A 96725-nucleotide genomic window follows, 5' to 3' on the forward strand; every position below is an offset into this window, starting at 1 on the left:
AGTCCCACCCCCGCAAGGGTGATTAGGTGCTCTTTCGAGCTTGAAAAGCGAATAAAGATTCCAATCACCTACTGCGTCATTCGCTTATCACTAAATTAGATAGAGGCTGAGATACTTTTTGTCCGACCTCATGTAAAAATAGTATAACAAAAAGATGATATAAATGCAACGTTAGCAATAATCTAGTTGGTAACGGTCACTTCTCCTGTCTGATAATTTAATCGAATTCCTGTCTGTACGTTGGGGACAAAGACATTTATTTCCAGATTGTCGTCATTAGATTTGCCTTCAATATGCGAACCAACCGGCACCAAATCCTGTTCATTGGCATAAATCAAAGTCACCCGATACCGAACTCGTTTATTTTTGTCTAGTGCCTTACGTATCTTTGTTTCATAAAAATTTTGACCCGTAGAATAACTAGTATTGGCTTGATTAGCCCAAGCTGTTTGCACAGCGATGTTTTTCGGGTTGCTGGTCGAAGCATCAAAGCCTTTCAAGTTACCAATCAAGGCATAACCTAGCAGATGTCCACGGTCAACTGCATGATGATATTCACCCGATAAATGCTTCACCTGATGCCAGCCAGCAGGTGTCCAAGTTGTTGAACCATTACCTGTTTCTTCACGATTCCTATACTGACGAGTAGCTTTGGATAAAAGAGCATTAGCTACAGTCGGAACAGTCTGACCTCGAACAAGCTTGGTCTTATTATCCGCGTAAGGAACGCTTGCAATTTTGGCATCCAATGTTGTTTTATTTTCGTTGATTATAAAGGCTCCCGATCCATTCCATTCGATCTTTCCTTCGAGCTGTCGTTTAACGGATTCTGTCACAACACTCTGTGCTAATTCTTGACTGGGTGCTGCATGATTCATCCGAATACTTCGATTAATAGCAGAGCTATCAGAATGACTCGTACTAGTGCGATGATTGCTAAAAGAATAACCTCCCAGCGCAAGAACGAGTGCAAGAAATACGCCTACTACACTTTGCGCTACTTTCTGGTTGGACTTCTTTCTCGCCATTTCTCCCCCCTTTTAAATAAATAGGAAGCGGGACTCAAAGCCAACTTCTACGAAATCACGACCTCTGTCTCACTCCCTTTTTCCTATCAATATTATTGTCTATTGTCCTGTGAATTTGCTAATAATCTCCTGCCACTTATCTGGCGATAAAATAGCCCATGGATTTTTTCCACCGTAGCCAACAACTAAGCCAAGTGCAAACAAAATCAAACCAAGCAACAAGACTGCTAGAACAATTCCAACTTGTTTTCCAACGTATTTCAAATCATTATTCATCGTCTTCTTCCTTCACTCGCTTAATAGAAGCACCTAAGTTAGACAACTTTTTATGGAACTGGTAATAGCCTCTGTCCAAGTGAGTTAGCTGTCCTACTTTTGTTTCACCTTCTGCAACCAAGCCCGTCAAAATCAGCGCTGCACTCGCACGCAAGTCTGTTGACATCACCTCTGCTCCCTGCAAGGCTTGACCACCAACGATACGAGCTGTGTCCCGCATAATTTCTGAGTGCAAGCCCATCCGACGCATTTCTTCCAGATGTTGGAAACGATTCTCAAAAACAGTCTCAATCATAGTAGACTCACCCTTGGCAACCGTCATCAAGGCTGTAAATTGCGCCTGCATATCTGTTGGGAAACCTGGATGAGGAAGAGTTTTTACATTGACAGCTTTTAGTTTAGACAAATCGGAACGAATCCGAATCCCTTTGTCCTCTTCGGTAACAGACACACCCATTTCCATCAATTTCGCGATGAGCGGACGATTATGCTCCCAGATAGCATCTTGCACAAGAACATTGCCACCTGTCATAGCAGCTGCTACCATAAAAGTTCCAGCTTCAATACGATCTTGCACCACGCTGTGGCTTGTCCCAGACAATTCCTTAACCCCAGTAATGGTTAATGTTTCCGTACCTGCTCCACGGACTTTAGCACCCATTTTGTTTAGCAAAACAGCTAGATCCACAATTTCAGGCTCCCGAGCTGCATTTTCAATAACAGTCACACCATCCGCTAACGTTGCTGCCATCATAATGTTTTGTGTTGCCCCTACACTTGGAAAGTCCATATAGATATGAGCTCCATGCAATCGATCAGCTTTTGCTTCGATAAATCCAGCCGTCTGCTTAATTTCTGCTCCCATTGCCTCTAAACCTTTCAAATGAAGGTCAATAGGACGGCTTCCAATCGTACAGCCACCCGGCATGGAAACTTTTGCGTGACCATTACGCACCAAAATAGGTCCTAATACAACAATTGAAGCACGCATTTTACTGACATATTTATAAGGCGCTTCTTCACTCAATGGCTGTGTAGCATCCACCGTAATTCTGTTTTCTTCTTGCTCAAAGGTCACTTTTGTATTCAACCCACGGACTACATTGTTCATTGTAAACACATCGGATAGCACAGGAACATTTGTAAGAGTTGTTTTTCCTGTTTTTGCTAAAATAGTGGCTGCAAGCAATGGCAAAACAGCATTTTTAGCACCTTCAATTTTAACCGAACCAACTAATGGATTTGAACCACCTTGTATAATAATTTTATCCATATTTTCTCCAAAACACTTATTTTATTACTTTTCTCATCTTATAAATTGCTATTAAATACATCACGTCCCAATGTATAGAGACTGAGGAAGAAAGAGCTGAGCAAAAAGCCTAATGCAATACTAAGCAGTAAAATTAAAAATCGAATTTTAAAAGCATTATCAGCATTCACTTTCAATAGTTTTTCCCAATTCACAACAATAGAAAGTAAGTGAAATGAAAGAAAAATAAAAATCATGTGGCTACTAAGCGTAAAAATTAACTGAATCATATCCCCATTATACCAAAAAAATAGATGAGAGCAAACTATCAGACACAAATCAGGTACTGATAACAAAAAAGCCATTATAAAAAGGCCAATTGGCCTTTTTTATAATCTTGTTCCAACGTTAATTCGGTTAATGGCGCGCTGAAGAGCGATTCTGGCACGACGTTCTTGGTCAATCAAATGCTTTTCCTGTGCTTCTTCAATAGCACGTTCAGCACGTAATTTTGCTCTTTCAGCACGACTGATGTCAATATCGCGAGCACGTTCAGCAGAGTCTGCAACAATGGTGATTACATTATCAGCCACTTCGACAATTCCACCATTCACAGCAATCCAATTGACATGATCTTCATCATCAATCCGCTTCACTTTGACCTCATCGACAGCCAAAACAGCAATCATATTTTCATGATGCGGTAAAATCCCCATTTCTCCATCAAGAGTTTTAACGGAAACAAACGTTGCATGGTGGTCAAAAACTAGACCATCAGGTGTCACGATTTGTACTGTCATTTGAGCCATAGGTCACCTCTTAAAATCCCATTTTTTCAGCTTTAGCAACGACATCTTCGATAGAACCAACACCACGGAAGGCATCTTCAGGAAGATGATCATATTTTCCTTCAAGGATTTCCTTAAAGCCACGAACTGTATCAGCAACTGGTACATAAGAACCTGGTTGCCCAGTAAATTGTTCAGCAACATTAAAGTTTTGTGACAAGAAGAATTGAATCCGACGCGCACGCGCAACCAAAGTCTTTTCTTCGTCTGACAATTCATCCATACCAAGGATTGCAATAATATCTTGCAATTCATGGTAACGTTGAAGGACACGTTTCACTTCTGCTGCTACAGCATAGTGCTCTTCTCCGACAATTTCAGGAGCAAGGGCACGGGAGCTAGAAGCAAGTGGGTCAACTGCTGGGTAAATCCCTAATTGCACCAATTTCCGCTCCAAGTTGGTTGTAGAATCCAAGTGAGCAAACGCTGTAGCTGGCGCAGGGTCAGTGTAGTCGTCGGCTGGCACATAGATAGCTTGGATAGAGGTTACAGAACCTTTCTTGGTTGACGTAATCCGTTCTTGCAATTGTCCCATTTCTGTCGCAAGTGTTGGTTGGTAACCAACGGCTGAAGGCATGCGTCCAAGAAGGGCAGATACTTCAGAACCTGTTTGCGTGAAACGGAAGATATTGTCAATGAATAACAACACATCTTGACCTTCGACATCACGGAAATATTCGGCAATGGTCAAACCAGTCAAAGCCACACGCATACGTGCTCCAGGTGGTTCATTCATTTGACCGAAGACCATGGCCGTTTTTTCAATAACGCCAGATTCTTTCATTTCCCAGTAAAGGTCGTTCCCTTCACGTGTTCGTTCTCCAACACCAGTAAAGACAGAAATTCCACCGTGTTCTTGGGCAATGTTGTGAATCAATTCTTGAATCAAGACTGTCTTTCCAACTCCGGCACCACCGAAAAGCCCGACTTTCCCACCTTTTAGATAAGGTGCAAGGAGGTCAATAACCTTGATTCCTGTTTCTAAGATTTCTGATGAAGTAGACAACTCATCAAAAGTTGGAGCTTTTTTGTGGATTGGTTGACGTTCTGCATCTTCACCAAAAGGAGCTTCCAAGTCAATGGTATCTCCTAAAACGTTAAAGACGCGACCGAGTGTTTCTTTCCCAACGGGGACAGAAATTGGACGACCAGTATCTAGGACTTCCATTCCACGAGTCAACCCGTCAGTTGATTCCATAGCAATGGTCCGAACCACTCCGTCACCAAGCTCAAGAGCTACTTCAAGGACGATTTTCGATTTATTTTCGTCATTTTTATAGACTACAAGTGCATTATTTATCTCAGGTAATTTATCACCAGCTGCAAACGCAACGTCAACGACTGGTCCGATAACCTGAGCAATTTTGCCTGAGCTCATTCTTTTCTCCTCTTTATATTTATTTTCTGTGACACTATTCTAGTGCACTTGCACCCGCCACAATTTCAGTAATTTCTTGCGTGATAGCTGCTTGTCTAGCACGATTATACTGAATGGTCAAATCATTGATAACTTTTTTCGCGTTATCTGTTGCTGTCTGCATCGCGGTCATTCCAGCTGCATTTTCTGCTGTTTTCGCATCAATAATCGCCCCGTAGATCATACTTTCAGCAAACTGAGGCAACAATTGATCCAAAATAACATCTCGGCTAGATTCCAATTCCAAATTCAAAACGTAGTCTTCGTCTGCTTCATTTGGATCCAAATCCACGATTGGAAGCATTTGTTCAACACGCATTTGGCTGGTCAAACTATTGACGTGGTGATTATAACAAACATATAATTCATCAAACAATTCGTTTTGGTACATTTCAACCGTTTTGCCAATGATTTTACGAACCTCATCAAAGCTCGGTTGATCTGCTAAACCACGTAGTTCATAAATAGGCTGAAGCCCGCGTGCCCGAAAGAAGTCCGAGCCCATACCACCGATTGAAATGATGACGAAATCATCTTTATCATGGTATTCTGCAAAAAGTTCCATCATGGATTTGAGAATGGTCGCATTGTAACCGCCAACTAAGCCGCGATCCGATGTAATAACGATATAAGCTGTTTTTTTCACCGGACGACTAATCAACATAGGGTGGTATTTGGAATTTTGCACTTCATGCCCATGAAGCAAATCTGTCAATAACTTTCTGACTTTAGAAGCATAGATTTGGAAATTCTTGGCCGCTTCTTCGGACTTTCCTAGCTTAGCAGCAGATACCATTTGCATGGCATTTGTGATTTGACTGGTGTTTTTTGTGGATGCAATTTTATTTTTTATATCATTTAATGAAACTGCCATCTGACACCTCTATTCTTACTTGAAGCTAGACTGATTGATAAATTCAGTAATTGCAGCATCTAAGACTGCTTCCTCTGGAAGGTCTTTTGTTGTACGAATGATTTCATAGAGGTCTTCATGATGAGCATCAAAGTAATCAAACAATTCTGCTTGAAAATGAAGAATATCATCAACCGGTACACTATCCAAGAAACCATGTGTCAAGGCGTACAAAATAACAACTTGTTTTTCAACTGGTAGTGGTTCATGAACAGGTTGTTTCAAGACTTCTACTGTCCGACGACCACGATTCAATTTTGCTTGTGTCGCAGCATCCAAATCACTACCAAACTTGGTAAATGCTTCCAGTTCACGATAAGAAGCAAGGTCAATACGCAAGGTTCCAGCAACCTTCTTCATCGCTTTTATCTGTGCAGAACCACCTACACGTGATACAGATGAACCGGCATCAATAGCAGGTCGAACACCTGCATTAAAGAGACTGTCGCTTAAGAAGATTTGACCGTCTGTAATTGAAATTACATTGGTTGCGATATAAGCGGAGATGTCTCCTGCTTGCGTTTCGATAAACGGCAGTGCTGTAATAGAACCACCACCTAATTCATCCGAAACTTTAGCAGAACGTTCCAAAAGGCGGCTATGAAGATAGAATACGTCTCCTGGGAAAGCTTCACGACCTGGTGGACGACGAAGCAAGAGTGACAGTTCACGATAAGCAACCGCTTGTTTTGATAAATCATCATAGACAATCAAAACGTGTTTGCCACTATACATAAATTCCTCTGCCATTGCTACACCTGCATAAGGTGCTAAAAACAGCAATGGTGAAGGTTGAGAAGCTGACGCTGTGACAACGATTGTGTAATCCAACGCTCCATACTGACGAAGCGTTTCTACTTGCGTACGAACCGTGGATTCTTTCTGACCAATGGCAACATAGATACAAATCATATCTTGTCCCTTTTGGTTCAAAATCGCATCAATCGCAATGCTTGTTTTACCAGTTTGACGGTCTCCGATAATCAATTCCCGTTGCCCACGACCGATTGGCACCAAAGCATCAATCGCTTTCAGACCTGTTTGAAGCGGTTCTGATACAGATTTCCGCTGCATAACCCCTGGAGCAGGTGTTTCAACTGGACGCGTCTTATCTGTCTTGATCTCGCCAAGCCCATCAACCGGACGACCGAGCGGATCCACAACCCGACCAATCAAAGCATCTCCGACAGGCACTTCCATGATTTTACCAGTTCGACGAATGGTATCCCCTTCGCGAATATCTGTGAAATCACCTAAAATGATAATCCCTACATCTGTTGATTCTAAGTTTTGTGCCATACCGTATGAGCCATTTTCGAAAATCAACAGCTCACCACTCATTGCATTGTCAAGACCATGAGCACGGGCGATTCCATCACCAATATATGTGACGACCCCTGTTTCTGTGACGTCAAAATTTGGCTGGAAATTTTCAATTTGTTGCTTAATTAAAGCGCTGATTTCTTGTGCGTTAATCGCCAAAATTCACACCACTTTCTATTTCAAATTTTCTTTTACTGTTTGTAATTGACGTTTAATACTTGCATCAATTGTCTTATTATTAGCTGTGATGATAAAGCCACCAATGAGGCTTGCATCCAGTTCTTCTTTTAAAGAACGAACCTGCAATCCAAATTTTCGCTCAATAATCGGAATAATTTTAGATTTTTGCTCCTCCGATAAACCTTGAACTGATTTGATTGTCACTTCAAATTCATTACTAATTTTTTCAAGCTGGTGAAGACTTTCTACTAAAATATCATAAAAAAGATCTTCACGATGATTATGAATAATAACTTCAATGAAATTGTCAATCAAGGATGAATCAGATCCTTGAAAATAACGAAGGCTTCTTTCTTTTTCTGTATCATCAACACCAATATTTGATAAAAAGGCAGCTAAATTTGTATTGTCAAAAATGTCTTTGATTTGCTGAAGCTTTTCAAAAACATCTTTTTGCTGACCTTTTTCAATCACGAGTTGGACAAAAGGTGTGGTATATTTTTCAATTACCGCATATCTTTTTTTGTCCATTAAGCATCTCCTAGCTTGTCAATATAGCGGTCAATGAGCTCTTTGTGAGCTTCTTGATCCAATTTTTGACCTAAAATTTTGCTAGCAAGATTTACAGTCAAATCGGCTACATCACCTTTGATACTGTTCATGGCTTCTGCTTTGGTTTGAGCGATTTCTTGATTAGCCTTTTCTTTTAAACGTCCAGCTTCATCAGCTGCATCTGCCAAGATTCCTGCTTTGTTTTTCTCAGCAGTTTCTTTGGCATTTTCAATAATTGTTGTCGCTTCTTGACGACTACCCGCTAATTCTGTTTCTCTCTTTTGAGCTAAATCTTCTGCTTTTTGACGAGCAGACTCTGCGCCATCAATATCATCTGAAATCTTTTTGGCACGTTGCTCAAAAGTACTTGTAATATTATCCCAGGCAAATTTCTTAATTAAAACGATTAACAGAAGAAATGAGCCTGCAACAAGGATAAAATCCCCAATAAGACTACCTAAAGTAATATTCATCTCTTTTCTCCCTTCTATTCCTCACCGTTAATTTTCTTACCCAGATACATAGATGTCAACATGGTAAACACGTATGCTTGAATACATGAAATAAAGACTGAAAAAGCAGTCCAAATGAGATTCAATACAAAAGCTACCGGATACCAGAAGACAGCCTGATGAGATAAGGTCGCAAGTAAGCCAGATAATACTTCACCCGCATAAATATTTCCGTAAATCCGCAAAGCCAAAGAAGCAAAATTGGTGAATTCTTCCAAAATATTCATTGGAGTCATTCCAACAGGTGTCGCAAAAGCTTTGAGATACGCTTTCACCCCACGTCGGCGAATCCCTTCAATGTGACAAATCAAGGTAATCAAGAATGAAAATCCTAGGTCAAATGCAAGATTAGCTGTTGGAGATGTCCACAAGTTATATCCCTTGGTTGTCTGCACTTTTGCCGTCAAGCCAAGGTTATTAGCTACTGCAACGAAAAGGAATAAGGAAAAGATAAATAGAGAGTAATTCTTCATATACTTATCGCCAATATTGCCCTTTGTAAAGCCAATGACAAAATCATAGAGGTATTCTAAGACGTTTTGCTTACCAGAAGGCTTTAGAGTCATTTTCCGACTAGCCCAATAGACGAAAGCAAATACGATAAGTACGGTTAGAAGAGACATAGCAAGTAGAGTCAAATCAAAGGTCACAGGACCTAAAGTGATAGTTGGATTTACACTTTCTTCCAACGAACTCCACCCCCTTTTCTAAAGAATAACTTCCTTTTCTTATTTAATGATGAATGACATCGCAAGTGTTACGAAGAAAGTACCTTCGATAAAGGCAATCCCCATGATCATAAGCGTTCTCAACTGACCAATGATTTCTGGTTGACGTGATGCTGATTTAAATAGATTTGCCATTAAAAAACCTTCAGCGAGCGAAACACCCATACAGGCAAGACATAATCCAAAAAATGTTAAATTCATGATGAATTCTCCTTTATGTTTAAAATTTACTTACTTAGTTTAGTCCTAAAAATTCTTTTTGTCAAATGTTTTTGTCTTTTGGAAACGTTTTATACGGATTTCTTTCAATTTCCAAAAAAGTAGGCTATCCTGCAACAATTGTGGTTTTAAAATAGTAGTAAAACGAACTTGATCCCACTATCAGTTTGTTGATGTGGAAATAGCTATTTCCAATTATCGAATTTTGTTTCCCTATATATGTATATTATAGGCAATCTTTATCGATTAAATATAGACAAAAACTACAATTCACTTTTTCAACAAAGAGGCTGGATAGGTCCCAGCCCCTAACTTAATCCTTTTTCAGGTTCCAAATTTCTTTGGCGTATTGTTCAATCGTATCATCTGATGTGAATTTATCAGACGTTGCGATATTAACAAGACTCATGCGCGCCCATTTTTCTTTGTCGCGATAGAGTTGATCAATCTTTTCTTGTGCGGCTACGTATGAAGCAAAGTCTTCTAGAAGGAAGTATTCGTCATTGTGTGTAATCAAAGCTTCATAAATCTCAGAACCTTCATTTCGGACATTTGGAATAGTTCTGTCCACAAAGCTATCCACCACACGGCGAACCACAAGATTGCTTTCATAAACACCGCGTGAGTAGTAATCATGACGGGCATAATGGTCATAGACTTCATCTTTGTCCATACCGAAAATTACAATATTGTCATCTCCGACTTCATCTTTGATTTCAATATTGGCTCCGTCAAGGGTTGCCAGAGTAATGGCGCCTGTCATCATGAATTTCATATTAGATGTGCCGGAAGCCTCCTTGGAAGCGAGCGAGATTTGCTCTGACACATCTGCAGCAGGAATGATGAGTTCAGCCAAGCTGACCCGATAATTTTCAAGGAAAACAACCTTTAGCTTGCCTTGTAGACTCTCATCATTATTGACAAGATTAGCCACTTCGTTGATCAATTTGATAACAGATTTGGCAAAATGATAACCTGGCGCTGCTTTCGCACCAAAAATGAAGACACGTGGCACCATATCTTTATCAGGATTGTCTTTTAAATCCCAATATAATTTAAGGATATGGAGTAAATTGAGCAATTGACGCTTATAAGCGTGAAGCCGCTTCACTTGTACATCAAAGATAGCTCCCGTTGATACTTCTACTCCCGTAGATTCTTTGATGAAAGCCGCTAAACGCGCTTTAGCTTCTTGCTTGACATTATAAAATTCACTCAAAACTTGTCGGTCATCTTTGTAAGCTAAAAGCCTGCGAAGTTCATGAATGTCTGTCCGCCAGCCGTTACCAATCAAGCGATCAATCTCATTTGACAATGGTTCATCTGCAATTTGCAACCAGCGACGTTGAATGATACCATTTGTTTTATTATTGAATTTTTCAGGATAAATGGCATAAAAATCACGGAGCGTATCTTCTTTGAGAAGTTCTGTGTGAAGTTTTGCCACCCCATTGACCGAATGACCTCCAATAATCGCAAGATGCGCCATATGGACTTGATTATCTTTGACAATCCGAGTATTTTCAATCACTTGCGGATCAATACCGCGTGCAGCCATATCAGAAACATAGCGATTGTCAATTTCAAGAATGATTTGGTAAACACGAGGAAGAACATTTTTAAAGAGTTCCGCATCCCATTTTTCTAAGGCTTCTGAAAGAATGGTGTGATTGGTATAACTCATCGTCTTTACTGTTGCATTCCAAGCGTCTGCCCATTCAAGACCGCAGTCATCAAGTAAAAGCCGCATAAACTCTGCTGGTGCAACCGCTGGGTGGGTATCGTTGATATGAACCGATACCTTTTCATGAATTTGCTCTAAAGGCAGCCCTTGCTTCCGATAAGATTTGATAATCGTCTGCAAGCCGGCACTGGTCATGAAATATTCTTGAATCAAGCGCAGTTCTTTTCCTTCATAGCTTGAATCATCTGGATACAAAATAGCTGTGATATCTTGTACTTTGCGGCGTGCTTCAATTGTTGGATATTCTAGCTCATATTCTTCAGGAATTTCGACATCCCAAAGGCGAAGATTGTTGACAACGTCATTTCCAAAACCAATTTGTGGCACGTCGTAAGGTACTGCACGAAGAGTTTGTGAATTTTCATAAACAGGAACGATCCGACCTTCCTTGTTGGCTTGAAGATAAACATTTCCAAAGATTTTAACATCTACAACATCATGATCTTTCCGCGTTTCCCAGACGTTTCCTAGACTACCAAACCAATCATCCGGTAATTCGACTTGATAGCCATTTACAATTTTTTGTTTGAAAAGTCCGTAGCGATAGCGGATTCCATTACCAAATCCAGGATAACCTGTGGTTGCCAATGAATCCATAAAAGCTGCTGCAAGACGACCAAGACCGCCATTCCCTAGCGCCATATCGTACTCAGCCTGTTTGACAGCTGTAAAATCAATACCTAATTCATCAAATCCTTCTTTGACAACATCGAGGATTCCAAGATTTAGTAAATTGGTTTCCAGCATTCGCCCAGGCAAAAATTCAATAGAAAAGTAATAAGCAATTTTTTGCTTGTCTTCTACTAATTTGTTTCGTCGCTCCAACCACATAGGAGTGATGTATTTACGAATTGTACGTGCTAAGGTTTGAAACAGTTCTGCCGAAGTGGCATCTTCTACTTTAATCAATTGTTCTTCATGCAAAATGTCCTTAAAATCATGAAGAAATTGCTCTTTTGTTAGTTCCATTTCTTAACGGCAAACTCCTTTCTATCAATAAAGAGATTGGTACAAATGACTGTAAGCTTGGCTAGCTGTATCCCATGAAAAATCACGTTCCATAGCTTGTATTTGAAGGTTATACCATGCTTCTTTATCGTTATGATAGAGGCTGACAGCCATATCAAATGTCCATTTCAGCCAGTAGCCTGAGAAATTATTAAAGCTAAATCCAGTTCCTGTTCCTTCATAAGCATTGTAGGGTTGAACGGTGTCACGAAGACCACCAACTTCATGTACAAGTGGCAATGTTCCATAACGCATGGCCATCATTTGGGACAATCCACATGGCTCAAAGCGACTTGGCATTAAGAACATATCACAAGCTGCATAAATTTCTTGCGCTAATTTCACATCAAAAGTGATATTGGCAGATAATTTTTCTGGATAAGCTTGACCAAACCAAGCAAATGATTGCTCAAAAGATGGGTCTCCTGTTCCTAAAAGGATAATTTGTACATCATCTTGCAATAAATTGTGTAATTGATCCACAACTAAATCAAAGCCTTTTTGCCGAGTCAAACGTGATACAATCCCTACTAGAGGTACATCATCACGCACAAGCAGACCAACTTTTTCTTGCAACGCACGCTTATTTGCCAACTTGCCAGATAAATCGTCTTTATTAAAATGATGATCCAATAACGCATCTGTTTCTGGATTATAAATATCTGTATCAATTCCATTGACAATACCTGATACTTTACCAGATTCCATTCGTAAAATTTGATCCAAACCACATCCAAATTCTGGGGTCATGATTTCATGCGCATAGCTTGGTGATACGGTTGTCACCCGATCTGCATACAAAATCCCTGCTTTCATCCAATTCAAGCAGTTATTCCAACGCAAGGTACCATCTGCATAACGCTCATAACCCACTCCAAACAAATCCCAGAGCATGCCATCAGAAAATTGCCCTTGAAATTCTAAATTGTGAATGGTTAAAACAGTCCGAATACCATGATAAGCCTGAATCCAATGGTATTTTTCTTTCACCAAAAATGGAATCATCGCTGTATGATAATCATGCACATGGAGAACATCTGGAATAAAATCTACTCTTTCCATCAACTCAACAGCTGCCATTTGGAAATAGGCAAAGCGTTCGCCGTCATCAAAATCGCCATAAACATGTCCGCGGAAGAAATAGTATTGATTGTCTATAAAGTAGAAGGTAACACCGTTTAAAACTGTACGTTTCACGCCTACATATTGACCACGCCAACCGACCTTCACTTCAAAATGGAACAAGTCTTCCATTTGGTCGCCAAACTTTTTATCCACCATATCATAGTATGGAAGAATGACACCCACTTCATGACCAGCTTTCACAAGAGATTTAGGGAGAGCGCCAATGACGTCTCCCAATCCTCCTGTTTTAGAAAAAGGTGCACCTTCTGCTGCTACAAATAAAATTTTCATTGAATTCTATCCTCTGTCACTTTTTCGCCTTTTTTAAGAACAACTGGGTTATCAACTGTTCCTCGAACGGTCACATTCTCAGCAATCTCAACACCCTTATCTAAGATTGCATAGTCTACAACAGCATTTTCGCCAATAAGGACACGTGGGAAAAGAATACTGTTTTTTACACGACTTCCTTTTTTAATACGAGTATTACGAGAAATGACAGAACCACTCACTTCTCCTTCAATAATACTGCCGGAAGCAAATTGAGCATTTGAAACCTTAGAACCGACTGCATAATAAGTTGGCTCTTCGTTTTTTACTTTAGTATAAATCTTTTGATTTGGAGAGAAAAGGGAATAGAATTTTTGTGAATCAAGCATATCAATATTGGCATTGAAGTACGAAGTGACAGAATGAATATTTGCTAAATAACCCGTATATTCATAAGCAAACGCTTTTTCCTGAGCAGCTAAATCACGTAAAACATAACGTAATTTTTGAGGAAATTCTTTTTGCGCTTCTATTTCTAATTTTTCAATCAGCCAAGGTGTATCCACAACAAAGATATCCGTTGACATGTTGTACAAATCCTGATCTTTTTTATCATCAAAAAGATGGTGATTTTTCACATGATCTGTTTCATCAATTTCCAAAACAGCATTGACTTCGGAAATTTCTTCTTTTGGTAATTTTTTATAGACAACTGTAATCGGTTGATTAGTTGTACCATGTAAGTGGAAGACTTGGTTCAAGTCGATGTTCACCAAAACATCACAGTTCAATGCTACCGTTTGATCGCTGCCCGAACGTTTTAAGTAGGTCAATAATTGCTCGTAGTATTCTTTACCAACAGTAGAACTTTCTACGCGCGTATTATAAATACCAAGATAGTAGTGACTCAAAAGAGTAGCCAGCCCCCATTCACGTCCAGAACGGATATGGTCAAAGACAGAACTAATATTATCTCGTTGGAAAATGCCAAAGACGCTCCGAATCCCTGCATTGGCCAGGCTAGACAACGGAAAGTCAATTAAACGATATTTCCCACCAAATGGCAAACTGGCAACTGGACGATGACTTGTCAAAGTAGACATATCATGAAATCCAACTGTATTTCCTAAAATTGCTGAATATTTATCAATCTTCATCTGATGGTACCCCCACTTTCTCATTGTATCCAATAACTTGTACTTCGTCTGTTCCATCAATTTCTACACCATCAGAAATGATAGCTCCTTCACCGATAATAGCACGTTTGATTTTTGCTCCTTGACCAATGATAGCTCCACTCATAACAACAGAATCTTCTACAACTGCATCTTTACGCACCTGAGCTTCCGTAGAAAGAATCGAATGTTTAACTGTTCCATCCACAAGACAGCCATCCACAACCAAAGAATCTTCAACATGAGCATTTTCTCCAAGGAAGTTTGGTGGGGAAATCAAGTTACGTGAATAAATTTTCCATTGACGATCCCGGCTATCTAAAGCATTGTTTGGATCAATATATTCCATATTGGCTTCCCAAAGTGATTCAATCGTTCCAACATCTTTCCAATATCCCTTAAATTCATAAGCATAAACACTTTCGCCGGATTCAAGATAATTTGGAATAACATTCTTACCGAAGTCAGACATATCTACATTGCTCTTTTCAGCAGCTACCAGCATAGTACGCAGGCGTTTCCAGTCAAAGATATAAATCCCCATAGAAGCTTTTGTAGACTTAGGTTCAGCCGGTTTTTCTTCAAATTCGACAATGCGATTATTGGCATCTGTATTCATGATACCAAAACGACTTGCTTCTTTCAGAGGAACATCCAGAACAGCTACTGTCAGGCTGGCGTTGTTATCTTTATGGGACTGAAGCATATCATCATAATCCATTTTGTAAATGTGATCACCAGACAAAATCAAGACATATTCAGGATTGATAGTATCAATATAGTCAATGTTTTGATAAATCGCATGACTCGTTCCTTCAAACCAACGATTTCCTTCACTTGCTGAGTAAGGCTGGAGAATGGATACTCCTGTATTAATGCCGTCAAGTCCCCAACTAGAGCCATTCCCAATATGACTATTCAAAGCTAATGGTTGATATTGAGTAATGACACCAACATTATGAATCCCTGAATTCGCACAATTGGACAAAGCAAAGTCAATGATACGGTAACGTCCACCAAATTGTACTGCTGGTTTGGCAATACTTTGAGTGAGTTTTCCAAGACGCGTTCCTTGCCCACCGGCAAGAATCAAAGCTAGCATTTCATTCTTCATTTGTTACTCCTTTTTGGACTTTTTACTTACATTTGCTGATTTCACACGACGTTTAATCTTCCAAATACTTGCCCCTAATGCTGGCAAAGTAAAGGTCGACGTCTGAGGATAATCCTTCCACAAGCCTTCTTGAGACTGAACCGTTTGATTGTGCTCTTTCCACACACCTCCCCATTCTTCTAATTCCGTATTCCAAATTTCTTCATATATGGCTGCTACCGGAACACCAATGGTAAAGTCTTTGCGCTCTACCGGAGCCATATTAAAGACGCAAACTAACATATCTCCCTTGTCATTTTTCCGAATAAAGGAAAGCACACTTTGATCTGTATTATCCGCATCAATAATCTCTAAACCGTCCCAACTCAAGTCATTTTCCCATAAAACACGATTTTCTTTATAAAGCTGATTGAGCTGAGAAGTGAAATGCTGCATCTTGGCATTCATATCATCAGCCAAATCACGCCATTCCAAAGATTCTTCGCATTTCCACTCTAAGAATTGTCCCCATTCACTACCCATGAAAAGAAGCTTCTTCCCTGGGTGACACAATTGATATGTATAGAGATTTCGCAGACCAGCAAATTGATTGTAGCGGTCTCCCCACATCTTATGCATGAGGCTCTTCTTACCATGTACCACTTCATCATGAGAGAACGGCAGTAAGAAATTTTCAGAGAAGGCGTACATGAAACTAAAGGTTACTAGATTAAAATCATACTTGCGGTAAATTGGGTCTTCTTCGTAAAAGCGCAGAATATCATTCATCCAGCCCATGTTCCACTTGTAGTCAAATCCAAGACCACCCATTTCTGCCATACCTGTAATCTTTGTATCACTCGTGCTTTCCTCTGCAATCATCATGACATCTGGATGAGCCAGTTTGATAACCGTGTTCAAGCGTTGAAGGAAGTAATAGCCCTCGTAGTTGCGATTGCCACCATCAATATTTGGTTGCCATGGACCACTATCATAATCTAGGTAGAGCATGTTGCTGACGGCATCCACACGGATTCCGTCTAAGTGATAAAAATCAATCCAAAACTTGATACTAGAAATCAAGAAAGACTGCACTTCATTCTTTCCTAAGTCAAAATTGAGAGCGCCCCAGCCGTAATTATGGGCACGGTCATGATCTTGATACTCAAATGTAGGCGTACCGTCATAATAAGCCAAAGCATCATCATTGATAGTGAAATGTCCTGGCACCCAGTCTACGATTACTCCGATATTATTGATATGACATTCTTCAACAAAATCACGGAATTCTTCTGGCGTACCGTAAGTATGTTCAAGAGCAAAGTATCCCATCAACTGATAGCCCCAACTCAATCCAAGCGGATGCGCCATAAGAGGCATGAATTCCACATGTGTGTAATTCATTTTGACAAGATACGGAATGAGTTCATCTTTTAATTGGGCAAATGAATACGGAGTCCCATCCTCGTTTTTCTTCCAAGATCCTGCATGAGCTTCGTAAATATTCACCGGTCTAGAGAAAAATCCCCAACGTTTTCTGCGAGCCAACCACAGACCGTCTTTCCATTTCTTTTCAGGAATTGTTCGAACAACAGCTCCTGTTCCAGGGCGTTTTTCAAAATAAACTGCCAGCGGATCAATTTTCAAAATTTCTTGCCCGCTACTTCGTTTGATGTTGTATTTGTAAATGTCTCCTTCCTTAGGTAAATCCGTAAACACTTCCCATACGCCACCTTCATTACGTGCCATAGGGATTTGATTTTCATACCAGTCGGTAAAGTCTCCAATCAGATGCACACTCTGAGCATTCGGTGCCCATACACGAAATGTATAGCCACTTTGCCCATCTACTTCATCTTGATGAGCCCCCAAATAGTGCTGCAAATGGAAATTTTCACCTGTGGTAAAAGTTCTCAATGCTTCTTGTCTATCCATTTTTCCACCTCGATTTGTAAGCGTTTTCTATGATTCTATTTTACTATTTTTCCTATTTCTTTTCAAGTAAATTTCCATTATTATTACAAAAAATTCTCAAAACCGAACATTTCTTCAAACAATGCCCACTATTAGCAAAAATAACTAGATTTTGTTAAAGTTTTGAACTTTTCATTCCATTCCTACTAAATAGTCGATAAAAGAGTAAACTTTTTTAAATGAAAATTTTCATAAAGGTCTAGACAGCTTTACAAAAAAGGCCGCACAAAGCCGCCTTTTGATTTAGTTTATAAGATTGAATTGCAACAACAGGATATAATTTCAAATATCATTCCTCCATCGTCTGGTTACATACTAGTTTACCGTATTTTTCTGAAATTTTCAATAACTTTTTCTAAAAAATCAGCTGATTTGTGAACTTTTTTATTTTTTTACAACTCAAATATTCGGAAATAGAGGATTCTATTTTTGTAAAAAAGAATTGGGAGCATTCATCAGCCCAATTCTCTAAAAATCTTATCTAGTCTACTTTTACTACTTGAAGTTGAACTCCGCCCAACAACACTAGATATTTTTCTATTTTTTCAATACCATACGAACGACGAAGGGCTTCAGCGTAAAATGCTAATTGTGCCTGGTAGCGCCCCACTAATTCACTTGGATTTGTATATTGATCTGTCTTATAATCAAAGAGAACGATACGATCAGCCAGTAGGAGATAACCGTCCAAAATTCCACGGACCACAAAATCCTGTCCGCTCGCTTGATCTTGCTTTAACATAGCAAAAGGAGCTTCACGATAAACTTTATCTGCCTGCTTTAAGAGTAGTTGACCAAGCTCTGTCTCAAAGAAACTAGCTATCTTTTGCAAATCAATCTTCTTTTTGACAGTTTCTTCTGCCTGAACCTGAGCTAATGTTTCCTTTAAAATAGCTATTGTAGGCAGTTGATTTAAAGGAATACGCTGCATCAGTTCATGGACAGCACTACCGATTTGCGCTCCTGTAACAGGGGCTTTTTTAGCAAAGTCAGGTAGTTCAAAAGAAGTTTTTCCAATAAAATCTGGAGTTTTTTTCTCCATAATCTCAACACCGTCTGTATCCATGATCGGTTCATAAAATTTCTTGATTTGGCTCGGTGTCCGAACACTTGGCAAATGGATGGCTGCTCGATACTGAGTATTTAGCCTGTCCACATTTTCCAAAATATCCAAAGCCCTGCGAATATCCTCAGACTGGCGATTGTGCGCTAAGTTCTCCTCGACAATCCGTTCCTTCAGCTTTAACTGACCTATTTTCTCACTTGTTAAATCGCTATCCGTCACAAATTGTGTTGAAAAAGCTAAATCGTCTTTCTCAAAGACTGTCTGTAAAGCCCAAATCCAGTCTTGAAAACTTGTCATAGTTTGCCTAATGGAGGCTGCTAAACGACCATTTTCAGGAGCAGGGAAGGTCTTTTTCTCTAGGCTTTCTTGACGACCTTTGCCAACCAGATACAGCTTTCTTTCTGCCCGCGTCATAGCAACATAGAGCAGACGCATTTGCTCAGAAATACTTGCCAAATGAATCTCACGCTCATTTTGCACATAAGGAAGAGTATCAATAGACAAGCGAACATGATTAGGCGCTAACTCATCAGCAGCGTCTACCACTACGTCCGCGACATACTTGATGCCGACGCCATTTTGACGACTGAGAATCAAAGCAGAACTACTATCCTTACGATTGAAGACTTTATCCATATTAAGCAAAAAGACATATTTAAATTCCAAACCTTTGCTCTTATGAACTGTCACCAAGCGGACTGCATGCTTCGGAGCCGCAACGACGACACTCGCCAAGTCGTTCTGTGTTTCCAAGATTTTGTCAATCATCCCGATAAAACGCGACACCCCCTTAAAACTCATCTTTTCGTAGTCATTTGCTCGCAAAGTAAGAGCGTAGAGATTCGCTTGACGCCCTGCGCCATTTGGTAGGGCTCCTACATAGTCATAATAAAAGCGGTCTTGATAAATTTTCCAAAGCAAATCATAGAGCGAATTTATTTTTGCAAACTCTCGCCAATCCAGTAGTATTTCTTGAAACTGCTGGATTTTCTTTAAAAGAGGAGGTGTGATGAGTTCGGGATGTTGACCGTGTCCACTCAAAGCATTTTTCAACTTCTCATAAAGATTTTCTTGATGAATAATATAATTAGCTTCAGTCACCTTTTTTGCAAGGCCAAACGAGCCAATTCATCCTCAGTAAAGGTGAACATTGGTGACTTTAGAAGTGCCACCAAAGCATAATCATTGAGCGGATTGTTAATCGTACGCAGAGTATCCAACATCACCATGACTTCTACAGACTGAAGGTAATTGTCCTCGCCACCGTCGGAAACGACTGGGATACCGTATTTGGCAAACTCAGATAAAATCACATCGTTGCGCGTCCGCGAAGCCGTTAGCAATGTCATATCTTCAAATGGGACATTTTCCTCATTGTTCAGACGGATAATCTCTTTGATAACCAGCGCCACTTCTCCCGCAGAAATAGAAGAAACATCCTTGTCATTCTCCTCATTATTCGTCTCAAGCATTCCGTCATAAATGAGAAACTCCGTCTGATATTGTGGATTTGGCTCTTTCTTATCAGGATTTCCAGCTACTAGATAATGCGTTTCATTGTAATCAATTTCTCCCACTTCCTCATCCATGAGACGTTTGAAAACGTCATTCGTGGCTTCCAAGACTTCTACATGACTGCGGAAATTCTCTTTCAAAACAATCAATTTCCCTTGCTGGCTATCGTCTTGATAGGTTTTAAATTTCTCATTAAAAATCTGTGGATCAGCCTGACGAAAACGGTAAATAGATTGCTTAATATCCCCCACCATAAAGCGATTATGCCCATTTGATAACAGCTCCAGCATACGCTCCTGCGTATGGTTGGTATCCTGATACTCGTCCACCATGACTTCATGATATTTTGTCCGATAAAAGTGGCGCACATCAGGAAATTCTTCTAAAATCTGAATGGCAAAATGACTGATGTCTGCAAATTCAAACGCATTTTCTTCTTTTTCCGATTCAAATAACTTTCAACAAATGCTTTCATAAACCGTTGCAAGACAAGCAGGATTTCTCTTGCTTCCTCATGATAAGTTACTTGAAATTCAAAGCGATAAAATCGATCCGCTAAATTACGTAAAACTTGAATTTTTTCCTTACGTTTTTCATTATAAGTGCTGATAATTTCTTTTAATTCTTCTTTGCGTCCGCTGTTTGTCAAAGCTTTCCCATTGCTTGCACGTGAAATCTCTACAATTCTATCAAGTGCTGTGAGATAAGCTTCCTCAGAGGACTGCTCTTGTAAGCTTACCAGACAATCAAGCACGCTCTGCACATTCTCAAGGTATTTTGCTTTGGGAAATTCCTTGGCTTCATTCGCCAAATGATAATGGAAAAATTCTTCTAGGTCAAAAAGGGCTTCTTTTGTTTGTGCCAAAAGTTGCGCTTTTTCTTCTTGGAAATCTGCACGTTCATAGCCTTTCAAAAAATCTTTTTCCAACCATGCTATTGGACTACTAGTGGATTGCAAAAAAGCATAAATCTTATAAATCTGCTCTCGAAAACCAAGCAAATCTTTTCTTTGACCGGTAAAGTTTTTGACTAATTTTTTAAATAAAGCAGCCTGATCAGATTGATAGAATTCTTCAAAAACTTGCTCGAAAACTTCATTTTGCAGCAATAACTGCTCACTTGCGCTTTGTAAAATGCGAAAATTCGGCGCCAATTCTAGGAGATAACCATATTTATTTAGGACTTTTTGAGTGAAAGAGTCCATGGTACCAATGTCAGCATTTGGAATATCAGCTAATTGCTGTGCCAAATGCTGTTTGAGCTCCTCATCGCCTGTTGCCTTCAAAGCCTTGGATAACTCTTTCTCCAAGCGCTCTTTTAATTCACTGGCTGCTTTAACGGTAAAAGTCGAAATGAAGAGCTGGTCAATGCGAACTCCCCGCAGAATTTGGTCAATAATCCGCTGCACCATAACAAAGGTTTTTCCTGAGCCTGCAGAAGCAGATACAAGGATATTTTGACCGGAGGAGTAAATGGCTTCGATTTGCTCTGGTGTACGTTTTTGAGCTTTGTCAGACTGAGCTTCTCGTTCCTGCAAAGTATAGATTTCTTCCTGACTCAAAAATGGAATCTGTCTCATTTCTCTAACTCCTCCTTCATCTTTTCTATCCATGCTTGACGCTTCTTTTCACCTATCGGGTGACTATCTAACTTAACCAAATGGCGGGCGCTAGAGAGGTGAAGATTCGCTTCAAAACCCGTAATGGATTTGTATTGTTCCACAAAAGGCGCAATACTTCTACCATTTTCCGTATAAGGATTGATGTAAAAATGCCCTGCCAAAATCTGCTCAGCAGCACGGCGATACAAGAGTGCATTATAAGCCAACAATGTCTCCAATTCCTCTTGACTCAACAGATTCACTTTCTTTTTATCATACAAACCATTCAGCTGACGAGCCTGCTCAAACAAGAACAGACCTTTGTATTCTAGGTTCTTCATTGCTTCTTTGACAGCGTCGCCTTGCGACTTCGTCTTGGCTAAAGGCACAAGTGGATTGGTCATCTGCAGATACATAGCACCAAAAGCATGCGCTTCTTCATTCATCCACGACTCTTGTTTCAAAGCTGCTAGATAGGTAGGTAATTGAGAATTTAAGCCATTGAAAAATTTCTGAAAATCAAAATTCGTATCGCTTGATTTATAGTCAACAACGCCTAGACTGCCATCTATCTTCAAACGGTCAATCCGGTCAACTTTCCCTCGAATTTGAAGGTTGCGTCCGTCTGACAAGATTAGAACATTTGTTTCTTCTTGACCGAAAACAGCTTCTTCTTGAATGGTTTCTACCAATTCATTTCTCTCTAAAACCTGTCCTGTCGCACGCGCTGTGTCCAGCAAGACTTCGTGAGCAAACAAGGCTTCTGCATTTTCTGTATAAAGAGTTTTAAATTCTGCCTCCTGACTGGTTTCTTGAATGGCTTTTTCTAGGCGATTATCAAATGGCTCACTAGACTGCTCTTGCATGACTTTTTCAAACACACGATGCAGAAAATTTCCATGGCTACGCGCATCTGGGTGAATCGTCATTTCTTCCTGCAAAGCCAAGACATACTTCAAAAAATAAGCATATTGATTGCGGTAGAATTCTGTCAAAGCTGAAGTCGACAGTAGAAATGCCTGATGAGGCGGATAAAGAGCTTGCAATGTCTGTGTTGACAAGGTTTCTGTTTCAAGGCTTGACGTTACATTAGGAATCGAAATACCTTCGCTTTCCAATTTTTTGCGCAGAACCCGCACAGCTACTGACCAAAAAGTCTGTTCTTTCTCCGTCAAAGAGCGCTCTTTATCAATATCACCTTGATTCAACTCAATAACCCTCGCCAGCAGAGCTCGATAAGTTCCAATATCATCACTCGTTGCCTGCGAACGCTTCACTTCAATCGGCAGCCCAATTGGTTGTTCATGCAATTCTAACAAATATGGAGAAATGTTGTTCTCTATTTCATTGACAATCTGAGGAGTGGAGAGCACCAACCTCTCCGTTGCAGCATTCAGAAGTGACAAAGCGACAAAACGATTTTTCTGGAGATTTTCCTGAGCAGCAATTCGCAACTCCGAATGCTCATCAGTCGCTTCATTTAATCGTAATCGGTCTTCATCTGACAAGAGGCTCTTGTTTTGCGCAATTTTTGGAAAATAGTCTTGGGTCAAACCAACAGCATAGACAAAAGGACTTGACAAAGGCTCGATTAAGTCATAAGACTGAATGGTCACGACATCTACTGTTGCTGGAATAGTCCGATAGTTGGATAACAGCATTCCTGACTGCACCAGAGTCAGAAAATCATCTAGCTTGACTTTGCTGGCTGAAAAGACACTGGCAAATTGTTCCAAAACATGACAAAAAGCTTTCCAAACTTCTTCTTGCCGTTCTTGATCTTGCGGATTCGTAAAATCTACTAAACCAGCAAAATTCTGAGAAAAAGAAATTGTTGTTAAAAATTGATGAAATTTTTGAAGCAGGCCTGTCGCTGTTTGACTGCGAGATTTAAAAAATTCCAAGAGAGGAGTGACTATATTTTTTCTTAATTGATTGATATGAACTAGATTAAATTTTCGTTGTTGATTATGAGTAAATTCTTTAGAAAACTTACTCATTCCTCTCACGTCTGCAAAACGGATATATTGCTCAAACAAGTCTAGTTCTTCTTGCTTTAAATGACCATAAAGACCTGTTTTTAAGAGATTGAGCAAATCTTCCGTTCGAAAATTGTAGTGTTTTAGGCGCACTAAAGCTTCAATAAATTGCACCAAAGGGTGATGGGCCATAGCCTCACTTCGTCCCAGATAAAAAGGGATTTGATACTGATCAAAAATCGTCTTTAACTGTAAATGATACGTTTCCACATCTCCCAAAAGAACGCGAATATCCTTATAACGAACTCCATCATGAACTAACTGACGAATGCTTTTTGCCACATATTCTAATTCTTCTTTTTGATTGACTGTTGACCAAATCTGCACATGCGATCGATCCTGCTCCGTTAACTTTAGGTCAACATCTGAGAAATCATACCGACTTTCTAACAGTTTTGAAATCTTTCCAAAAGCATCATCTGGCTGGCTTGCTGGTATATATTCAGGTTTCACTTCAAATTTACCTGCTAACTGTCGCAAGAAATCAACACTCGCCTGATAAAGATTGCCCTCTCGAAAACTTGCACGATACGCTTTTTCACTTGCATAAGCACCGATGATAATTTCCACACCCTTATTATGCAAAAGCTCGATCAAATAAGCTTCCTCAGCCGAAAAGCGCGTAAACCCATCAATAACCAAGACTAAATCCTGCAGCTCCTCATCCACATCACCTGCTATAATATGATGGGTAAAGGCCATGATATTTGAATCAGAAGTAAATTCACTCTGATTAAGCTGATACATCACTACTTGAAAAATCTTGATTAAATCTGCTTTTTTCTCTGCTTCTTCCAAATAGTCTAGGTCTGTATAACTCATCTGAGCGACTTGCAGTTCATGATAGAGCTCAACCAATTGCTGAATAAATTGTGCATCCGTCCGAATGCCACCATACAGCCTCAAATCATGCTCATTCATTTCTGAAAGCACTTTATAAAAGAGCATGCTAAGCCCAATATCATCTATGTTTTCTCCCTTTTGCACATCATTGAGGACAAAATAACGTGCCATCTGCGCAAAACGTGTCACTGTAATAGCAAAGGAAGCATGGTTTTCTAAAAGAGCCAAAACAGCTCTCTCCTTTTCAAATGAAAGAGAATTAGGTGCAATATAAAACACGCGCTTACCTTCCTGTGCCAAGCGTTCTGCTTCTTTCACCAAAATCTTCGTTAAGGGATTGCGAATATCTGTATAAAGTAATTTCATGAGCATCCTGTTTCTGTCAAAATATAGTTTAATTATATCATTTTTAAAGTTTTTCAACAGCGATTGACTGCATGCCTTTTCAAGAAAAATCCCCACAAGAATACTTGTGGAGAACTATTTTTAATGATAAGCTAAAGCTTTTTTGAAGCTCTTCCAAATGCCAATATCATCCGTCTGCAAAATCAAACTGGAGTAAATCCGACCGATATAAACTGTCATTCCTAAGGTAAAGACAAAGGCAATGGCAAATGAAATCCAAGCTTCTAGCCCATTTGCATAACCGTTAATCGCACGGAAGGGCATAAAGAAGGTCGAAATAAACGGAATATAAGAACCAACTTTCAACAAGATCGTGTCACCAGCATTTCCAAGAGCCGTCACTCCCAAAAATCCCAAAATAATCAGCATCACAACAGGCTGAACAGCTTTCCCAACGTCTTCAATTCTCGTCACCATTGAGCCTAAAAAGGCAGATAAGACCACAAACATAAAGACACTCAAGGTGATGAAAGCAATAGTATTAAAGGAAATTGCTTCTCCCAAATGCTTCATCAGATTTGGATTGGCGTTTAAGAATTCTTTTACAAAAGAAATCTGGTCTGAAAAAGCAAGCAACAGCACTGCACCGATTACATAAATGCTGACATGGGTCAAGATAACTGCAAAAATCCCTGCCATTCGACCATAGAAATATTCAGAAGCCTTGATACTGGAGAAAATAACCTCCATAATCTTGGTTCCTTTTTCGCTTGCAATTTCTTGAGCAGTTGAGCTTGTGTAAACAATGAGAATCATATAAAGTACAAGACCAATTGCTGTTGCGACAATCGTTTGAGTTGCCTTCTTCGCTTCTTTCTTCTCATCAATTTTTTCTTTGAAATCAATAGCTCTTGAAAGTAGCTTCACTTGATTAGCTGATAAATTAGCTTGGCTAATATTTGCAACCTGTTGCAACTGCATCAGTTTCTGTGTAATTTCAATTTTTGTAGCACTACTCATGCTCGTATCTGCAAAATAAGTTGCCTTGATTTGCCCCTTTTCTTCTGATACTAGCAAATATCCGCCAACATCGCCATCTTTTACAGCTTTCTTAGCTGCTGCTTTATTTTTATAATCGAAATCTAGATTCTTAGTATCTTTCAGAGCTTCCTTGACTTGAGGATTATCCACTACGACTGCAACACGGTTAGAATTACTACCTGACATGGAGGAAAGATAACCAACTCCCATACTCAGACCGATAAAAATGAAAGGCGAAATAACCATGAAGACAAAACTCCATGACTTGACATGACGAAGATAGGTTTCTTTGATAACAATTAAAGTCTGTTTCATACTTCCACCCCTGATTCTAACTTAAAGATTTCATCAATTGTTGGAGCTTGTTGGTCAAAAGTTTCAATATATTGTCCTTTAGTCAACAAGTCAAACAATTCCTTACCAGCTGCTTCGTCATCTAATATCAATCGCCATGTTCCTTGGTTGGTTAGATTGGCTTTACTTACGTGAGGAAGTTCTTCTAATTCAGTTTGAGACAGCGAGCTAGACACAAAGAGACGCGTTTTGCCGTACTGATTACGAACTTCCTGCACGCTGCCATCTAAAATAACTTTTCCATCACGAATCATAACAACATCATCACACAATTCTTCCACATTGGTCATCACATGGTCAGAGAAAATAATGGTTGCTCCTCGCTCTTTTTCCTCAATAATGACTTGTTTCAAAATCTCGGTATTTACAGGATCCAAACCACTAAATGGCTCGTCTAGGATAATCAAATTTGGCTCATGCAAAAGTGTGATAATCAACTGCACTTTTTGTTGATTCCCTTTGGACAAGCTCTTGATTTTATCAGTCACTTTTCCTTTGACTTGCAAGCGCTCCATCCACTGAGGCAATTTTTCTTTCACAACCGCATTTGGCACTCCCTTTAAATTTGCCAAATACCGCACTTGCTCATAAACGGTTAACTTAGGCATCAGACTTCGCTCTTCTGGCAAATAACCAATTTTCCGATAGGTCTCCTGAGAAATCGGTTGCTTATCAAATGTAATGTTTCCGCTGTATTCTAAAAAACGCAGAATACTGTGGAAAATCGTTGTTTTCCCAGCACCGTTCTTTCCGATCAGACCGAGGATTTGTCCTGATTCAGCCCTGAAATCAACACCAAATAGTACTTGTTTTTCCCCAAAACTTTTTTCTAACTTCTGAATTTCAAGCATCCTAAACCTCCTAAAATTCTAAGCTCACTATATGTATATATACAATCTCTATATTTAATAGTATAACATTTTGAAAGCGTATTTTCAAGTTTTTGTGTAAAATTTCCTTATTTTCTACAGCAAAAAGAGAGCCATCAACAATTGCCCACAGTGCGACTGCCTCTCACTCTCTTGCCTTGATTCTATTTGCGCTTTACTAAGCTTTAAAAGCATCCACTAATACTTGAAATTCTTCATTGGAGAGCGTAATCCCTTTCCCCATTTTTGTATGGTCAGGACTCCAACTACGAATATCATATTTAGCTGGCGCACCATTGAAACTCACTCGATTCAGCTCTTTCGTCCAGCCTTTATCATTTTCTGATAACACCAATAACTTTTCTTCTATCTCAAATTTGAATTCTGACATTTTTGTCTCCTTTTTCTTCTTTCTTGATTTATTCGTAAAAAATTTACTTTTTTAGCGAGTTTGTTATATAATATATTGTAACAAGTTATGGAGAATTTAGCTATGAAAAAATTTCTCGAAATGATTTTAGAGCGCGCAAGTGAATTTATCAATTATAAAAAGGATACACAAGAGATAGAGGAAGACAACGCCAATATTTTGCAGACGATTGAAACAGCTTTGCAAAAAAAATCAGGTGTGCATGTCATTTTTTCAGATAAAAGTTTTACTGGTGATATTGTCAAATATGACAAAGAGCGTCAGCAATTGATTGTTAAAAACTTCCAGAAAAGTATGTCAACGATTATTCGTATTTCAGATATTAAGCGGATTCGTCTGGTTCCAAATACTATCAGAGAAGCGCAAAAAAGAAATTCCAACCTCAACTAGGAGATTGGAATTTTTTTATTCAAATAAGCTGTAATAATCCGCGATTGTCATTTTCGCTTTCTCTTCTTGATGTAAGTCTTGGATAATTTGTCCGTCTTTCATGACAATCAAGCGATTGCCGTATTTAAGAGCATCTTCCATGTGGTGAGTAATCATGAGAGTAGTCAGTTGGTCTCTTTGGACAAAATCATCAGTCAACTCCATAAGGGCAACACTAGTTTTTGGATCCAGCGCTGCTGTATGTTCGTCCAGAAGAAGCAGTTCTGGGCGCTTGAGAGTCGCCATCAACAAACTCAAAGCCTGTCTCTGACCACCAGAAAGAAATTCAATTGGCGTATCCAAATGTTTTTCTAAACCATTGCCGATTTTGTCTATTGTTTCCTGAAATTCTTTGCGATAATGACTCAGACGACGTGGCACCAAACGACGTTTTTCACCACGAAATTTAGCAATCAATAGGTTTTCTGCCACCGTCATACGCGGAGCTGTTCCCATCTTTGGGTCTTGAAAAACGCGCGATAGATACTTAGCCCGTTTTTCTGGCGAATAACTGGTCACATTTTCACCTAGAATATGGATGCTGCCACTCGTCAATGGCAATGTTCCTGCGATGACATTGAAAAGCGTAGATTTCCCTGCCCCATTTCCACCTAAAATGGTAATGAAGTCATGCTCAAAAATATCCAGTGAAACATCATTCAAAATGACCTTTTCTTCCTCAATACCTGTGTTGACAATTTTTGTCGCGTTTTTTAATTCTACAATTGCTGTCATTTGCTTAACTTGACTCCTTTAAAGAATTTATTTTTGAAAGTCGGAATCATGAGACAAATTGCCAAGATAACCGCACTGTAAAGGCGAAGATAGCTGGTATTAAAGCCAAGCGCAATCACGCCCCAAATCAGAAATTGATAGAAAATAGATCCGACAACAATCGTCAATAGGCGTTCTGCTAATGTCAGGCTGGTAAAAAGCACCTCTCCAATAATGAGACTGGCAAGCCCCACAACGATGACACCAATCCCACGCGAGACATCCGCATAACCTTCCTGCTGGGCAATAAGGGCGCCAGCTAGGGCAATGACGCCATTAGACAGCACCAGACCCATTAACTCCATTCGTCCTGTGTGAATGCCAAAACTCCTTGCCATATCAGGATTATCACCCGTGGCAATGTAAGCTTGACCCAATTTTGTATCTAGAAAAAAAAGCAATGCTACAATTACCAAACTGACAAAAATCAATCCTGTCAGAAGATTGTTTAATTCGCCAGAAAACGGTAGAAAGTCCTGAATTTGCTTCGTTCCAAGAAGTCCAAGATTAGCCCGCCCCATTAACATAAGCATAATAGAATGGCAGGAAGTCATGACTAAAATTCCCGAAAGGAGAGTAGGAATTTTCCCCTTAGTATAGAGAAGCCCTGTTACCATGCCTGCCAGACAGCCTGCCAGAATAGCAACAGCAGTTGCCAGAAAAGGATTGATTCCCTTACTAATCAGCGTAACTGCTACTGCTCCGCCCAATGGAAAAGAGCCCTCTGTTGTCATATCAGGGAAGTTTAAAATGCGGAAAGTCATAAAAATCCCCAAACCCAAAATAGCCCAAACAAGTCCTTGTGAGACAATTGAAATAATCATACTGTTGTCCTAACTTTTAAAATATCGTTTCTTATAATCGGATTACTCAATGACTTGTCCTGCTTTTTTCAGAACATCATCTGGAATTGTTATTCCTAGCTGAGCAGCCACTTTTTTGTTCACAACTGATTTGCCAGTAGCAAAGATTTCAACAGCTGTGTCTGCTGGTTTAGCGCCCTTCAAAATTTTCGCCGTCATTTTTCCAGTCGCCACTCCAAGATCTTTTTGATCGACAACCACTGAACCCAGACCACCTTCTTCTACCATAGCTGTCGCACTTGGATAGATTGGTTTTTTAGCCGTTTGATTGCTGGAAACGACTGTTGAAAAAGCTGAAGCAATGGTGTTGTCAATTGGAATCCAAATGGCATCTACCTTTCCTGTCATCACATTCATGGTTGAAGCAATCTCATTGGTAGAAGGTACAGAATAAGGAAGCACTTTATAGCCTGCTTTTTCAGCCAAAGCTGTAAATTCTTCTACCTGCGTTTTTGAATTGTCTTCACTGCTTGAATAAAGGACGCCGATTGTTTTCACATTCGGTGTTAATTGTTTGATGAGCTCCAATTGCTGTTGAGCTGGGTTGTGGTCAGACACACCTGTAATGTTGCCTCCCGGCTTTTTCAAATCCTTTACTAAATTTGCCCCAACTGGATCAGTCACTGCTCCCATGACGATTGGCTTGTCTTTCGTTGCACTAGCCAAACCTTGAGCAGCAGGCGTTGCGATTCCAATCAGCACGTCATTGCCATTGGCAACTAATTGCTTGCTCATCGTTGCCACTTTACTTTGGTCACCTTCTGCATTCATAAAGTCAATTTTGATCTTCTTGCCTTTATAACCTTCTTGCGCCAATCCTTCTTGAATCCCTTTATAAATCAAATCAAGTGACGGATGACTGACATATTGCAGCACACCAACTTTTACTGTTTTGGTTGTATTGTTTGTCTTCGGTGCTTTCTCGCCATTTACACTAGAATAAATAATGCCTCCGACAACTAATACCACTAAAAGAGCAATCATTCCCATTAACCGTTTGTTTTTCATATCTGTTCTCCATTTCGTATTTTCTAATTTTTATTCGAGTAAAAGCCAGAGTCGCCATCGTTTCAACATATTTTTACCTCCATTAACGAGATTGAAATAATAAAAGAAAAACCCACACACAGTTCATCCTGTGTGAGGGCGTAAATCGCGGTGCCACCTCAATTATGGGAAAAATAATAGACTTCTCCCACATCTCTATCTTGTCTAACAACAAGTTGCACTGTAAGGTGTGCTCACCGAATTTTTATCGTTTCAAATTCAACTTCTATCCATTAGTCCAATTTCATAAAACGCTGCTGCTTGTTTTCACCAACCACAAGCTCTCTGCCAACAACTATTTTATTACTTTTCTAATTTGATATTATTTTAGATGTTTCTGAAACAAAAGTCAAGTATTTTGTCAAACTTTTCTGACAATAATTTTCCAACCTTTTCTTGCTATTTTTTGTTATAATTTTCTTTAGTATCATTCAAGGAGAGAAAAACATGTCCTTTGACGGATTTTTTTTACACCACATGACAGAGGAATTGCGGCAAGAGTTGCTATATGGTCGTATTCAAAAAATCAACCAACCTTTTGAGCAGGAATTAGTGCTGCAAATCCGCAGCAAGCGGCAAAATCACAAATTACTCTTATCCGCTCACCCTGTTTTTGGTCGCATTCAACTAACCAATACCAGCTTTGAAAATCCCGCAGTGCCTAATACATTCATTATGGTCATGCGGAAATACTTGCAAGGCGCCACGATTGAAAGCATTGAACAGATTGATAATGATCGAGTTTTAGAAATTTCTGTCTCCAACAAAAATGAAATTGGAGATAGCGTGGCAGCAACTCTAGTCATCGAAATCATGGGCAAACACAGCAATATCATCCTAATGGATAAGGCAAGCGGCAATATTATTGAAGCTATTAAACATGTTGGCTTTTCTCAAAATAGTTATCGCACGATTCTGCCGGGCTCAACCTATGTCACTCCACCTCAAACAGGCAGTCGCAATCCGTTTACGATTTCTGATGGAAAGTTATTTGAAATTCTCCAGACAGAGGATTTATCGGCTCGTTCTTTACAAAAGCTATTTCAAGGATTGGGGCGAGATACAGCAGCCGAACTCAGTCAGCGCTTAACAAGTGATAAGTTAAAATCTTTCGCGCCTTCTTCACTAGCTCCACTCAGGCAACCCTGACTAGCAAGTCATTTACCCCCATTCTCTTTGCGGATAGTCAGAAAGAATTTCCTAGTTTATCACAATTGTTAGATGCTTTCTATCAAGATAAGGCAGAGCGCGATCGCGTTAATCAACAAGCCAGCGAACTGATTCATCGAGTGGAGAATGAATTAGAAAAAATCGTAAAAAATTAACGAAACAAGAGCAAGAACTGGTCGCGACTGAAAATGCTGAAGAATTTCGCCAAAAAGGAGAACTCCTCACTACTTTTTTGCACCAAGTTCCAAACAATCAAGACCAAGTAGAACTGGACAATTACTACACAAGCGAGAAAATTACTATTGTGTTGGATAAAGCTTTGACCCCTAACCAAAATGCTCAGCGCTATTTTAAGAAATACCAAAAGCTGAAAGAAGCAGTCAAGCATTTAACGGGACTGATTGAAGAAACTAAAGAGACCATTCAATATTTGGAGAGCGTAGAAACAGCTTTGTCACAAGCTAATCTCACAGAAATTACAGAAATCCGAGAAGAATTGATTCAGACCGGTTTTATTCGCCGGCGTCAGCGTGAAAAGATCCAAAAACGAAAAAAACCTGAGAAATATTTGTCTACTGATGGACAGACAGTTATTCTGGTTGGACGAAACAATCTGCAAAATGATGAGCTGACCTTTAAAATGGCTAAAAAAGAGGAACTTTGGTTTCATGCCAAGGATATTCCCGGCAGTCACGTGGTCATCACAGGCAATCTGCAACCAAGTGATGAGGTCAAGACAGATGCTGCGGAATTGGCGGCATACTTTTCTAAGGCGAGATTGTCCAATCTTGTTCAGGTGGATATGATTGAAGTCAAAAAGCTCAATAAGCCAACCGGTGGCAAGCCCGGTTTTGTGACCTATACTGGACAAAAGACCCTGCGGGTCACTCCCGATGAAGCCAAAATCAAATCTATGAAAATGTAAAGGTGTCCGCTAATCGGCACCTTTTTCTGACGACTCTTCGTACGGCCGACCCTCAGACGAAGTGAACCACTTTTCTGGCAAGCTGTCCGACCCTCGGACGAAGCAAACCAGTTTTCAGGCAGGCTGTCCGACCCTCGGATGAAGTGAATCAGTTCTCAGGCAAACTATCTGACCCTCGGACGGAGTGAAGCAGTTCTTAGGCAGACTATCTGACCCTCGGACGGAGTGAACCACTTTTCTGACAATCTATCCGACCCTCAGACGGAGTGAACCAGTTCTTAGATAGGTCGTCGACGTGGGCGGCAGTTTAAACTAATTCCCATTCTCTCCGTCGATCGGGACGACAGACTAAAACAAGTCTTATTCTCTCCGTCGACCGGGGCGACAGGCTAACCCAAGTCTCATTCTCTCCATCGACCAAGGCGACAGCTTAAACCAATTCCTATCACTCCGTCGACCAGAACGACAGCTTAAACCAAGTCTCGTTCACTTCTTCGACCGGGGCGACAGACCTAAAAAAGGTTGGAAACTGAATTCCAACCTTTGTATTCTATTTCAGACTATTTAAGGTGTATGTAAGTCTCTTAAACCTACCCCGCCGCCTTTTATTCAGATTTCTCAATATCTTCTTTTAGCTCCGCCACATTCAATTTGGCAGCGAGAAACTCTTGGTCTTGAACAGGAAAACGCTGCTCCAATGCTGCAATCGTTCCGATTTCAACCTCTCCATTCTTCATGACAAAATCCATAACATGTCCGCCGAATTGGTGGTCATCAGATAGAAAATGAAGATGAAAACCGGCTACGCTGACACCGTGAAACAACTCTGGCGTCCAAAAGCCAACGATTGTTCCCGAAATGTGTTCTACATAGTACTCCGGCTGATGAGCGGCGATTTCTGCGAACTTCTTTCCCGGAGAGGTTTTTGGAGCCATGCGCACGTGCATGCTGCTAAATTCACCATGAATCTTAATTGAGTGAAAAAGATTTTCCCCGACACAGCTAGCTTCTATGCGCTTCTCCAGCGCTTCATCGCTCAGCTCAATGTCCTGACGAAAACGCACTTCTGCTCGGTGGAAAGCCACTGCAGCATAAGGAACCGTCATATCCATTGAAACTTCTATCACTTCAGGACTTGCTCCTATCCCCTTGGCTTGATAGGCCTTGCCGTCAAGCACAATCAGCTCTCCGTCAATAGAGTCTAAAGTACCAATCCCTAAATCGCCATGTTGAAGCAATTCTTCAATCGTCATCGTCCCCTTGTAAAGCCCTGCCATTAAAGCTCCCAAAGTATTGTAGTGAAATAATGTTACAAGCTCTGCCATTTCTCCTCCTAGACAATGTTTACTATCTTTCCTTGAAAAAGCGGGTCTCACATCCAGCCTTTTACTTTCTAATACTGAACTACACATCAACCGTACAAGAAAATGAGAAATTGAACTCTCTTGAAATAGTCTTGAGCCCTTCCCAGTTTCAATTTAATAAAACTCATCTGGCAGAATAGTTTCTCCCAGCATGCTGCTGTCCTTGTAATCAACTGGCACATCAATGATGACCGGTCCATTTTCCTTTAAAGCTTTTTGAAGCAGCTGTGTCAATTCTGCTGGAGAGGTTGCTCGGAAGCCTTTCGCCCCAAAACTCTCTGCATATTTAACAAAATCAACAGGTCCGAAGTCCACTCCAGATGAGCGACCGTATTTCATTTCTTCTTGGAATTCCACCATATTATAATGACCATCGTTCCAAATAAGATGAATAATTGGCAATTGCAGGCGAACCGCTGTCTCTAGCTCCTGAGCTGAAAAGAGGAAGCCGCCGTCGCCAGACACAGAAATGATCTTTGTGTTAGGACGAACCAAGGCTGCTGAGATTGCCCAAGGCAATGCCACGCCTAGCGTTTGCATCCCATTTGAAAAAAGCAAATGCCTTGGTTCATAGCTCTTGAAATAACGTGCCATCCAAATATAATGCGTACCCACATCTACTGTAACTGTCATATCATCTGTCGTATTTTCCTGCAAGACTTCGACAATATCCAGCGGGTGTAGGCGACCTTTTTCAGTTTGGCTGCGATCAAATTTCACATCACCGTCCATTTTATCTCGCAGCACTTGCAGATATTCCCGCGAGCCTTCTGGTAATTGATAGCCGTTAATCGCTGGCAGCAATAAATCCAAAGTATTTGCAATATCTCCAATCAGCTCCCGCTCCGGTTGGAAGTAAGTATCAATCTCTGCTGGCTCTACGTCAATCACAATGACGCGGGCAGAAATTTCAGCATTCCAGTTGCGTGCTTCATACTCAATCGGATCATAACCGATGGCGATGACTAGGTCAGATTTTTTCAGAAGCATGTCACCCGGCTGATTGCGAAACAGTCCGACACGCCCAAAGAACGTAGCTTCTTCCAATTCACGAGACACAATCCCAGCCCCTTGGAATGTTTCCACAACAGGCAACTGTACTTGCTCCAATAACTGACGAATAGAAGCCGTCACTTTGGCACTTGAAGCGCCATTTCCCAAGAGAAGAACCGGTAACACAGCATTTTTAATCGCTTGCGCTAGATAGTTAATGTCTGCCACAGAACTAGAACCCAGCTGCGGATCCGTCAGCGGTTTAATTGCTTTCACATGAACCTGACTATCCACCACATCCTGTGGAATGGAGATAAAACTTGCCCCCGGCATTCCTGATTTGGCATGACGATAAGCATTGGCGATAATTTCTGAAAGAGTATTGCCGTCTTGCACTTCGACTGAATACTTAGTAATCGGCTTAAATAGTGCAGCATTGTCCATAGACTGGTGAGCGCGTTTGAGAAGGTCAGAGCGTTTGACCTGACCAGCCAAAGCCAGCACTGGGTCGCCCTCTGCGGTCGCCGTAACCAAGCCCGTTGCTAAGTTTGAAGCACCTGGTCCACTCGTTGCAATCACGACACCCGGCTCTCCTGTAATCCGCCCAATTCCTTGCGCCATAAAAGCAGCATTTTGTTCATGACGAGCAACGATAAGTTGTGGGCCTTTGTCCTCTAAGGTATCAAACACACGGTCAATCTTTGCACCGGGAATCCCAAATACATAATCTACCTTGTGATTGATTAAACTATCCACAATCAAATCCGCACCAAATTTTTCAGTCATTTTCTTCGTCCTTCCTGAATATCACGCTCATCATTATATCATAATTCCCATGCGTCTTATAGGATTGTGCTTGTTACTCTTTTTACAAACTATCGTACAATTCCTGCATCTCCACATCATCTGGAACCAAGTGAAGATAATGCTCTGCTTGGTGTTTTGCTTCTTCAAAATCCCCCATTTCACGAAGTAGATAGATATATTGCTCTAAAAATTCTGGATTTTCCTTTAAATCCGAGAGCAACAGTCGATAGCGCTCCAAAGCTGCTGTTGTCTGTTCCAAAGCCTGATAGGCACGCGCAATATTCCATTTAGTCAGTACATTGTCTATGTCTTGCTCCTCAAATTTCAAAACTTCATCAAAACGCTCTTGCTCTAAGTAAAGATTAGACAAACGCAATACAATTTCTTCCAAGTCTTCCGCATTATCTTTTGCTTTCAAAAGGTAATCTTCTGCCTTTTGCTCATCATGAAGTTCATAAGAAAGCTGCGAAGCTAGCAACAAAAGACGCGTATCAAATGGATTTTTCGACAAACCCTGCTGCGTAAGGCGTAATGCTTCTTCTGTCTGATGTTCTGCATGAAGCGACAAAGCATAACCATACTCATAACCTTCAAATTCCGGTGAAATCGTATCAATTTGCTTAAAGTATAGATTAGCTTTTTGATATTCTTTCTGGTCATATAAAATAGTCGCTAATTCAAAGGCTACAGCATCATCGTATTCAATCTCTAAAGCTTTTTCCAAAAATTCAATCGCCACTTCAAATTTCCCCAAACTTGCATAGGAAACGCCAATCCGCTGATAAGTAGAAACACCCGTCTGCTCATAAATCAGGCGATTGTCTAAGCTAGCATACTCTTTAATAGCTTGATTGAAATGTCCCAATTCAAAATCTATTTCAGCCAAGCCAAAAGTCACTAACGGCTCGTCAGACAATTGCTTTGCCTCGGCTAATTTTTCCCTTGCAACATCTGGCAAGCCTTCCATTTGATAGAGATCAGCTTTGACTAAGAGTGCTGTCACATACCAGTCATTATCAGAAGTAATTTCTTCCAGATAAGCAAACGATTCTTCCACTTGTCCATCTTCACTAGCAATCTGTGCCAAACTAATATAAGCTTCTGGATAATGAGGAGCTAATTTTTCATAAATTCGCTTCGCTTGAGGGAAAAAGCCGATACTTTCTAAGTAGTCGGCTAATTCAAGTAATTCTTCCTCTGTATCATTTGTTAGAGCTCTTTCAAAATATTTATTGGCATGCGCCAAATCCTGCTTTTGCAAAGAAGCGATCATTTTCTCACTGTTGTTCAATTTCTTCTCCTGTTTCATCTACCAATTCTTCTTCATACAAGCCGCTGACTTTCTTATACCATTTAAAAATAGCAGCAATCACAACTTTTGCAGACGCATAAACGGGAATTCCCAGTAAAACGCCCCAGATACCAAACATAGATCCCGCTGTCAAAAGGACAAAAAGAACATTGATTGGATGAATGTTCAATTGGCTACCGAGAATTAATGGCGACACAAACCGCCCTTCAATCGTTTGCTCTACAATAAAGACCACAATGACTTTCAAGAGCATAATTGGTCCAGCAATTAAACCCAGAACAAGAGCCGGCAGCATAGCTAGAAAACTTCCCAAATAAGGAATCAAATTTAAAATCCCTGCCGTCACCCCAAGTGTCACTGCATAGCGAAGCCCGATTACTTTAAAGAAAATGATGAACATTATCGCTACGATAATAGCTACAGTTACTTGCCCACGAACGTAATTGGCAAGCTGCGTATTGACATCTGTCAAAATTTGTCCGACTGGTTCACGAAACTTAGTTGGCATGAATTTTGTCAAATAAGATTTTAAGTTTTTTCCATCTCGCAAAAGATAAAAAAGGATAAAAGGCATGATGATAATGGCTACAATCACTTGCGAAGCCGTACTAATCAATGTGCTTACCCAATTCACTGCTTTCGATGAAAAATTACTTGCCCAAGTCGTCACTTGAACTGAAAAATTATTCACAATCTCTTCTAATTGAGGCTTGACATCATCAGAAATTCGATTTTCCAAAAAATCCTGAATTATTTTATTCGACTTTTGCAAATTAGCTGGTAAATTCTTGGCAAAGCTGACAATCTGATGCTGCAAACTTGGAATTGCCACAGCCAATCCCCAAATCAAGAGCAAAGCAATTAAGATAAAGACAATCGTAATCGCGACCAAACGATTGATCTTATGTTTCTCCATAAAATCTACAATTGGATTTAAGAGATAATACAAAAGCCCTGCTAAAATCACCGGCAGCATGATAACTCCGATAAATTCTAGAACAGGAATAAAAATAAAACTAATTTTGCTTAATACAAAAATATTCAACCCCAACAATAAGGTCACCAAAAAAACAGTGATTGCCTTATTGTCTAAAAACCACCGAAAAAACCATGATAGGCTGAAATCCTTCTTTTTGTGTTCCATACAGACATCCTTTTCTTTATTTATCTCATTGTAGCATTTTTCACTAAAAAATTCTTGAAGAAAGGGTAGTCCTTTATGAATTTCCTTCTTGCGCCCGAGTCAAACACAAAAAGCGGTCATCCATTCAATTCATGAACGGATTCCCACTTTTAGCTTTCTTTATCTGAGAAAAAAATTGTAAATCGCATTCGTTTGTCATCAACAGCTTCAAAGCGATAGCGCAAATGATGATTTTCCAAAATCTGTTGCACGATAAAGAGTCCCAGACCTGTTCCACCATCTTTGCGGTTACGACTGTAATCCGGACGATAAAATGGCTGAAATATTTGCTGGATTTGCTGTTCATCCAACACATGTTCTGCATCATTTTCAATGATTAACTGACTGTCTTTAATCATTAAAAGAATCTCTCCGCCGGCTAAGGTATAATGGAAAGCATTATCTAGTAAATTTTTAATAGCTTTCAGCAAATAAGTCTTGTTGCCATGCACTTGAAGCTCTTCTAACTGTACAGTAAATTGATAGCCTTTCACATCAGCTAACATCTTATAGCTGCTCAAGTTTTCCTCCAAGAGCTGATTAAGTGAAAAGTCCTCTTCTTCAGCTTCTATTCGCATTTCAATCTTAGAAATTGCCAAGATAGACTGTACAAGTTTTGATTGCTCTTCCAAAATTTCACGACATTTATGCAGGTATTTATCTTTATCTTTGAAGTCACCAACACCGTAAATCATACCATCCACAATTCCCATCATGCTGGTAATCGGCGTTTTCAGCTCATGAGAAGTCATCCGTAGAAATTCTGCTTTCTCACGTTCACTTTCAGCAACTTTCTCATTTTCCAATCGCAGCGCTTCAATACTTGTCAAAAGATTGTTATACAGACTGTTAATATCTTGAGCGAGAGTGGAAATTTCATCTCGCCCTTTGACAGGACAAGCCACATCTGGAGAAAGAGTTGCCATTTTTCGCGTGCTCTCTGAAATATCTGTAATGCGTTTGGTTGCAAATCGACTATAAAGAAAAGCCACTATACCACCTAACGTTAACGAAAAGAATAAGATATAAGGATAAAGACTTAACAACACGTAAGTAGCATCCGATATTGGTTGGAGCGAATATTCCCCACGTAAGGTCAATGTGGTCCCTTCTGCCGTTCTTATCTTCTTGCTCATACTTTTAGTTTGATTATTCAAACTCATGTCAGAAGGTAAAATTGTTAATTGGAATTCTCCCTTTTCATTAGCTAAATCAATATGTGGATAAATAAGTTTTCCTTTCGCATCTAATATACTAAACCAGACGCGTGTATTCTTTCGATTGTAGTCACTTAAAAGCTTTCCTATATCATCTGACGGTTTTCCTTGAACTTGCTGAGCAATCTGAAAGAACTCACTTTTAGCTTCTCGATGCTTGACTTGCTCATAATAAACAGGCATCACAAAATAGAGTGTTGTTAAAACCGTTGTCACGACAATAAAAATTATTGTTCCTGTCAAAAGAAAATGCTTTTTAGCAATTCTCACTCTTCTTCTCCTCCAAGTTGATAGCCCATACCAGTAATGGTTTTAAGAGGAATTCCTGGAATTTTTTTGCGAATATTCTTCACATGATTGTCCAATACACGACTATCCAGTTCGCTATAACCCCAAATTGTATTCATCAATTGATCCCGAGTCACCAAATGATTTTTTCTTTTAGCTAAAGCTTGGATAATTTCATATTCTTTTTTAGTAGGAGACATTTTCTCTTCTTGCCAATAAACTGTACAATCGTCAATTGAAACACGTAAGTCTCCAACGACAATCTCTGATTCTGTCACAGTACTCCGGAAAATATTTTCAATGCGTTTCATCAAAATAAGTGGCGAAAATGGTTTGGTAACATAATCACTGATAAGGTGATTAAAGCTGACCAGCTGAGTATATTCATCATCTAGTGCAGTTAACATCATAACTGGTACCTGCGACGTCTTCCGGATTTCCTTCAACACATCCAAACCGCTCATAGAGGGCAACATAACGTCCAAAATGATGAGGTCAAACGATTTTTCCTCAAATTCACGTAGGGCTTCTGCCCCGTCAAAAACTGGTGTCACCTCATAATGATTTTCTTTCAAAAATTCACAAATCACTTGATTAATCGTAGTGTCATCTTCTACTACTAAAATCTTATGCATTTCTTACTCCTTAAAATATAGATATAAAATTAAATGACTGCTAATCAATGTAAAGATTACTTTTATTATACAACAAAATAGTGAACTTACAAAGATTGAACCGTGATGTAGGATAAAAACTTTCTTCCAAAAAACTAAACATTTTTCAGAAGTCAAACAGACAACCATAATTGTTAGCACAAACACCCACAAATCTATTTTTATTGTATCAAAGTTATCTGTTCCCATCCTATCTCGAATCTATTTTTTATCTATTTTTTCATTATAAAACTGACAGCAGCTTTCATTTGTGAAAACCATTTCATTTCTTTTTGTGTTATAATAAAAGTATCAAATATTTCGAGGTGAATGATGACACAAACAGTTTATTTTGGAACTTATACACGTCGTAGCTCAGAAGGAATTTACAAAGCTGATTTTGATACTAGCACAGGAGAACTGGCAAATTTAACACTTATTGTAAAAGAGCCAAATCCTACGTATTTAGCTTTTGACAAGCAGCATCACCTGTACTCTGTCGGAGCTGAATATGGGGAAGGAGGTATTGCAGCTTACAATAAAACATTCCAATTACTCAACCATGTTGTAGCTGAGGGAGCTCCTCTCTGCTATGTGAGTGTCGATGAAACAAGAAGTCTTGTCTACGGAGCAAACTATCATAAGGGGCAAGTCTTAGTTTATAGACGACAAGAAAATGGCAGCCTTAAATTAGTTGATTCTGATGTTCATATCGGCTACGGTCCTCATGAAAACCAAGCTGCTGCTCATGTGCATTTTGCAGATTTAACACCCGATAAGTATCTGGTTACGTGTGATTTAGGGACTGACGAAGTCATTACATATGACATTAGTGATTATGGTCGGTTAATCCGATTAGATACCTATCACGCGACATCTGGTGCTGGTCCACGTCATATCGTATTTCATCCTCATTACAAAATCGCTTATCTTATTTGTGAATTAAACTCTACCATTGAAGTTTTAATTTATGATGGTGATGGTCAATTTGAACGCCTACAAACTATTTCAACCTTACCAGAAGACTTTTCAGAATTTAATGGAACAGCTGCTATTCGTTTATCTACAGATGGTCGGTTCCTTTACGGTTCTAATCGTGGGCATAATTCAATTGCTGTTTACAAAGTGGTAGGAGACGGAACTCTTGAACTTGTAGAAATTGTTCCAACTAACGGAAAAAATCCACGAGATTTTAATATTACACCAGATCAACAGTATATTATTGCAGTTCATCAGGACTCAGACAATGCCACTGTCCTCAAACGCGACCCAGAAACAGGAAAACTAACAGAAATCTCACATGATTTCTTTGTCCCGGAAGGCGTTTGTGTTGCTTTTACTCATTAAAAAATAAGGGGATTACATACCTATTTACACAATTGCACAGTATAGTTGTCAAATTTACAAAAATCATGTTTTAAAAAACTACATATTGTGATTGGTGTAGACTGTTATATAATTCCTAAAATAAAAAACGCATTCCTGCTGAAATCTGAGATTTTCATTCAATATAAGTAGAAGAAAATTTGAAAGGCATTGGTTATAAGTTTATAAGATCAAGTTATTGAACATTTCTCAAAAACAATTAAAATTACAATAAATAAGATTGTCTGCATGAACAAGTGATTTATCTGATTCAAAATTATATGAAAAATCACTTGAGAAAATATCTTAAACGAATAAAAAATTAAACTTGTTTGAAGAAGACCAAAATAAACTGATAAGCAACTTTTTAGGAATTAAAATTTAACCTACTTTGACAGATTCTTTGCCCTAGAAAGGGAATACACTGCAAAATACAAACTATATTATTTATAGAAAAAACACCTCTAAAGCTAGACTAGACATCAAAATCTAACTTTAGAGGTGTCGTTTCCTTTCGTCTATCTAACGAATGCTCTGCCCATAATTTTTGCTACCACCCATAATTGGGCTCCATGCAAGTAACCATGGCATTTAGCAGTTCTTCAGGACTAACTATCTTCAAGCCTCCATAAACAGGATCCTGAACCATATAAGACGGATCCAAATAATATACATAGGCAACATCTGCCCCATCTGCTGTTAGCACATAGCCTACTCCGATAACATTGTGCTCACCGCTTCTGCCGGGATACATTTTTGAATTATCAAAAGTATAATACATTGGATAACCGTCATTGATATTTTGAATCAGACGCTGCTTGAATAACCTCATATCTTCTGAATCAGAACTTGGATTTGTCACTGTGGCCAATCTATATCCCGCCTGATTGCCATAAGGAGCATCATAGCCAAACATATATCTATTCAAAACTCTTATCGCATTGCTGTTATGTGTCCCGAAAGATTCATCTGTTCCCATTTCATTAGCTAATTGAGCCTGATCAACATTTATCCCTCTACTAGCTAACATCATGGAAACTGTTGCCGGAGCGCAGTAATTCCAATAACGCTGGATAATGAGAGGTACATTTAACCGCACTCTCTGCCCTCCCACAGCCTGAACCTGACTGCCTTGCATACCTTTTTCAATCAACAGCCCCGCTGCAACACTAGGGTCCATCGGAGGATTTTCCTCCACCCTCTCACTTGGTTTGACTTCTCCTGACTCCCCGCCTTGTGTTGGACTTGTTTGCGGGTCACTGCTAGACTGTGAGGACGCTACCGAACTCTGTTCTTTATCAGAACTTTCTGATTTTTTACTAGAATCTACAGTTGACCCCTTTGTAGCATCTGTCTTATTTTTAGACTTAGATTGCTCAGAAACTTTCGAGGAAGACGTGCTATTGTTTTTGGAGGAAGGTGAAGAATTTTGACTACTAGCACAAGCAGCTAGTGCTATGATTGACAGCAAACACACTAGCATTCCAATATTCTTTTTCATGCTTGTCACCCCTTTCTTTTATTCATCAAAGGCGAGGTATCTCATTACAGAATTGTCATTGGTGAAAATTTGTCCCTTCTCAATTTCTTTTTCATCCTTTAAAAAATCAACCCAGAAAATACCTGTTTTTGATAATAGAATAATCCCATCATCATAGTTGTAATTAATCATTTTTTTAAGATCAAATAAATAATATTGTGGTCTAACCCTATCTTTATCAATTCTATCGCCTAAAAATGTAATATAATTTCCTTTATAATCAAGAGTTTCAATCCAATTGGAAGAAAAGAATTGTTTTTCTGTTTCTATATTTCCTAAAGATAAATAGTTTATTCCAAGTTTATATTCGGATATAATAACATTTTTATCATTAGAAAAAAGCCCATTATAAAAGTTATCTTTCCTAGATAATTCCTTGACTTCTTTTTTTAATTCGTCATGTTCATTATATTTAATTATCTTGGTAATTTGATGACTGTTATCTATTAAAATATAATATACATTCCCATTAAAATAAATTGGGTGACTACTATTTTCTTTTTCAATTACTTTCATGTTTCCAGACAATAAATAAAAGGAATACGTTCTATAAATATCAGACTTATAAAACATATTCATATATAATTTATTACCCTGTCTCGCTATTTGCGTATAATGAATAGGATTTACATTTAAAACTGAATGAATGATTTTATAGTCACCCTCACGTAAATTAAAGATAAAATATATTGATTTACGATTTACTTGATCAAATTCCTCAAAAATAATGTAATCTTTATCGGCATAATTAACAATAATAGTTACTATTTCCGATGTTTTATCCACATATTTTATTTTTTTAAAACTTCTATCTTTAATGTTTAGAACTGCCAAATAATTTTCACTTTGATTATTCATATCATACGCTTCACCTATGACTAGTGAATCATCTGTAAGATAGGTAGGAGTGAAATATACCCCTTCAGGATAAGAAATTTTTATAGAAGGTTTCAATAATTCTTCAGATGCAACAGTTTTAAATGCTGTTGCATCTGAAATCTGGTTAGTTTTTGTCTCAGTTGAATTACTTGATAAACTCGCATTATCCCTATTTGAACAACCTGTTAAAAGAAGAAGAACAATGTAAATCAAAAAGAGGGGATAAATTCTAACTAAACTATTACCATGCATAACCACGGCCACCAGTTGCATAGCTCATATTTCGAATCGTAACTCGTTGGTTCATAACAAAACCACCATATCTTCCATATCCTGGGTCAACATATGTAACCGAGTTCCCGTTATCAAAATAGTCTCCTATAACACCAAAATGATACAAAGCTGTTCCGATATTATGACCTTGAAGATACACATCCCCAGGGCTTTCCATTGTATTTACCATAACTGGATTTCCCCAACTCAGTGCCTCTGTAATATGATTTTTCATTTTATTAATTTGTGTATAGGTGTGCCACTCCCAATTAAATCTATATCTTGAACCAGCTACAACAGCATTCAATGCATTGGCTACTCCATTACCAGCATTAGTACCATTGGTTGTAGTCCCCAATAGTGCAGCCATTTGATGTTGGCTTTTATTATATCCTAATGACCTAACAATCATAGAAGCCGATGCTGGTCCACAGTAATAATCATTAATCTGTGTTTGGAATGGTATATTTAAAATAACTTGTTGTGGCTTTGCTTTCAACGTATTTGTTCCTGAGCCTATCTCAAGAGGAGGGTATTCTGAAGGTGTTAACAAATCAACACCTCCATTAACCACTTTTTACTCCTTTATTTTTATTAAACAAATGCATCCGCTTACACTTTAATTTTAATGTTTTTCTTTTAATTTGTCAACTAATTATGTATAAATATCCAATGTCAAATTCAATGGTAATTTCTTAAAGTCACCTCCAGTTTTCATCACAAATAAGAGTTAGATTGAAATGACAAAATAGTGCAAAACATTAGTAGGACTTATTAAACTAAAATACAAACATTTAACCCTCTCAGACCGTAATGACATTCAAATGAGCATTGAACAGAAAAAGCTTTCTATAAAATCAGTTCACAAATTGCTACCATTATTCTGGGCTACTTAAAAAAACATTGCCTACTTTTTGACTGATCCGAAAGTAAAGAATTAAAAAACACCTATACATTTATCCATTGAGGATCCACGTAATTTTCTTATAAAAAGGAATAGAACAATCGTATTTTCATATAATACAAATAAAGAGAAGGAAATAAACCTTCTCTTTATTTGTATAACTTTTCAATTTAAAATCGGATATTTTCTCGTGTTTTTTCATACGATGTAACAAAACGATTGGTTACACCGGGCTCTACTACATCCAATGCTTGTGAGATTTCTTCAAATGAAGCTTGATAATCAAAATCATTCTCAAAAATTTCTAATGCACGGTCGAAAGCAGTTTGTACACCTTCATCAAATGAACGATAGCGATTCGAATACTGTAATAATTGTTCTGTCAACGTTGCATTTTCAACAATTCGATAGGTTTCATTTTCAAGCTCATTCATATCATTTGTCAAAATTTCCAGCATACGATTCACCGATTCAATATTGACACGATACTGCTCCAATTCTGCCACTAAGCTTTCCGTGTTATCACTTGCAGTAAAGAAAATGGTCAGGAAGTTCCGTGGAATACCTGGCAGATTGCGTTTTTCCATATAACGTTTAATTGTATGCAGTTTGTTGATATAAATATTGACTTTTTGTCGAGCATTGGCATCATCTTTTTCAATTTTAGCCAATTTTTCACTCAGTACTAACTGCTCATCTTCAATTTCTTTCACGCGTTTTTGAATTGTTTCAAGATTTTCTTGAAGAACAGAATAAGCTTGTTTTCTTTCTGAAGAATCTTCAATAGCTTCTAAAACAACATCATCTAAACTCGAAAGTTCACTTTGAAGGCGACGAACATGATTCGTATCGCTTTCTGTCAAGAGATACAATTTTGAAAGGCGGGCAATCTCTGTCAAAAGATTTTGATTGTTTTCTTTTGTATGACCTAAATAACCTGGTAAACTATTGACTAATTTGACAACTACTTTATGTGACTTGATTTCACGGTTAAACATGTCATATAAAGCATCCATTTCTTCTTGGATTTGCGTATTTTCATATTGTGCATTGTCTAATTCCAAACTAGCAATGTTTTCACTGTTACGTTTCAAACTAGTATGCAGCTGTTGGAAGCGTGATTCAATATCAGTTTCAATAAAGTGATAACCGGATTCCAGTAATTTGCGATGACCAGACTCCAAATCTTCCAACTGTTCTGGTAACTTTTGATCTAATTCTGATACAAGCTCTGGGATTTTTTCCACAATATGCGTTAAAGCAAGGATATGATCTTCTGTTTTATCTAAAATTTCTGCTGCTTCAACAGGGTCTCCCGATGAATTCAAGGTTACAAATTGAGAGAATTCAGATTGAATTTTCTCTAATTGTTTTTCAATCTCAGGAAGTGCTGAGCCATAACTTTCTGTATCATTTGCCACAGACACTTGCAACTTTTCAAATAAATCCAAAGCATGCAAGACACGACCACTATTTTTAGATTCTTGCTTTTCTAATTCAGCAAGTGCATTGCGAATAGCAGTAATATCTTCTTCAATCAAGTCAATTTGACTCTCGATTTTATCAATACCATGCTTTGCTTTTAGAAACCGAAACGAATTATTGTAACCTTCTGTTTCAAAGAGGTTGTTTTCGATGTCTGCAAAAGAATTTAAAGAAAGGTCAACCCATTTTTGATTCCATTCACGAAAAGCCACTTGACTTTGTCCAATCAAATGCATGTTTTTAACCGCTTCTACTTCATCATTTACAGGAAGATTATAAAGTTCTTCTTTGCGATCTTCTAACTTAGCAAGCAAGGCATCATTTCTTTTTCTTAATAAGACAGCAGTTATGTAAGCAACAATCAAGAGAACTGCTATCACTATGATTAGTATGATTAGTCCGTTAGACATGTAAAACTCCTTCAAAATATTACTTGAAAATAATCATGATTATTATATCATAATTTTCTTGGTAAATGTGAATTTTTTCAGATTTTTTTAAACGTCCAATGTACTGTATACGGCGTTCTCTTCGATAAATTCACGACGAGGTTCTACACGGTCACCCATTAGCATATCAAAAATCTTGTCCGCTTCTGCTGCATCATCGACTGAGACACGCGCCATTAAGCGATGTTCTGGGTTCATCGTTGTTTCCCAAAGTTGGTGGTCGTCCATTTCTCCCAAGCCTTTGTAACGTTGAATACTTGGTTTAGAACGCCCTTCAGAATAACGCTCCAATGCCAACTGTAGCTCTTCTTCTTGATTGGCTCCGGGCTGGATGTATTCTTTCACTTCACTGCCGACTTTCACACCATAAATAGGCGGTTGAGCAATATAGACATACCCCGCTTCTAAAACAGGCTTCATATAACGATAAATCAATGTCAAAAGAAGGGTTCGGATATGCGCACCATCAACATCAGCATCGGTCATAATGACTAATTTTTGATAGCGAGCCTTGCTCACATCAAAATCCGCTCCAAAGCCTGTTCCCATTGCGGTAAAGAGACTACGAATTTCTTCATTGGCTAAAATTTTATCCATGCTGGCTTTTTCAACATTTAAAATCTTACCACGAATTGGCAAAATAGCCTGAAACTCCCGATTTCGACCAGACTTGGCTGAACCACCTGCCGAATCTCCTTCCACGATAAACAATTCTGTTTCATGCGGATCATTAGAAGAGCAATCTGCCAATTTACCAGGTAAGTTGGAGATTTCTAGTCCTGATTTCTTGCGGGTCACTTCACGTGCGCGCTTAGCTGCAATCCTAGCTTTAGATGCCAAAATTCCCTTTTCAACAATTTTTTTAGCAACCGCAGGATTTTCCAAAAGGAAATCTGAAAAAGCTTCGCTAAAGAGACGATTGGTTATTTTAACAACTTCGCTATTTCCAAGCTTCGTCTTTGTTTGTCCTTCAAACTGAGGATTAGGATGTTTGACAGAGATGACAGCTGTCAAACCTTCACGAACATCTTCACCAGTTAGATTATCTTCATTTTCTTTTAAAAGTTTGTTCTTCTTCGCATAGTCATTGATGACACGCGTGAGTGCCGTACGGAATCCTTGTTCGTGAGTCCCACCTTCATGAGTGTGGATATTATTTGCAAAACTCATGACAGTTTCGTGATAGCCTGTTGTATACTGCATAGCTACTTCAACAGTAATATCATCCATTTCTCCGTCTGTATAAATCGGATTTTCAAAGATAACATCTTTATTTTCATTGATATACTGGACGTAGCTAGCAATCCCACCCTCATAATGGTAATCTTTTGTTTGCTCCAAACCTTCCCGTTTATCGGTAATAGAAATTCGCAGGCCACGATTCAAAAATGCTAGTTCTTGCACCCGTTTATTTAATTTTTCAAAATCAAATTCAACCGTTTCTGTGAAGATTTCTGGGTCTGGTGTAAAATGAACAGTTGTTCCTGTGCGATCGGTCTCGCCAATAATCTCCAGATCCGCTACGACGTGCCCGCGACGGTATTCTTGAAAATGAATCTGACCGTTCTTGTAAACCCGAACATCAAGTTGAGTAGAAAGAGCATTAACCACGGAAGATCCGACACCATGCAATCCTCCAGATACCTTGTACCCGCCACCACCGAATTTTCCTCCAGCATGAAGAATGGTAAAGACAGTTTCTACCGCAGGACGACCTGTTTTTTCTTGAATATCTACAGGGATTCCACGACCGTCATCAACAACGGTAATCGAATTGTCTTTCTCAATAAATACTTGAATATGTGTTGCAAAACCAGCTAATGCCTCATCAATTGAGTTATCTACAATTTCCCAAACAAGATGATGCAGTCCTTCTTTTGAAGTTGAGCCAATATACATCCCTGGACGCATTCGGACAGCTTCCAAACCTTCTAAAACCTGAATTTGACTGGCATCATAATCCTGTGCTTGCAGTTCTTTATTTTCTTCTGACATACGATTCCTTTTCTATATTTTTATAAATTTCTTGAGATTTTCCATATCATCAAAGAGATAAGTTGCAAAGCCAGCTGATTGACCCGCTTCTGTGTCAATTGAGCGATCTCCGATGACTAACCCATTCTCAATCTGATACTTATCTTTTAAATACAGCATTGACTCAGGATTTGGCTTTCTCTTAAAACCACGATTAGAAGTCACCACTTCTGTAAAGTAGCCTGAAATCCCTGTTTTATCAAGAATCTCTAAAACCTGATCATTCCGATGAGAAATCAGAAAATTACGCCCTCCTTGTACAACGATATTTCTGAGCAAGTCTGCAGCACCTTCAAACAATACTGGATGAGCTAACTCTCTCGCTTCATTTTCTTTATAAGTTTGTAAAAAATGAGGGGTATTGGGCGCAAATTGAGCAATTGCATAAGGAGTTGAAATCTTTAGCGCCTTGTAAACATCATCATGGGCAGCTTGAATCCCAAAACCAGCTAACGTTTCTACAAATGCAGCCGTTGACGTCTCGTAATTATTGAGGAGAGTCCCCCCTAAATCCCAAATATAATCTTGATAATCCATACCTTTTATTATAACATATTTTTGTAAAAAATGGCTGTTAAAACAGATAGGAAAGCCTATTTTAGACATGAATTTTCATAAAAAAACTTACTTGGATCATTCCAAATAAGTTTTAGTATCATAGATAATCAATCACCATAAACATCATTGTAAAGCATCGCCGTTGCAAGCTGCTCACTGTCTCCGCCTAACTGATGAACCAACTCATAAGCAAAAGCTAGAGCAGTTGCAGGTCCTCGGCTAGTAATCACTTTCCCGTCAACAACGACGGTTTGCTTGATATAAATGCCAGAATCAATATCTGACTCGATACCATCGTAACAGGTAAACTGTTTGTCCTTTAAAATACCTGCACGATTGAGTGCAATCGGTGCTGCGCAAATGGCAGCTATCCACTTGCCTTCTTCCTGCATCTTTTGTAGAGCTGATATCAAACGATCATCATCTCGCAAATTGGTCGCACCAGGCATTCCTCCCGGCAGTACCACTAAGTCATAATCCTCTAACTTTCCAGCCCAAACCTTATCTGCTTGAACTGAAATACCATGAGAACCTGTTACCGCTTTTTCAAATCCAATCATGTCACATAGGATTCCTGCACGGCGAAGAACATCTACAACCGTCAATGCTTCAATTTCTTCAAAGCCATTGGCTAACATAACAGCTACTTTTGTCATTTTTCTTCTCCTTTATTTTAATCGTTTTAAAACCACTTTTTTACGTCTTTGAGGATAGCGTATCTTTTTTTCATCTGTGAGATTATTTTGATAGCTCATCGAAAGCAAGAGCCCGACCCCGATTAAATTACTAATAATGGAAGATCCGCCTTGGGAGATGAATGGAAGTGGAATCCCTGTCAAAGGCAAAATCCCTGTTACTGCTCCGATATTTTCAAAAATATGGAAGAGTAGCATCATGATGAAACCAGTAGAAATATAGGTATAAAATTGATTATTTGATTTCAGCGTAATTTTTAGCATACGATAGATCAAGAGCAAATACAAGGCAATCACAACTGTTGCGCCGACAAAGCCAAAATCTTCTGCAATAACCGTAAAAATCATATCGCTTTCACGCACAGGAACCAATAGATTGGATACATTAAACCCTTGTCCCCAGAGACCACCACTACCAATTGCTATTTGACCTTGTGCTTGTTGATAAGTAGTGGTTTGAGCGTAGTCAAACGGATTCAGCCAAGCCAAAATACGGTTGATCTGATAGGTTGGCATCCCAATTTGGTGCAAAAAAGCTCGCCCGTCTTTTGAAATGAAGATAAGTAAAAAGCCACCGCCTACAACCAGAATGGTCAAAACAACTGGTACAATAATTTTCCAAGACACACCTGATAAGAGGACAATTCCTGAAAAGATTGCGATAAAGACTAATGCAGTCCCTAGGTCGCTCTGCAATGCCAATAAAATCAGAACGGGTAAGGTATAAAGGGCTAACTCAAAAATCAGGAAGAAGTCCAATTTAACCGTTCGCTCTCTATCTTTATAACGCTGTAAAAAATTAACAACAACTCGTGACAACATCAGAATATAAGAAATTTTCATAAATTCAGATGGTTGAAACAAGGTCACATGTCCTATAGTCACCCAGTTTTTTGCTCCTGTTGAAGCGACTAATTCTGAACTATAAAAATAAGTGGTAGCACCATCAATGCCAATCCGAACACATATAAGTATGGCGTGATTTGCCAAAGAAATTTTGTATTGAATAGCATGATAACCAGACTGATAACTGTCCCTAGAGCAATCCAGGCAATCTGCTGCCCTACAATTGGCCAAACGTTTTTTGGATAATCATGACTAACAGCAATATAAATGGCCATAACGCCAATGAAAAGCAAACAAAATACTGGTAATATTAAACTATAATCCACTCGCGAATCAATCGAGCGTTTTTGATAAGGCATATCTCCTCCAACATACGTAATAAATGTCAGTCACTTTTAAAGCACTTTTATGAGAAAAAGTATTGAATGATTAAGCTAGATACAGCAACCGCGAACCAAGCAAAGGCTCCTGTCAATAGTGGCGCTGCACCTGCTTTTCTAAATTGCCCAAAGGATACTCTCGCACCAATTCCAGCAAGAGCCATTGCCATGAGCCATTGTGACAAGAACTTCGTTGCAGGAACGAGCGAACTTGGAAAAATCCCAACACTAGTAACAATAGACGCCATGACAAACCACAAAATAAACCAAGGAAAAATTTTCTTTAAATTAACTTTTTGATGACTGCTTTTTGAGCGTACATATCGGACTCCTGCAAAGATAAGACAGGCTGGTACAATCATTAAAGCACGGCTAAGCTTCACAATCGTTGCTAAATCTCCTGCTGACTGACTGTAAGTATAACCCGCTGCTACAACAGATGATGTATCATTGATAGCTGTTCCTGCCCAAGTTCCAAATGTCGCATCATTCATATGCATCAAATGTCCCAAAAATGGGAAAATAAAGACCGCTAAAATGTTAAAGAAGAAAATTGTGGAAATAGATAAAGCAATCTCTTCATCTTTTGCTTCTAAAATCGGTGAAGCTGCTGCAATGGCAGAACCACCACAAATAGCCGTTCCAAATCCAATTAAAGTGGTTAGAACTTTACCCATTCCCAGCAGACGTCCTACCACATAAGCTGAAATAAAAGCAATCAGTATAGTTAAAATGCTAATTTTTAAAGAGGAGATGCCTGTAGCAGAGACACGGCCAATGGACATGCTGAACCCCAGCAAAATAATGGAATATTGCAGTAATTTCTTACCTGAATAAGCTAGACCAGCATGATAAGTCTTCTTTATATGAAAAAGATTATTAGCTAGAATTCCCAAAAGAATGGCAAAAACACTAGAGCCAATCAAGGGGAATAAATTTCCCAAAACCGTTGCTACTGCTGCTAGTACAAATGCAAATCTAAGTCCTGGAAGATATTTTTGATACATATTGAACCTTCTTTCTTTGTGTTTCTATTATAACAAAATTTAAAACTAGCAGCAGAGGAAATTACCATTTTTAGCAAAAAACTCAGTTTGCATTTTAACTGAGTCTTCTACTCTGCTGACGTTAAAGAGATTTCTTCCTCAAAAATTGCTCAATTTCTGTTGGAATTTTTTTCATACTGGTGACAGATATTGGAGCAATTTTTTCCAAGGCTGTCTGAATTTGCTGTCCATAACGTTTGGTTAACATGCGATTGTCTAAAATAACGACTGCCGACTGCTGCTCTTGGTGTCGAATTGTACGTCCTAAAGCTTGTTTCATGCGTAAAATCGCAACAGGCAAGCTATAATCATAAAAAGGATTCTTGCCTTCTTGCCGCAATTTGCGGTTGAGTTTTTGCGTAAAGAAATCGCTCGGATTATCAAATGGAATTCGTGTAATGACTTCAATCATTTGCTTCTGACTAGAGAAATCTGTTCCCTCCCAAAAACTGCCCGCCCCTAGTAAAATACTCGTTTCCCCTCTGTCAAAACGTCGTTTAATATTAGCCGCTTCACCATTCTTATACTGGGCTAAGTGTGGCAAGCGCAAACGTTCCGAAACAGCTAACAACAACGCTTTCGATGTGAATAAAACGAGAATTGGAACTTCCTGAGTAGCTAATTTATGAACCCATTTGACAATCAATTCTGCATAAGTGTCCACATCCAAGTCTACAACATTTGGAAAATTCTTATCCAACCATATTTTCTGCTGATGTTTCTGCTTTTGTGGTAACTGATAAAATGGCGCATTTTCAAAACCAAGTAAATGCGCTAAATGCACTTTTTTACTGATTTCAAGCGTGGCTGAAACGAATAAGACTTGAACTTCTTCAGGCAGCAAAGCTCGAAAATCTAGCACTTCTAGGCAAGCGGCTTCCAACATCGTCACTCGATAATCATCGAACTGCTCTTCTTTTAACCAGAACTGGTCATATTTTGTGGCAAAAATAGTGCGTAAATCAGCAAGAGTGCTTTGATCTAACTCTGATAAATCTTGTCGAAGTTTGGAACAAGTTTCTTTCGTTAGCTCATTCTTCTTGTAACATTGGAATTGTTCCATCGCATGAGTCAATTCAAATTGAATATCCTCTATTAACCGACGTTGCAAAATGGTACCTGTTGTTTCAAGTTCCGATTGAATTTGTTGCAAGCATTTTGTCATATTGAGGGATTTTCGAGAGAGATTTTCCAAAGCCAAAAACAACTTCTGAGCTTCATCCACAATCAAAAGCCGATTCTCCAGAATGGATTTATCATCTTCTAACCGCGTCAAAAAATAAGCATGATTGGTCACTAATACACGACTGCGTTTGGACTTTTCTTGACCTTTTTGCCAAAAATCTGCACCATAAAAGAGGGATTTTTTGCTCAATTTTCCATCATGAAGCACCTGTTGAAAATAGGTCTGATAGCGATGTCGTTGACCAATTTCATCCAAATCACCAGATTCTGTTTCTGTGAGCCAAACTAAAAGCAACATCTTGCAACGATTGACCAAACGATTGTCATCTACCCGCTGCAAACTGTCATAAAAGAAGTCAAGCTTCAAATAATTGGCAGGGCTTTTCAAGCTATGAACAGAAAGATGAAAGATTTCTTCTAACTTTTGTCCTTCATTTGCCACAATCTGGTCCTGCAACACTTTCGTAGGAACTGTTACCAGAATTTGCTTGCTCGTTTGAGCCAAAGCAGGAAGCAAGTAACCATAGGTCTTGCCTAAACCTGTCTGAGCTTGTAAAAAACTTGGTTGCTGACTTTTCAAAGCCTGTTCCACATCATGTGCAAACTCATCTTGTTCTTTTCGCTCCTCTAAATCCAGCAAATTGATGTTGTGAGTGAAATTTTTGGACAATTTCCTCGCTTTTTGGATTTTTTGACTTTTTCGAAGAAAAATTCCCTGCCACTTCATCAAATCACGGCAAGTTATGTCCGACATTTGGTTAAAAGCATCTTCTATCGCTAAGCGTGATTCGTAAATCAAACTATCCGAAAATTTCAACAAATACTCTACCAATTCTTTTGGAAGTTTTTGAATTTTTTCTTGTATTTTTAAAAATAATGTAGCCGTTGCTGAGGCATCTGCAAGCGCTGTATGCGCATGTTTCAAAGGAATGTCTAACTGTTCACATAATATTCCTAGATTGTATTTTTCAAACGTTGGGAAAAGACTTGCGCAAGCTCTACTGTATCTACCCTCGGAGTCACTAATTCAAATCCTTCCCAAAAGAGGGCTTCTGCTAATAAATTAGCATCAAATTTCACATTATGAGCCACAAAAATGGCATCCTCAATCAACTCATAAATCTCACGAGCTACTTGAGAAAAGTCTGGCGCCCTTCTCAATCGCTTGTCTGTCAATCCTGTTAATTGGCAAATATGAGAATCCAGCTTCTCATGAGGATTCACATCGGTTTCATAAGTTTTAACAATCTGACCATTTTCAATCAGCACAATCCCGACTTGAATAATCTTGGCGTTGCTGCTGGCACTCGTTGCCTCTAAATCCACCACAGCATATTTTCTTTTTTCTTGTGTCATATTAGAAAAATTATACCATAAATCCAACTATTTCGTATCACGTTTTATTCCTTATTTTCCCTTGATAAATAACTTAATATTTCTTTTATGTCATTTTTCATATTTTTTGCTAAACTATGAAGTGAAAGGAGTTCTCATGATAACAATTCATAAAACTTTAAACGCTCAAGCATACGAAAATACTTATTATTTAGAAAATGAGCATCATCTTATCGTAGTTGATCCAGGTAGTGACTGGGATAAAATTGTAGCAAAAATCCAAGAAATCAATAAGCCAATTACAGCTATTTTGCTGACCCATACTCATTACGATCATATTATGAGTGTTGATTTAGTTCGTCAACATTTTGGACATCCACCTGTCTATGTCTCTGAAAGTGAAGCAACTTGGCTTTACACTCCGGAGTATAATCTATCTGGACTAGCTCGCCACCAAGATATTGATAACATCATTCTCCAGCCTGCCGATGTCTTTTTTGACTATCATAGTCCTTACAGTCTAGATGATTTTTATTTTTACGTCGTACCAACACCAGGACATTCAATCGGTGGTGTTTCAATCATCTTTCCTAACGAGCACTTTATTTTAACTGGCGATGCTTTATTCTGCGAATCAATTGGTCGAACGGACCTCTATACTGGAAATATAGAACAACTCATTTCTAGCATCAAAAACGAGTTGCTGACCTTGCCTGATTATGATGTTTACCCTGGTCATGGTCCTCAAACCACCATTGTTCATGAAAAAATGTTTAATCCATTTTTGCATTAAAAAAGCCCTAAATGAACTGCATCTCAAAAGTTAGATTTTTCTGTCTAACTTTCGGATCAGGGTTCAATAGGGTTTTTATTATCACTTCTTTTTTAAATTTTCAAGAATCGTCTCATTGAGAGAACCGAACCAAATGCTCCGATGATAATTCCTACTACAAAAAGGAAGGAAATCATCAATGGAATAAAGGTTTTGGGTACAATCATTGAAAGATTTTGACTAGCAAGAGATGGATTAAATGACTTATAGGCCATTTCGTAAATAAAATAGACCAAGCCAGCTGGAACAACTGCTCCAAGCAAGCCAATCCAAGCTCCTTCTAACAAGAACGGACCTCGAATGTAACTGTTTTTTGCTCCCACCAGACGCATAATTTGAATTTCACGACTGCGCGAAATAATCGTAATCCGAATAGTATTTGAAATCAAGAAAACAGCAATAAAGACTAAGAGGAGCGCTCCTACAATTCCCCACGTACGGATAAAATTAGCTAACGCAAAAATACGTTTTGTATTGGCTCCACCGTACTCTACTTCAGAGACCCCTTCCACTTTCTTCGTATTGTTTGCTACAGAGGTAACGTATTTGGGGTCAGTTGTATCGACAATATAAGCGTCATGCAGGGGATTGGCATCTCCTTCAAAGAGTTTCCAATCTTTACCCATGACTTCTGTTAGTTTCTTTAATTGTTCTTGCTTGCTAGAAAATGTTACTGATTTCACATTTGACATTTTGTTGAGGGCATCATATACCTTATGGTAGTCCTCATTTTTGACTGTTTGACCTTCTTTTGTAATGGTCTCTTCATTGTCCGCTGTATCTGGTCGCATATAGACCATAACCCGCACATTATTTTCAATATCTGTTGCTAGCTTCGCCGTGTTTAAAATGACTGACACAAAGATTGCGACTAACCCTAGTGTAATCATCACGGAGCTGATTGCAGCAACTGTCATCCAACCATTTCGCTTCAAACTTTTGAGCGATTCAAGCAAGTGACTTAAAAATCTACTATTCATCGTATCCGTATTCTCCTTTTGCTTCATCACGCACCACACGACCATTTTCGATGGCAATAACGCGGTGACGCAAAGTATTTACAATTTGGCTATTGTGGGTCGCCATTAGAACAGTCGTCCCTTGCAGGTTAATTCGCTCCAGTAGATTCATGATTTCCCACGAATTATCTGGATCCAAATTTCCTGTCGGCTCATCGGCAATCAAAACTTTAGGATTGTTCACAATCGCACGTGCAATAGCAATCCGTTGTTGCTCACCACCTGATAACTCATTTGGAAAAGAGCGAACTTTATGTTTCAAACCAACCAAATCCAGCACTTCCATAACACGCTTTTTAATATTGCGACGACGCTCACCAATAACTTCCATGGCGTAAGCGATATTTTCATACACCGTCTTTTGGGTAGCAATTTATAATCTTGGAAAACGACGCCAACATTACGACGCAACATTGGAATATCACGTTTTTTAATTTTAGCAAGATTAAAGCCAGCAACTTGCAGACTTCCCTTATCAACTTTCACTTCACGATACAATAATCGAATAAAAGTTGATTTCCCAGCTCCAGAAGGTCCTACAATGTAGGTGAATTCTCCTGGCTCTACTTCAATGGACACACCACGCAGGGCTGTTGTCCCGTTGTCATATTTTTTGACAACATCTCTCATTTCAATAATTGACATTTATTGTTAAGAGTTCCTTTCGTAAGATAGTTGAGGGAGTGGGAGAAGTGACCATGATTGCATTGCAATTATAGTTGTCTATGCCACTCTCGTAAATTTAATATTTAGTTTAACCGCCATTTCAAGTAGGCATCGATGAAGCCATCAATATCTCCATCCATGACTTTGTCGACCTGTGCGACTTCAAAGCCTGTCCGATGATCTTTGACCATCGTGTAAGGAGTAAAGACATAAGAGCGAATTTGACTTCCCCAAGAAATTTCTTTTTTGTCTCCCTTTAAGGAATCCACTTCAGCTGCTTTCTTTTCTTGCTCCATTTGGTAGAGTTTCGCTTGAAGCAATTTCATTGCCCGATCACGGTTTCCATATTGTGTGCGGTCAACAGTGGATTGTGTCACAATTCCCGTTGGTATGTGGGTTAAACGAACACCAGTTGAAACTTTGTTGACATTTTGTCCGCCGGCACCACCGGAACGGAAAGTATCCATCTTGATGTCTTCGTCTCGCACCTCAATTTCAATCGTGTCATCCAACTCCGGCATGACTTCCACTGAAGTAAAAGAAGTGTGACGACGTTTAGCTGAGTCAAATGGCGAAATGCGTACCAATCGATGAACTCCCATTTCAGATTTCAACAAACCATAGGCATGAGGACCCTCAAAAGACAAGGTAACAGACTTAATCCCCGCTTCATCTCCCGCTTGATAGTCCAATACTTCAACCTTGAAACCATGAGCATTGCCAAAGCGTGTATACATCCGCAGCAACATATCCCCCCAGTCTTGAGCTTCTGTTCCACCAGAGCCTGGATGAATTTCAAGGATAGCATTGTTATTATCATAAGGTTCCGACAAGAGGAGTGTCATTTCATAGCTGGTCATTTTTGTTTCCAACTCTGCTAATTTTTCTTCCAACTCTTCCTGTACAGAATCATCCTCCGCTAAAAAATCAAGCAAAATCTCTGATTCGTCAAATAAATCAGCCATTTGCTGGAAGTTATCATAGGTTTGCTTGAGTTCGTTTAATTCTTGAGATGTTTTTTGCGCCGCAATATTATCATCCCAAAAATCAGGTTCTGTCATCTTATTTTCTAAGATTGCAATTTCTTCTTCCAGGCCTTCTAAGTCAAAGAGACCCCCTGAAAGAAGCTAATTTTTCACGATTTGCGTCAATTTTTTGACGAATTTCTGAAATATCCATACTTACCTCTTTTCACATATCATTTTATTATATCACAAGTCAGTATTTTTTTCTAATTTCTGACAGAGTCCAATAATAGTTATTGTATAAAATTTCTAATTCTGAATCAAGAAATTTCGTTCTTTGTTACATGATTGTTAGATAGGTTGCCGTCTGGCTAAAAATATTAAGAGGTTAGATACGTCAAAATGACATTCATGATAGTCACCTCTTTACAACCTTTCGCTCTAGAATTTCTAAAACGCCTGATTCTTGATCGCTTAGTGCTTGATACATTGCTGTTTTCTTGACCTTTTCAGGAGCATTTGCCATCGCATAGCTGTGACCTACATAAGCTAGTATTTCTAGGTCATTTCCACCGTCGCCAAAAGCCATCATCTCCTGTGGTGAAATATCAAAATGCCGATTAAGGAATTCAAGAGCAGAGCCTTTATGAACACCTCTTTGAATAATATTAATTGAACCGTGTCCGCTTGAAACTGCCTGAACGAGTTGACCAGTAGCTTGATTCAACTTTTCAAGAAGTTGGTTTGTTTTTTCTTCTGGCACCAATAAGGCTAATTTGACAAAATCATCTTCTGGCAAATCCTGAAAATTAGAAATTTCTTTCAATGCATGGTAATAAATTGCAATTTCTTCTTTGTACTGTTTGGGTGCTGACTTGAGCAAATAAGCAGAATGAAGTCCGCAAAGAGTTGTTGCATTTTCTAAGTCTCCTGACACAAGCACATCTAAAACTTTTTCAAGCTCTGTTCTAGCAATTTTTGCTTCTCGTAATAGCTTATCACCCTCAAAAATTAGTGCTTCATTTTCTGAAACAATGATCAACTCCTCCTGATGTTTTGGAAAAAATGAAGCCAGTTGAGCATACTGATTGCCTGAAATGACGACCACTTTTATGTCTTTGTCTTGCAATGCTCGATAAATTTTCTCAAAGCACTCCACATCATAGGTATTGTCAGAGCGAAGAAATGTACCGTCTATGTCAAATGCTACTAATTTTATCATCTGCAGACCTCCACTTACTTCTATTTTACACCAAAAGGCTTAAACTTTCCTACGATTTCTGACGAAAATGTTTATTTCTTTCATTCTACCTTAATTATGCTACACTAGGAGCATGACAAATTTAGCATTTATGAGCGATCTTCATTTGGATTCAAACCAATTTACCGATGAAGACATCACCATTTTGATTGATTTACTAAAAAAGAAAAAAGTTGACCACATTCACTTTGCAGGGGATCTGTCTAATGATTTTGAACACATTAGTTTGCCTTTTTTACAAAAGCTCAAAAAATCCTTCTCCGTTTCTTACAATTTAGGCAATCATGACATGCTAGGAATGACTGAAGACGACATTCAACAGCACAATTTCAATGTACAATCATTTGGACAGACTCAGTTTATTAGCCTAGCAGGTTGGTATGACTATGGCTTCGTCCCCGAAAAAACACCTGAAGAACACAAACGAACCAAGCAATTTTTCTGGTTTGATAGACGATTGAACCGCAACACTGATGACCCTATACTCACTCAACAGACCCTAGAACAACTTGAGAGAATTTTGACTTCTCTGAATGATCCTATTATCCTAGCTATGCATTTTGTTCCTCACAAAGATTTTCTTTACAATCACCCTTATTTTCAGCGCTTTAATACTTTTCTGGGTAATCAGGCCTTTCATGAGCTCTTTGTCAAATATGGTGTGAAAGGTGTTGTCTTTGGTCATCTTCACCACCGCCACTCCGCTCGAATGATTGACAGCGTCTGCTATCATACAAGACCTCTTGGTTACATCCGCGAATGGCAGTTGACCCAACAATTCTTCGAGGATTATCCTCAATACAAAATATCTCAAATGTACCGTCTCCACAAACGCTATAATGCAGTAAAAGACTTATCTCTTTTCCAATCATATAAGAAAAAGCACCTCCAAAAAGAACTAGAAGATGCACTTATCATTTTTGATATTTAGTACGAAAACAACTGAATAGCTTCTCTTAGCTCGTCTGAGAGAGCTTTTTCTTTGTCTAACTGAAGATAAACTTCTAACAAGCATGAACGAGCATTAGAAAATTGCAAAAAGTCTACTGGTTTTTCTAGTGGAAAATCAAGTGAAGCTAACCAAGTTGCAACTCTGGTTTGTGAGAGTCTCTCATTTAAAATAGCCTGATAGATGACCCGTGCCAAACGCCAGTCCTCATCGCTGATAAAGCGTCAATTCACTCTTTTAAAAATCTTTTCTAGTACTTGAAGAACTTCATTTACTCGTATTATAGGAAAATCTGGGTGACAAATAATCTCAACTAAAAGATCTGCGCCATGAGCAAAGGCATGCACCCAACCATATTCTTCAGAATAACCAATCCTATCATTTTCGTACAACAAATAAGACAGTCCTTGTTCAAATAGAGCCATTCTTTGCTGACTAGAGAGCCTTTTAAAATAAAGTGAATTTTTCTTAGCATCCGCATGTAGCAAATTAGCGAATAATAAAGCCGTAAAAGATCGAGTCAGAGTCGCTTGACCAACCTCTTCTTTTTTATACAAGAGTCCCTGTCGTTTTAGAGCCTCAATCACTACAAAATCAAACTGATCCTTTGTAAATAGTTGTTCTTGTATGGCTCTAGCTAGAGAAACAAAAATTAACTCATCTCGTATTTTATAATCAGGATGACCGATATAATCTAACATCCAAAGAATTTCTTCTCTTTCATAATGCACTTGATTATCAAGTAACCTCTGCTGTAACCTATCTTTTATTCTTACCATTTTATTCCTCGGCTAAGATGAAAAACTCACCATCCTGTTTAGGAAACTGTCCACAAATACTATTATTAATATCATCAGGTGCTAAATACTTTTTTGACCATTGACATATCGTTTCAAAAATTGGTATCACAGACTCTGCTTTTTCTATCAACTAATAAGTAACGCGCACAAGGATTTCATTATATTGTCGTCTTTCTACCATATTATTTTGCATTAATTCTTTCAAAGTTCTAGAGAGAACAGTATCTGTAATATCTAGCATTTCTGCTTATAGTTAGTTACTCACTAATTTGGTAACATATTGCATTTAAAATAGCACTATTTTATAATAAATTCAAATAAAAGGAAAGGGAACTTAATACTATGTCTCAAGTTAAAGCATATTTACAAATCACTCTAGATATTCCGGATGAAAGTCGTCCTGCCGTAGCGAAAGTTTATAATGACTATCGCAAGCCATTTCTAGATACTATCGAAGGGGCTGTGAGCAAGAACTTACTTATTCGCACAGAAGATATGCAAGTTTTACATGGTTTTGACTCTGTTGAGCACGCTCAAAATTATCTACAAAGTGATATGTTCAAAAATGATGTTTTTGTTGGACTTCAACCACTTTGGAAACAAGATTCAGATGTCCGTATTTATAGCTTGTAATAAGGACTTAAAATTGTCGTATTCACGGCAATTTTTTATTATACTTTGACAATTAAAAAAGCCACCCGAAGATGACTTTTCTGTCTTAAATAGCATTTTTATCCATGTCTAATTTACGTTGAACAAATTTAACAATTTCTACGATGATAATCATGGAGAAACTTCCAATGAGAACGGCTGCCCATTGTGAGAGGTCTAATTTTGTTACATGGAAAATTCCTTCTAGTGGCTCAACTAAAATGGTAGAAGCCAATAAAATGAATGAAACAAGAATAGACCAGTTGAAAGTTTTAGATTTGAATGGTCCAACTGTTAGAAGTGATTGATAAACAGATTTTACATTAAAGGCATGGAAAAGCTGGATTAGTCCAAGCGTTGCAAAGGACATGGTCAACGCATCCGCATGAATAGATCTCATGTCACCAACATGAACTGGATTCATCAAAGCATAAGCATAAACACCGAGTACCAAAGCACCTTGCAAAAGCCCTTGATAAATAATCGAACTCATGACACCACCTGAGAAAAAGCTAGACTTACGACCACGCGGTTTATGCGTCATCACACCCGGCTCAGCTGGCTCAACCCCTAGTGCAATAGCTGGGAAAGTATCTGTCACAAGGTTGATCCAGAGAAGATGAACCGGCTGCAGCACATCCCAGCCAAAAAGAGTTGCAAGGAAAATAGTCAAAACTTCTGCTGTATTGGCTGAAAGCAAATATTGAATCGTCTTTTGAATGTTAGAGAATACTTTGCGCCCTTCTTCAACAGCCACGATAATCGTTGCAAAGTTATCATCAGCTAGAATCATGTCAGAAGCACCTTTCGAAACTTCTGTCCCTGTAATCCCCATTCCGATACCGATGTCGGCTGTCTTCAAGGCTGGTGCATCATTTACACCGTCACCTGTCATAGCAACAACCTTGCCTTGATGTTGCCATGCTTTGACAATTCGCACCTTATGCTCAGGAGATACACGCGCATAGACAGAATATTGACCAACAACTTTTTCAAACTCTTCGTCTGACAATTCGTTAAGCTCAGCACCAGTCATGACATGGTCTTTACTATCATCATTGATAATTCCAAGGCGTTTAGCAATAGCCTCCGCTGTGTCTTGGTGGTCACCTGTAATCATAATCGGACGGATACCCGCTTCTTTAGCCACTCGAACAGCTTCAGCAGCTTCTGGTCGTTCAGGATCAATCATTCCAATCATACCTGTGAATATTAAATCATTTTCAAGATTTTCAGACGTTAAGTTTTCTGGAATTTCATCAATAATTTTGTAGGCACCAGCTAAAACACGCAAGGCCTGATGAGCCATACCTGAATTATTTTCCTTAATTAACTGAGTCGTTGCTTCATCAATCGGCGCAATATCGCCTGCCTTGTCACGAGCCACACAGCGCTTTAAGAGTTGATCTGGCGCACCTTTTACAGCCACCAAAAATTTACCATCTGGCAAAGGATGAATGGTTGACATGAGCTTACGTTCAGAATCGAACGGCAACTCTGCTACACGAGGATACTGTTGCAAAAAGGCCTTGACATCATACCCTTTATCAAGTGCATACTGAACAAAAGCTGTTTCTGTTGGGTCACCAATGAGTTTCCCGTCTTGGTCAATTTTAGTATCATTAGCAAGTACAACGGAACGTAGCAACGGTAAGTCGAGTCCAAGGTCAATATCTTGTTTTGCTTCATGCAAACTGCCGTCATAAAAGACTTTTTCAACCGTCATCTTGTTCATGGTCAAGGTTCCCGTCTTATCAGAAGCAATAATTTCAGTAGAGCCAAGCGTCTCAACTGCAGGAAGCTTTCTGATAATGGAATTTCTCTTCGCCAAAACTTGTGTGCCAAGTGCCAAGACAATGGTCACAATAGCAGGAAGTCCTTCTGGAATTGCTGCCACAGCAAGTGCGACTGATGTCATCAATTCGCCCAGCGGGTCTTTTCCTTGAACAAATACGCCGACCACAAAAGTGATTGCTGCAATGATTAAAATCGCATAGGTCAGCACTTTTGAAAGACCATTTAGATTTTGCTTGAGTGGAGTATCTGTTTCATCAGCATTTTGGAGCATACCAGCAATATGACCGACTTCTGTAAACATACCTGTATTGACAACGACACCCATTCCACGTCCATACGTAACGTTTGAATTTTGGAATGCCATATTGATACGGTCGCCAATACCTGCATCAGCAGCTACATCAACAGTCAGATGTTTTTCAACTGGAACGGATTCGCCAGTCAGAGCCGCTTCTTCAATTTTTAAAGAATTTGCTTCTAAAAGACGCATGTCAGCAGGTACCACATCACCTGCTTCCAGCATAACGATGTCTCCAGGGACCAATTCTTTTGAGTCTACTTCTGTCACATGCCCGTCACGCAGCGCACGCGCAGCTGGGCTAGACATAGATTTGAGTGCTTCAATTGCTTCTTCTGCCTTACCTTCTTGGTAAACTCCAAAAATGGCATTAATAATGACCACAGCTAGGATAATAATCGCATCTGCAATATCTTCACCACCTGAAGTCACAACCGAAAGAATAGCCGCAATCAGCAAAATAAGAATCATCAAATCCTTAAATTGCTCAACGAATTTCATCAGAAGGGATTTTTTCTCTCCCTCATCCAGTTCATTGCGTCCGTATTCGTCTAAACGCTTAGCGGCTTCATTGCTTGATAAACCTTGCTCAGAAGTTTCTAAATTTTTTAAAACTTCCTCCGAACCTTGCGTATAAAACGCTTGGCGTTTTTGTTCTTTTGACAAAATATTTCCTCCTTTGATCCCTTTTTGACAAACAAAAAGAGACCTGTTTATTGCAACAAGTCTCGCTGTTTCATACAAGGCCGGAAATTGCTTTCGTATTGACGACCTTGTAACGGATATCCCGCTAGCTACTCCCTTGAGTATTTTTATTATATCAAATTATTCAATTTTTTCAAGCAAAAAAAGGTCAATTTTTATCTATTTTACCGAACAGATAAAAAGACGAAATGAATAAAACAATGGCTAAGATGATTGTCTCTGCTAGATCAAAGAGCATACCGCCTCTCGTTAGAAAAAACCAAATAAATCTGCTCATAATGAAAATAGCCGTCATCACTCAACTAGGAAGGTTTCTTTTCATATCTTTCTACCTCCACGAAATTTCCATTTGATAATCCGCAAAAGTTCGTTCGCCATCAGGCATTCTCAATTGATAATGAAGCTCAAGTATCTGCTTTTTCAAATCAACTTGGTAATAACTTGTTTTCGTGATAAATTGCTGCATGCCTATTGGTGTCGGAATCCCAACCAAAGCTTCTCCCCCTTTGATAAATCGCATCAAGGATTTAGGGGTGGAGAAGCGTGTCATGACTAGTTCTTCATCATGAAACTTCAGCACAACCTTCTCTCCTTCTTCATTTTTAAACAATAAATAATGATAAGCGCCTTTTTGAGTCCAATCTACAGCGTAACTTTGGTCAATTTGCTCTACTTGCTCATCCATTTGAATTCGATTTCGGATTCTAATTTTCACTCTTTAAATTTCCTCGTCTTCCTATTTCTTTTTTCATTTTAGCAGAAAATCAAAAATATTTCTCCCATTTTTCTTATACTTTTATTTTGCCATTGCTCTAAATGGGAAAAGTTTTGAATTGAAACAGCAAGTTTGAATCGCTATTTTCAGAGGTTATAGATTACTTTGTTATTTGGACTGCTAGACGAGATGTGGTATAATAGAGCCATGATTGAAAAAGTATTTCGTGATCCCGTCCATAATTATATTCATGTGGATCACCAAGTCATCTATGATTTAATAAACACCAAAGAATTTCAACGACTGCGCCGCATCAAACAGCTAGGAACTTCTGGATATACCTTCCACGGAGGCGAGCACAGCCGTTTTTCGCATTGCCTTGGATCTTATGAGATTTCAAGACGAATTACAAAAATCTTTGACGAAAAATATCCAGAGGTTTGGGATCGTCATGAAAGCTTACTTGTCATGGCAACAGCCCTCTTGCACGATGTAGGTCACGGCGCTTATTCACATACTTTCGAGCGTCTCTTTGATACCGACCACGAGGAAATTACACGGCAGATTATCACCAATCCAGAGACTGAGATTAACCAAGTTCTGGTTCAAGTTTCGCCTGATTTTCCGGAAAAAGTAGCCAGCGTTATCAATCACACCTATCCAAACAAACAGGTGGTGCAGCTCATTTCCAGTCAGATTGATGTGGATCGTATGGATTATCTCTTGCGAGACTCCTACTACACGGGCGCTTCTTATGGACAATTTGATTTGACACGGATTTTACGCGTCATCTGTCCTGTTGAAAACGGCATTGCTTTCAAACACAACGGCATGCATGCTGTAGAAGATTATGTCGTCAGTCGTTATCAAATGTATATGCAGGTTTATTTTCATCCTGCTAGTCGTGCGATGGAGGTACTCTTACAGAATTTACTCAAACGAGCTAAATTTCTCTATGAAAAGCAGAAGGACTACTTTGCGCTCTCTTCTCCCAATCTTATTCCTTTCTTTGAAAAGCGAGTGACCTTGAAAGATTATTTAGCACTTGATGATGGTGTGATGAATACCTATTTCCAAATTTGGATGACGAGTCCTGACACGATTTTATCTGATTTAGCACAGCGTTTCATCAATCGCAAAGTTTTTAAATCCATTATTTTTTCAAAAGAAAATGAGAAATATCTGAATGTTATGCGGGATTTAGTTGCAGAAGTTGGCTTTGACCCTGATTACTATACTGCTATTCATCGTAATTTTGACCTACCTTATGATTTTTATCGTCCAGATGTCGAAAAGCCACGCACCCAGATTGAAATTATCCAAAAGGATGGTAGTCTCGCTGAATTATCCACTTTGTCACCCATTGTTGAATCGTTAGCAGGCACAAAACATGGAGATAATCGTTTCTATTTTCCAAAAGAGATGCTGAAAGAAGCTGGACTTTTTAGCGAAAATAGTAAAACTTTCTTGTCGTATATCAAAACGACCAATTTATATATGGAGAAGCATACGAACATGAGTATTAAACTAGTTGCCGTTGATATTGACGGAACCTTATTAAACACCAAAAGAGAAGTCACACCAGAAGTTTTTTCTGCTGTACAAGATGCCAAAGCTGCTGGAGTAAAGATTGTCATTGCAACTGGACGCCCCATTCCAGGAGTGAGAAATTTGCTTGAAGAGTTACACCTAAACGAGCCGGGAAATTATGTCATTACCTTCAATGGCGGGCTGGTTCAAGATACAGTTACAGGGGAAGAATATATCAAAGAAACTCTAACCTACGATGATTATTTGGATATTGAATGTCTCAGTCGCAAATTAGGGGTTCACATGCACGCTATCACCAAGGACGGTATTTATACTGCTAACCGTAACATTGGAAAATATACCGTTTACGAAGCCGGACTGGTCAATATGCCAGTCTACTACCGCACTCCAGAAGAGATGGTAGACAAAGAAATCGTCAAAATCATGTATATTGACGAACCAGAAATTTTGGATCAAGCAATCGCCAAACTCCCTAAAGAATTGTACGACAAGTACACACTCGTGAAATCTGCACCTTTTTACTTAGAAATTGTCAAAAAAACTGTCAATAAAGGGGCTGCAGTCGTGCATCTAACGGAAAAATTAGGATTGACAAAAGAGGAGACTATGGCTATCGGGGACGAAGAAAACGACCGTGCAATGCTAGAAGTCGTGGGAAATCCTGTTGTAATGGGAAATGGGACTGACGCGTTGAAGAAAATTGCCAAGTATATCACCAAATCAAACGATGAATCCGGCGTTGCATACGCTATTAGAGAGTGGGTTTTAAACTGATGTACACTTATAAGATTGGAATTTCTGTTCAAGAACACGATGATTTTGTTAAGGCAAGTTCTCAAACCAACTTGCTTCAAAGCGCTTCTTGGGCAAAGGTCAAAGATAATTGGGACAATGAACGAATTGGCTTTTACAAAAATAACCAATTAGTGGCCTCAGCCAGCATTCTCATCAAGCCTTTGCCGCTCGGCATGACCATGCTTTATATTCCTCGCGGTCCTATTATGGATTATCAGAATCAAGAATTACTACAATTTGTCCTGACTTCCTTGAAACAATTTGCTAAAACTAAAAAATCTCTTTTTATCAAGTTTGATCCGAGTCTTTTCCTCGTGCAGGCTCAAATTGGAGAAGACAGAAAAGAACAGCAAGAAACACTTGACGTGATTCAAAATCTCCAGAAAGCTGGAGCGATTTGGGTGGGGCGGACAGAATCACTTGATGACACGATTCAGCCACGTTTTCAAGCAAATATTTATAAGGACAATTTCAGCGAAGAACTTTTATCAAAAAGTACACGACAAGCCATTCGCACTGCACGAAACAAAGGCATTCAAGTCCAGTTTGATGGCAAAGAACTTTTAGATGATTTCTCTGCTTTGATGAAAAAAACCGAGAATCGAAAGAGTATTCACTTACGAGGGAAGGACTATTATCAAAAACTCCTTGATACTTACCCAGAGCATTCCTATATCACACTTGCAAGCATTGACCTAAATGAGCGTCTAGAAAGTCTTCAAGCTCAAAAAGCCAAGGCTGAAAAAGAAGCCAGCAAATTCACCGAAAAAACTAAACCTGGTAAAATTGAAAACAATAAGCAAGAACAAAAACGACTGCAAGAAGAAATGGATTTCTTGTCAGAAAAAATTGCTCAAGGTGTAACAACCGTGCCTTTATCTGGGACATTGGTTCTAGAATATGGAGCTACCTCTGAAAATATCTATGCTGGAATGGATGAAGAATACCGTCGTTACCAGCCAGCTCTCCTCACTTGGTATGAAACTGCAAAGCACGCCTTCGACCGTGGAGCGAACTGGCAAAACATGGGTGGTGTTGAAAATGATTTAGACGGCGGACTTTATCACTTTAAATCCAAGTTCAATCCAACTATTGAAGAATTTGTCGGGGAGTTTAACTTGCCAACCAATCCACTCTATCATCTCTCTAACCTTGCTTATACTTTGAGAAAGAAATTCCGTAGCAAACACTAAGAAAGGAATCGTATGACATTCAGACAACTTCGTCAGGAAGAATTTGTAAAACACAGCGCTTCTTGCGCTCAACGTTCTTTTATGCAGACGGTAGAAATGGAGAAGCTCTTATCAAAACGTGGCTTTACTTGTCAATATGTAGGATACACAAATGAGCATGACGAAGTGACTGTTTCAGCTGTGCTCTACAGTATGCCCATGACAGGCGGACTTCACATGGAAATAAATTGTGGCCCTGTTTCAACAAATCCTCAAGACCTACAGCATTTCTACCGTGAACTTAAGACCTACGCTAAAGAAAATGGCGCTTTAGAGCTAATTGTCAAACCTTATGAAACTTATCAAACATTTGACAGCAATGGTCAGCCGACCTCGCCCGAAAAAACAGAATTGATAAAAGAGTTGACAGACTTAGGTTATGAATTTGATGGCTTGCAGACAGGTTATCCAGGCGGCGAACCTGATTGGCACTATGTCAAAGACCTGACTGAACTAACTGAAAAAGATCTACTCAAATCCTTCAGCAAAAATGGTAAATCGACTGTAAAAAAAGCCAATACTTTCGGCATTCAATTAAAAAAATTGAAGCGAGATGAATTAAATATTTTCAAGGAAATCACTTCTGCTACTTCCGAGCGGCGTGAATATAGTGATAAACCTTTAGATTACTACCAAGATTTCTACGATGCTTTTGGCAATCAAGCGGACTTTATGATTGCAACGCTTAATTTTCAAGATTATCTGCAACATCTGCAAAATGATCAAAAAAAACTCAGACAAAAAATTCAAAAATTAGAAGCGGATTTAGAAAAAAATCCTCAGTCAGAGAAGAAGCACAATCAACTGCGTGAATTCTCTAGCCAATTTGAAAGTTTTGAAACACGCAAAGCCGAAGCACAAGAATTGATAGATAAATATGGAACAGAAGACCAAGTTCTTGCAGGCAGCCTCTTTATCTATACGCCACAGGAAGCGACTTACCTCTTTAGTGGTTCCTATCCTGAATTTAACAAATTCTACGCCCCAGCACTTCTCCAAGAATACGTCATGAAAGAAGCTATCAAGCGAGGTATTCCTTTTTATAATTTTCTTGGTATTACTGGAATTTTCGATGGCTCAGACGGCGTGCTCCGTTTCAAGCAAAATTTCAATGGCTACATTGTTCGCAAAATGGGCACCTTCCGCTATTATCCACAACCACTTAAATTTAAAATTCTCAGTTTGATTAAAAAATTGCTACGGCGCACTTAAAAACTCTCAAACAGATTTTTGAGAGTTTTTAAAGTATTCATATGTTCTATAAGGATTTATCAGATATGCTTAAACGATTTATTTCAAAAAACTACTAACGGTTTACTTTCTGTTTATCGTGCTGACATGGATTGAGTCAGTTTTAAACCCAACGCTCGTTCGGATGATTATTGATAGTTTTCAATCGAAAAATTTAAAAATTCTCTGGCAAATCTTGATGTTGGGAATTCTTGGAAATATGCTGATTGTCTTAGGTTTGGCAGGCAAACGCTATTTCTATGCAAAGATCATTGCAGACTTCAATACGAATATAAAAGGAAAGATGTTTGCTACTTTTTTGTATAAAAGTCAATTGTCAAATGAAGATATTCTTTCTGACTTGGAAAATGATGTAAAGCAAAATGATAGCGTTTCCAATTCCTCGTTGAATTTCCCTAGCAATAAAATTATTGTGGACAACATCGTTTGAAAATTTTAAAATTCGCCCCGTTGTAAAATGAAGTGTAATAAAAAGGCCAGCATAAATATCTGACCTTTTTTAACTTCCACTATTATCCATCTAAAAACTTCCGCCACTGCCCCCGTGACTTCTGTCTGATGAAGATGTATGTGTGCTACTACCCCCAGAATCACTGGAGCTGCTAGGCTCCGGTTTTGCTTTCTTATCTACATTTGAGTAGAGGAAGAATTCTTGAGCATTGGTAATCTGGAGACTATTTTTCTTGATGTAATCAGTGGCTCCGGTTTGATGATAGACAGATTTGAGCTGACCTTTCATTCCTGTTACGATGAGAAAGGCGATACCAAAGCCAATAGCCAATGCTCCAGGAATCCAGTACCAACTTAAAGGCTCCTTAGGGAGATTTTTTACATCATAAGGCTGCCCTTTTCGTGCTTGAGTGAGGAATTCATCACACTGCTCAGCGTAGGTTGTAAAAGCAGCATTGTAGTCACCATCTTTTAAATCAGGCAAGAACTGCTTTGATAGGTAGTCTAAGCCAGCATTGGTAAAAGCAGTGATGCCGTAGCCTGTCGTTGAAATATGCCACTTCCGTTCTGCCATACTGATTAAGAAAAGCACCCCATCATGATTTTTTCCTTGACCGTAGCCATTGTAGTCGAAGTAGTCATCTGCGAAGTCTTGAGCACTTTTTCCTTCCAGACTCTTAACGGTCACGACAACAACATCGCATTTTTGGCGCTGACTAATGTCTTGGAGCTTTGCTAGTAAGACTTTTTCTTGATTCGGCTTCAGCAAGTCCGCTTCATCTACCAGTAATGGATTGGCCGATGCATTGAGCAATTTGGTTACTTTATTGAGATAATACCGGACACCGCTATAAATATTTTTCCCACTCTCAAAAGCTTTCCAAAGTATGTCGTCACTCTTTGCTCCTAGCTTTTCTTTAGCGTTTCCGGCATAATATAGGATCCATTCATTTTTTTCTTTATCAACAGCAAGGAGAATACCTTCAGCTGTGCCTGCAGATTCTTGATAAACCTTTTCAGCATAAGACAAAATACCATCTTCACCTACTGATTTTGCTGCTAAAAAGTAAACTTTCAAATGATATTGTTCTTCAATAGCTTTAGCCGCTTTGTTAATCTCTGTTATTTCCTTGCTTGAAAAGGCTGAGACTTCATCACGAATATAGCTGGTTTCTTCTGCACAGACAGTCCCAATCATGAGAAAGGAGAGAAGAAGAGTTGTCAGTAATGTTATGAATTTCTTCAACATAATCTCATCCTCCCTTCTTACAGTAAATGAATCATCCATACAGCCGCATAACTAACTAAACTTGCCGCCACGCCCAGTCCAATTAGCCAACGTCTATAAGCTTGCTTGTCTAAGGGCAAATCTCCGACGAATTTACCAGTCTGACCATTCATCGCAAAAACAAACTTTTTGCCCCTCCAAGTCGTATTTAAGAGCCAAACTGGATAGAGAACATACTTAGTTGAACCATTTATCAAGCGAATATTCGAAGATTCTGGGGTAACGGCAGAAAACCCCGTAACTGTATCTTCAAAGGCTTCCTCCGTGCTTTGCTTGACACGGCTGTTAGCATGAGTAATGCTCTCCTCGGCTCCGACATCATATTTATCTGCTAGGTATCCTGCTAGGTAAGCTGTCTGAAAATCAACAGCTTCTGAAAAATCAAAGGGTTCAATGGATTCCATTAATTGATCATCCAATTTACTTGAACCGTCTACCGGGATATGTTCAAACGCTAACTGACCGGAACGAATAACTGAAAAATAGCTTGTTTCGGTATAGTCATACTCACTATCACTCCATGTTCTAATCCTGCTTGCTTTATAATGAACATCCGCATCTGCTTCTGTGTCAAAAAGCCAGAACGGAACATAAACCCCCTTTACTTCATCAATATGATTTTGGTCTTTAAAAACTTTTGGCAAGAGGCGTTTCCCCATGAGATGCTTGTTCAGATTCGCCTTTGCTGCCTTTTTATCTAATTTGAATGGAATCACATAATCTGGCTTTAAATCACCAGCAAAGCGTCCCATCATAACAACAGGATTATCGCAGAATGGACACGAAGTGGCTGCTGTTGACTCGTCAGCAACAATTTCACCACCACAAGATTTACAGACATAAACTGATAGCTGATCAATCTCGCCCGTATCCCATTCACCACCAGCCTGCGTACTCCAGGTCATATTTTCATCAGTCTGGGTTTTTAATTGTTCATCCAATTCCTTCAAACTTGACATATCCAATTCGGAATCACAATAAGGGCACTTCATTTTCTGGATTGAACTATTAAATTCAAGAGCACCACCACAATTTGGACATTTATATTCTTGTAAATCAGCCATGATGACCTCCTTTCTACTGTCATCGAGCTATGAGATAGTTAGAAAAGCTTCTAAACAAGGTCATTTTCATCAAATACATTGCCACATTCAGGGCAGAATTTAGGTGGATTATAAGCATCTTCTGGTTGCCAGCCACAATTGCTGCAACGGTATTGACGTTGGGGTTCTGGCTTAGGTTTTCCACAGTTTGAACAGAATTTACCATTATTGACAGTCCCACAAGTACAAGTCCAGCTGTCACTCACAGGTTTTGGTGAACCGCATTCAGGACAGAATTTACCTGAAGCTTCATGTCCATTTGGACAAGTCCATTTATCTGCAGTAGTTTGGGTTTGAGAGGTTGCACTCGCTGTTTGCGTTTGCTGACTAGCTGCTTGCTCTTGTCCCATCGCAAAAAGATTTTGAGCATTCATGCCGCCTGCGCCCGCTGCCATTCCTACTCCCATAAAGCCAGTCATCGCACCGCCTGGATTTTCAGCCGCTGCTTTCATAGCATCTGCCTGTGCACCGACTAAGGTAGCCGCTGCCATGGTTGGGTCCTTCATAATAGCCACACGTTGAGCCTGCTTAATCATTTCAGCATCTTCGTCTGGAAGAGTTACTGAACCAAGAGCTACACTGATGACTTTCAAGCCACGAAGCTCGCCCCATTTGCTAGAGAGTGCTTCATTCATAGCATTTTCAAGTTCTGTATTGTGGCTAACGATTTGATTTGGCCGCAATTCTAGATCAGATAATGCAGCGAAAGCTGGTTGGAGGGCACTGATAAATTCGGTTTTTAGCTGTGATTCTAATTCTTCACGCAAATATTCTTTTTCAACATTGCCACAGACATTGGTATAGAAAAGAAGTGGGTCTGCAATCTTATAAGAATAAACACCAGAGCAACGGACAGAAACATCCACATCTAAGCCGATTTTTGAATCCACCACACGAAACGGAATCGGATTTGGTGTGCCAAACTTATTATCAATCAGCTCTTTGGTATTGAAATAGTAAACACGCTGATCTTTGCCTGTATCACCACCATAAGTGAACCGTTTTCCGATTTGTTTAAAAGTTTCCTTAATGGAATTGCCTAAATTACCTGTAAAAATACTCGGCTCGCTAGACGTGTCATAAGTGAATTGACCAGGCTCGGCACAGACTTCAACAATTTTTCCTTGCTCAACAATCATCATACACTGACCGTCTGCAACTGCAATTCCAGAACCATTTGAAATAATGTTGTCACTGCCCTTCGTATTGGATGAACGTCCAGATACTTGCTTTTGTCCTTTGACCACCATGACGGACTTGTCCATGGCATCACAATAAAAGAATTCTTTCCATTGGTCAGCCAATACGCCACCTACGGCACCAATTCCTGCTTTAATGAGTCCCATAAGAATCTCCTTTCTCTCTTTAAAAAGCATGCTTCCGTTACTTTAAACTGTACTATTGAACGACACCATCTCCTTTGTCATAAATTTGTGAATTTTTACAAAAAATTATACGCTAACTAGCAATGTTTGTCTTTTTATTGAAACATGATTAGCTGTATGAAAGCGTTTTATCTCCAAAACTATTTTACCATATTTTTATAAAATTGTAATTATCAAAAATATGAAAGCTATTTTTGGATTTATAAAACACCACAACCTAACAGTACAAATAAAAAAACGAATAATTCCGATGTTCTGACTAACAGAATATCGAAACTGTTCGTTTTTTGTATGATTTTTATGCAACTCTCTTAGATTTCATTTTTTGAAATCCTTGTAGAGACAAGCACAGATCTATCTCGCTTAAAGTAATATGACATTACAATTTTTCAGGAACAGCTGTAAGTAATTCTTGAATAGCTGCTTGGTTGCTTCCTCCAGCCATAGCCATGTCTGTTTTACCACCACCACGACCATTTACGATTGGAGCAAGTTCTTTGATTAAATTGCCAGCATGAATATCTTTTGTTTTGCTAGCCACAAGAACATTCACTTTCTCACCAATGGCTGCCACAAGGACAAGAACGTCTGAATAGTCTTTTTGTTTCCAAGTGTCTGCAAAAGTGCGTAGAGCACCCGCATCAGATACAGAAACTTGGCTGGCAATAAAGCTGTGTCCATTAGCTTCCTGAACATTCTTGAAGACTTCACCTGAAGCTGCTGCTGCTGCTTTTTCTTTCAGTTCAGCATTTTCTTTTTGCAATTGGCGAAGTTGTTCTTGCAAGGCTTCAACCTTACGCGAAACTTCTTTCATTTGTGGGACTTTCAGTGTCGTTGCAATAGCTTTCAAAGCATCTTCTTCCTCACGGTACGCTTCAAAGGCTTCTTTGCTTGTCACAGCGAGGATACGACGAGTTCCTGAGCCAATTCCTTCTTCTTTGACAATCTTAAAAAGACCAATTTCAGAAGTATTCTTCATGTGAGTACCACCACACAGCTCAATAGAATAATCTCCAATTGTCACCACACGAACTTCTTTGCCGTATTTTTCACCAAAGAGAGCCATTGCTCCCATTTCTTTAGCCGTATCAATGTCTGTTTCAATCGTTTTGATGTCAATCGCTTCCCAGATTTTTTCATTGACTTCTTGCTCAATATGACGTAGTTCTTCTGCTGTAACTGCTTGGAAATGAGTGAAGTCAAAGCGAAGAAATTCTACTTCATTGAGAGAGCCTGCTTGCGTTGCGTGTTTACCTAAAACATTGTGAAGAGCCGCATGAAGCAAGTGTGTTGCTGTGTGATTCTTCATAACACGGTGACGACGATTGTGGTCAATTTCAAGCTTATACTCTTGGTTTAATGCGAGTGGTGCTACCACTTCTACCGTATGGAGCGGTTGTCCATTCGGCGCTTTTTGAACATCTACGACTTGTGCAACGAGATTGCCTGCAAGGTCAAAGATTTGTCCGTGGTCTGCTACTTGTCCGCCCATTTCAGCATAAAATGGCGTTTCTGCAAAAACGAGGTAAGCTTTACCAGAAGTCACTTCTTCTACTTCTTTATCATCTGCCACAATCGCAACCAACTTCGCAGACAAAGCCTCTTTTTCATAGTTAAAGTGGCTTTCAGCTGTAATGTTTTGCAAGGTTTCATTTTGCATGCCCATAGATCCACCTTTAACAACACTAGCCCGTGCGCGTTCTTGTTGCTCTTTCATAGCAGCTTCAAAGCCTTCGCGGTCTACTGTCATACCAGCTTCTTCAGCAATTTCTTCGGTCAATTCTACTGGGAAACCATAGGTGTCGTACAGTTTAAAGACATCCGTTCCTGAAATAACAGACTGTCCTTTTTCCTTTAACTCTTCTACAATGCTTTGTGCAAAGTGTTGACCGGAATGAAGCGTGCGAGCAAAGGACTCTTCTTCACTTTTGATGATTTTTCGATAAAATCTTGCTTTTCAAGCACTTCTGGATAATAGCTTTCCATAATTTTTCCGACAGTTGGAACAAGTTTGTAAAGGAAAGGCTCATTGATTCCTAATTTTTGACCATGCATAGAAGCACGACGGAGCAAGCGACGCAAAACATAACCACGTCCTTCATTTCCTGGAAGCGCACCATCGCCAATAGCAAATGACAGAGAGCGGATATGGTCTGCAATGACCTTGAAGCTCATATTGTCACCGTCTGGATTGTAAGTCTTACCGGATAACTTCTCTACTTCACGAATAATCGGCATAAAGAGGTCTGTTTCAAAATTAGTTTTTGCCCCTTGAATAACAGCTACAAGACGCTCTAGACCTGCACCCGTATCAATATTTTTGTGAGGCAGCTCCTTGTATTCACTTCTTGGAACAGCTGGATCAGCATTGAATTGGGACAAAACAATATTCCAAATTTCAATATAACGATCATTTTCAATATCTTCTGCAAGCAAACGAATTCCTTGATGTTCAGGGTCAAATGCTTCCCCACGGTCAAAGAAGATTTCTGTATCTGGTCCAGAAGGTCCTGCACCAATTTCCCAGAAATTGTCTTCAATTGGAATCAAATGACTTGGATCGACACCAACTGAAATCCAACGATTATAAGAATCATGATCATCTGGATAGTAAGTCATGTAGAGCTTGTCTTTTGGAAAATCAAACCACTCAGGACTAGTCAGGAGCTCAAAAGCCCATTCAATCGCTTCATCACGGAAATAATCACCAATAGAAAAATTCCCCAGCATTTCAAACATGGTATGATGACGTGCTGTTTTTCCGACATTTTCAATGTCATTCGTCCGAATCGCTTTCTGCGCATTGGTAATCCGTGGATTTTCTGGAATAATGGTCCCGTCGAAATATTTCTTTAATGTTGCTACGCCAGAGTTAATCCAGAGTAGGGTCGGGTCATTGACTGGTACTAGACTAACAGACGGTTCGACAGCATGACCTTTTGAGGCCCAAAAATCTAGCCACATTTGGCGTACTTGAGCACTTGATAATTGTTTCATTTTCTTCTCCTTAAAACATTTCTCTAACTGATTTTTCTATTGCCCATGTGAGTTTTAAGAACTACTTTCAAGAGCTTCTACATAGTCAATAGCCACACACAATGAAATCACTAGATCCGCGTAGGCATCTTCATAAACTACAACTTGATAAGTGGACATCAGGTGCAAGAGTTCTTTTGAAATCTCTGCAATCACTTGTCCCTGCGCATCCAGCAGACGAAATTCCAAATCCCAGATATTCCCCTCGATGCGCAGACCTAAGTTGTCAAATTCATATTTATCTCGTAAAAAAGTGAATTTTTTACGGATATAAAAACTCGAACCATTGCGCAATTGAATTTCAAATTGAGGTAAGACTGTTAGCACAGTCTTTTGAATTTGGCTGACCACTTCACCCTTGTCATCATAAATCGTAAAAGTTTTGGGAATTTTTAAAAAGCTCCCCTCCACTTGATAATCAATGTTCCCACGATCATCTTTGATGTCAAATTTCTCACCACCAAAGCGAAATTTTTGTTTTACAAGATAGGTCTTCATAACGGTTCCTCGCAAAAAGACAAGTCCACTAGACGAAGGGCGAAAAACCGCGGTACCACCTTCATTCAATGAACTTGTCATTCTCATTATGTATGCAATTTTTTCTTTGAGTAGCATGATTTTCGTTCTTACATGGCTTGCAGCACCGCCAATTCTCTGGGCTAAGAGGTCAAAAATCAATTCTCAATAGTCCTATTATACTCACTTATGAGCTTTTCGTCAACTTATTTTGATGAAGATGACGAGCTAGATGTTGATTTGCTATCTGACTTGACATATTGTGAGAATAGACTTTGGAAAGCTTGATCTTTCACCTTAATATTGGCTGCTTGTAATTCTTTGGCAACAATTTTTTGAATAAAGGTGCGATCATTTTGTTTTTGTGTCAAGATAACATTTTTCAGTTGTTTCTTGTAGTCTTTCCAGTTTGCTGATTTTTCAGATTTACTATTTAGTTTCACAATATAATAACTTGAAGAATAAGTTGATGATTTAACGGTGATAACATCAGAAATACCGTTTGCTTCAAGGGCAAAAGCCGCTTTTTTAACAGCATCTGGAACATCTGTTGAAGCTGAGTCAAACTTCACTTCCCCACCCTTATCTTTGGTCTTCGTATCCGTAGAATTTTCCTTGGCAATTTGTCCGAAATCAGCACCTTCAGCTTTGGCTTTCTCCAGCACTTCCTTTGCTTTGTCTTGACTGTCAACTTTGATGATTTGAGCAGTCACTTCTGGTGTATAAGATTCATATGCTTTTTTATAATTTGCATCTGTCAATTCTTTTTCAGCTGCTTTTTTGACAGCATATTCGACCAATTTGTTGGTTCTGATTTGTTCACGATAAGTATCTTCCGTCAATCCTGCTCTTGCCAATACTTGTTGAAAAGCAGTTCCGTAAGTGCTCTTACTCTTATTGAACGTTTCAGTGACTTCTTTTTCTGTAACATGCTTACCATAACTCTTTTCAAAAACTTCTTGAATGGTCATATTGAGAAGTACTTGTTGAGCAGCTGCATTATTTTTTACTTTATTATAAAAATCATTGACAGTAATTGTATTTCCCTTCATCGTGATAATGTCTTTACCACCAGCTTGTGAGCATGCTGCTAATGTTACAACTGACAAAAGCGTAATAGCTCCTGCTAGAATTTTTTTCTTCATTATGAAAACTCCTTTATTTAATTCACTTTCTTATTGTACCATAAAACAGATTTAATATCTTAAATTTTCCTAAAAACTATGAAAATTTAGGAAAATATTAAATCTCTCATTTTTTTCTAATCATCAGAATGCCGTCACCCAGAGGCAACAAAGTTGCAGTCAAGTCAGGTTGATCTAGTGTTTTATCAAATAATTGGTGCAACCCTCGATAAATCGTTCGTTGGCCTCGACGCACTTCACTCATCTCCTTTGTGACATCTCCACCTTGAAAAACATCATCTATGATGATAATTCCTCCTGAAGAAAGGCGCTTCAGAACTTCTGGCAGAAAGACAACGTATTTGGACTTAGCAGAGTCCATAAAGACAAAGTCATAGCAATCTTTCAAATGAGGAAGAATATCCATTGCATCTCCTTCCAGCAATGTAATTTGCCTGCGCTTATCAAACTTGGAACAGTTCGCTTTGGCAAGAGCAATCATTTCTGGATTGCGATCAATCGTTGTAATTTGAGCCTGCGGTGCATATTCTGCCATTAAAAGAGCTGAAAAGCCAATGGCTGTTCCAATTTCCAAAATCTTTTCTGGCTGTAAAGTTTCTAATAGAAAACGAAAATAGGCAACTGTTTCATGAGGAATAATGGGAATATTTTCTGCATGAGCAAAAGTTTCGAGCTCTTTTAAAGAGCCCGAAACTTGCTTTTGCCGTGTCCGCATAAAATCGACGATTTCTTCTTTGACAACGGGACGACGCATATTGTGATTAGCATTTTTACTATAGGATTCGACCATTTTATGCCAGTCCTAACTTTTCTACGAGTGCTTCAAATTCATCAAGACGACGTTCAAAGACTGCAAAGGCAGCATTGAGATAGTCTTCTTTTTCCATATCTACACCAGCTTTTTTAATGACATTTAGCGGATAATCAGAATTTCCTGCTTTCAAGTAGTTGAGATACTTCTCTTTATCTTCTTGCGTTCCGTTAACAATCTTATCTGCTAAGGCAGAAGCAGCTGAGAAACCGGTTGAGTATTGAAAAACATAGTAATCATAGTAGAAATGCGGAATCCGTGCCCATTCGTATTGAATTTGTGGGTTGTCTTCTTTCGTCAAACCATAATATTTTTCATTCAAATCTGCGTACAAATCATTCAAAAATTCACTCGTCAAGACTTGACCTTCTTGGTCAGCTTTGTGAATGGCATGTTCAAACTCGGCAAATTGAGTTTGGCGGAAAACAGTTCCACGGAAACCGTCCAAGAAATGATTCAGAATCGCAAAGCGGGTTTGATCGTCATCTACTTCTTCCAATAATTTCTCCGTCAGGATATTTTCATTGGTCGTAGAAGCAATCTCAGCTAAGAAAATAGAATAATCTCCGTAAACGTATGGCTGATTTTCACGAGTATAGCTAGAATGCATACTGTGACCTGTTTCATGAACCAGCGTGAAAAGATTGTCCAACGTATCTTGCCAGTTGAGCAACATAAAAGCATTGGTATCGTAAGAACCACCAGAATAAGCCCCAGAGCGCTTGCCTTGGTTTTCATAAACATCAATCCAACGATCTGAAAAGGCTTCTTTTACTCGACCTAGATAATCTTCTCCAAGGATAGCTAAGACTTCTTCTGCTTTCATCAAGGCTTCCTCATAAGTAAATTTGTAATCTGCTTCTGACAATGGTGTATAGAGGTCATACATTTTCAAATCAGAAAGGCCTAAAATCTTTGCACGTAGCGCAATATAGCGATGTAAGAGTGGCAAGTGTTTGTTTACCGCAGACACTAAGCTATCATAAACACTTTCTGGAATAAAGTTAGCAGACAAAGCAGCTTCACGCGCAGAAGAAAAATTACGAACTTTGGCATTGTAATTATGAACTTTAACATTCGTTTGGAGAGTCTTGGCGTAAGTGTGTTGATATTGCTCATAGACGCTGTAAAGCGCTTCATAAGCTTCCTTGCGGACTGTACGATTTTTCGACTCCACTAAACTAATGTAATTTCCGTGCGTCAATTGCACTTCATTTCCTTCTTCGTCGTGCACGGTTGGAAAGACAATATCAGCATTGTCTAAGATTCCAAAAGTATCACCCGCAGCACTAAAAATTTCACCAGCTCCTGCCAACAATTCTTCTTCACGTTGAGAAAGGATGTGAGGTTTCTTTTGCAGCAACTTATCAAAGAAATGCTGATAGATTTGCAATTCAGGCTTTTCAGCTAAGAAAGTCTGATATTGCTCGTCTGTGATTGCCATAAATTCTGGCTCATAAAAAGCAAAGGCTTGTCCGAACTCGCTATAAATGGCCATTCCTTTGGCTTGGTATTCTTGGTATTTTGCCACGCGTGTATCTTGGTCATTTTTCATGTGAGCATAGGAATAGAGTTTTTCGATACGACGCATCAAGTCCAATTGGATTTCTGTTGTTTTTAAGAGGCTGTCAGCTGAATCCAAAAGGTGACCTGCTAAGTTGCTGGCTTCTTTTAATTCTTTTGAAACTTGACTTAACTCTGCCTCAAAAGCTTCATCTGTTGGGAAAATCGTTGTTAGGTCCCAAGTGTATTTTTCTTCAATTTCATTTCTTTGTTTTGCCATAAAATTTCCTCCGTCTTTCCTATTTTATCATAAATATTGCCAAAAATCTTTGCATAAAAAGCTGGAGGATAGAGAATTTGGAGATTTTTATTTTTTTCTTTTTCATAATAAGCTGAAAATTGCTGGTAATAAGGCGTGAGATCCTGAAAAATCTGACAGAAAGAGCTGGAACGAACAGGTTGGACTTGCGGGTAAAAGTCACTAGCCGTTTTGGTCAATAAATTATCACCCGTTTGATACAATTCTGCCTGCCATTTCATCCATTTGGGCTGCTGATAGTAGAGCTGCTGGCGCACATAACGGCAAATATTTTTATCTTCTTTTGCCAGAAAACTCGTCATTTCCTGCTTGCAGAATGGCTGACGAAAGATGTCTAAAAGTTTTCCTTTACCAAAAGCAAAACTTTTCTCCTTATACTGAACCTTGCCATGCAAATCTTCATGAATCAAGTATTTAAGCCTCAAAAGCTGTTTTTGTTCGTCCAATTCCCACAGATGAAAGCCCATATTTTGACTGAAATAGAGAAAATCCTTTTGTAAATTGGTCAAAGTATTTTTCAGCCAAAGTTTCTTTCCCAAGAGCCAAAGAACGCGATAGCCATGCTGACGATAACTTTCCGTACGCTCTTTTAAGCGTTTTTGACTAAGTGAGCTACACTGAACTTCAAGCACAATTTGTTTCTCTACTAACAGATCTGCAATTTGTTGCAATTTAGGTAAATACGCTTCCACTTGAATCGCATGATTGGACTTTCTAGCCCAAGTAAACAAAACAGCTTTCAGATTTAAGTGTTCTGCACTTTCATTTTCCGTATAAAAATGACATTCTTTTAAAGAAATATGAGCAAAGTGCGGTCGCATCACCTTGCCATTCTTAAATCGCACCGCTTCCTTACAAGCCGGGCAGAGAAACCTATCCAACGGATTTACCGTATCTTCCACAGCATTTAGCATTTTTCCGTTTCCCTGACAAGCCATTAACATAGATTATTTTCCCCTTTTACTTAAATTATTCGTAAAAAAGAGTGAGACAGAACTCATCTTAAAAATTTTAAGTTCTGTCCCACTCTCATCCCCCACCTCAAAGCAGTGCTTTGAGCAAACAACGGTTTATTGCACTATATAAATTGAAGCTGGAGACTTTCGTTCCAGCTTCAAATTTTTTATAAGGGGAAACAAATTTATTGAATCGCTTCAGCGCCGTCCATTTCTTCCTTGTACAACTTGCTATCATACATCTTAATAAATGGATACCAAATGACAAAGGCAGCAAGAGCACAGACAAGTGCAACTACGAAAGCACCAATATTACCACCTGAACCAACATAAGCTCCAAGACCAATAGGTGTTGGCCATGGTGTTTGGGCAATTGCTTTACCAGCTAGTCCAAGTTGGACAGACCAGTAACCAATTGAAGCAGAGACGATTGGAGCCAAAATAAACGGAATGGTCAACATTGGATTATACACAATTGGTAGACCAAAGATAAGGGGTTCGTTGATGTTGAAAATAGCTGGACCCATAGCTGCTTTTCCAAGCATACGTAATTGATCTGACTTCGCACGGAAAGCAATATAGAAGCAAAGCAATAAGGTCGCACCAGAACCACCGATTGTTACATAAGAGTTGGTAAATTCACCTGCATAAGCAATGAATTTGCCGTCAACGTTTTGTGCCATATTAGCAAGCAAGATCGGACTAACCAGTCCCATAACGATATTAGCACCGTGAATACCGACAATCCAAAGAGCATGAACCAATAAGTAAATCACAACGATACCTAGCCATGTATTAGTGATATGGCTAACAAAGGCAAACGGAATTGCAATAACTTTATAAATATCTGTACCAAATAGGATAAAGATACCGTTAATGAAGAGTACTGCAAATGCAATGACAAAACCTGGAATGAGGGCTGTAAATGAACGAGCAACTCCTTCTGGAACAGCTTCAGGCATCTTGATGACCCAATTCTTCTGCACACAAAGGCGATATAGTTGCACAGCGAGAATGGACATCAGAATCGCAGTAAACATACCTGATGTAGATAGACGTGTCAAACTATCTCCGCCAACAGTCCAGCCACCAATTGTTGTTTTTCCTGTAACGGCTGAAATCACTCCTTTAGAATAAGTTAATTCAGGAATGGTCAAAAAGTAAGCAAATACCGCTAAGAGACCACCATTGAGTGGATTGAGGTTGAGCCCTTCTTCTTCGACATAAATTTTTGTGTATTCATACCCAATAACGATGGCAAAATAGAGAGACAAAATCCCCATTGTACACTTATAAGCTAACAAGTAGAGAGCTTGAATCTTATCAAATGAATTCGCCCACAAATCAACAATAAATTGAAGATTAAAGGCTTGCGGTATAACACTAAGAACCAAGAAAGCAGACCCTACGATTGTAAAGGGAATGCTGGCCATCCCGGCAGCAACAATAGCACGAACAGGACGCCAAGTAGAGACTTTCCCCATTGGTCCCATGAGGTACTTTTCTAGAAATTCAAACAATTTATTCATAATATATCCTCCTATGATGTTTGAAATATAATTTATAAACTAACGTTGAACAGTGGCAATATATTCTTGAATGCGTTTATATTGCTTATCTGTATGGTGATGAATCCGACTTAATTTTCTTAACATTAGAATGGCTAAAAGTAGCCCCAATAAAAGTACAACCGTTAAAACGGTTACAGTGGTTGTACTAATCGAAAAAAATGGAAAGAGGAAATGATACTGTCCCACAAAAACAATTATCAGTAGCAAAACATTTGCTAAAGCAGAAATATTGTAAAAGAACCGCGTTAATGTCGCTTCTTTTTGATGAACGCTGTACATTCGTGTTTGTTCCCACATTGCCAACGCCGCTAGAACAGTTAGCAACAAAGGCAACAGCAAAACTAAACCAGCCTTTGAAAGATACAGCATTAGCATCCAATAAAGATTAGCAAAGAAGAAAAATGCTGTCGCGTAGCGGACTGAAAAGTAACGCGTGTAGTACATGTTTTTTATTGCTGCTTCTTTTCGTCTTGCTTCTAGTTCTTGTTTCTCTTTTTCAGTCATGTTTTCCCCTTTCATTCATCTTTTACTTTTCAATCTTTCGATAAAGACTGAGCATTTCAAGTGCTACCTCACGCAAGGTCATAGTTGTCATCAAATGATCCTGAGCATGCACCATGATAATTTCAATTTTGATTTCCGTTCCACTTGCGTATTCTTGTAGCAAATTTGTTTGTGCATGATGAGCTTCCAATAGCTCTGCATTGGCAGCTTCTAACTTTTCAGCAGCTTCATCATAATGCCCTTCGCGCATATCGGCGAAAGCTTCGTGAACCGTTGTCCTTGCTGAACCACTATGCAAGATAATTTCAAAAGCTGCCACTTGTAATTCTTCCTGATTCATAGACAATCTCCTTTACTTTATTTTTAAAAATAACTGTTTAAACTCTGCAAATGACTGACAATTAAAGATCTGTTTTTGCAAACCAGGCTGCTCTAACAAATCCACAATCTTAGATGTCAACGTCGCCATTCCTTCATTTCCATAGATAGCCGGCGATGGAAGAAAGATGAGTCGAATATGAGGATTTTCTTCATTCCACTGAAGACCGTTTTTTACAATAGCAACACCGATTTTATGATGTTTAGCAATCGGTTTAATCGGATGCGGCACCGCGATTTGCTCTGAGAAAATAACTGAACTCATTTTTTCACGTTGCTTCATTAAATCCTGCATACAAGAAACGAAATCCTGCTCTTCACCTTGTCCCATTTGGCTCAGCAACTCTTGTAAGATGACCTCTTTTGTCGCATCTTGAGCAAGAACAAAACAAGCAGATGAAAAATAGTCATCAAATATTTTTTCTTCATTTTGATCTACCATTATTGCTTTTTCTGGTATCAAAGAACTTTCTACAGGTTTCAGCTGAGCCATTCTATGTTTTATCTCTTTTAGCTCTTCTGAATTTAAAAAGATGCTGACGGTAAAAACAGGAACACTGAAGACCAGATTGGATAAATCAATGGATGAAATGATAAAATCAATATTTTTCAGACGTTCATCACTCAACTCATAATAGCCAATTACATCCACAATGTGGAGTAAGTTGCCCAGTTCATTATCAATGCGATTTTTCAGCATTTGCGCTGATCCATAGCCCGTTGCACAAATCACCAAGATATTAAATTTTTGCTTTTCCTTTAACCGCTCCAAGGCAGCCATGAAATGCAAGGCTACATAAGCCACTTCATCATCAGATAAGTTTTCCTTGGAAAAAATCGGCATGGCCTGCAAGAGCTCTCTTGTCATCGCTAAAACAGATGAATATTGCTGCTGAATGTCCTTTAAAAGAGGATTTTCCAGCACCACATGATTTTGCAAACGTACAAGCAAGGTAACTAAATGCGTGACAACTCCCTCAACTAACTGGAAGTCATGTTGAAATTGATAAGCCTTGACATGCTCGACTTGCTCTAACGCCTCTAGTAGCTGCTTGCGAATTTCTTGATTGGTGTCTATTTTGGTATTCTGGCTTTCTTGACAAGAAGCTTTTGAAATCAAATGGAGCGTGATATAGTCTACTTCTTCTTTGGGAAATTCCAGCCCAGTTGCCAAATACACTCTGTGTAAAATTTTCTCAGCAATCTTTCGTTCTGCCAGATAATTACCTTGTTCCCAGTCTTCAATCTTGCTAATTTGGAAGCCTTCTGCAATCCTTTTAAACGATAAGGCAATATGAATGACCAAATTTTGAATCACAAAATCTGACAACTTTAAGTGACCTTCACGACATTCGTCCAATACAATAATCGTCAATTCTTCTAAGCTGATTTGCCGTCCTGGAACTTCAATGTTAATGTAATTGTGCAAACTTTGAAAGAAATTATCACGAAAAAAGTAATCCATGATAAAACGTCGTTTATTGCGTTCGCTGCCTTTTACATAAACACCACGATTGGCTTTGCTCTCGATTTGTAAATCATACTTTGCCAAGTCTTGTCTGATTTTCTTGAAATCTGCTGACAAGGTTGAACGACTGACAAACAGCTCTTCTGCTAAGTCATCACAATAAAGTTTTTCCTGCTCAAAGAGCAATTTATTTAAAATGTAATTGTAACGATCCTCTATATTTTCAGTCTTAGCAGAGTTTTGCTCTGTAAAAAATTCTGTTTCTATAAAGTTTCGATAGAGAGCTTTATCTTGAAGTTCAAGTCGGTAACCATAACCTTGCTTGGCTGTAATCTTCCAACCAGTTTCATCAGGCTTCCAATCCATCAATGATTTCAGGTAAGTTCTTATCGTACGATCAGAGCAAGAAAGCTGACTAGCTAATTCCTTACTTGTAATATAATGATCTTTATTTTCCAACAAAGATTGAAGAATCAATTTTTCTTTCTGATGTAGCAATACAGTTCTCCTTCCGCATTTATAAGAACTATTTTACCCTTTTTGAGCTGAAAATTTAAATCTTTTCCAAGATGAGGTTTGCCATTTTTTCAATTCCCATTGGAATAGGAATGTAGGCTTGCGGAGGAATTTGTACAATAGGTTTGCCGACTTTTGCTCCAGCATCCTCAAATTGCTTGAAATACATTTTTGTTTGAGGGCTAATGAGATAAAGATCAAATTCAGCAGCAGCAATGGCTTTTCCACCTTCTGTCGCACTAATAGCATCTACTTCAATGTCATGCCCTTTGCTCTTTAAAAATTCCGTTGTTTTCTTTGCCATCAAAGAAGATGACATACCTGCTGCACAGATAATCAATGCTTTAGCCATAAGATTTTCTCCTTATAAATAAAATTTATTTTATAAACTCATTATAGTTGAAAACGATTACAACTTCCATCTTATTTTTTTCCGTAGTGAAACGGAAATATTTCCTTAGTTACTTTTTTACTTATATTTTAATTTATAATAGAGAATGGTTCCTGATAAAACCAAAGACACGCTATTTGCCATAATTAAAGGCAAATCTTCAATTCCCAAGCCATGAAACAGCCACAAAGCAATACCGACAACTTGCATCAGATACATACCAAGCGCAATAGACTCTGTATCCTTGGTTTTAATGACTTTTATTACCTGCGGTAAAAAAGCAAAAGTAGTTAATACAGCAGCAATCGTTCCAATCATATTTTCTCCCTTTCTAAAAACGAAGCTAGAAAACTCTAGCCTCGTTTCTTTCTTACTTGCTCTATTACATATAGAAAGATATATGCACAATCTTCCTATTACAAAATATTCACCAGTCCCAGATATTTGGATAAGACGACTATATCTTTCTTTTCTAGATTGAAAGCGACCATTATCAGCTCCCGAATCTTCACATCATTGATGTCACTATCTACAACAAAGCCGTCTGCATTTTTCAACTTAATCGTCAAATGCTGAGTGATAGCCGGATTGGCAGCCAAGTCTGATACAGCGACTCCTTTAGAAAATTTGATGACATAGGTTATTTTTTTACTCATAAAATCCCTTATCTAGTCTACAGTTTCTCCATTTGAGGCAATCACTTCTTTATACCAGTTAAAGGACTTCTTAGGTGAACGCTCATAGGTTCCATTTCCCTCATCGTCCTTGTCTACATAGATGAAACCGTAGCGCTTGCGCATCTCCCCGGTACCTGCAGACACCAAGTCAATACAGCCCCAAGGCGTATAACCCATGAGGTCAACTCCGTCTTCGACCACGGCTTTCTTCATCTCACGGATATGGGCACCCAAATAGTCAATCCGGTAGTCATCATGCACCATGCCGTCTTCTTCCACTTTGTCAATGGCGCCAAAACCATTTTCTACGATAAAGAGGGGCAGGTGATAATGGTCTGTAAACCAGTTGAGAGCATAGCGCAGACCTTCTGGGTCAATCTGCCAGTCCCATTCTGAAGCCTCAACATAAATATTCTTGACCAAATCTTCGGTTTCCACATAGTCAAAGTAAGGATTATTTCCTCGATGAGAATCAATAGCAAAGGACATATAGTAGCTAAAGCCGATGTAATCAACAGTTCCAGCTAGCAAATCCTCTTGATCTTGCTCGGTAAAATCAACCTGAATACCTTTTCTTTCCCAATATTTAAGAATATGTTCTGGATAGAGACCGAAAACATGGACATCTGCAAAATAATAACGCTTTTGCATGGCTTTCATAGCCATGAGGATGTCCTTAGGATTGCAGGTAGCTGGATAAATCGGACACATGGCAATCATACAGCCAATTTGGAAGTCAGGATTGATCTCATGACCGATTTTAACTGCTCGCGCAGAAGCCACCAGCTCATAGTGAGCCGCCTGATACATGATCGCTTCACGATTGTCTCCTTCTTTGTAAACAATACCAGAATTGGTGAAAGGAGCAAAATCTTCTTGATAGTTGGCTTGATTGTTGATTTCATTGAAGGTCATCCAGTATTTGACCTTGTCCTTATAGCGTTTGAAGACCACTTCCGCAAAGCGGACAAAGAAATCAATAACCTTGCGGTTCTTCCAGCCACCGTACTCGGTCACCAAATGATAAGGCATTTCAAAATGCGACAGGGTAATAACTGGCTCAATCCCGTATTTGAGACACTCATCAAAAAGGTTATCATAAAACTGCAAACCAGCTTCATTGGGCTGCTCTTCGTCTCCCTTAGGAAAAATCCGCGTCCAAGCGATAGAAGTTCGGAAGCACTTGAAACCCATTTCCGCAAAGAGAGCAATGTCCCCCTTATAACGATGATAAAAATCAATTGCTTCATGGTTAGGATAATATTTGTCCGGCAACACTCCTGCCGTAATTTCACGCGGAACCCCATGGCGAGCTGCTGTCATCACATCAGCCACACTAATGCCCTTGCCACCTTCCTGCCAACCACCTTCTAGTTGATGAGCTGCAACTGCTCCACCCCAGAGAAATCCGTCTTTAAATGTTGACATGTCTAAAGTCCTCCTGATTTTGATACTTTTATTATACTTCTAAGAAAGCGCTTTTAAAACCCATATTTTTGCCACAGCAATGCGGAAAATAAATCCAAAGACTGTGAAAACGATTGCTTTTCATCTCATTTCTTTCTATAATGAAGAAAAAGAATATAAAATCTACATTCAGCAAAAGAAAGTTTCTACTTTTATCTTTGCTGGTTTTATAGACGGAGTTTTAAAAACAGGACTTTTTCTACTTGGTATCAAGCCTGTTAGTATTACATTTCCATTTTTAGTCGTTTATAGATGTGTCAGCCTGATTGCCTATGTTTGGCTCTTTTTATTTAAGAAAAAACTAAATGAGTAAATTAAAAAGAGTGAAACAGAACTAAAATTTGAAAATTTTTAGTTCTGTCTCACTCCACAGCCTGAGAGACTATTGAGATAGTGAATAACAAAACGACGTTTTCATCAAAAGTGCTTTTTCGAGCTTAAAAAACAAACAAGGATAAGACTCGCGTCATGAGCCTTATCCGGCAACTAATTCGTCATTGCTTTATTATACAATATGCTAAGCTGGAGACTTTCGTCCAGCTTTTTTATGTTTCTCTTGTCTTAGCCGAATAATTTCTGATTTGGCTTGTTTGGCACTTTCAAAAAGAAGGCTAAAACAAGCACTACAATCATCACACCAGCTAAGAAAAAGCTCATCATTTCATAACCAGATTTGTCAATAATATCTCCTGCAATATTTTGGATAAGAATGGTTCCCAAATTTCGGGCTGTTTGAACAAGGGCAATAGCTGTCACCAGATATTTCTCATCTACTACGTTAGCAACAATCTTTAAAGTCACCATAATCAACAACATTCCTGTGGCGTGCTTTGACATCAAGGTCAAAAGAATCTTGGAGGTCAGTCCCAAATCCAGACCATAAATCACATACTGTAAGAGCAAAATGAGCAGGGGAATATAAAGCAATTTTTTAATCGGAAGTTTATCCATAAAAAGATAAGAAAAGAAGATCAAGGGCGACTCACAAATAACAGAAATAGCTACCACAGTCGTCGCCACATTGACACTTAAACCACTATGCTCTAACATAGACGGAATATAGGTGTGACCAGTATTTCCGACTCCAGAATAGAGCGCCACAATGATGAGATAAAATAAATACGTTTTATTTTTAAAAATTTGCCCGATATAAGAGTCATTTTTCGCTTGGGTCGCTTTTTTAGGATGCTGATCCTGTTTTGGCTCAATTCCCAGCACTCCAAGAATACTCACACACATCATACCGATAAACACGATGAAAATCGCTTGCGGAGAGATGAACTTATAAATCAGCCCTGCTAATTGTGAGCCCATTGCATAGCCAAAAGTCCCCCAGATACGGATTTTCCCATAAGTATAAGGGCTTCTAGCAGCTAGAACGTCCATAACAGGATTCACACCGTTGATTAGCATTAAAACAGCGCTGTACCAAATTGTCAAGAGCAAGAGATTATTGGCTTGCATGAAAAAAATTGCTCCAACGATGATGAAAAGAAAGCTATAAATGGTTACTTTTTTAATGCCAATCGCGTCATTCAAAACACCCATAATAGGCTGTACAATCATTGAAGAAAAGAACGAGGCAGAGACAACAAGTGAAACCTGACTAGCCGAATACCCCTTATCCAGCATATAAACTGAAATTAAAGTTGAAAACAATGAGTATGATAAAAAATAAAAATTATACATCAAAAAATAAGCAAAATAGCTATTTTGAAATTTCCTAAACATGATTTTTCCTTCTCCCTAAAAAGGTGACAAAGCCCGATTGGATAAATCAATCGAGCTTTCTATTCTGCAATGAGTGATTAACGTTTCTGACGACGAGATAGCTGTATATCGTTAGTTGTACACTGTTTTCTTCTTTGCTTACGTTTCGTTGCTTCAAAAACGACAATGAGCAAAAGAATAAGCAACGGAACTGCGATCAGAATGTGATAATCTAAAAAGAGTTGCTTCAAACTTTTTCCGCTAGATTTTGCTGTTGTAGTTTTTACAGTTGACTTAGCTGTACTGTTTTTAATTGCTGTATCCTTTACTTCTGTGACATTATCTCCGTTTGAAATAAGCGAAGAAAGTTGCTCCAAACCATTATCATTTTTCAATACGTCATTTTCCACAACTGCTTTTGCTGCTGTGCCTTTTTTCACTGTTGCATAGAAATCTTTTGATAATTTATAGGTCTTTCCATTGATTTCTTGCTCACCAGCATTGAAAACTTTTTTATACTCATAGTCAGCATAAGCTTTCTCAATCAAGGCATTGCCAAATGGATGGCGGTAATATTCTCCGTCTTGGTCAGACCAATTCCCAACTCCCATGATAACACTAATCAAACGTTGTTCCCCTCGCTTAATCGTTGCGATGTAATTAAAAGCTCCTCGTGGACTTGACCCCGTCTTTAAACCTTCGACGCCTTCAATGCCATATTTGGCACCGGGAAGTGAGTAATTATAGGTTTCAAAGGTTTCTTCATACGGCGTTCCCTTTTTTACCGTTACGACTGGTTTATTGGTGTAATTTAAAATATTTGGATAATTCTTGACGAAATGGTACCCTAAAATGGCTAAATCGCGCGCCGTTGTCTGATTGGCTGCATTGTTATCATACCGTTGTGGAGTATACAAGCCTTTGAAAGAAACAGCTGCAGCTCCGCTAGCATTGAACCATTTTGTATTGGTCATACCTAATTCTTTTGCCTTGGCATTCATCATGTCCAAAAATGTATCTGGATCATTGTTAGATAAATAATTGGCTAACATAACAGTTGTCGCATTTGAAGATGGAACAGCTGTCATCGTAATCAATTCAGAGACAGTATAATCTACTCCCGCCACAATTTTATTGTTGGAAATTTCGTAAATTTTGGCAATTGCTTCATCACGTGGTGTTGCTTTGATAACTGTATTTTCGCTCAACTTTCCTTGCTGAATCGCTTCAAAAACTAAATACAAGGTCATCAATTTGCTCATACTGGCAGGATCACGAACTTCATCAATATTGTCTTGCCAAAGGATATTTCCCGTATTAGCATCTACAATCAAGGATGATTTCGGACGATTGATTGGATTGACCTTCTCGTTTGGATACATTTTTTGTGCCATATCAACCAATTCATCTGCACGAGCAGCAGTTACTCCCACATACAACATAAAAAGACAAACAATAGCTAACAGCTTTTTCACTAGAATCCTCCTAAGTTCTCACTTATCTTCTAGTATAGCACACTTTATCCATAAGATAACGAACTTTTTCCAAAATGTCAAAAAACCTACCTAAAAATTAGATAGGAAATAGATTCTTATTTTTTCAAAATGCTTAAAGCTTCTTTATCTGCGATAACAACCACATCTTCATGTTTTTGAAGGACGCTTCCTGGTAGTTCTTCTGTAATCGGTCCTTCTACTGTTCCTGCAATCGCTTTAGCTTTTGAAGCACCATAAGCAAATAAAATAATAGATTTTGCATCGAGAATATTCCGAATCCCCATTGAGTAAGCTTGCGTCGGTACATCTTCTATTTTATCAAAGAAACGAGCATTCGCTTCAATAGTTGATTGCTCCAAATCCACTACATGAACCGTGCTATCAAAGCTCGTCCCTGGTTCATTAAACCCAATATGACCATTTGTACCAATTCCCAAAATTTGCAAATCAACAGGATGTTCTACCAAAATTTGGTTGTAGCGTTTCACTTCTGCTTCCGCATCTTCAGCAACACCATTTGGTAAAAAGCTTTCTTTAAAAGGCTTTTGATTAAATAAATGTTTTTGCATAAAATAACGATAAGACTGAGGATTTTCCCCACTTAATCCTATGTACTCGTCTAGATTCACACTGGTTAAGCCTGACAAATCAAGGTCACTTTCAACAATTTGCTCGTAAAAACTCAAAGGACTACTCCCTGTCGCTAAGCCTAACGTTTTAGCTCCTTCAGCTAATTTTTCTTTTAATAATTCAAACGCTACTCTACCGCCGTCTACTTGATTTTCCACTTGAATAATTCTCATCGCTAAACTCCTTTTCCTTATTTAATTACATTATATGGTATAGACCAATTTTTGTCAAGAGAATTTGTTTCTTTTTAAAAAATCCGAGCTTGTTTGCACGAAAATCGTGCTATAATAGAAGAATGTTAGTCTATTTACTCTGTTTATTTTTACTGGGAGTTGCATTTGTTATCGCTGCGCTCCTTTTCAAAACCAAGCGAATCTGGTATTATACCTTATTGATTTTAGGCATTTTACTCATGTGCCTGCCACTTGTTGCTTGTTGTTATTCGTTATGGATTTTAATTACAGCCTAAGGAGAATGTATGAATACTGCTGATTTTGACTTTCATTTACCAGAAGAATTGATTGCGCAAACACCTTTAGAAAAGCGAGATGCTTCCCGCCTTTTAGTCGTCAATCACGAAACTGGTCAAATGGAAGATACTCACTTTGATGCCATTATTGATCAATTACATCCTGGAGACGCTTTGGTTATGAATGATACGCGCGTCTTGCCAGCACGCCTTCATGGTGAAAAGCCTGAAACAGGCGGACATGTTGAATTACTACTGTTGAAAAACATCGCAGGAGATGATTGGGAAGTGCTAGCGAAGCCAGCCAAGCGCTTAAAAGTCGGAGCAGCTATATCTTTTGGTGACGGGCGCTTAACAGCAACTGTCTTAGAAGAATTAGAACACGGCGGACGAATTGTACGTTTCCATTACCAAGGGATTTTCTTGGAAGTGCTTGAAAGTCTGGGCGAAATGCCCTTGCCGCCTTATATTCATGAAAAATTAAAAGACCGTGAACGCTATCAGACTGTTTATGCTAAAGAAAATGGCTCAGCGGCTGCTCCTACTGCCGGGCTTCATTTTACCAAAGAGCTGCTGGCTCAGATTGAAGCTAAAGGCGTAAAATTAGTCTATCTGACGCTTCATGTTGGTCTAGGAACCTTCCGTCCTGTCTCTGTAGACAATGTAGACGAACACGAGATGCATTCAGAATTCTATACATTGTCTGAAGAAGCAGCTAGCACGCTTCGACAAGTCAAAGCCAGCGGGAAACGTGTTATAGCGGTCGGAACAACTTCTATCCGTACACTAGAGACAATCGGTTCAAAATTTAATGGGGAAATCAAAGCAGACTCCGGTTGGACCAACATCTTTATTAAACCTGGCTACGATTGGAAAATCGTAGATGCTTTTTCTACCAATTTCCACCTTCCAAAGTCCACTCTCGTCATGCTCGTTTCAGCCTTTGCAGGTCGAGAATTAGTGCTCTCTGCTTATCAGCATGCCATTGATGAAAAATACCGCTTTTTCAGCTTTGGAGATGCTATGTTTATAAAATAATAGGTGAAATATGAATAAAATTGAAAGCCGTCATCGACTCATTCGCTCACTTGTCCTAGAGAAAAAAATTCACACACAACAAGAATTACAAGATTTATTGAAAGCGAATGGCGTTACAGTGACGCAATCCACACTTTCTCGAGACATTAAAGCTTTGAACTTAGTAAAAGTACACGAAGCAGATATTTCTTATTACATTATCAATAGCATGGCACCTTCACGCTGGGAAAAACGCCTGCGTCTCTATATGGAAGATGCCTTGATTATGTTGCGTCCTGTTCAACATCAAGTTGTCATGAAAACTCTTCCTGGATTGGCACAATCATTCGGTTCTATCTTAGATGCTCTAGAATTTTCCGAAATTGTCGCAACGGTCTGCGGTGATGATGTCTGCTTGATTATCTGCGAGGACAATCAAAAAGCGCAAGATTGTTTTAACAAATTAAAACAATTTGCACCCCCGTTCTTCTTTAGTAAAGATTAAAAAGCTAAGGCTGGAATTTTGTGGTTCTATAATTTCTGTAGTGGGTGGACTCTGCTTCAGAGATTATAGAGTTATTCTTTTGGCTTTCGGAGCTTTGACAACTTTAAGAAACGCATTCTCATCACCTTAAACATCAAAAAAGAGAAGACCAAGCTATGATCTGCACCCCAAAAATTAGACAGAAAAAAT

General features: G+C 38.9%; 74 protein-coding genes, 9 pseudogenes and 1 other annotated feature. Of the genes and pseudogenes, 14 read left to right on the plus strand and 69 right to left on the minus strand.

What is annotated here, in order from left to right; translation table 11 throughout:
- Positions 1-182: 182 nt before the first annotated feature.
- The 22 genes and pseudogenes from HMPREF2887_RS00935 to HMPREF2887_RS01040 all read right to left on the minus strand — a co-directional run bounded on the left by HMPREF2887_RS00935 (position 183) and on the right by HMPREF2887_RS01040 (position 27700).
- A complete protein-coding gene (locus HMPREF2887_RS00935; protein ID WP_021001513.1) occupies positions 183-1028 on the minus strand; it encodes a DNA/RNA non-specific endonuclease in 846 nt (281 codons plus the stop codon).
- A gap of 99 nt (positions 1029-1127) precedes the next feature.
- Positions 1128-1304, minus strand: a complete 177-nt coding sequence (locus HMPREF2887_RS00940) for a DNA-directed RNA polymerase subunit beta (protein ID WP_041784006.1) — start codon at positions 1302-1304, stop codon at positions 1128-1130.
- Positions 1297-2577, minus strand: a complete 1281-nt coding sequence (gene murA, locus HMPREF2887_RS00945) for a UDP-N-acetylglucosamine 1-carboxyvinyltransferase (protein ID WP_021001512.1) — start codon at positions 2575-2577, stop codon at positions 1297-1299. The genes HMPREF2887_RS00940 and murA overlap by 8 nt, the downstream gene beginning before the upstream one ends.
- A 38-nt stretch (positions 2578-2615) precedes the next feature.
- Positions 2616-2846, minus strand: a complete 231-nt coding sequence (locus HMPREF2887_RS00950) for a DUF1146 family protein (RefSeq protein WP_041784005.1) — start codon at positions 2844-2846, stop codon at positions 2616-2618.
- A gap of 99 nt (positions 2847-2945) precedes the next feature.
- Positions 2946-3365, minus strand: coding sequence for a F0F1 ATP synthase subunit epsilon (locus HMPREF2887_RS00955; protein ID WP_003025266.1), 420 nt, complete (start codon positions 3363-3365; stop codon positions 2946-2948).
- 10 nt (positions 3366-3375) lie between these two features.
- Positions 3376-4782: a F0F1 ATP synthase subunit beta gene (gene atpD / locus HMPREF2887_RS00960; RefSeq protein ID WP_084740324.1), complete on the minus strand. Its 1407-nt coding sequence runs from the start codon at positions 4780-4782 to the stop codon at positions 3376-3378.
- Between the two features lie 34 nt (positions 4783-4816).
- Complete coding sequence (locus HMPREF2887_RS00965; RefSeq protein ID WP_003030484.1) at positions 4817-5695, minus strand: F0F1 ATP synthase subunit gamma; 879 nt, start codon at positions 5693-5695, stop codon at positions 4817-4819.
- Positions 5696-5710: 15 nt separating this feature from the next.
- A complete protein-coding gene (gene atpA / locus HMPREF2887_RS00970; RefSeq protein WP_003030489.1) occupies positions 5711-7216 on the minus strand; it encodes a F0F1 ATP synthase subunit alpha in 1506 nt (501 codons plus the stop codon).
- A 15-nt stretch (positions 7217-7231) separates the two neighbouring features.
- Entirely contained in the window at positions 7232-7768 is a 537-nt protein-coding gene (locus tag HMPREF2887_RS00975; RefSeq protein ID WP_021001510.1) for a F0F1 ATP synthase subunit delta, read from the minus strand.
- The gene (atpF, locus tag HMPREF2887_RS00980; RefSeq protein ID WP_003028058.1) at positions 7768-8262 is read right to left on the minus strand and encodes a F0F1 ATP synthase subunit B; all 495 of its coding nucleotides are present in this window, start codon (positions 8260-8262) and stop codon (positions 7768-7770) included. Before atpF ends, HMPREF2887_RS00975 begins: the two co-directional genes overlap by 1 nt.
- Before the next feature lie 14 nt (positions 8263-8276).
- A complete protein-coding gene (gene atpB, locus HMPREF2887_RS00985; protein WP_021001509.1) occupies positions 8277-8990 on the minus strand; it encodes a F0F1 ATP synthase subunit A in 714 nt (237 codons plus the stop codon).
- Between the two features lie 39 nt (positions 8991-9029).
- Positions 9030-9230 carry a F0F1 ATP synthase subunit C gene (locus HMPREF2887_RS00990; protein WP_003025282.1) on the minus strand — a complete coding sequence of 67 codons (201 nt, stop codon included), beginning with the start codon at positions 9228-9230 and terminating at the stop codon, positions 9030-9032.
- Between the two features lie 331 nt (positions 9231-9561).
- Entirely contained in the window at positions 9562-11961 is a 2400-nt protein-coding gene (locus tag HMPREF2887_RS00995) for a glycogen/starch/alpha-glucan phosphorylase (RefSeq protein ID WP_057489609.1), read from the minus strand.
- A 24-nt stretch (positions 11962-11985) separates the two neighbouring features.
- The gene (gene glgA, locus HMPREF2887_RS01000; protein ID WP_021001507.1) at positions 11986-13416 is read right to left on the minus strand and encodes a glycogen synthase GlgA; all 1431 of its coding nucleotides are present in this window, start codon (positions 13414-13416) and stop codon (positions 11986-11988) included.
- A complete protein-coding gene (glgD, locus tag HMPREF2887_RS01005; protein ID WP_057489608.1) occupies positions 13413-14552 on the minus strand; it encodes a glucose-1-phosphate adenylyltransferase subunit GlgD in 1140 nt (379 codons plus the stop codon). Before glgD ends, glgA begins: the two co-directional genes overlap by 4 nt.
- Positions 14542-15684 carry a glucose-1-phosphate adenylyltransferase gene (locus HMPREF2887_RS01010; protein ID WP_057489607.1) on the minus strand — a complete coding sequence of 381 codons (1143 nt, stop codon included), beginning with the start codon at positions 15682-15684 and terminating at the stop codon, positions 14542-14544. Before HMPREF2887_RS01010 ends, glgD begins: the two co-directional genes overlap by 11 nt.
- Before the next feature lie 3 nt (positions 15685-15687).
- The gene (glgB, locus tag HMPREF2887_RS01015) at positions 15688-17598 is read right to left on the minus strand and encodes a 1,4-alpha-glucan branching protein GlgB (protein WP_084740327.1); all 1911 of its coding nucleotides are present in this window, start codon (positions 17596-17598) and stop codon (positions 15688-15690) included.
- A gap of 520 nt (positions 17599-18118) precedes the next feature.
- A pseudogene (gene addA / locus HMPREF2887_RS01020) lies at positions 18119-21797 on the minus strand (helicase-exonuclease AddAB subunit AddA).
- Positions 21794-25066: an ATP-dependent nuclease subunit B gene (rexB, locus tag HMPREF2887_RS01025; protein WP_057489606.1), complete on the minus strand. Its 3273-nt coding sequence runs from the start codon at positions 25064-25066 to the stop codon at positions 21794-21796. The pseudogene addA and the gene rexB overlap by 4 nt, the downstream one beginning before the upstream one ends.
- Positions 25067-25186: 120 nt before the next feature.
- Positions 25187-26401, minus strand: coding sequence for an ABC transporter permease (locus HMPREF2887_RS01030; RefSeq protein WP_057489605.1), 1215 nt, complete (start codon positions 26399-26401; stop codon positions 25187-25189).
- Positions 26398-27291: an ABC transporter ATP-binding protein gene (locus HMPREF2887_RS01035; protein WP_057489604.1), complete on the minus strand. Its 894-nt coding sequence runs from the start codon at positions 27289-27291 to the stop codon at positions 26398-26400. Before HMPREF2887_RS01035 ends, HMPREF2887_RS01030 begins: the two co-directional genes overlap by 4 nt.
- A gap of 196 nt (positions 27292-27487) precedes the next feature.
- Positions 27488-27700: a YdbC family protein gene (locus HMPREF2887_RS01040; RefSeq protein ID WP_003025304.1), complete on the minus strand. Its 213-nt coding sequence runs from the start codon at positions 27698-27700 to the stop codon at positions 27488-27490.
- An 87-nt stretch (positions 27701-27787) separates the two neighbouring features.
- Here HMPREF2887_RS01040 and HMPREF2887_RS01045 point away from each other — a divergent pair, with 87 nt between their 5' ends.
- A complete protein-coding gene (locus HMPREF2887_RS01045; RefSeq protein ID WP_057489603.1) occupies positions 27788-28129 on the plus strand; it encodes a hypothetical protein in 342 nt (113 codons plus the stop codon).
- A gap of 15 nt (positions 28130-28144) precedes the next feature.
- On the opposite strand, the gene HMPREF2887_RS01050 is transcribed toward HMPREF2887_RS01045, so the two are convergent.
- The 3 genes from HMPREF2887_RS01050 to trpX are packed head-to-tail and all read right to left on the minus strand — an operon-like array spanning position 28145 to position 30813.
- Positions 28145-28903, minus strand: a complete 759-nt coding sequence (locus tag HMPREF2887_RS01050) for an ABC transporter ATP-binding protein (protein ID WP_057489602.1) — start codon at positions 28901-28903, stop codon at positions 28145-28147.
- On the minus strand, positions 28900-29766 hold the full coding sequence (locus HMPREF2887_RS01055) for an ABC transporter permease (RefSeq protein ID WP_021001499.1): 867 nt from the start codon (positions 29764-29766) through the stop codon (positions 28900-28902). The genes HMPREF2887_RS01050 and HMPREF2887_RS01055 overlap by 4 nt, the downstream gene beginning before the upstream one ends.
- A gap of 42 nt (positions 29767-29808) precedes the next feature.
- Entirely contained in the window at positions 29809-30813 is a 1005-nt protein-coding gene (gene trpX / locus HMPREF2887_RS01060; RefSeq protein ID WP_021001498.1) for a tryptophan ABC transporter substrate-binding protein, read from the minus strand.
- 131 nt (positions 30814-30944) lie between these two features.
- Positions 30945-31181: a binding site (T-box leader), on the minus strand.
- Positions 31182-31299: 118 nt separating this feature from the next.
- Between trpX and fbp62 the strand changes: the two are divergent.
- Positions 31300-32947, plus strand: a pseudogene (gene fbp62, locus HMPREF2887_RS01065) (Rqc2 family fibronectin-binding protein Fbp62).
- A 605-nt stretch (positions 32948-33552) separates the two neighbouring features.
- On the opposite strand, the gene budA reads toward fbp62, so the two are convergent.
- From budA to HMPREF2887_RS01095, 6 genes are all read right to left on the minus strand, one after another.
- Positions 33553-34272: an acetolactate decarboxylase gene (budA, locus tag HMPREF2887_RS01070; protein WP_057489600.1), complete on the minus strand. Its 720-nt coding sequence runs from the start codon at positions 34270-34272 to the stop codon at positions 33553-33555.
- A gap of 153 nt (positions 34273-34425) precedes the next feature.
- Positions 34426-36090, minus strand: coding sequence for an acetolactate synthase AlsS (gene alsS, locus HMPREF2887_RS01075; RefSeq protein ID WP_057489599.1), 1665 nt, complete (start codon positions 36088-36090; stop codon positions 34426-34428).
- A gap of 82 nt (positions 36091-36172) precedes the next feature.
- On the minus strand, positions 36173-37402 hold the full coding sequence (locus HMPREF2887_RS01080; RefSeq protein ID WP_081026669.1) for a tetratricopeptide repeat protein: 1230 nt from the start codon (positions 37400-37402) through the stop codon (positions 36173-36175).
- Complete coding sequence (locus HMPREF2887_RS01085) at positions 37389-38567, minus strand: AI-2E family transporter (protein WP_003025319.1); 1179 nt, start codon at positions 38565-38567, stop codon at positions 37389-37391. The genes HMPREF2887_RS01080 and HMPREF2887_RS01085 overlap by 14 nt, the downstream gene beginning before the upstream one ends.
- Positions 38568-38716: 149 nt before the next feature.
- Positions 38717-40093 (minus strand): sensor histidine kinase, encoded by a 1377-nt coding sequence (locus HMPREF2887_RS01090; protein ID WP_003025321.1) that lies wholly within the window; start codon positions 40091-40093, stop codon positions 38717-38719.
- On the minus strand, positions 40090-40746 hold the full coding sequence (locus HMPREF2887_RS01095) for a response regulator transcription factor (protein ID WP_003025323.1): 657 nt from the start codon (positions 40744-40746) through the stop codon (positions 40090-40092). The genes HMPREF2887_RS01090 and HMPREF2887_RS01095 overlap by 4 nt, the downstream gene beginning before the upstream one ends.
- Before the next feature lie 351 nt (positions 40747-41097).
- On the opposite strand from HMPREF2887_RS01095, the gene HMPREF2887_RS01105 reads away from it, so the two are divergent.
- Positions 41098-42111: a lactonase family protein gene (locus HMPREF2887_RS01105; RefSeq protein ID WP_041784004.1), complete on the plus strand. Its 1014-nt coding sequence runs from the start codon at positions 41098-41100 to the stop codon at positions 42109-42111.
- Positions 42112-42679: 568 nt separating this feature from the next.
- Here HMPREF2887_RS01105 and HMPREF2887_RS01110 read toward each other — a convergent pair.
- The 10 genes and pseudogenes from HMPREF2887_RS01110 to HMPREF2887_RS01155 form a co-directional block, all read right to left on the minus strand.
- Positions 42680-43630 carry a C39 family peptidase gene (locus HMPREF2887_RS01110; protein ID WP_057489597.1) on the minus strand — a complete coding sequence of 317 codons (951 nt, stop codon included), beginning with the start codon at positions 43628-43630 and terminating at the stop codon, positions 42680-42682.
- A gap of 18 nt (positions 43631-43648) precedes the next feature.
- Positions 43649-44800 (minus strand): hypothetical protein, encoded by a 1152-nt coding sequence (locus HMPREF2887_RS01115; RefSeq protein ID WP_057489596.1) that lies wholly within the window; start codon positions 44798-44800, stop codon positions 43649-43651.
- Positions 44790-45395 carry a C39 family peptidase gene (locus HMPREF2887_RS01120; RefSeq protein WP_021001491.1) on the minus strand — a complete coding sequence of 202 codons (606 nt, stop codon included), beginning with the start codon at positions 45393-45395 and terminating at the stop codon, positions 44790-44792. Before HMPREF2887_RS01120 ends, HMPREF2887_RS01115 begins: the two co-directional genes overlap by 11 nt.
- Positions 45396-45895: 500 nt before the next feature.
- On the minus strand, positions 45896-47620 hold the full coding sequence (ezrA, locus tag HMPREF2887_RS01125) for a septation ring formation regulator EzrA (RefSeq protein ID WP_021001490.1): 1725 nt from the start codon (positions 47618-47620) through the stop codon (positions 45896-45898).
- 87 nt (positions 47621-47707) lie between these two features.
- On the minus strand, positions 47708-49654 hold the full coding sequence (gyrB, locus tag HMPREF2887_RS01130) for a DNA topoisomerase (ATP-hydrolyzing) subunit B (protein ID WP_003025329.1): 1947 nt from the start codon (positions 49652-49654) through the stop codon (positions 47708-47710).
- 12 nt (positions 49655-49666) lie between these two features.
- Positions 49667-50230, minus strand: a complete 564-nt coding sequence (locus tag HMPREF2887_RS01135; RefSeq protein ID WP_057489595.1) for an HAD-IA family hydrolase — start codon at positions 50228-50230, stop codon at positions 49667-49669.
- 128 nt (positions 50231-50358) lie between these two features.
- Positions 50359-50907: a DJ-1 family glyoxalase III gene (locus tag HMPREF2887_RS01140; RefSeq protein ID WP_057489594.1), complete on the minus strand. Its 549-nt coding sequence runs from the start codon at positions 50905-50907 to the stop codon at positions 50359-50361.
- A 12-nt stretch (positions 50908-50919) separates the two neighbouring features.
- Positions 50920-52151: pseudogene (locus HMPREF2887_RS01145) on the minus strand (FtsW/RodA/SpoVE family cell cycle protein).
- 47 nt (positions 52152-52198) lie between these two features.
- Complete coding sequence (locus HMPREF2887_RS01150) at positions 52199-53179, minus strand: YeiH family protein (protein WP_049533595.1); 981 nt, start codon at positions 53177-53179, stop codon at positions 52199-52201.
- Between the two features lie 121 nt (positions 53180-53300).
- Positions 53301-55759, minus strand: a pseudogene (locus tag HMPREF2887_RS01155) (bifunctional DnaQ family exonuclease/ATP-dependent helicase).
- 136 nt (positions 55760-55895) lie between these two features.
- Here HMPREF2887_RS01155 and HMPREF2887_RS01160 point away from each other — a divergent pair.
- Complete coding sequence (locus HMPREF2887_RS01160; RefSeq protein ID WP_003040025.1) at positions 55896-56531, plus strand: MBL fold metallo-hydrolase; 636 nt, start codon at positions 55896-55898, stop codon at positions 56529-56531.
- A 92-nt stretch (positions 56532-56623) separates the two neighbouring features.
- On the opposite strand, the gene ftsX is transcribed toward HMPREF2887_RS01160, so the two are convergent.
- The 4 genes and pseudogenes from ftsX to HMPREF2887_RS01185 form a co-directional block, all read right to left on the minus strand.
- Complete coding sequence (gene ftsX / locus HMPREF2887_RS01165; protein WP_057489592.1) at positions 56624-57550, minus strand: permease-like cell division protein FtsX; 927 nt, start codon at positions 57548-57550, stop codon at positions 56624-56626.
- Positions 57543-58234: pseudogene (gene ftsE, locus HMPREF2887_RS01170) on the minus strand (cell division ATP-binding protein FtsE). Before ftsE ends, ftsX begins: the two are co-directional and overlap by 8 nt.
- A 104-nt stretch (positions 58235-58338) precedes the next feature.
- Positions 58339-59434, minus strand: a protein-coding gene (gene prfB / locus HMPREF2887_RS01175) for a peptide chain release factor 2 (RefSeq protein ID WP_100069422.1) whose coding sequence is annotated in 2 segments (ribosomal slippage) — positions 58339-59361 and positions 59363-59434 — 1095 coding nt in all. Because the reading frame shifts where the segments join, the coding sequence is not laid out codon by codon here.
- A 204-nt stretch (positions 59435-59638) separates the two neighbouring features.
- Positions 59639-60442, minus strand: coding sequence for a Cof-type HAD-IIB family hydrolase (locus HMPREF2887_RS01185; protein WP_057489591.1), 804 nt, complete (start codon positions 60440-60442; stop codon positions 59639-59641).
- Positions 60443-60554: 112 nt separating this feature from the next.
- Here HMPREF2887_RS01185 and HMPREF2887_RS01190 point away from each other — a divergent pair, with 112 nt between their 5' ends.
- A complete protein-coding gene (locus tag HMPREF2887_RS01190) occupies positions 60555-61412 on the plus strand; it encodes a metallophosphoesterase (protein ID WP_021001483.1) in 858 nt (285 codons plus the stop codon).
- Here the strand turns inward: HMPREF2887_RS01190 and HMPREF2887_RS01195 are convergent.
- Positions 61409-62209, minus strand: a pseudogene (locus HMPREF2887_RS01195) (DUF2785 domain-containing protein). The gene HMPREF2887_RS01190 and the pseudogene HMPREF2887_RS01195 sit on opposite strands and share 4 nt — an antisense overlap.
- A gap of 151 nt (positions 62210-62360) precedes the next feature.
- Positions 62361-62471: a winged helix-turn-helix transcriptional regulator gene (locus tag HMPREF2887_RS10655; RefSeq protein WP_142350289.1), complete on the minus strand. Its 111-nt coding sequence runs from the start codon at positions 62469-62471 to the stop codon at positions 62361-62363.
- Positions 62472-62572: 101 nt separating this feature from the next.
- On the opposite strand from HMPREF2887_RS10655, the gene HMPREF2887_RS01205 reads away from it, so the two are divergent.
- The gene (locus tag HMPREF2887_RS01205; RefSeq protein ID WP_021001482.1) at positions 62573-62863 is read left to right on the plus strand and encodes a hypothetical protein; all 291 of its coding nucleotides are present in this window, start codon (positions 62573-62575) and stop codon (positions 62861-62863) included.
- Positions 62864-62948: 85 nt separating this feature from the next.
- Here HMPREF2887_RS01205 and HMPREF2887_RS01210 read toward each other — a convergent pair whose 3' ends face one another.
- Positions 62949-65642 carry a cation-translocating P-type ATPase gene (locus HMPREF2887_RS01210; RefSeq protein ID WP_021001481.1) on the minus strand — a complete coding sequence of 898 codons (2694 nt, stop codon included), beginning with the start codon at positions 65640-65642 and terminating at the stop codon, positions 62949-62951.
- A gap of 367 nt (positions 65643-66009) precedes the next feature.
- Complete coding sequence (locus HMPREF2887_RS01215) at positions 66010-66396, minus strand: YwiB family protein (protein WP_021001480.1); 387 nt, start codon at positions 66394-66396, stop codon at positions 66010-66012.
- Positions 66397-66603: 207 nt separating this feature from the next.
- On the opposite strand from HMPREF2887_RS01215, the pseudogene HMPREF2887_RS10350 reads away from it, so the two are divergent.
- From HMPREF2887_RS10350 to HMPREF2887_RS01235, 5 genes and pseudogenes are all read left to right on the plus strand, one after another.
- Positions 66604-67922, plus strand: a pseudogene (locus tag HMPREF2887_RS10350) (HD domain-containing protein).
- Positions 67923-67935: 13 nt separating this feature from the next.
- Positions 67936-68721, plus strand: a pseudogene (yidA, locus tag HMPREF2887_RS10355) (sugar-phosphatase); the annotation flags it as partial.
- On the plus strand, positions 68721-69935 hold the full coding sequence (locus tag HMPREF2887_RS01225; protein WP_021001477.1) for an aminoacyltransferase: 1215 nt from the start codon (positions 68721-68723) through the stop codon (positions 69933-69935). The pseudogene yidA and the gene HMPREF2887_RS01225, both read left to right, overlap by 1 nt.
- 12 nt (positions 69936-69947) lie before the next feature.
- Complete coding sequence (locus HMPREF2887_RS01230; RefSeq protein ID WP_021001476.1) at positions 69948-71186, plus strand: aminoacyltransferase; 1239 nt, start codon at positions 69948-69950, stop codon at positions 71184-71186.
- A gap of 118 nt (positions 71187-71304) precedes the next feature.
- Positions 71305-71655, plus strand: a complete 351-nt coding sequence (locus tag HMPREF2887_RS01235) for an ABC transporter ATP-binding protein (RefSeq protein ID WP_235044321.1) — start codon at positions 71305-71307, stop codon at positions 71653-71655.
- Between the two features lie 90 nt (positions 71656-71745).
- Here HMPREF2887_RS01235 and HMPREF2887_RS01240 read toward each other — a convergent pair whose 3' ends face one another.
- The 17 genes and pseudogenes from HMPREF2887_RS01240 to HMPREF2887_RS01320 form a co-directional block, all read right to left on the minus strand.
- A complete protein-coding gene (locus HMPREF2887_RS01240; RefSeq protein WP_021001475.1) occupies positions 71746-72924 on the minus strand; it encodes a TPM domain-containing protein in 1179 nt (392 codons plus the stop codon).
- 17 nt (positions 72925-72941) lie between these two features.
- Positions 72942-74027, minus strand: coding sequence for a TFIIB-type zinc ribbon-containing protein (locus HMPREF2887_RS01245; RefSeq protein WP_006270133.1), 1086 nt, complete (start codon positions 74025-74027; stop codon positions 72942-72944).
- Positions 74028-74077: 50 nt separating this feature from the next.
- A complete protein-coding gene (locus tag HMPREF2887_RS01250) occupies positions 74078-75412 on the minus strand; it encodes an SPFH domain-containing protein (RefSeq protein WP_003031829.1) in 1335 nt (444 codons plus the stop codon).
- Between the two features lie 418 nt (positions 75413-75830).
- Positions 75831-78448 (minus strand): annotated as a pseudogene (gene alaS, locus HMPREF2887_RS01255) (alanine--tRNA ligase).
- A 54-nt stretch (positions 78449-78502) separates the two neighbouring features.
- The gene (locus HMPREF2887_RS01260) at positions 78503-79072 is read right to left on the minus strand and encodes an LURP-one-related/scramblase family protein (RefSeq protein WP_080553209.1); all 570 of its coding nucleotides are present in this window, start codon (positions 79070-79072) and stop codon (positions 78503-78505) included.
- 137 nt (positions 79073-79209) lie between these two features.
- The gene (prsA, locus tag HMPREF2887_RS01265; RefSeq protein ID WP_003025374.1) at positions 79210-80148 is read right to left on the minus strand and encodes a peptidylprolyl isomerase PrsA; all 939 of its coding nucleotides are present in this window, start codon (positions 80146-80148) and stop codon (positions 79210-79212) included.
- Between the two features lie 106 nt (positions 80149-80254).
- Complete coding sequence (locus HMPREF2887_RS01270; RefSeq protein WP_057489590.1) at positions 80255-80938, minus strand: O-methyltransferase; 684 nt, start codon at positions 80936-80938, stop codon at positions 80255-80257.
- Position 80939: 1 nt separating this feature from the next.
- A complete protein-coding gene (gene pepF / locus HMPREF2887_RS01275) occupies positions 80940-82742 on the minus strand; it encodes an oligoendopeptidase F (RefSeq protein ID WP_021001473.1) in 1803 nt (600 codons plus the stop codon).
- Entirely contained in the window at positions 82694-83725 is a 1032-nt protein-coding gene (locus HMPREF2887_RS01280) for a competence protein CoiA (RefSeq protein WP_084740332.1), read from the minus strand. The genes pepF and HMPREF2887_RS01280 overlap by 49 nt, the downstream gene beginning before the upstream one ends.
- Before the next feature lie 197 nt (positions 83726-83922).
- Positions 83923-85266: a PTS cellobiose transporter subunit IIC gene (gene celB, locus HMPREF2887_RS01285; RefSeq protein WP_021001471.1), complete on the minus strand. Its 1344-nt coding sequence runs from the start codon at positions 85264-85266 to the stop codon at positions 83923-83925.
- A 39-nt stretch (positions 85267-85305) separates the two neighbouring features.
- Positions 85306-85812 carry a hypothetical protein gene (locus HMPREF2887_RS01290; RefSeq protein WP_037590317.1) on the minus strand — a complete coding sequence of 169 codons (507 nt, stop codon included), beginning with the start codon at positions 85810-85812 and terminating at the stop codon, positions 85306-85308.
- Between the two features lie 22 nt (positions 85813-85834).
- On the minus strand, positions 85835-86152 hold the full coding sequence (locus HMPREF2887_RS01295) for a PTS cellobiose transporter subunit IIA (protein ID WP_021001470.1): 318 nt from the start codon (positions 86150-86152) through the stop codon (positions 85835-85837).
- Between the two features lie 12 nt (positions 86153-86164).
- Positions 86165-88156, minus strand: a complete 1992-nt coding sequence (locus HMPREF2887_RS01300; protein ID WP_057489588.1) for a BglG family transcription antiterminator — start codon at positions 88154-88156, stop codon at positions 86165-86167.
- 55 nt (positions 88157-88211) lie between these two features.
- A complete protein-coding gene (locus HMPREF2887_RS01305) occupies positions 88212-88526 on the minus strand; it encodes a PTS cellobiose transporter subunit IIB (protein WP_003073302.1) in 315 nt (104 codons plus the stop codon).
- A gap of 117 nt (positions 88527-88643) precedes the next feature.
- Positions 88644-88883 carry a SemiSWEET transporter gene (locus tag HMPREF2887_RS01310; protein WP_084740336.1) on the minus strand — a complete coding sequence of 80 codons (240 nt, stop codon included), beginning with the start codon at positions 88881-88883 and terminating at the stop codon, positions 88644-88646.
- Positions 88884-88981: 98 nt separating this feature from the next.
- On the minus strand, positions 88982-89221 hold the full coding sequence (locus HMPREF2887_RS01315; RefSeq protein WP_003025392.1) for a hypothetical protein: 240 nt from the start codon (positions 89219-89221) through the stop codon (positions 88982-88984).
- Between the two features lie 12 nt (positions 89222-89233).
- Positions 89234-90670 (minus strand): 6-phospho-beta-glucosidase, encoded by a 1437-nt coding sequence (locus HMPREF2887_RS01320; RefSeq protein WP_003025393.1) that lies wholly within the window; start codon positions 90668-90670, stop codon positions 89234-89236.
- Between the two features lie 103 nt (positions 90671-90773).
- Between HMPREF2887_RS01320 and HMPREF2887_RS01325 the strand changes: the two genes are divergently transcribed.
- On the plus strand, positions 90774-91022 hold the full coding sequence (locus HMPREF2887_RS01325) for a hypothetical protein (RefSeq protein ID WP_138099371.1): 249 nt from the start codon (positions 90774-90776) through the stop codon (positions 91020-91022).
- Between the two features lie 248 nt (positions 91023-91270).
- Here HMPREF2887_RS01325 and HMPREF2887_RS01330 read toward each other — a convergent pair whose 3' ends face one another.
- The 3 genes from HMPREF2887_RS01330 to HMPREF2887_RS01340 all read right to left on the minus strand — a co-directional run bounded on the left by HMPREF2887_RS01330 (position 91271) and on the right by HMPREF2887_RS01340 (position 94718).
- Positions 91271-92440, minus strand: coding sequence for an MFS transporter (locus tag HMPREF2887_RS01330; protein ID WP_021001467.1), 1170 nt, complete (start codon positions 92438-92440; stop codon positions 91271-91273).
- Between the two features lie 77 nt (positions 92441-92517).
- Complete coding sequence (locus HMPREF2887_RS01335; protein WP_021001466.1) at positions 92518-93894, minus strand: DUF1958 domain-containing protein; 1377 nt, start codon at positions 93892-93894, stop codon at positions 92518-92520.
- A 116-nt stretch (positions 93895-94010) separates the two neighbouring features.
- Positions 94011-94718 (minus strand): glucosamine-6-phosphate deaminase, encoded by a 708-nt coding sequence (locus HMPREF2887_RS01340; protein WP_021001465.1) that lies wholly within the window; start codon positions 94716-94718, stop codon positions 94011-94013.
- A 305-nt stretch (positions 94719-95023) separates the two neighbouring features.
- Between HMPREF2887_RS01340 and queA the strand changes: the two genes are divergently transcribed.
- Together queA and HMPREF2887_RS01350 are read left to right on the plus strand one after the other, a co-directional pair.
- Positions 95024-96052 carry a tRNA preQ1(34) S-adenosylmethionine ribosyltransferase-isomerase QueA gene (gene queA / locus HMPREF2887_RS01345; RefSeq protein ID WP_021001463.1) on the plus strand — a complete coding sequence of 343 codons (1029 nt, stop codon included), beginning with the start codon at positions 95024-95026 and terminating at the stop codon, positions 96050-96052.
- Positions 96053-96062: 10 nt separating this feature from the next.
- Positions 96063-96536 (plus strand): arginine repressor, encoded by a 474-nt coding sequence (locus HMPREF2887_RS01350; RefSeq protein WP_006270140.1) that lies wholly within the window; start codon positions 96063-96065, stop codon positions 96534-96536.
- The last annotated feature ends 189 nt before the right edge of the window (positions 96537-96725 follow it).

The organism is Streptococcus sp. HMSC071H03 (assembly GCF_001813035.1).
GTDB classification, from domain to species: Bacteria; Bacillota; Bacilli; order Lactobacillales; family Streptococcaceae; genus Streptococcus; species Streptococcus anginosus.

Coding starts and splice junctions, on each gene's coding strand:
- HMPREF2887_RS00935 (WP_021001513.1), bottom strand. CDS start 1,028: ATGGCGAGAAAGAAGTCCAACCAGAAAGTAGCGCAAAGTGTAGTAGGC.
- HMPREF2887_RS00940 (WP_041784006.1), bottom strand. CDS start 1,304: ATGAATAATGATTTGAAATACGTTGGAAAACAAGTTGGAATTGTTCTA.
- murA (WP_021001512.1), bottom strand. CDS start 2,577: ATGGATAAAATTATTATACAAGGTGGTTCAAATCCATTAGTTGGTTCG.
- HMPREF2887_RS00950 (WP_041784005.1), bottom strand. CDS start 2,846: ATGATTCAGTTAATTTTTACGCTTAGTAGCCACATGATTTTTATTTTT.
- HMPREF2887_RS00955 (WP_003025266.1), bottom strand. CDS start 3,365: ATGGCTCAAATGACAGTACAAATCGTGACACCTGATGGTCTAGTTTTT.
- atpD (WP_084740324.1), bottom strand. CDS start 4,782: ATGAGCTCAGGCAAAATTGCTCAGGTTATCGGACCAGTCGTTGACGTT.
- HMPREF2887_RS00965 (WP_003030484.1), bottom strand. CDS start 5,695: ATGGCAGTTTCATTAAATGATATAAAAAATAAAATTGCATCCACAAAA.
- HMPREF2887_RS00975 (WP_021001510.1), bottom strand. CDS start 7,768: ATGGACAAAAAAAGATATGCGGTAATTGAAAAATATACCACACCTTTT.
- atpF (WP_003028058.1), bottom strand. CDS start 8,262: ATGAATATTACTTTAGGTAGTCTTATTGGGGATTTTATCCTTGTTGCA.
- HMPREF2887_RS00990 (WP_003025282.1), bottom strand. CDS start 9,230: ATGAATTTAACATTTTTTGGATTATGTCTTGCCTGTATGGGTGTTTCG.
- HMPREF2887_RS00995 (WP_057489609.1), bottom strand. CDS start 11,961: ATGGAACTAACAAAAGAGCAATTTCTTCATGATTTTAAGGACATTTTG.
- glgA (WP_021001507.1), bottom strand. CDS start 13,416: ATGAAAATTTTATTTGTAGCAGCAGAAGGTGCACCTTTTTCTAAAACA.
- glgD (WP_057489608.1), bottom strand. CDS start 14,552: ATGAAGATTGATAAATATTCAGCAATTTTAGGAAATACAGTTGGATTT.
- HMPREF2887_RS01010 (WP_057489607.1), bottom strand. CDS start 15,684: ATGAAGAATGAAATGCTAGCTTTGATTCTTGCCGGTGGGCAAGGAACG.
- glgB (WP_084740327.1), bottom strand. CDS start 17,598: ATGGATAGACAAGAAGCATTGAGAACTTTTACCACAGGTGAAAATTTC.
- rexB (WP_057489606.1), bottom strand. CDS start 25,066: ATGAAATTACTTTATACAGATATTCGCAATCCCTTAACGAAGATTTTG.
- HMPREF2887_RS01030 (WP_057489605.1), bottom strand. CDS start 26,401: ATGAAACAGACTTTAATTGTTATCAAAGAAACCTATCTTCGTCATGTC.
- HMPREF2887_RS01035 (WP_057489604.1), bottom strand. CDS start 27,291: ATGCTTGAAATTCAGAAGTTAGAAAAAAGTTTTGGGGAAAAACAAGTA.
- HMPREF2887_RS01040 (WP_003025304.1), bottom strand. CDS start 27,700: ATGTCAGAATTCAAATTTGAGATAGAAGAAAAGTTATTGGTGTTATCA.
- HMPREF2887_RS01045 (WP_057489603.1), top strand. CDS start 27,788: ATGGAGAATTTAGCTATGAAAAAATTTCTCGAAATGATTTTAGAGCGC.
- HMPREF2887_RS01050 (WP_057489602.1), bottom strand. CDS start 28,903: ATGACAGCAATTGTAGAATTAAAAAACGCGACAAAAATTGTCAACACA.
- HMPREF2887_RS01055 (WP_021001499.1), bottom strand. CDS start 29,766: ATGATTATTTCAATTGTCTCACAAGGACTTGTTTGGGCTATTTTGGGT.
- trpX (WP_021001498.1), bottom strand. CDS start 30,813: ATGAAAAACAAACGGTTAATGGGAATGATTGCTCTTTTAGTGGTATTA.
- budA (WP_057489600.1), bottom strand. CDS start 34,272: ATGGCAGAGCTTGTAACATTATTTCACTACAATACTTTGGGAGCTTTA.
- alsS (WP_057489599.1), bottom strand. CDS start 36,090: ATGACTGAAAAATTTGGTGCGGATTTGATTGTGGATAGTTTAATCAAT.
- HMPREF2887_RS01085 (WP_003025319.1), bottom strand. CDS start 38,567: ATGGAACACAAAAAGAAGGATTTCAGCCTATCATGGTTTTTTCGGTGG.
- HMPREF2887_RS01095 (WP_003025323.1), bottom strand. CDS start 40,746: ATGCATAAGATTTTAGTAGTAGAAGATGACACTACGATTAATCAAGTG.
- HMPREF2887_RS01105 (WP_041784004.1), top strand. CDS start 41,098: ATGACACAAACAGTTTATTTTGGAACTTATACACGTCGTAGCTCAGAA.
- HMPREF2887_RS01110 (WP_057489597.1), bottom strand. CDS start 43,630: ATGAAAAAGAATATTGGAATGCTAGTGTGTTTGCTGTCAATCATAGCA.
- HMPREF2887_RS01115 (WP_057489596.1), bottom strand. CDS start 44,800: ATGCATGGTAATAGTTTAGTTAGAATTTATCCCCTCTTTTTGATTTAC.
- ezrA (WP_021001490.1), bottom strand. CDS start 47,620: ATGTCTAACGGACTAATCATACTAATCATAGTGATAGCAGTTCTCTTG.
- gyrB (WP_003025329.1), bottom strand. CDS start 49,654: ATGTCAGAAGAAAATAAAGAACTGCAAGCACAGGATTATGATGCCAGT.
- HMPREF2887_RS01135 (WP_057489595.1), bottom strand. CDS start 50,230: ATGGATTATCAAGATTATATTTGGGATTTAGGGGGGACTCTCCTCAAT.
- HMPREF2887_RS01140 (WP_057489594.1), bottom strand. CDS start 50,907: ATGACAAAAGTAGCTGTTATGTTAGCCAATGGCTTTGAAGAAATTGAA.
- HMPREF2887_RS01150 (WP_049533595.1), bottom strand. CDS start 53,179: ATGTATCAAAAATATCTTCCAGGACTTAGATTTGCATTTGTACTAGCA.
- HMPREF2887_RS01160 (WP_003040025.1), top strand. CDS start 55,896: ATGATAACAATTCATAAAACTTTAAACGCTCAAGCATACGAAAATACT.
- ftsX (WP_057489592.1), bottom strand. CDS start 57,550: ATGAATAGTAGATTTTTAAGTCACTTGCTTGAATCGCTCAAAAGTTTG.
- HMPREF2887_RS01185 (WP_057489591.1), bottom strand. CDS start 60,442: ATGATAAAATTAGTAGCATTTGACATAGACGGTACATTTCTTCGCTCT.
- HMPREF2887_RS01190 (WP_021001483.1), top strand. CDS start 60,555: ATGACAAATTTAGCATTTATGAGCGATCTTCATTTGGATTCAAACCAA.
- HMPREF2887_RS10655 (WP_142350289.1), bottom strand. CDS start 62,471: ATGCTAGATATTACAGATACTGTTCTCTCTAGAACTTTGAAAGAATTA.
- HMPREF2887_RS01205 (WP_021001482.1), top strand. CDS start 62,573: ATGTCTCAAGTTAAAGCATATTTACAAATCACTCTAGATATTCCGGAT.
- HMPREF2887_RS01225 (WP_021001477.1), top strand. CDS start 68,721: ATGTACACTTATAAGATTGGAATTTCTGTTCAAGAACACGATGATTTT.
- HMPREF2887_RS01230 (WP_021001476.1), top strand. CDS start 69,948: ATGACATTCAGACAACTTCGTCAGGAAGAATTTGTAAAACACAGCGCT.
- HMPREF2887_RS01240 (WP_021001475.1), bottom strand. CDS start 72,924: ATGTTGAAGAAATTCATAACATTACTGACAACTCTTCTTCTCTCCTTT.
- HMPREF2887_RS01245 (WP_006270133.1), bottom strand. CDS start 74,027: ATGGCTGATTTACAAGAATATAAATGTCCAAATTGTGGTGGTGCTCTT.
- HMPREF2887_RS01250 (WP_003031829.1), bottom strand. CDS start 75,412: ATGGGACTCATTAAAGCAGGAATTGGTGCCGTAGGTGGCGTATTGGCT.
- HMPREF2887_RS01260 (WP_080553209.1), bottom strand. CDS start 79,072: ATGAGAATGACAAGTTCATTGAATGAAGGTGGTACCGCGGTTTTTCGC.
- prsA (WP_003025374.1), bottom strand. CDS start 80,148: ATGAAGAAAAAAATTCTAGCAGGAGCTATTACGCTTTTGTCAGTTGTA.
- HMPREF2887_RS01270 (WP_057489590.1), bottom strand. CDS start 80,938: ATGGTCGAATCCTATAGTAAAAATGCTAATCACAATATGCGTCGTCCC.
- pepF (WP_021001473.1), bottom strand. CDS start 82,742: ATGGCAAAACAAAGAAATGAAATTGAAGAAAAATACACTTGGGACCTA.
- HMPREF2887_RS01280 (WP_084740332.1), bottom strand. CDS start 83,725: ATGTTAATGGCTTGTCAGGGAAACGGAAAAATGCTAAATGCTGTGGAA.
- celB (WP_021001471.1), bottom strand. CDS start 85,266: ATGAATAAATTGTTTGAATTTCTAGAAAAGTACCTCATGGGACCAATG.
- HMPREF2887_RS01290 (WP_037590317.1), bottom strand. CDS start 85,812: ATGACTGAAAAAGAGAAACAAGAACTAGAAGCAAGACGAAAAGAAGCA.
- HMPREF2887_RS01295 (WP_021001470.1), bottom strand. CDS start 86,152: ATGAATCAGGAAGAATTACAAGTGGCAGCTTTTGAAATTATCTTGCAT.
- HMPREF2887_RS01305 (WP_003073302.1), bottom strand. CDS start 88,526: ATGGCTAAAGCATTGATTATCTGTGCAGCAGGTATGTCATCTTCTTTG.
- HMPREF2887_RS01310 (WP_084740336.1), bottom strand. CDS start 88,883: ATGATTGGAACGATTGCTGCTGTATTAACTACTTTTGCTTTTTTACCG.
- HMPREF2887_RS01315 (WP_003025392.1), bottom strand. CDS start 89,221: ATGAGTAAAAAAATAACCTATGTCATCAAATTTTCTAAAGGAGTCGCT.
- HMPREF2887_RS01320 (WP_003025393.1), bottom strand. CDS start 90,670: ATGTCAACATTTAAAGACGGATTTCTCTGGGGTGGAGCAGTTGCAGCT.
- HMPREF2887_RS01330 (WP_021001467.1), bottom strand. CDS start 92,440: ATGTTTAGGAAATTTCAAAATAGCTATTTTGCTTATTTTTTGATGTAT.
- HMPREF2887_RS01340 (WP_021001465.1), bottom strand. CDS start 94,718: ATGAGAATTATTCAAGTGGAAAATCAAGTAGACGGCGGTAGAGTAGCG.
- queA (WP_021001463.1), top strand. CDS start 95,024: ATGAATACTGCTGATTTTGACTTTCATTTACCAGAAGAATTGATTGCG.
- HMPREF2887_RS01350 (WP_006270140.1), top strand. CDS start 96,063: ATGAATAAAATTGAAAGCCGTCATCGACTCATTCGCTCACTTGTCCTA.